113 protein-coding genes and 2 tRNA genes (2 of these 115 cut by a window edge) are annotated in these 111,886 nt (G+C 59.4%); 53 read left to right on the forward strand and 62 right to left on the reverse strand.

Annotated elements, in window-relative coordinates; translation table 11 throughout:
- Both ccoG and ACK3EW_RS15940 read right to left on the reverse strand, forming a co-directional pair.
- On the reverse strand, window positions 1–1,040 hold the 5' portion of the coding sequence (gene ccoG / locus ACK3EW_RS15935; protein ID WP_493806956.1) for a cytochrome c oxidase accessory protein CcoG. Its footprint begins 397 nt before the window's first position; the window shows 1,040 of its 1,437 coding nt (coding positions 1–1,040); it begins with the start codon at window positions 1,038–1,040; the stop codon falls past the left edge of the window.
- A 96-nt stretch (window positions 1,041–1,136) separates the two neighbouring features.
- Window positions 1,137–2,015: a LysR family transcriptional regulator gene (locus ACK3EW_RS15940; protein WP_493806957.1), complete on the reverse strand. Its 879-nt coding sequence runs from the start codon at window positions 2,013–2,015 to the stop codon at window positions 1,137–1,139.
- A 98-nt stretch (window positions 2,016–2,113) separates the two neighbouring features.
- On the opposite strand from ACK3EW_RS15940, the gene ACK3EW_RS15945 reads away from it, so the two are divergent.
- Window positions 2,114–2,254, forward strand: a complete 141-nt coding sequence (locus tag ACK3EW_RS15945; RefSeq protein WP_493806958.1) for a hypothetical protein — start codon at window positions 2,114–2,116, stop codon at window positions 2,252–2,254.
- A gap of 193 nt (window positions 2,255–2,447) precedes the next feature.
- On the opposite strand, the gene ccoP is transcribed toward ACK3EW_RS15945, so the two are convergent.
- From ccoP to ccoN, 4 genes are read right to left on the reverse strand one after another with little or no spacing between them, the layout of a single operon-like run.
- Window positions 2,448–3,317 (reverse strand): cytochrome-c oxidase, cbb3-type subunit III, encoded by an 870-nt coding sequence (gene ccoP, locus ACK3EW_RS15950; protein WP_439118367.1) that lies wholly within the window; start codon window positions 3,315–3,317, stop codon window positions 2,448–2,450.
- The gene (locus tag ACK3EW_RS15955) at window positions 3,314–3,499 is read right to left on the reverse strand and encodes a cbb3-type cytochrome c oxidase subunit 3 (RefSeq protein WP_085628336.1); all 186 of its coding nucleotides are present in this window, start codon (window positions 3,497–3,499) and stop codon (window positions 3,314–3,316) included. Before ACK3EW_RS15955 ends, ccoP begins: the two co-directional genes overlap by 4 nt.
- 10 nt (window positions 3,500–3,509) lie before the next feature.
- Complete coding sequence (gene ccoO / locus ACK3EW_RS15960) at window positions 3,510–4,238, reverse strand: cytochrome-c oxidase, cbb3-type subunit II (protein ID WP_493806959.1); 729 nt, start codon at window positions 4,236–4,238, stop codon at window positions 3,510–3,512.
- A gap of 13 nt (window positions 4,239–4,251) precedes the next feature.
- On the reverse strand, window positions 4,252–5,862 hold the full coding sequence (gene ccoN, locus ACK3EW_RS15965; protein ID WP_439118365.1) for a cytochrome-c oxidase, cbb3-type subunit I: 1,611 nt from the start codon (window positions 5,860–5,862) through the stop codon (window positions 4,252–4,254).
- A 201-nt stretch (window positions 5,863–6,063) separates the two neighbouring features.
- Between ccoN and ACK3EW_RS15970 the strand changes: the two genes are divergently transcribed.
- On the forward strand, window positions 6,064–6,903 hold the full coding sequence (locus ACK3EW_RS15970) for a universal stress protein (RefSeq protein WP_493806960.1): 840 nt from the start codon (window positions 6,064–6,066) through the stop codon (window positions 6,901–6,903).
- Between the two features lie 8 nt (window positions 6,904–6,911).
- Here the strand turns inward: ACK3EW_RS15970 and ACK3EW_RS15975 are convergent, their stop codons facing one another.
- Both ACK3EW_RS15975 and ACK3EW_RS15980 read right to left on the reverse strand, forming a co-directional pair.
- Complete coding sequence (locus ACK3EW_RS15975) at window positions 6,912–7,562, reverse strand: GntR family transcriptional regulator (RefSeq protein WP_493806961.1); 651 nt, start codon at window positions 7,560–7,562, stop codon at window positions 6,912–6,914.
- Window positions 7,563–7,592: 30 nt separating this feature from the next.
- A complete protein-coding gene (locus tag ACK3EW_RS15980) occupies window positions 7,593–8,213 on the reverse strand; it encodes a M48 family metallopeptidase (RefSeq protein WP_439118363.1) in 621 nt (206 codons plus the stop codon).
- Window positions 8,214–8,389: 176 nt separating this feature from the next.
- Between ACK3EW_RS15980 and ACK3EW_RS15985 the strand changes: the two genes are divergently transcribed.
- From ACK3EW_RS15985 to ACK3EW_RS15995, 3 genes are all read left to right on the forward strand, one after another.
- Window positions 8,390–8,710, forward strand: coding sequence for a TIGR02300 family protein (locus ACK3EW_RS15985; protein ID WP_085628342.1), 321 nt, complete (start codon window positions 8,390–8,392; stop codon window positions 8,708–8,710).
- A gap of 68 nt (window positions 8,711–8,778) precedes the next feature.
- Window positions 8,779–8,854, forward strand: a tRNA-Ala gene (locus ACK3EW_RS15990).
- Between the two features lie 291 nt (window positions 8,855–9,145).
- On the forward strand, window positions 9,146–10,684 hold the full coding sequence (locus ACK3EW_RS15995) for an asparagine synthase-related protein (RefSeq protein WP_493806962.1): 1,539 nt from the start codon (window positions 9,146–9,148) through the stop codon (window positions 10,682–10,684).
- 25 nt (window positions 10,685–10,709) lie between these two features.
- On the opposite strand, the gene ACK3EW_RS16000 is transcribed toward ACK3EW_RS15995, so the two are convergent.
- On the reverse strand, window positions 10,710–11,639 hold the full coding sequence (locus tag ACK3EW_RS16000; RefSeq protein ID WP_493806963.1) for a hydrogen peroxide-inducible genes activator: 930 nt from the start codon (window positions 11,637–11,639) through the stop codon (window positions 10,710–10,712).
- Window positions 11,640–11,751: 112 nt separating this feature from the next.
- Here ACK3EW_RS16000 and ACK3EW_RS16005 point away from each other — a divergent pair, with 112 nt between their 5' ends.
- Genes ACK3EW_RS16005 through mnhG form a run of 8 tightly spaced genes read left to right on the forward strand, consistent with a single transcriptional unit; the run spans window position 11,752 to window position 18,385 of the window.
- A complete protein-coding gene (locus ACK3EW_RS16005; RefSeq protein WP_493806964.1) occupies window positions 11,752–12,723 on the forward strand; it encodes a universal stress protein in 972 nt (323 codons plus the stop codon).
- Window positions 12,723–14,981 carry a putative monovalent cation/H+ antiporter subunit A gene (locus tag ACK3EW_RS16010; protein ID WP_493806965.1) on the forward strand — a complete coding sequence of 753 codons (2,259 nt, stop codon included), beginning with the start codon at window positions 12,723–12,725 and terminating at the stop codon, window positions 14,979–14,981. The genes ACK3EW_RS16005 and ACK3EW_RS16010 overlap by 1 nt, the downstream gene beginning before the upstream one ends.
- Window positions 14,978–15,397, forward strand: a complete 420-nt coding sequence (locus tag ACK3EW_RS16015; RefSeq protein WP_439118359.1) for a Na+/H+ antiporter subunit B — start codon at window positions 14,978–14,980, stop codon at window positions 15,395–15,397. The genes ACK3EW_RS16010 and ACK3EW_RS16015 overlap by 4 nt, the downstream gene beginning before the upstream one ends.
- Window positions 15,397–15,759, forward strand: coding sequence for a Na+/H+ antiporter subunit C (locus ACK3EW_RS16020; RefSeq protein WP_493806966.1), 363 nt, complete (start codon window positions 15,397–15,399; stop codon window positions 15,757–15,759). Before ACK3EW_RS16015 ends, ACK3EW_RS16020 begins: the two co-directional genes overlap by 1 nt.
- Window positions 15,756–17,252 (forward strand): Na+/H+ antiporter subunit D, encoded by a 1,497-nt coding sequence (locus ACK3EW_RS16025; RefSeq protein WP_493806967.1) that lies wholly within the window; start codon window positions 15,756–15,758, stop codon window positions 17,250–17,252. The genes ACK3EW_RS16020 and ACK3EW_RS16025 overlap by 4 nt, the downstream gene beginning before the upstream one ends.
- Entirely contained in the window at window positions 17,249–17,728 is a 480-nt protein-coding gene (locus ACK3EW_RS16030; protein ID WP_493806968.1) for a Na+/H+ antiporter subunit E, read from the forward strand. Before ACK3EW_RS16025 ends, ACK3EW_RS16030 begins: the two co-directional genes overlap by 4 nt.
- Entirely contained in the window at window positions 17,728–18,027 is a 300-nt protein-coding gene (locus ACK3EW_RS16035) for an MrpF/PhaF family protein (protein WP_493806969.1), read from the forward strand. The genes ACK3EW_RS16030 and ACK3EW_RS16035 overlap by 1 nt, the downstream gene beginning before the upstream one ends.
- The gene (gene mnhG, locus ACK3EW_RS16040) at window positions 18,020–18,385 is read left to right on the forward strand and encodes a monovalent cation/H(+) antiporter subunit G (protein ID WP_493806970.1); all 366 of its coding nucleotides are present in this window, start codon (window positions 18,020–18,022) and stop codon (window positions 18,383–18,385) included. The genes ACK3EW_RS16035 and mnhG overlap by 8 nt, the downstream gene beginning before the upstream one ends.
- Window positions 18,386–18,445: 60 nt before the next feature.
- Here mnhG and ACK3EW_RS16045 read toward each other — a convergent pair whose 3' ends face one another.
- Both ACK3EW_RS16045 and ACK3EW_RS16050 read right to left on the reverse strand, forming a co-directional pair.
- Window positions 18,446–18,733, reverse strand: coding sequence for an HU family DNA-binding protein (locus ACK3EW_RS16045; protein ID WP_085628352.1), 288 nt, complete (start codon window positions 18,731–18,733; stop codon window positions 18,446–18,448).
- Window positions 18,734–18,918: 185 nt separating this feature from the next.
- Window positions 18,919–20,403, reverse strand: coding sequence for an AMP nucleosidase (locus tag ACK3EW_RS16050; protein WP_493806971.1), 1,485 nt, complete (start codon window positions 20,401–20,403; stop codon window positions 18,919–18,921).
- 113 nt (window positions 20,404–20,516) lie between these two features.
- On the opposite strand from ACK3EW_RS16050, the gene ACK3EW_RS16055 reads away from it, so the two are divergent.
- From ACK3EW_RS16055 to ACK3EW_RS16070, 4 genes are all read left to right on the forward strand, one after another.
- Complete coding sequence (locus tag ACK3EW_RS16055; RefSeq protein ID WP_493806972.1) at window positions 20,517–20,936, forward strand: VOC family protein; 420 nt, start codon at window positions 20,517–20,519, stop codon at window positions 20,934–20,936.
- 77 nt (window positions 20,937–21,013) lie between these two features.
- On the forward strand, window positions 21,014–21,769 hold the full coding sequence (locus ACK3EW_RS16060) for a class II aldolase and adducin N-terminal domain-containing protein (RefSeq protein ID WP_493806973.1): 756 nt from the start codon (window positions 21,014–21,016) through the stop codon (window positions 21,767–21,769).
- Between the two features lie 69 nt (window positions 21,770–21,838).
- Window positions 21,839–22,702, forward strand: a complete 864-nt coding sequence (locus ACK3EW_RS16065) for an SDR family oxidoreductase (RefSeq protein WP_493806974.1) — start codon at window positions 21,839–21,841, stop codon at window positions 22,700–22,702.
- Window positions 22,699–23,331, forward strand: a complete 633-nt coding sequence (locus ACK3EW_RS16070) for an exopolysaccharide biosynthesis protein (protein ID WP_493806975.1) — start codon at window positions 22,699–22,701, stop codon at window positions 23,329–23,331. Before ACK3EW_RS16065 ends, ACK3EW_RS16070 begins: the two co-directional genes overlap by 4 nt.
- Here the strand turns inward: ACK3EW_RS16070 and dxs are convergent.
- The 6 genes from dxs to ACK3EW_RS16100 are packed head-to-tail and all read right to left on the reverse strand — an operon-like array spanning window position 23,328 to window position 28,584.
- Window positions 23,328–25,253, reverse strand: a complete 1,926-nt coding sequence (gene dxs / locus ACK3EW_RS16075) for a 1-deoxy-D-xylulose-5-phosphate synthase (protein ID WP_493806976.1) — start codon at window positions 25,251–25,253, stop codon at window positions 23,328–23,330. The genes ACK3EW_RS16070 and dxs overlap by 4 nt on opposite strands.
- A 21-nt stretch (window positions 25,254–25,274) precedes the next feature.
- On the reverse strand, window positions 25,275–26,144 hold the full coding sequence (locus tag ACK3EW_RS16080) for a polyprenyl synthetase family protein (protein ID WP_493806977.1): 870 nt from the start codon (window positions 26,142–26,144) through the stop codon (window positions 25,275–25,277).
- Window positions 26,145–26,153: 9 nt separating this feature from the next.
- The gene (locus ACK3EW_RS16085; protein WP_439118347.1) at window positions 26,154–26,396 is read right to left on the reverse strand and encodes an exodeoxyribonuclease VII small subunit; all 243 of its coding nucleotides are present in this window, start codon (window positions 26,394–26,396) and stop codon (window positions 26,154–26,156) included.
- Window positions 26,393–27,319, reverse strand: coding sequence for a histone deacetylase family protein (locus ACK3EW_RS16090; RefSeq protein WP_493806978.1), 927 nt, complete (start codon window positions 27,317–27,319; stop codon window positions 26,393–26,395). The genes ACK3EW_RS16085 and ACK3EW_RS16090 overlap by 4 nt, the downstream gene beginning before the upstream one ends.
- Window positions 27,320–27,371: 52 nt before the next feature.
- Complete coding sequence (locus ACK3EW_RS16095) at window positions 27,372–28,073, reverse strand: response regulator (RefSeq protein WP_085628362.1); 702 nt, start codon at window positions 28,071–28,073, stop codon at window positions 27,372–27,374.
- Between the two features lies 1 nt (window position 28,074).
- Complete coding sequence (locus ACK3EW_RS16100) at window positions 28,075–28,584, reverse strand: MarR family winged helix-turn-helix transcriptional regulator (RefSeq protein WP_085628363.1); 510 nt, start codon at window positions 28,582–28,584, stop codon at window positions 28,075–28,077.
- Between the two features lie 161 nt (window positions 28,585–28,745).
- On the opposite strand from ACK3EW_RS16100, the gene ACK3EW_RS16105 reads away from it, so the two are divergent.
- A complete protein-coding gene (locus ACK3EW_RS16105; RefSeq protein WP_493806979.1) occupies window positions 28,746–29,615 on the forward strand; it encodes a branched-chain amino acid aminotransferase in 870 nt (289 codons plus the stop codon).
- Between the two features lie 132 nt (window positions 29,616–29,747).
- Here ACK3EW_RS16105 and ACK3EW_RS16110 read toward each other — a convergent pair whose 3' ends face one another.
- The 5 genes from ACK3EW_RS16110 to ACK3EW_RS16130 all read right to left on the reverse strand — a co-directional run bounded on the left by ACK3EW_RS16110 (window position 29,748) and on the right by ACK3EW_RS16130 (window position 35,324).
- Window positions 29,748–30,938 (reverse strand): ABC transporter permease, encoded by a 1,191-nt coding sequence (locus tag ACK3EW_RS16110; protein WP_493806980.1) that lies wholly within the window; start codon window positions 30,936–30,938, stop codon window positions 29,748–29,750.
- Between the two features lie 3 nt (window positions 30,939–30,941).
- The gene (locus ACK3EW_RS16115; RefSeq protein WP_493806981.1) at window positions 30,942–32,639 is read right to left on the reverse strand and encodes an ABC transporter permease; all 1,698 of its coding nucleotides are present in this window, start codon (window positions 32,637–32,639) and stop codon (window positions 30,942–30,944) included.
- 3 nt (window positions 32,640–32,642) lie between these two features.
- Window positions 32,643–32,930, reverse strand: a complete 288-nt coding sequence (locus tag ACK3EW_RS16120; RefSeq protein WP_493806982.1) for a DUF1330 domain-containing protein — start codon at window positions 32,928–32,930, stop codon at window positions 32,643–32,645.
- A 58-nt stretch (window positions 32,931–32,988) separates the two neighbouring features.
- Window positions 32,989–34,107, reverse strand: coding sequence for an extracellular solute-binding protein (locus tag ACK3EW_RS16125; protein ID WP_493806983.1), 1,119 nt, complete (start codon window positions 34,105–34,107; stop codon window positions 32,989–32,991).
- A 110-nt stretch (window positions 34,108–34,217) separates the two neighbouring features.
- Window positions 34,218–35,324: an ABC transporter ATP-binding protein gene (locus ACK3EW_RS16130; protein WP_085628369.1), complete on the reverse strand. Its 1,107-nt coding sequence runs from the start codon at window positions 35,322–35,324 to the stop codon at window positions 34,218–34,220.
- Window positions 35,325–35,857: 533 nt separating this feature from the next.
- On the opposite strand from ACK3EW_RS16130, the gene ACK3EW_RS16135 reads away from it, so the two are divergent.
- The 9 genes from ACK3EW_RS16135 to ACK3EW_RS16175 all read left to right on the forward strand — a co-directional run bounded on the left by ACK3EW_RS16135 (window position 35,858) and on the right by ACK3EW_RS16175 (window position 43,594).
- Entirely contained in the window at window positions 35,858–36,517 is a 660-nt protein-coding gene (locus ACK3EW_RS16135) for an ABC transporter ATP-binding protein (protein ID WP_085628370.1), read from the forward strand.
- A complete protein-coding gene (locus ACK3EW_RS16140; protein WP_493806984.1) occupies window positions 36,495–38,117 on the forward strand; it encodes a KpsE/RkpR family capsule polysaccharide export protein in 1,623 nt (540 codons plus the stop codon). The genes ACK3EW_RS16135 and ACK3EW_RS16140 overlap by 23 nt, the downstream gene beginning before the upstream one ends.
- A gap of 147 nt (window positions 38,118–38,264) precedes the next feature.
- Window positions 38,265–39,185 carry a manganese-dependent inorganic pyrophosphatase gene (locus ACK3EW_RS16145; protein WP_439118339.1) on the forward strand — a complete coding sequence of 307 codons (921 nt, stop codon included), beginning with the start codon at window positions 38,265–38,267 and terminating at the stop codon, window positions 39,183–39,185.
- 11 nt (window positions 39,186–39,196) lie between these two features.
- Window positions 39,197–39,526: a DUF1294 domain-containing protein gene (locus ACK3EW_RS16150; RefSeq protein WP_493806985.1), complete on the forward strand. Its 330-nt coding sequence runs from the start codon at window positions 39,197–39,199 to the stop codon at window positions 39,524–39,526.
- 78 nt (window positions 39,527–39,604) lie between these two features.
- Window positions 39,605–40,477 (forward strand): TIGR01459 family HAD-type hydrolase, encoded by an 873-nt coding sequence (locus tag ACK3EW_RS16155; protein ID WP_493806986.1) that lies wholly within the window; start codon window positions 39,605–39,607, stop codon window positions 40,475–40,477.
- A 104-nt stretch (window positions 40,478–40,581) separates the two neighbouring features.
- The gene (locus ACK3EW_RS16160; RefSeq protein ID WP_085628375.1) at window positions 40,582–41,025 is read left to right on the forward strand and encodes a MaoC family dehydratase; all 444 of its coding nucleotides are present in this window, start codon (window positions 40,582–40,584) and stop codon (window positions 41,023–41,025) included.
- Between the two features lie 117 nt (window positions 41,026–41,142).
- Window positions 41,143–42,075: a bifunctional riboflavin kinase/FAD synthetase gene (locus ACK3EW_RS16165; RefSeq protein WP_439118335.1), complete on the forward strand. Its 933-nt coding sequence runs from the start codon at window positions 41,143–41,145 to the stop codon at window positions 42,073–42,075.
- Window positions 42,072–42,545 (forward strand): YcgN family cysteine cluster protein, encoded by a 474-nt coding sequence (locus tag ACK3EW_RS16170; protein ID WP_439118334.1) that lies wholly within the window; start codon window positions 42,072–42,074, stop codon window positions 42,543–42,545. Before ACK3EW_RS16165 ends, ACK3EW_RS16170 begins: the two co-directional genes overlap by 4 nt.
- On the forward strand, window positions 42,545–43,594 hold the full coding sequence (locus ACK3EW_RS16175; protein WP_493806987.1) for a threonine aldolase family protein: 1,050 nt from the start codon (window positions 42,545–42,547) through the stop codon (window positions 43,592–43,594). The genes ACK3EW_RS16170 and ACK3EW_RS16175 overlap by 1 nt, the downstream gene beginning before the upstream one ends.
- Before the next feature lie 66 nt (window positions 43,595–43,660).
- Here the strand turns inward: ACK3EW_RS16175 and hspQ are convergent, their stop codons facing one another.
- The gene (gene hspQ, locus ACK3EW_RS16180) at window positions 43,661–43,987 is read right to left on the reverse strand and encodes a heat shock protein HspQ (protein WP_085628379.1); all 327 of its coding nucleotides are present in this window, start codon (window positions 43,985–43,987) and stop codon (window positions 43,661–43,663) included.
- A 228-nt stretch (window positions 43,988–44,215) separates the two neighbouring features.
- On the opposite strand from hspQ, the gene ACK3EW_RS16185 reads away from it, so the two are divergent.
- On the forward strand, window positions 44,216–44,806 hold the full coding sequence (locus tag ACK3EW_RS16185) for a transglycosylase SLT domain-containing protein (RefSeq protein ID WP_439118332.1): 591 nt from the start codon (window positions 44,216–44,218) through the stop codon (window positions 44,804–44,806).
- 89 nt (window positions 44,807–44,895) lie between these two features.
- Here ACK3EW_RS16185 and ACK3EW_RS16190 read toward each other — a convergent pair whose 3' ends face one another.
- A complete protein-coding gene (locus ACK3EW_RS16190) occupies window positions 44,896–45,168 on the reverse strand; it encodes an FAD-dependent oxidoreductase (protein WP_493809747.1) in 273 nt (90 codons plus the stop codon).
- Between the two features lie 100 nt (window positions 45,169–45,268).
- On the opposite strand from ACK3EW_RS16190, the gene tnpA reads away from it, so the two are divergent.
- From tnpA to tnpC, 3 genes are all read left to right on the forward strand, one after another.
- Entirely contained in the window at window positions 45,269–45,649 is a 381-nt protein-coding gene (gene tnpA / locus ACK3EW_RS16195; RefSeq protein WP_493806895.1) for an IS66-like element accessory protein TnpA, read from the forward strand.
- Window positions 45,646–45,993, forward strand: a complete 348-nt coding sequence (tnpB, locus tag ACK3EW_RS16200; protein ID WP_037967155.1) for an IS66 family insertion sequence element accessory protein TnpB — start codon at window positions 45,646–45,648, stop codon at window positions 45,991–45,993. The genes tnpA and tnpB overlap by 4 nt, the downstream gene beginning before the upstream one ends.
- A 62-nt stretch (window positions 45,994–46,055) precedes the next feature.
- Entirely contained in the window at window positions 46,056–47,693 is a 1,638-nt protein-coding gene (tnpC, locus tag ACK3EW_RS16205) for an IS66 family transposase (RefSeq protein WP_493806894.1), read from the forward strand.
- Here the strand turns inward: tnpC and ACK3EW_RS16210 are convergent.
- Window positions 47,681–48,703 carry a flavin monoamine oxidase family protein gene (locus tag ACK3EW_RS16210; protein ID WP_493806988.1) on the reverse strand — a complete coding sequence of 341 codons (1,023 nt, stop codon included), beginning with the start codon at window positions 48,701–48,703 and terminating at the stop codon, window positions 47,681–47,683. The two genes, tnpC and ACK3EW_RS16210, sit on opposite strands and share 13 nt — an antisense overlap.
- Before the next feature lie 154 nt (window positions 48,704–48,857).
- Here ACK3EW_RS16210 and ACK3EW_RS16215 point away from each other — a divergent pair, with 154 nt between their 5' ends.
- The gene (locus ACK3EW_RS16215; protein ID WP_493806989.1) at window positions 48,858–49,526 is read left to right on the forward strand and encodes a hypothetical protein; all 669 of its coding nucleotides are present in this window, start codon (window positions 48,858–48,860) and stop codon (window positions 49,524–49,526) included.
- 30 nt (window positions 49,527–49,556) lie between these two features.
- On the opposite strand, the gene ACK3EW_RS16220 is transcribed toward ACK3EW_RS16215, so the two are convergent.
- The 4 genes from ACK3EW_RS16220 to ACK3EW_RS16235 all read right to left on the reverse strand — a co-directional run bounded on the left by ACK3EW_RS16220 (window position 49,557) and on the right by ACK3EW_RS16235 (window position 55,868).
- On the reverse strand, window positions 49,557–50,153 hold the full coding sequence (locus ACK3EW_RS16220) for a LolA family protein (protein ID WP_493806990.1): 597 nt from the start codon (window positions 50,151–50,153) through the stop codon (window positions 49,557–49,559).
- 104 nt (window positions 50,154–50,257) lie between these two features.
- The gene (locus tag ACK3EW_RS16225) at window positions 50,258–53,215 is read right to left on the reverse strand and encodes a DNA translocase FtsK (protein WP_493806991.1); all 2,958 of its coding nucleotides are present in this window, start codon (window positions 53,213–53,215) and stop codon (window positions 50,258–50,260) included.
- An 11-nt stretch (window positions 53,216–53,226) separates the two neighbouring features.
- Window positions 53,227–54,417 carry an aminotransferase class I/II-fold pyridoxal phosphate-dependent enzyme gene (locus ACK3EW_RS16230; protein WP_493806992.1) on the reverse strand — a complete coding sequence of 397 codons (1,191 nt, stop codon included), beginning with the start codon at window positions 54,415–54,417 and terminating at the stop codon, window positions 53,227–53,229.
- A gap of 122 nt (window positions 54,418–54,539) precedes the next feature.
- Window positions 54,540–55,868, reverse strand: a complete 1,329-nt coding sequence (locus ACK3EW_RS16235; RefSeq protein ID WP_493806993.1) for an amidase — start codon at window positions 55,866–55,868, stop codon at window positions 54,540–54,542.
- Between the two features lie 52 nt (window positions 55,869–55,920).
- Between ACK3EW_RS16235 and ACK3EW_RS16240 the strand changes: the two genes are divergently transcribed.
- Window positions 55,921–57,174, forward strand: coding sequence for a UbiH/UbiF/VisC/COQ6 family ubiquinone biosynthesis hydroxylase (locus ACK3EW_RS16240; protein ID WP_493806994.1), 1,254 nt, complete (start codon window positions 55,921–55,923; stop codon window positions 57,172–57,174).
- A 67-nt stretch (window positions 57,175–57,241) separates the two neighbouring features.
- Here ACK3EW_RS16240 and ACK3EW_RS16245 read toward each other — a convergent pair whose 3' ends face one another.
- Window positions 57,242–58,768: a DUF2125 domain-containing protein gene (locus ACK3EW_RS16245; protein ID WP_493806995.1), complete on the reverse strand. Its 1,527-nt coding sequence runs from the start codon at window positions 58,766–58,768 to the stop codon at window positions 57,242–57,244.
- Between the two features lie 125 nt (window positions 58,769–58,893).
- Here ACK3EW_RS16245 and ACK3EW_RS16250 point away from each other — a divergent pair, with 125 nt between their 5' ends.
- The 5 genes from ACK3EW_RS16250 to lpxK all read left to right on the forward strand — a co-directional run bounded on the left by ACK3EW_RS16250 (window position 58,894) and on the right by lpxK (window position 62,783).
- Window positions 58,894–59,646, forward strand: coding sequence for an SDR family oxidoreductase (locus ACK3EW_RS16250; protein WP_493806996.1), 753 nt, complete (start codon window positions 58,894–58,896; stop codon window positions 59,644–59,646).
- Window positions 59,643–60,263 carry an enoyl-CoA hydratase/isomerase family protein gene (locus ACK3EW_RS16255; RefSeq protein ID WP_439118323.1) on the forward strand — a complete coding sequence of 207 codons (621 nt, stop codon included), beginning with the start codon at window positions 59,643–59,645 and terminating at the stop codon, window positions 60,261–60,263. The genes ACK3EW_RS16250 and ACK3EW_RS16255 overlap by 4 nt, the downstream gene beginning before the upstream one ends.
- Before the next feature lie 63 nt (window positions 60,264–60,326).
- Window positions 60,327–60,563, forward strand: coding sequence for a DUF4170 domain-containing protein (locus ACK3EW_RS16260; RefSeq protein ID WP_493806997.1), 237 nt, complete (start codon window positions 60,327–60,329; stop codon window positions 60,561–60,563).
- A gap of 4 nt (window positions 60,564–60,567) precedes the next feature.
- A complete protein-coding gene (locus ACK3EW_RS16265) occupies window positions 60,568–61,794 on the forward strand; it encodes a 3-deoxy-D-manno-octulosonic acid transferase (protein WP_493806998.1) in 1,227 nt (408 codons plus the stop codon).
- Window positions 61,791–62,783, forward strand: a complete 993-nt coding sequence (gene lpxK / locus ACK3EW_RS16270) for a tetraacyldisaccharide 4'-kinase (protein WP_493806999.1) — start codon at window positions 61,791–61,793, stop codon at window positions 62,781–62,783. Before ACK3EW_RS16265 ends, lpxK begins: the two co-directional genes overlap by 4 nt.
- Before the next feature lie 3 nt (window positions 62,784–62,786).
- Here lpxK and ACK3EW_RS16275 read toward each other — a convergent pair whose 3' ends face one another.
- Complete coding sequence (locus ACK3EW_RS16275) at window positions 62,787–63,650, reverse strand: N-formylglutamate amidohydrolase (protein ID WP_493807000.1); 864 nt, start codon at window positions 63,648–63,650, stop codon at window positions 62,787–62,789.
- Window positions 63,651–63,796: 146 nt separating this feature from the next.
- On the opposite strand from ACK3EW_RS16275, the gene ACK3EW_RS16280 reads away from it, so the two are divergent.
- The 4 genes from ACK3EW_RS16280 to ACK3EW_RS16295 all read left to right on the forward strand — a co-directional run bounded on the left by ACK3EW_RS16280 (window position 63,797) and on the right by ACK3EW_RS16295 (window position 67,992).
- Window positions 63,797–63,871 (forward strand) — tRNA-Val (locus ACK3EW_RS16280).
- Between the two features lie 82 nt (window positions 63,872–63,953).
- The gene (gene ykgO, locus ACK3EW_RS16285) at window positions 63,954–64,079 is read left to right on the forward strand and encodes a type B 50S ribosomal protein L36 (RefSeq protein ID WP_008562923.1); all 126 of its coding nucleotides are present in this window, start codon (window positions 63,954–63,956) and stop codon (window positions 64,077–64,079) included.
- A gap of 289 nt (window positions 64,080–64,368) precedes the next feature.
- Entirely contained in the window at window positions 64,369–66,960 is a 2,592-nt protein-coding gene (locus tag ACK3EW_RS16290) for a glycosyltransferase 61 family protein (RefSeq protein WP_493807001.1), read from the forward strand.
- Window positions 66,961–67,059: 99 nt separating this feature from the next.
- Window positions 67,060–67,992 (forward strand): IS5 family transposase, encoded by a 933-nt coding sequence (locus tag ACK3EW_RS16295; protein WP_493807002.1) that lies wholly within the window; start codon window positions 67,060–67,062, stop codon window positions 67,990–67,992.
- Window positions 67,993–68,020: 28 nt separating this feature from the next.
- On the opposite strand, the gene ACK3EW_RS16300 is transcribed toward ACK3EW_RS16295, so the two are convergent.
- The 9 genes from ACK3EW_RS16300 to ACK3EW_RS16340 form a co-directional block, all read right to left on the reverse strand.
- A complete protein-coding gene (locus ACK3EW_RS16300) occupies window positions 68,021–69,406 on the reverse strand; it encodes a peptidoglycan-binding protein (protein ID WP_493807003.1) in 1,386 nt (461 codons plus the stop codon).
- A gap of 99 nt (window positions 69,407–69,505) precedes the next feature.
- The gene (locus ACK3EW_RS16305) at window positions 69,506–70,705 is read right to left on the reverse strand and encodes a phenylacetate--CoA ligase family protein (protein WP_439118316.1); all 1,200 of its coding nucleotides are present in this window, start codon (window positions 70,703–70,705) and stop codon (window positions 69,506–69,508) included.
- Window positions 70,706–70,751: 46 nt separating this feature from the next.
- Window positions 70,752–71,576 (reverse strand): ABC transporter ATP-binding protein, encoded by an 825-nt coding sequence (locus tag ACK3EW_RS16310; RefSeq protein ID WP_439118315.1) that lies wholly within the window; start codon window positions 71,574–71,576, stop codon window positions 70,752–70,754.
- Window positions 71,577–71,645: 69 nt separating this feature from the next.
- Window positions 71,646–72,944, reverse strand: a complete 1,299-nt coding sequence (locus tag ACK3EW_RS16315; RefSeq protein WP_493807004.1) for an ABC transporter substrate-binding protein — start codon at window positions 72,942–72,944, stop codon at window positions 71,646–71,648.
- 61 nt (window positions 72,945–73,005) lie between these two features.
- Window positions 73,006–74,235: a branched-chain amino acid ABC transporter permease gene (locus tag ACK3EW_RS16320; protein ID WP_238939396.1), complete on the reverse strand. Its 1,230-nt coding sequence runs from the start codon at window positions 74,233–74,235 to the stop codon at window positions 73,006–73,008.
- Entirely contained in the window at window positions 74,235–74,474 is a 240-nt protein-coding gene (locus tag ACK3EW_RS16325; RefSeq protein ID WP_439118313.1) for a hypothetical protein, read from the reverse strand. Before ACK3EW_RS16325 ends, ACK3EW_RS16320 begins: the two co-directional genes overlap by 1 nt.
- A 75-nt stretch (window positions 74,475–74,549) precedes the next feature.
- Window positions 74,550–75,503 (reverse strand): branched-chain amino acid ABC transporter permease, encoded by a 954-nt coding sequence (locus ACK3EW_RS16330; protein WP_439118312.1) that lies wholly within the window; start codon window positions 75,501–75,503, stop codon window positions 74,550–74,552.
- A gap of 10 nt (window positions 75,504–75,513) precedes the next feature.
- Window positions 75,514–76,269, reverse strand: a complete 756-nt coding sequence (locus tag ACK3EW_RS16335) for an ABC transporter ATP-binding protein (protein WP_238939422.1) — start codon at window positions 76,267–76,269, stop codon at window positions 75,514–75,516.
- 145 nt (window positions 76,270–76,414) lie between these two features.
- The gene (locus tag ACK3EW_RS16340; RefSeq protein ID WP_493809748.1) at window positions 76,415–78,379 is read right to left on the reverse strand and encodes an AMP-binding protein; all 1,965 of its coding nucleotides are present in this window, start codon (window positions 78,377–78,379) and stop codon (window positions 76,415–76,417) included.
- A 217-nt stretch (window positions 78,380–78,596) separates the two neighbouring features.
- On the opposite strand from ACK3EW_RS16340, the gene ACK3EW_RS16345 reads away from it, so the two are divergent.
- Genes ACK3EW_RS16345 through ACK3EW_RS16355 form a run of 3 tightly spaced genes read left to right on the forward strand, consistent with a single transcriptional unit; the run spans window position 78,597 to window position 81,639 of the window.
- Entirely contained in the window at window positions 78,597–80,483 is a 1,887-nt protein-coding gene (locus ACK3EW_RS16345) for a hybrid sensor histidine kinase/response regulator (RefSeq protein ID WP_493807005.1), read from the forward strand.
- The gene (locus ACK3EW_RS16350) at window positions 80,480–81,181 is read left to right on the forward strand and encodes a response regulator transcription factor (RefSeq protein WP_085628405.1); all 702 of its coding nucleotides are present in this window, start codon (window positions 80,480–80,482) and stop codon (window positions 81,179–81,181) included. Before ACK3EW_RS16345 ends, ACK3EW_RS16350 begins: the two co-directional genes overlap by 4 nt.
- On the forward strand, window positions 81,172–81,639 hold the full coding sequence (locus ACK3EW_RS16355; protein WP_493807006.1) for a GNAT family N-acetyltransferase: 468 nt from the start codon (window positions 81,172–81,174) through the stop codon (window positions 81,637–81,639). Before ACK3EW_RS16350 ends, ACK3EW_RS16355 begins: the two co-directional genes overlap by 10 nt.
- Window positions 81,640–81,641: 2 nt before the next feature.
- On the opposite strand, the gene ACK3EW_RS16360 is transcribed toward ACK3EW_RS16355, so the two are convergent.
- The 7 genes from ACK3EW_RS16360 to leuS all read right to left on the reverse strand — a co-directional run bounded on the left by ACK3EW_RS16360 (window position 81,642) and on the right by leuS (window position 90,911).
- Window positions 81,642–81,803 carry a hypothetical protein gene (locus ACK3EW_RS16360; protein WP_493807007.1) on the reverse strand — a complete coding sequence of 54 codons (162 nt, stop codon included), beginning with the start codon at window positions 81,801–81,803 and terminating at the stop codon, window positions 81,642–81,644.
- Between the two features lie 49 nt (window positions 81,804–81,852).
- Window positions 81,853–83,052 (reverse strand): Zn-dependent hydrolase, encoded by a 1,200-nt coding sequence (locus tag ACK3EW_RS16365; protein ID WP_493807008.1) that lies wholly within the window; start codon window positions 83,050–83,052, stop codon window positions 81,853–81,855.
- Between the two features lie 152 nt (window positions 83,053–83,204).
- Window positions 83,205–85,973, reverse strand: coding sequence for a formate dehydrogenase subunit alpha (gene fdhF / locus ACK3EW_RS16370; protein WP_493807009.1), 2,769 nt, complete (start codon window positions 85,971–85,973; stop codon window positions 83,205–83,207).
- 226 nt (window positions 85,974–86,199) lie between these two features.
- Window positions 86,200–86,784 (reverse strand): glutathione S-transferase family protein, encoded by a 585-nt coding sequence (locus ACK3EW_RS16375; protein WP_493807010.1) that lies wholly within the window; start codon window positions 86,782–86,784, stop codon window positions 86,200–86,202.
- Between the two features lie 38 nt (window positions 86,785–86,822).
- Complete coding sequence (gene holA / locus ACK3EW_RS16380; RefSeq protein ID WP_493807011.1) at window positions 86,823–87,848, reverse strand: DNA polymerase III subunit delta; 1,026 nt, start codon at window positions 87,846–87,848, stop codon at window positions 86,823–86,825.
- Window positions 87,845–88,339 (reverse strand): LPS assembly lipoprotein LptE, encoded by a 495-nt coding sequence (gene lptE / locus ACK3EW_RS16385; RefSeq protein ID WP_493807012.1) that lies wholly within the window; start codon window positions 88,337–88,339, stop codon window positions 87,845–87,847. Before lptE ends, holA begins: the two co-directional genes overlap by 4 nt.
- The gene (gene leuS / locus ACK3EW_RS16390; RefSeq protein ID WP_493807013.1) at window positions 88,326–90,911 is read right to left on the reverse strand and encodes a leucine--tRNA ligase; all 2,586 of its coding nucleotides are present in this window, start codon (window positions 90,909–90,911) and stop codon (window positions 88,326–88,328) included. Before leuS ends, lptE begins: the two co-directional genes overlap by 14 nt.
- A 148-nt stretch (window positions 90,912–91,059) precedes the next feature.
- Here leuS and ACK3EW_RS16395 point away from each other — a divergent pair, with 148 nt between their 5' ends.
- Complete coding sequence (locus ACK3EW_RS16395; protein WP_493807014.1) at window positions 91,060–92,322, forward strand: glycosyltransferase family 4 protein; 1,263 nt, start codon at window positions 91,060–91,062, stop codon at window positions 92,320–92,322.
- 47 nt (window positions 92,323–92,369) lie between these two features.
- Here the strand turns inward: ACK3EW_RS16395 and ACK3EW_RS16400 are convergent, their stop codons facing one another.
- The gene (locus tag ACK3EW_RS16400; RefSeq protein ID WP_085628414.1) at window positions 92,370–92,879 is read right to left on the reverse strand and encodes a DUF3576 domain-containing protein; all 510 of its coding nucleotides are present in this window, start codon (window positions 92,877–92,879) and stop codon (window positions 92,370–92,372) included.
- A gap of 275 nt (window positions 92,880–93,154) precedes the next feature.
- Between ACK3EW_RS16400 and ACK3EW_RS16405 the strand changes: the two genes are divergently transcribed.
- The 3 genes from ACK3EW_RS16405 to ACK3EW_RS16415 all read left to right on the forward strand — a co-directional run bounded on the left by ACK3EW_RS16405 (window position 93,155) and on the right by ACK3EW_RS16415 (window position 96,294).
- Window positions 93,155–94,072, forward strand: coding sequence for a porin (locus ACK3EW_RS16405; RefSeq protein ID WP_493807015.1), 918 nt, complete (start codon window positions 93,155–93,157; stop codon window positions 94,070–94,072).
- A 99-nt stretch (window positions 94,073–94,171) separates the two neighbouring features.
- Window positions 94,172–95,641 carry a tetratricopeptide repeat-containing sulfotransferase family protein gene (locus tag ACK3EW_RS16410; RefSeq protein ID WP_493807016.1) on the forward strand — a complete coding sequence of 490 codons (1,470 nt, stop codon included), beginning with the start codon at window positions 94,172–94,174 and terminating at the stop codon, window positions 95,639–95,641.
- Window positions 95,632–96,294, forward strand: a complete 663-nt coding sequence (locus ACK3EW_RS16415; protein ID WP_493807017.1) for a YggS family pyridoxal phosphate-dependent enzyme — start codon at window positions 95,632–95,634, stop codon at window positions 96,292–96,294. Before ACK3EW_RS16410 ends, ACK3EW_RS16415 begins: the two co-directional genes overlap by 10 nt.
- 107 nt (window positions 96,295–96,401) lie before the next feature.
- On the opposite strand, the gene ACK3EW_RS16420 is transcribed toward ACK3EW_RS16415, so the two are convergent.
- The 5 genes from ACK3EW_RS16420 to ACK3EW_RS16440 form a co-directional block, all read right to left on the reverse strand.
- Window positions 96,402–96,965, reverse strand: a complete 564-nt coding sequence (locus ACK3EW_RS16420) for a F0F1 ATP synthase subunit B (protein WP_493807018.1) — start codon at window positions 96,963–96,965, stop codon at window positions 96,402–96,404.
- A 5-nt stretch (window positions 96,966–96,970) separates the two neighbouring features.
- Window positions 96,971–97,516, reverse strand: a complete 546-nt coding sequence (locus ACK3EW_RS16425; RefSeq protein WP_493807019.1) for a F0F1 ATP synthase subunit B' — start codon at window positions 97,514–97,516, stop codon at window positions 96,971–96,973.
- 85 nt (window positions 97,517–97,601) lie between these two features.
- Window positions 97,602–97,826 (reverse strand): F0F1 ATP synthase subunit C, encoded by a 225-nt coding sequence (locus ACK3EW_RS16430; protein ID WP_072775827.1) that lies wholly within the window; start codon window positions 97,824–97,826, stop codon window positions 97,602–97,604.
- Window positions 97,827–97,892: 66 nt separating this feature from the next.
- Window positions 97,893–98,642, reverse strand: a complete 750-nt coding sequence (locus ACK3EW_RS16435) for a F0F1 ATP synthase subunit A (RefSeq protein ID WP_085628423.1) — start codon at window positions 98,640–98,642, stop codon at window positions 97,893–97,895.
- Window positions 98,626–98,973, reverse strand: a complete 348-nt coding sequence (locus ACK3EW_RS16440; protein ID WP_493807020.1) for an AtpZ/AtpI family protein — start codon at window positions 98,971–98,973, stop codon at window positions 98,626–98,628. The genes ACK3EW_RS16435 and ACK3EW_RS16440 overlap by 17 nt, the downstream gene beginning before the upstream one ends.
- 230 nt (window positions 98,974–99,203) lie before the next feature.
- On the opposite strand from ACK3EW_RS16440, the gene ACK3EW_RS16445 reads away from it, so the two are divergent.
- Window positions 99,204–99,539 carry an ArsR/SmtB family transcription factor gene (locus ACK3EW_RS16445; RefSeq protein WP_439118977.1) on the forward strand — a complete coding sequence of 112 codons (336 nt, stop codon included), beginning with the start codon at window positions 99,204–99,206 and terminating at the stop codon, window positions 99,537–99,539.
- 314 nt (window positions 99,540–99,853) lie between these two features.
- A complete protein-coding gene (locus ACK3EW_RS16450) occupies window positions 99,854–100,558 on the forward strand; it encodes a hypothetical protein (RefSeq protein WP_493807021.1) in 705 nt (234 codons plus the stop codon).
- 2 nt (window positions 100,559–100,560) lie between these two features.
- On the opposite strand, the gene ACK3EW_RS16455 is transcribed toward ACK3EW_RS16450, so the two are convergent.
- The 6 genes from ACK3EW_RS16455 to ACK3EW_RS16480 all read right to left on the reverse strand — a co-directional run bounded on the left by ACK3EW_RS16455 (window position 100,561) and on the right by ACK3EW_RS16480 (window position 107,136).
- Entirely contained in the window at window positions 100,561–102,573 is a 2,013-nt protein-coding gene (locus ACK3EW_RS16455; protein ID WP_493807022.1) for a M3 family metallopeptidase, read from the reverse strand.
- Window positions 102,574–102,652: 79 nt separating this feature from the next.
- Window positions 102,653–103,723, reverse strand: coding sequence for a HesA/MoeB/ThiF family protein (locus ACK3EW_RS16460; RefSeq protein ID WP_493807023.1), 1,071 nt, complete (start codon window positions 103,721–103,723; stop codon window positions 102,653–102,655).
- Window positions 103,720–104,178: a dUTP diphosphatase gene (gene dut, locus ACK3EW_RS16465; protein ID WP_493807024.1), complete on the reverse strand. Its 459-nt coding sequence runs from the start codon at window positions 104,176–104,178 to the stop codon at window positions 103,720–103,722. Before dut ends, ACK3EW_RS16460 begins: the two co-directional genes overlap by 4 nt.
- Before the next feature lie 50 nt (window positions 104,179–104,228).
- Window positions 104,229–105,422, reverse strand: coding sequence for a bifunctional phosphopantothenoylcysteine decarboxylase/phosphopantothenate--cysteine ligase CoaBC (gene coaBC, locus ACK3EW_RS16470; protein WP_439118972.1), 1,194 nt, complete (start codon window positions 105,420–105,422; stop codon window positions 104,229–104,231).
- Window positions 105,423–105,481: 59 nt separating this feature from the next.
- Complete coding sequence (locus tag ACK3EW_RS16475; protein ID WP_493807025.1) at window positions 105,482–106,261, reverse strand: ChaN family lipoprotein; 780 nt, start codon at window positions 106,259–106,261, stop codon at window positions 105,482–105,484.
- Window positions 106,258–107,136 (reverse strand): RNA polymerase factor sigma-32, encoded by an 879-nt coding sequence (locus tag ACK3EW_RS16480; protein WP_085628430.1) that lies wholly within the window; start codon window positions 107,134–107,136, stop codon window positions 106,258–106,260. Before ACK3EW_RS16480 ends, ACK3EW_RS16475 begins: the two co-directional genes overlap by 4 nt.
- A 207-nt stretch (window positions 107,137–107,343) precedes the next feature.
- Here ACK3EW_RS16480 and ACK3EW_RS16485 point away from each other — a divergent pair, with 207 nt between their 5' ends.
- Both ACK3EW_RS16485 and ACK3EW_RS16490 read left to right on the forward strand, forming a co-directional pair.
- A complete protein-coding gene (locus ACK3EW_RS16485; RefSeq protein ID WP_493807026.1) occupies window positions 107,344–108,219 on the forward strand; it encodes a glutathione S-transferase in 876 nt (291 codons plus the stop codon).
- An 89-nt stretch (window positions 108,220–108,308) separates the two neighbouring features.
- Entirely contained in the window at window positions 108,309–109,820 is a 1,512-nt protein-coding gene (locus ACK3EW_RS16490; RefSeq protein ID WP_493807027.1) for a YifB family Mg chelatase-like AAA ATPase, read from the forward strand.
- A 29-nt stretch (window positions 109,821–109,849) separates the two neighbouring features.
- On the opposite strand, the gene gshB is transcribed toward ACK3EW_RS16490, so the two are convergent.
- The 3 genes from gshB to rsmI form a co-directional block, all read right to left on the reverse strand.
- The gene (gene gshB / locus ACK3EW_RS16495; RefSeq protein ID WP_493807028.1) at window positions 109,850–110,782 is read right to left on the reverse strand and encodes a glutathione synthase; all 933 of its coding nucleotides are present in this window, start codon (window positions 110,780–110,782) and stop codon (window positions 109,850–109,852) included.
- A gap of 66 nt (window positions 110,783–110,848) precedes the next feature.
- Entirely contained in the window at window positions 110,849–111,274 is a 426-nt protein-coding gene (locus ACK3EW_RS16500; RefSeq protein ID WP_493807029.1) for a YraN family protein, read from the reverse strand.
- A 38-nt stretch (window positions 111,275–111,312) separates the two neighbouring features.
- Window positions 111,313–111,886, reverse strand: partial view of a 16S rRNA (cytidine(1402)-2'-O)-methyltransferase gene (rsmI, locus tag ACK3EW_RS16505; RefSeq protein WP_493807030.1) — the 3' portion only. The gene runs 284 nt beyond the window's last position; only the last 574 of its 858 coding nucleotides appear in the window; the start codon falls outside the window, past its right edge; its stop codon occupies window positions 111,313–111,315.

Genomic DNA, 111,886 nt, shown 5'->3' on the forward strand with positions numbered 1-111,886 from the left:
CAGAGTGTGGTGTACATCATCGTACGGATACGGAAAATGTGGAACCACGCTGTACGCGGCTTTTCCCCGGCACGTTCACGCGGTTCGTCCGACAGGGCCAGATAGTCGATCAGGCCACGCGGTTTCCCAACCTTTTCCATGATATCATCGCACGCGTCGATGCACAGACCGCAGGTGATACACTCCATCTGCTGCCCGTCGCGGATGTCGATGCCCATCGGGCAGACGTTCACACAGGCCATACAATCGATGCAGTCACCCAATTGCTCGGCCCCTTCACCCTTGCGATGCTTGCCGCGCGGTTCGCCGCGCCATTCGCGGTAGCCGATGGTTAGCGTGTCTTCGTCCATCATGGCCGCCTGAATACGAGGCCACGGGCACGCATAGATGCAGATCTGTTCACGGGCGAAGCCACCAAAGAAGAACGTGGTCGCGGTCAGGATCAGCATGGTGGTGTAGGCCACCGGATGCGCCTGACCTGTCACCAGATCGCGCAGCAGCGTTGGCGCGTCAGCAAAGTAGAACACCCACGCCCCGCCGGTGGCGAGGCCGATAAAGAACCACGACACCCATTTGGTCAGGCGCAGGCGGGCTTTGCGGAAATCCATTTTCTCCTGCCGGTGCAAGCGCAGACGCGCGTTGCGGTCGCCTTCGATCCAGCGCTCGACAAGGATGAAAAGGTCCGTCCATACGGTTTGCGGGCAGGCATAGCCACACCAGACCCGGCCCAGCGCCGAGGTGAACAGGAACAAGCCAAGCCCTGCCATAATGAGCAGGCCTGCGACGAAGTAAAATTCGTGCGGCCAAATCTCGATCCAGAAGAAAAAGAAGCGCCGGTTGGCAAGGTCGATCAAGACCGCCTGATCCGGCAATTGCGGGCCACGGTCCCACCTGATCCACGGAGTGACATAATAAATGCCCAGCGTGACGATCATGATGATCCATTTGAAGCTGCGGAAACTGCCATTCACGCGCTTGGGGAAAATCGGTTCCCGTGGGGCGTAAAGGTTCGGCGGCGTTTGGTTTTCTGCTTGAGACACGAGCGAATTGGCTCCCAAAGACGGATTGGCTTGATCGTCTTTTCTCAGGGGCAGCGGCGCCAGACTTTGACTTGCATCAAATACTGTATCTTTAATTCAGGTTTTTACCGCTTCCCTTCGGATCCAGCGCAAAAACGCCTTCAGCGGGGCACGCTGCACGCCAGGCCGCGTGACAAGATTGTACCCGGCATCCAGTCGATCTTCGAAAACGGCGATGAGGCGCTCTGCGGCAAGATCTTCGGCGACGGCGATTCGCGTGGACACCGCGACCCCCTGCCCGTTTCGCGCCCCATCGAGCATGAGGTTTCCCGGGACATGGGTCCGCGACAGCACTTTCGCATGTGCAAGCCCGTGCTGGGTCAGCCATGCCGAAGATTCCGTCGTGCCCAATTCCTCAAGCCACGGGTAGTCGATCAAGTCACGCGGTTCGGATGGCGCAGTCCCTTTGAACAGTGACGGCGCTCCGATGACCACAAGCGATGAGTCGATCAAACGTTCGCACTCAAGCCCGGCCCAACCACCCGAGCCATAGCGGATCGCAACGTCGATGCCGCCGGGGGATGGGTCTGTCAGAACCGGGCTTGGCGTGACGATCATGTCGATGCCCGGGTGTTCCATCTGGAAACTGCCAAGGCGCGGCATCAACCACGCACTGGCAAAGGTCGGCGTGCACCCCACGTTGAGCGGTCTTTGAGCATCCGCATTTGTCAACGCTTCGACGCCAGCGGCAATTCTGGTGAACCCGTCTTCCAATGCGCGAGCAAGGTCGCGCCCGTCGTCAGTCAGCTCCAAAGCGCGGCTGGATCGGTCGAACAGGGGGGTTCCAAGATGAGTCTCAAGACTGCGCAGTTGCTGGGAAATGGCGGCATGACTGACATTGAGCGCAGTCCCAGCATCCGTCACTGATCCGGTTTGGACAAAAGCGCAAAACGCCCGCAGGGCGGAAAGCGATGGTAGCCGGGACCAATCAACCATGTAATCTCACCTTACACGTTGGATTTATCCCTGAGTCGCATCTGCTGCATCAAAACGCAAGTATGAGCGCAGGAACACAGAGATCACAGGAGACCGACATGTTCACCACATTTGCAAAAACGTTCTTCCGGGCAAGCGGCGTATCCCCGAGCCGTTACCAGCCATCGATGCCCAAATCATGGTATCGCGAAGATCTGCGCGCACAGGACGGACCGAAGCGGTGGGAGGATTGGCGGTGATCGATCCGGTTGTGTATCAGCCGCCGCGTATCTGGCACGGGCAGGCAAACAAAAACCGCGCCGGGCGGTGGCCGTGGCGCGGTGGCAGACGATAATCAGCCTGTCAAAATAAAAGCGCCAGTGCCTCGAAACGCGCGAACAGAAAGAGGAACCGGCGCTTTCCCATCTGGCCCGAAAGCCAGATGGTATGGGGTTATTCGACCGGGGCTTCGCCGCCGCCGAGACCATGCACATAGCTGGCCACAGCGCGGATTTCGGCCTCTGTCAGACGTTCTGTCCAAGGCGGCATCACGCCAAAGCGCGAATAGGTCACTGTCTCGGTCAGGGTCGCGTAATCGCCACCATAGAGCCAGATCGCATCCGTCAGGTTCGGTGCACCCTGCCAACGGTCACCTGTTCCGTCGTCCATATGGCAGGCGGCGCAGTTGTCGAGGAACACGGTCTCACCGGCAGCCACCATAGAGGCGTCTTGCGGCTCACCTGAGAGCGACATCACATAGTTGACCACTTGGCTGATCTCGTCTTCCGCCAGCATTTCGCCGAAAGCAGGCATCTGTGACCAACGGGCGTCAGGGTCTTCTTCGTTGCGGATCCCATGCGCGATGGTTGCGTGGATCGCCTCGATATCCCCACCCCAGAGCCAGTCGTCGTCCAGCAGGTTCGGATAGCCCTTGGCACCAGCCGCACCAGATCCGTGGCACTGGGCGCACCATGTGCGGAACACCGCAGCACCCGCGTTCTGGGCGTACTGGTTCAGGTCTGCATCCTGTGCGATCTCAGTCAATTCGACAGAGGCGAGCTGCGCGTTGATCCCGGCATTGGCCTCTTCGAACCGTGCGATGTCTTCGGCCACCTCGGCGCGGGTCGAGAACCCAAGAAGCCCAGGCGTTGCAGATTTGATACCGGGCCATGCCGGGTACGCGATCGAATACAGCACGCCCCACACGATACAGGCGTAGAAGGTCCACAGCCACCAGCGCGGCAGAGGTTTGTTATATTCCTTGATCCCGTCCCACTCGTGACCGGTGGTTTCATAATCAAGATCGTCGTCTTTCTTACTCATGGCCTCGCCTCCTTGGATGCGGCGGGTTTGTCTTCATTGCGAAACGGGATGTTGGCTGTGTCGCGATGTGTCTTGTTGCTGCCGGGGCGCACGGCCCAAAAGATGACCCCGACAAAGAACAGGAACAGGACGAGCAACATCCAGCTGTCAGCGAAGGCTCGAAGGAAAGAATAGGTTTCCATAGTTTCCTCCTTAGCGGCTTGCGTCTGGGGTGAAGGTCGAGAAGTCGACCATTGTGCCCAGCACTTGCAGATAGGCGATCAAAGCATCTGCTTCTGACACGCCCGGTTGACCGTCAAAGTTGCGCACATTCACGCTTTCGCCATACCGCTCAAGCAGACCGTCGAAGTCGCTGTCCGGATCAGCTTGCGCACGGAAGTCTGCACGCGCTGCTTCGATCATCTCCGAAGTGTATGGCACACCGACAAACGCGTTGGTCGCCATGACGTCGCCGATATGTTCGCCTTCCAGAAGCGTCGTTTCGAGGAAGCCATATTTCGGCATCACCGATTCCGGCACAACAGACTGTGGATCGCGCAGGTGATCGACATGCCAATCGTCCGAGTAGCGGCCACCGACGCGGGCAAGGTCCGGTCCGGTCCGCTTGGACCCCCACTGGAACGGGTGGTCGTACATCGACTCTGCCGCCAGTGAGTAGTGGCCGTAGCGTTCAACCTCGTCGCGCATCGGGCGGATCATCTGGCTGTGGCAGACATAGCAACCTTCGCGCAGGTAAACGTTCCGTCCCGCCAATTCGAGAGGCGTATAGGGACGCATCCCATCCACTTCTTCGATGGTATTTTCGAGATAGAAGAGCGGCACAATCTGCACCAATCCCCCGATGGTCACGACAAGGAAGCTGAGGACCAGCAACAGTGTCGCGTTGGTTTCGATAACCTTGTGCTTGTCAAGAATACCCATTGTCCAAGCCTCCTTATTCGGCCGCGACAGCTGCTGAGCTGGCCACGGCATCTTTCGCCGGGCTGCGCTTAACAGTCATCCACAGGTTGTAGCACATGATCAGCGCACCAGCGAGGTACATGACCCCACCCAGAGCACGCACCACGTACATCGGGAATTTGGCACTTACGGTGTCGGCAAAGCTGTTTACAAGGAACCCGTTTGCATCGACTTCGCGCCACATCAGGCCTTCCATGATCCCCGTGACCCACATCGAGGCCGCGTAGAGAATGATACCGATGGTGGCGAGCCAGAAGTGCCAGCTGACCATGCTCAGGCTGTAAAGCCGCTGACGGTTCCAGAGCTTGGGCACGAGGAAGTACAGAGCACCAAAAGTAATCATGCCGTTCCAGCCAAGCGCGCCGGAGTGCACGTGACCAATGGTCCAGTCGGTGTAGTGCGACAGCGAGTTCACTGCGCGGATCGACATCATCGGTCCTTCGAAGGTCGACATGCCGTAGAAGCCAAGCGAGATCACCATCATCCGGATCACCGGGTCGGTGCGCAGCTTGTCCCATGCGCCCGACAGCGTCATAAGACCGTTGATCATGCCGCCCCAGCTGGGCATCCACAGAACGATTGAGAACACCATGCCGAGGGTCGACGCCCAATCCGGCAGAGCGGTGTAGTGCAAGTGGTGCGGACCAGCCCAGATATACAGGAAGATCAGCGCCCAAAAGTGGATGATCGACAGTTTGTAGCTGAAGACCGGGCGTTCCGCCTGCTTGGGAACGAAGTAGTACATCATGCCGAGGAAGCCCGCGGTCAGGAAGAAGCCCACGGCGTTGTGGCCATACCACCACTGCACCATGGCATCCTGAACGCCTGCGAAGACCTGAACCGACTTGGAGCCGAAGATCGAGACCGGAATGCTGAGGTTGTTGAACACATGCAGCATCGCGACCGTGACGATGAAAGACAGGAAGAACCAGTTGGCCACATAGATATGCGGCTCTTTACGCTTGATGATCGTGCCGAGGAAAACCGCCAGATACGCCAGCCAGACAATGGTCAGCCAAAGATCGATATACCATTCCGGTTCGGCGTATTCCTTGGACTGAGTTGCGCCCAGCAGATACCCCGTCGCCGCCAGAACGATAAACAGGTTATAGCCCCAGAACACGAACCAAGCCGTGTTCCCGCCCCAAAGACGCGCGGCGCTGGTCCGTTGCACCACGTAGAACGATGTCGCGATCAAGGCGTTGCCGCCAAACGCGAAAATCACCGCAGATGTGTGTAGCGGGCGCAGACGTCCAAAGTTCGCATAGCCTTGCGCCCAATCAAAGTTCAGCGCCGGAAACGCGAGCTGAAACGCGATAAAGGTTCCCGCAAGGAACCCGACCACACCCCAGAACGCCGTTGCGACTACGCCGTAGCGGATCACACCGTCCATGTAGCTTGTTTCAAGAACGGCCGCCGGCACCGGTTCATCGGTGTTCCGCAACGTCCATAGGAAGAGCCCGGCAGATACCGCCATGATAAGAATGGCGTGAACCTGATAGGCTAAATCGCGCGCATAGCTTGCAGCAATCATCGCAAAGAGCGTGATCAAACCAAGCGCGATCAGCTTGATATAGTTCAACATTTTTTGTCCCTTCGTCGTACCTGCACGATTCGGCTGCCGCGCAGGCGGTTTTCAGACTGGGCCCTTAATGCGAAACTTGAACAAACCTATCCTTGATCTGCATCAATAGAATTGCGGGACTTGTTTGATGGGTGTCAAAGCGCTTCATGCGACTTCAGTCGAATGTGAGGCCAGTGGGAAATACATCCAAGGGAGTCACACATGTCTTTCAAATCGATTCTGGCCGTCGCCACCGATCAGGCCCATCTGACTGAGACTGTTACCCAGGCCGCGTCCATCGCCAGCACGCTGGACGCCCATGTTGATGTTTTGTGTATAGGCGTAGATCGCACGCAAACCGGTTATTATTACGCCGGAATGAACGCGGCCGTTCTGCAGGAAACCCTGCATCAGGCCCGTGAAGCGGCCTCGGGAATGGCGGCTTCAGCGAAAAAGCAGCTCGATTCGAGCGGCATGCGCTGGGGTGTCATTGAAGCGGTATGCCAACTTGCGGATGTGGCCCGCTTTGTCGCCTCGCATTCGCGATTTGCTGACCTGACGATTGTTCCGCGTCCGTATGGCGATGATCGCGGTATCGAGCTTGAGCCGGTCGTCGAGGGCGCTTTGTTCGAAGGGCAGTCCCCGGTCATCGTCTTGCCTGATGGCTGGTCAGAGCTGAAACTGCCCGAGAAAATTGCGATCGGCTGGAACGAAAGCGCCGAAGCGCTGCGAGCCGTGCGCAGCGCCTTGCCCATGCTCAGCGCCGCACAGTCGGCACATATCGTTGTCATCGACCCACCCAAACATGGGCCGACCCGGTCCGATCCCGGCGGGCAATTGTCACAGTTCCTTGCGCGGCATGGGGTGAAGGTCGAAATCGACGTGCTGTCCAAGACGATGCCGCGCGTGTCCGACGTGATGCGTCGGCATGTGACCGACATCAACGCCGACATGGTGGTGATGGGAGCCTATGGTCACTCGCGTTTCCGCGAGGCGATCTTGGGCGGCGCAACACGCAACATGCTCGAAACCTGCGAAGTGCCGGTGTTCATGGCACATTGAACGTCGGGTTATCCTGTCAGGAGGCGCAGACCTTGGGTCACGTCTGACCGAACAGCCAAGCGAAGGCCGGGTTCATCCCCGGCCTTCAACGCTGCCACGATCAACCTGTGATATTGTGGCGCTTCCGTCCGCCGCAACCGCCCATAAAGCGCGCGCATCGTCGGACCAAGCTGCAACCAGACCTGTTCAGCCATGGCCAGCATCGCCGGTGCCTGAGCACGCAGATACAAGGTACGATGGAAGTCGAGATTGGTGCGGATATAGCCCGACGCGTCCCGATTCGAGATTGCGTCGGAAATCGTCCCGTTGATCGTCTGCAGCCGATCGATCAGGGCCAGATGGGCACGCGGTAGGGCGCGGCTCGCCAGTTCCACTTCGATCAGGGCGCGCAATGCAGCAAGTTCCTCGATCCGGTCGTTCGACAGTTCGGGCGTTGAAACCCGCCCCGATGCCGACATCGACAGCGCGCCTTCGGCGACCAACCGCTGAAACGCTTCACGGGCGGGCGTCATCGACACGTCAAACTCCCGTGCGACTCCGCGTAACGTAAGTTGTTCTCCCGGAGACATTTGCCCGAACATGATCCGGTTCCGCAAACCGCGATACACGCGATCATGCGCTGATAAAGTGGGTTCCGTGGGGCGGGTTAGAACGCTCATACTGAACTGTGATCACAGCATGGGAACGGGTCAAGCATCAAACCGGAAGCGATGCAGCTTCGGGCCTTCATGCCGCAGCCAGTCCCGCGCCTCGCGATGTGGTCCATAAAGCTGATCAACCACACGCCAAAAATCAGCCGAGTGGTTCATCTCCTGCAAATGCGCGACCTCATGGGCGGCCACATATTCGAGAACAGGCTTGGGTGCGAGGATCAACCGCCACGAATACATCAACGCGCCAGCCGATGAGCATGACCCCCAACGCGACCGCGTATCACGCAGCGTCAGCCGCGTGTAGCGACGGCCCAAACGACAAGCATAGTGATCGGATGCCCGTGTCAATTCCGCGCGCGCCTGCTCCTTGAGCCATGCCAGCAAATGGATGCGTCCTGTCTCGACCGGTGCGGGCAAAGAGATGCGACCATCAGACACCGAAAGCCGCCGGCCAGTGCCCTGAACAACCTCGAACGGCTGACCACAAACATCCAACCGCTGCCCCGGCCCGACACGTTCTGGAGTGGCCTGTTTCGACAGATGTCCGATGACCCAGTCCCGCTTTTCAGCAGCAAAGGCCAGTGCGTCCCGCTCCGACACGCCACGTGGCACAGTCAGGGTCACACCGCCGTCGACTCTTGAAATTCGAAGCGTCATGCGCCGGGCACGCGTGTTCTTCCGCAACTTCAACGGAATTTCGGGGTTGCCAGGAAAGGTTGTGACGCCCATATGCCGCTCGATGAACTCTGCGCCCTAAAGCCTTTGACACCGGTTCGGTGTTATGGCAGTTGGCGCAGATTGTCGATATGACCACGCAATAAAGGGGATGACCCATGCCCAAAGAAGAATGGGGCGTCAAACGTGTTTGCCCAACCACTGGCAAGCGCTTTTATGACCTGAATGCCAATCCGATCATTAGCCCATATACCGGCGAAGTTGTTGAGATTGACACCGGAAAGACCCGCATGATCGCGGCTGATGCTGAAGACCGTCAAAGCAAGGCCAAGATGGAAACGGACGAAGAAGTCGATGTCCTGGAAGACGATGATGTCGATGTTGATCTCGATGACGATGATGATGTTCTCGAGGATGACGACGACGATAACGTGTCTTTGGACGATATCGCTGACGTCGCAAGTGACGACGACGATTAATTTCTGCTGAAGGGGCGGAATCGCGCTTGATCCCGCCCCCGGCTTTGCGTAATTGAACGCGCACAAATGGGGCCTTAGCTCAGCTGGGAGAGCGCTTGCATGGCATGCAAGAGGTCAGGGGTTCGATCCCCCTAGGCTCCACCATTTCCCTAGCTTGTCTTGCGTTTCCACCGTTGAGCGCAGCCCGCAACAGCGGAATGGTGGCCACAGTGTTATTCCGCGTGAAGGCAGGACCCTCTGCCGCAGCGAACACGACACTCCGCATCCCGCATGATCGCTCAGATCAAAGACTGGGTACGCGGATGCACGGCGCCATCAACCGTGGATACAATCCCACAGCTATCCAGATTTGCATCGCGCGTTGAAGAACAGCATTTCGCCAAGCGAATCACTGTGTCACTGTAAAGAAAAAACAAATCGCAGTGGCAGGCAGATATGTTTCAAGCACAGCAGCATTGGAATTTCAGGTACGGCCCATTTGAACATCGGTTTCGCTATCAATATGTGATTTCCCGATCCGATGAAGCACTTGATGGGTTCGAAGCGCGCAAACTCGATGCGCTGAATATCTACAGCGGCAAAGACCTCCCCGTTCGTGAGGTGCGCGATGCCGCAGGCGCCTTGGTCGGCTTCGTTCTGGGGATTGCTGTGGGCATGCAGGCCGAGCAGTCGGCAGCAGCGGTATGTCTTCCTTTCAAGAAAACGTCAAAAATCTTCTGGGACCATTTCGAAAAATATCTTGATGATGCAGCCGGGCGTTACGCCTTTGTCATGCGAGCACGCGGACAATCGCGGCTATACACCGATCCCGTCGGGATGATCGGGGCGGTTTTCAACGCTGAGGATGGCTATGTTGCGTCGTCGGTCTTGCTGGCCATCAAGCGCCCTCTGCGCCCACATCCCAAATATGATTTCGATGTGATCCGTGATCTTGGCGGCAAACTGTCCCTGTTCCACACGGCAGACGCCGATGTGCATAGGCTTAATCCTAACCACTACCTTGACCTCGACACACTCAAGACAAACCGGTTCTGGCCAAGAGATATCCGCTTCACCCCAGAGCCGGCTGACCCAACAGACACATATCGCGAAATCATTGAAACCGCGCGGGCCAATATCGGCGCCATCGCGCAGGACTATCCTTGCTCCCTTCCAGTTTCCGGCGGCATGGACAGCAGGCTTCTGCTTGCCTTTGCCGGCGAACATCTGAGCAAGATCAAACAGTTCTATACCCACATCAACAATTATGCGACCCGCCGAGACGCCGCCATCGCGGCAGAGCTGTGCCGGGTCTGCAAAATTGACCACGAAGTCCATGACAAAAGGAATTTCGGGATTGCGCGGCGCGAGGTTCGGTTGAACAAACACGCGTATGAGCTGACATATGGCGCGCCAGCCTCTCCACCTCGGGAATACCAGAATGGCGTCATCCAAGGCGTTCCTGACGGCAATGTTATTCTTCGCGGTCACCAGACAGACCTTCTGCGCGCCGTCTACGTGTTCCGGCCCGAAGCCGAATGGCGCGATGCGGATTGGCAGATCGAACGCTTGTTCATCGTCCCACGCGGTGACTTTAACAAAGACGTGGCAGACCGTTTCCGAGAGGATTTCGAGGCATGGCAATCGGACCTACCGGAGCCAGCCATGGAAAAGGCAGCAGATTTCATGTTCCTTGAGGTCTATTACAATTCATCCATCGGGGCATCTTTCCCTGCGCTTTGGCGCAATTTCTCCATGTCACCCTATAACAGCAGACGTCTGATCACCCTGTCGCTGATGTTCTCAGAAGCCCGGCGCAGGGCATCTGCGCCAGTGTTCGAATTGATCGAGATGATGAACAGCGATCTTTCCAAGGTGCCTTTCGATTTCGAAGCCCCTGCATCGCTGGAAAACGGGGCGCATTGGAGCAAAGGGGCGGCCTCGACAGCAAAACGCCGGGATCGCACTGTCGAAAGTTTGCTGAAGTACACTTAATCCAAACGGCCAAAGCCGCGGCGTGTCAGGACTGGCGCGGCACGTCGCCCAGTACGGTTATCTCGGGCGCGCGTTCGGTCAGCGACCTGCAGACCAGCGCGGATAACAACCGAAACTCTTCCTCGCGCGAGGTGCCTTTGCGCCAGACCATTCCAATGGTGCGCGAGGGGGCAGTTCCCCGAAACGGGCGCGCAACAACGATGTCCTGATGGGCCACCTCGGATTTGACGTAAAGCGCCGGCATCAACGACAGACCCATACCGGTCGCCACCATCTGACGAAGGGTATCTAGGCTCGTGCCTTCGTAGTCATGGGACAATTCCACTCCGTAATCATCCGAAATCCGGCGCACAAGCTCATACAGTCTGTGTCCCGGCTCCAGCGATAGGATTGTCTCTCCGCGCAGCATCACCGGGTCGATTTCCGGTTCTTTTGCCAGACGGTGATCAGCGGGCATCACGACCTGAATCGGTTCGCGGAACAGGGACAGAGAGTCCAGATCCACCCGATTGACCGGCAGGGGAAAGAACAAGAGATCCAACACCCCGTCCTCCAGACTTCGCAAAAGCACATCCGGAAGACCCTCGCGCACATAAAGACCCAGCTTCGGGTATGTCCGGTGCAGCTCCGGGATCACGAGTGGAAGAAAATACGACCCGACGGTCTGCACGACACCGATCCGAATGACCGAACTCAACACACTTTGCCGCGACTTTGCGATGGTGTGAATCTCGGCCACTTCCCGAAGGATACGACGCCCTCTTTCGGCGATATCCTTGCCAGTCGGGGTCATCACGACCTTTGAACGGCTGCGTTCGACAAGGCTGGCGCCAAGCCGCAGCTCAAGTTCCTTGATTTGCGCGCTGAGGGTTGGCTGCGTGACGTTGCACGTTTCTGCGGCGCGGCGAAAATGCAGGTGATCCGCGACTGCGACCAGATATCGAAGTTGCTGCAAACTGGGCATCATCGCACTCGCTGATAGAAGACTTCTATCAATACTGCGATTATTTTCGATTTGGTCAATAAAGAATGCACCCTATCTACCTTTTTGGGCAAGGGAGCATGGTGTGCAGCGTTTCAAGAACATTCTTTTTGTATGCGACGAACAGAGCGCCTTTGAACTGGCGTTGGAGCGTGTTGTCTGGCTTGCCAGTGCCAATGAGGCCCGCGTCACGATGGTGACGACAATCGACAGTGGCGGCGCGCAGGACATGTCGCGTCTCTTTTCTATGATCCCCGGCCTTGGCAGCCACGATATCGGCGAAACAGTTATTGCCGTCCACCGCGCCAAGCTCGAAGATCGGGCGCAAAAGCTGCGCGACAAAGGCATCGCGGTCGACACGAAGCTGCTTATCGGCACACCCTTTATCGAAATTATCCGTCAGGTCTTGCGACAAGGGCATGATATCGTAATCAAGGGTGCACACCGTGCTGCCGGACGCAGAGTCTTTCCGGGTGCCGACATGCACCTTTTGCGCAAATGTCCTTGCCCGATCTGGGTCTTGAACTCGGCGGCCGAACCCATGTCGCGGCGCATTCTTGTTGCGGTCGATCCTGACCCGTTCGACCCGGATCGGGACAGCCTTAATCGAACGCTGATGGATCTCGCGACGTCACTTGCCCGTAACGACAATGCCAAGCTGGATGTAATGAACGTCTGGCACCTGCAGGAAGAAGCAACATTGCGGCATGGGCTGGCGAACATTCCCGAAGGCGAAATCGACCGCTTGGTCACGCAAACCCAAGACGAGAGCAAGGGTCGGCTGCAAGAACTTGTGGCAGCCTATGCCGAATTCGATGACATCATGCGTGTTCTACACATTAAGGGGGTTGCAGCGGATGCAATCCCGGAACATGTCACAGCTGAAGGTATCGACACCATCGTCATGGGCACCCTGACCCGTACCGGGGTGGCCGGGCTGTTCATCGGCAATACCGCCGAAACCATTCTCAACCATGTGAGTTGCTCGGTCCTGACCGCAAAAGCCCCCGGCTTTGCCACACCGATCGGCGCAAGACCCTCAGGAGGTATCCACTGATGGCGAGCGGATTTCCCACCGACACACGCGGCAACGGTCTGACCGGGATTGTCCCGGTCCTGTTTGCCGGTGCGATTTTTGCTTATTTCGTGTCGCTCATGCCGACGATCGCCGCAAACGAGGTGATCCGGGTCTCGATCCCTTGGATTCCCTCCCTCGGGATTGAGCTGGCGTTCCTTGTGGATGGTCTGAGCCTGACCTTCTCATTGTTGATTTCCGGCATTGGCACGCTGGTGCTGCTCTATTCCAACACATACCTTGCCGGGCATCCGCAATACGCCCGGTTTGCCCTGTTCTTGACCGCATTCATGCTGTCCATGCTGGGGCTTGTCCTGGCCAACGACCTGATCCTGCTTTTCGTCTTCTGGGAATTGACGACACTCACCTCCTACATGCTGATCGGGTTTTCGCATGAAGCCGAGAAAAGCCGCCGTAACGCGTTGCAAGCGCTGTTCGTCACCGGCGCGGGTGGTCTGGCCTTTCTCGCCGGGTTGATCCTTTTGGCCGCAGCGTCCGGCACAACCAGCATTTCCGGCATCATTGCGCAGGGCAGCGCGCTCAAAGAGCACGCCATGTACCTGCCGATCCTGATCCTGCTGCTGGCAGGCACGTTCACCAAATCGGCGCAGGTGCCGTTCCACTTCTGGCTTCCCAACGCGATGGCCGCCCCGACACCGGTCAGTGCATTCCTGCACTCGGCCACGATGGTCAAGGCGGGCGTCTATGTCATGGCGCGGATGCACCCGGCGATGTCGGGCACCGATGTCTGGCTTTGGACGCTGACGATCTTTGGCGCTGTGACTGCCGTATTTGCCAGTCTGCTGGCGCTGCGCCAGACAGATCTCAAGCAGGCTCTGGCCTACACCACGCTCATGGCGCTTGGCACGCTGACGCTGTTTCTTGGGCAGGAGTCCGGCTATGCGATGACCGCATTCGCGACCTTCCTGATCGTGCATTCGCTTTACAAAGCGTCGCTCTTTCTTGTTGTCGGCTGTATTGATCTGTCCACTGGCACCCGCGAGACCGATCACCTTGGCGGTCTGGGTCGGCTCATGCCGATCACCGCTGTTGCAGCAGCCCTTGCCGCGCTGTCGATGGCAGGCTTCCCACCATTCCTTGGCTTTATCGGCAAAGAACTGAAATACGCGGGTGCGATCGCGGTTGCCTCTGAACCTCTGTTCGTGGCTGGCGCGGCGCTGCTATCGAACGCACTCATGCTTGCTGTCGCGGGGGTCGTGGCCTTCCGACCGTTCTGGCAGGGTGGCGTCCCGTCCGGTCAAGCCCCACGCGAAGCACCCTGGCAGATGTGGGCTGGTCCGATCATTCTTGCCAGCCTTGGCGCGGTTTTCGGGATTTACCCGGACCTGTTGCAAGTCGCTTTGATCAACCCAACCGTGATTTCGCTGACGGGCGAAGTCGGCGAAGCGAAAGAGCTCAAGCTCTGGGCGGGCATCAATGTTCCCTTGTTCCTCAGCATCGCAACCTTTGTATTGGGCTTGCTGTTCTATAAGTTCCATGTCCAACTGCGCGCAAAGCTCGAACAGGGTTTCCAGGCAATCCCGAACTTAGATCACGGCTGGGATCGGTTCCTTGACGGGCTCAAGGGGTTTGCAAAGTGGCAAACCTTGCTGGTGCAAAACGGCAAACTCACCAGCTATCTTTTCGCAACCTTCCTGACCATTGCAGCAGGTATCCTGCTGACTCTGGTCTACACTGGCATGCCATTGATCGCCGTCGATCTGTCGGATGTGGAGTGGAAGCACACCTCTATCGCGCTTTTGACCATTGCAGGCGCACTTCTGGCGCTTGTCACCAACTCGCGGATCGCCGGGATCGCAGCCTTAGGTGTGGTTGGCATCGGCATCGCGCTGATCTTTATCGTGTTCAGCGCGCCCGACGTGGCCATCACGCAGTTGCTTGTCGAAACGCTGGTCGTGGTGCTGGTGGCGGTGGTGATGCTGCGCCTGCCGTCGCTGCCTAAGGCCGAGTTCCGACTGAGCCACGCGGCACTGTCGATTGCCGTGGGCGCATCCGTTTCGTTGATCCTGATCGCCGTCGTCTCTAGCCCACTTGATCTGCGTCTGACCGATTACTTCGAAGCGACAAGCTGGCCCGAAGCCTACGGGCGCAACATCGTCAACGTCATCCTCGTGGACTTCCGCGCACTCGACACATTCGGAGAGATCGCGGTGGTCGTGATCGCCGCCCTGTCAGCCTACGCGCTGCTGCGCACAACACGCAAAGGAGACCAAAAATGAATTCCGTCATCCTACGCGTCGGCACGCGCTACCTTGCCGGTCTGCTGCTCGTGTTTTCATTCTACATGATGCTGCGCGGACATAACGAACCGGGTGGCGGCTTTATCGGCGGACTGACCGGAGCGACCGGGTTTGTTCTTTACGCCATCGCCTGCGGCACTCAGGACGCCCGCGCTGCGTTGCGCATACTGCCGCAAACCATCGCCATGTGGGGTTTGGGCATCGCACTATTGGCAGGCCTGTTCGCGGCACTCTTCGGTGATGCGCTTTTCACCGGTCAATGGCTTTTCATCGGAGCAACCGAAACCGACAAGGGCCTGCCCCTGTCGACCGTTCTGGTCTTCGACATCGGCGTCTATCTCGTGGTGTTCGGGTCAATCCTCACCCTTGTCTTCGCCATGGAGGAGGAAATCTGATGGAATTCCTGTTTGCCATAACCGTCGGCGTCATGGTGTCGGCAGCGGTTTATCTTATGCTATCGAACAACCTTCTGCGCTTCATCTTTGGCCTTGTCCTGATTTCAAACGCAGCCAACCTGACGATCTTTGTCTCGGGTCGCCTGACCGATGGCGCACCTCCGCTGATCCCCGAAGGTGCTGATGCTCCACTGGTCGATGTGGCCAACGCGCTGCCGCAAGCACTGGTCCTGACCGCCATCGTCATCGGCTTTGGCCTTTTCGCCTTCGCCATCGTCCTCGTCTTCCGGGCGTGGACCACACTGAACTCCCTGACGCCAGACAACATGCGCCTGGCCGAACCTGAAGAGGCACAAAAGTGAGCTGGCTTCTCGCACTTCCGATCGTTGTTCCGTTTCTGACGGCGGTCCTCGCGTTCCTGACGCGAAAAAGCCCGCTGGGGCGCTGGATTTCCGTGGCCGGATCAGCGGTGCTGCTGTTCGCGTCGATCATGCTCATGAACACGGTCCTACGCGATGGCGTAATTGCCGGGCAAATGGGCGGCTGGGCCGCACCGTTTGGCATCACGCTGGTGGCGGATCTTTTGTCTGCCGTCATGGTCCTGATCACCGCAATCGTTGCCGTTGCCGTATCCATCTACGCCATTGCGGATGTGGACGAAGGCATGGAGCGTTTGGGCTACCACGCGCTTTTCAACATGCTGATCGCCGGTGTGGTCGGCGCGTTCATCACCGGCGACCTTTTCAACCTTTACGTCTGGTTCGAGGTGATGCTGATTGCGTCTTTCGGCCTACTGGTGCTGGGCGGACGGCCCGAGCAGATCGACGGCGGCGTGAAATACGTGGCGCTGAACCTCGTGTCCACGATCATGTTCCTGACTGGTATTGGCTTGCTATATGGCATGACCGGCACGCTTAACATGGCCGATTTGGCAACTGCTGTGGACGATGCGGACCAACGCCTGCTGACCATCGTCGCAGTCCTCTTCATGATTGCCTTCGGGGTCAAGGCTGCCGTGTTCCCGCTCTTCTTCTGGCTGCCCGCCTCCTATCACACGCCTGCCTTCTCGGTCTCGGCGGTGTTTGCCGGATTGCTGACCAAGGTCGGCGTCTACGCCCTCCTGCGCATGTTCACGCTGGTGTTCGACCATGACACCGCCTTCACTCATACGATCCTGCTTTGGGTCGCGGGCCTGACCATGGTGGTCGGCGTTCTGGGCGCGGCCGCACAATCCGACATGCGAAAGATCCTGTCGTTCCACATCGTCAGCCAGATCGGCTACATGATCCTTGGCCTTGCCCTGCTGACGCCACTCGCCATCGTCGGCGCGGTGTTCTACCTCGTGCACCATATCGTGGTGAAGGCAAACCTGTTCCTGATCGCAGGCGTCGCGCAACGGATCGCCGGTGGGACAGAGCTTTCGCGGATCGGAGGCCTCTACAAATCGGCACCCCTTCTGGCTGTGCTCTTTGTCGTCCCTGCTTTCTCGCTCGCAGGCTTCCCGCCGCTCTCGGGCTTCTGGGCCAAGTTCCTGTTGGTCAAGGCTGCGCTGGATGTGCAGGGCTGGATCATTGCGGGCATCGCTCTGGCTGTGGGTCTGCTCACGATCTACTCGATGACCAAGATCTGGGCGCAGGCGTTCTGGGAACCGCATCCCGACGGGATCGAGCCGAAACTGTCGTCACTGTCCAGCCGAGACCGTGCTGCTATGCTGATCCCAATTGCCGGGCTCGCTGTGCTGACCGTCATCATCGGCGTGATGCCTGAACCTTTCGTCCAATTCGCCGAGGCCTCTGCGGCGCAACTTCTTGACCCGACAGCCTACATCACCGCGGTGCTGGGAGAACAGCCATGAACACCTTTGGACTGAACATCATCCTCGCCATCGCATGGGTTGCGTTCACCGGCTCGGTGTCCCTCGTTGGCCTCATCACTGGCTTTGTGATCGGCTATGGTGCGTTGTGGCTGATCCAACCGCTGATTGGGACAAGCAGCTATTTCAAACGTGTGGCCGCATGGATCAAGCTTGTGATCATGTTCCACTATGAACTGATCGTCTCCAGCATCGCGGTCGCCATCGACGTGCTCACTCCGCGCCACCGGTCACGTCCCGCAATCATCGAGGTGCCGCTCGACGTGAAAACCGATACGGGCATCCTGCTGGTCACAAACCTGATCTCACTGACGCCCGGCACACTCAGCCTTGATGTGAGCGAGGACCGCAAGACGCTGCTGGTACATGCGATGTTTGCCGACGATCCCGATGCCCTGCGCAAAAGCCTGAAGGACGGGATGGAGCGTTGGGTGATTGATGCCGTGGAGGGCGCGTGATGGATGGATTTCTAGAAATCAGCCTTGAGATCGGCTTTATGTGCATCGTGATCTCGGTCGTTTTGGCCTTTGTCCGTCTGATCAAGGGGCCAAGCCTTCAGGACCGGGTCGTCGCCCTTGACTTCATGACGGTGGCCATCGTCGCCTTCTGCGGCCTCGCTGCCATCCGCTATGGCACCCCGGCGTTTCTGGACGTGGCACTGGTGCTGGCCCTTGTCGGTTTCCTCGCGACAGTCGCCCTTGCCCGCTTTGCCGAACGCAACACTGAACGCTCCAGAGAAAGGTCACGTCATGATTGAAGTTGTCGCCGGCTCCCTGATCATCCTTGGTGGGTTCTTTGCCGTGATTGGCGCGCTTGGCTTGCTACGCCTGCCAGACGTGCTTTTGCGGATGCACGCTTCGACCAAGATCGGCACCTTGGCCTGCGGGTTGATCCTGTTGTCCAGCGCCGTGATCTTTGGCACATCCGACATCATCATCCGGGTGATTGCCATCGTTCTCTTCATCCTTCTCACTGCGCCCATCGGTGCGCACATGATGGGCCGCTCGGTTGTATCGACGGGCGTGCCGCTGTGGAAGAACGAAGGCCTAGAGGAAGGCAAACTCGATACCGCCCTGCACGAAGAACACAGCACTCCGGCTGGGCCAAAAACTTGATCTCTGAAATGCAAAAGGCCGCTCTGACGAGCGGCCTTCAAGGTAAGTCTGGAGGTCGGATCAGCCGTTCACGCTATCCTTGAGAGCCTTCGCAATGGTCATCTTGACCACCTTGTCGGCTTCTTTCTTGAACTGCTCGCCAGTGGCAGGGTTGCGCACCATGCGCTCCGGGCGCTCGCGGCAGTAGATTTTGCCGACACCGGGAAGCGTCACGGCACCGCCACCAGACACTTCTTTGGTGATGATGTTGGTCACTGCGTCCAGTGCTGCTCCGGCGGTTTTCTTGTCGCTGCCCATTTCTTCGGCCAGAGCGGCCACAAGCTGGGTCTTGGTCATTGGTTTCGCCATTTCGTGGTCTCCTTAACTGCCCGATCTTGGGCCTCGTGGTGAAAAACTAACCGTATATTGCGAGGAAACACAACGGTTGGTAGGCGATTACCCGACGTTTTTCGCCTTTTTCAGCCGATTTCCACAGCTTTGTCACACCCTAAGTCGGACGAAACCGCCATTCGATGTCGCGAAGGCAGAATCGCCTACAGGAACGCGGTTTCCTCGAAGCTGCGCAGCTTGCGGCTGTGAATGCGCTCAAGCGGCATCTCTCGCAGGTGTTCCATCGCATGAATCCCGATCATCAGGTGCCGCGCAACCTGTGTTTTGTAGAAATCAGACGCCATGCCGGGCAGCTTTAATTCGCCATGCAAAGGCTTGTCGCTAACACACAGAAGCGTGCCATAGGGCACCCGAAAGCGAAAACCGTTGGCGGCAATCGTGGCACTTTCCATGTCGAGCGCAATGGCCCGGCTTTGGCTCAGACGCTGCACCGGACCACGTTGGTCGCGCAGTTCCCAGTTGCGGTTGTCCACGCTGGCCACAGTGCCAGTCCGCATGATGCGCTTGAGGTCATATCCCTCAAGCTGCGTTTCGGCAGCCACAGCGCGTTCCAGCGCGATCTGGATCTCGGCCAAGGCCGGGATTGGCACCCAGACCGGCAGATCGTCATCCAGCACACGATCCTCGCGCAGATAAGCATGGGCCAGCACGAAGTCGCCAAGGCTTTGCGAATTGCGCAGGCCCGCGCAATGTCCGACCATCAACCATGCATGAGGGCGCAGAACGGCGATATGATCTGTCGCCGTCTTGGCGTTCGACGGCCCCACCCCGATATTTACCAAAGTGATCCCCGACCCACCTTTGCGCTTGAGGTGATAGGTCGGCATCTGGGGCATTTTGTCGACCGCAGGAAGCGGCGCGTCCACCTCGAAAATCTCGGCATTGCCGGTGCTGACAAAGCTCGTGTAGCCGCTGTCCGGATCGGCAAGCTGTGCCCGCGCATAGGCTTCGAATTCGGCCACGTAGAACTGGTAGTTGGTAAACAGAACATGGTTCTGGAAATGATGCGGGTCGGTCGCCGTGTAATGCGACAGCCGCGCCAGAGAATAATCCACACGCTGCGCAGTAAACGGCGCCAAAGGCTCTGTTCCATCCGGCGCAGGCTTGGCCACACCGTTGACGATGTCATCGTTTGTCGTCGCCAGATCAGGCACGTCAAACACGTCGCGCAGAATAAAGTCCGCCGCCCCTTCTTGGGGCACTGTGATCGTTGCATCGTTCGCCACAGCAAAATGCACCGGCATAGGGGTGTCCGAAACACCCACCTCGACCGGAACACCGTGATTGCCCATCAACAGCGACAGCTGCTGTTCAAGATAGTGACGGAACAGGTCAGGCCGCGTGATGGTGGCCGCATGCGTTCCGGGATGCGCCACGTGACCGAAACTCAACCGGCTGTCGACCTTGGCAAAGCTGGTCGTTGTGATCCGCACCTCTGGGTAAAACGCGCGGTAGCGCACGCCGGGATGACCCTGCTTCATCGCAGTTTGAAAGCTGTCGCACAGGAACTGCGTGGACTGCGCATAGAGCGTGCACAGCCGGTCTACCGCCGCCTTCGCATCGTCGAAACGCTCGGGCTCCGGGGTCTCTGGTGAGATAACATCGAGATTGATGGAACGGTCCTGCATCCCGGGCCTTTCTTGGTCTTGCGCCTGCCTCGCGCGCAGGTTGACAGCTTGCGTGGGTGGGATCAAGCTGGAGAAATGGTCAGCACTGCTGACTTTTTCTATGAGGCATGCACATGGACTATGAAACTGTGTCCGCGCCCGAGTTCGGCGCATCCTTGCGCGGGATTGGATTGAACCTGCTGGTGCGCGATGTGCTGGCGCAAACCGAAGGTCTTTGCACGCTGTTCGGAATGCGCGCCTTTCAGGCCTCACGCGATTTCGCCATCCTGCAATATGGGCAACAAGTGTTCCAACTCCACACCGACGCAACCTACGCCAAGCATCCACTGCTAAACCTTTTGCCAGAAAATCCGCCGCGTGGCGCCGGGGTTCAGATTCATCTCTTCGACACAGACCCAGACGACGCAGCCCAACGCGCCGACACAGTCGGCTTCACCGTCCTGCAACCGCCAACCGACAAACCTCACGGGCTTCGCGAATGCTTCCTGCTGTGTCCGGACGGCTATGCTTGGGTCCCGTCGCGACCACTTTGACACCCCTACACCAATATCACACTGCTTGACTTTACGTTGGGAAAGGCTTGCTTTGATCCCAAACACAGGAGGCTTCCATGTCCGTTACGCAACTCGCTCCAAATATGGAGCATTGGCAGGAACGCGTTGATCTTGCAGCCGCTTTCCGCTGGATCGCACGGCTCAACATGCACGAGGCCGTTGCCAATCACCTAAGCCTGTCGATCAATGACGACGGCACACGGTTCCTGATGAACCCCAACCAAATGCACTTTTCCCGTATCAAAGCGAGCGACCTGCTGATCGTGGATGCGAACGACCCTGAAACGCTGAAGGGCCCCAATGCACCTGACCCGACCGCTTGGGGTTTGCACGGCGGATTGCACCGTCACTGTCCCCATGCACGCTGTGCAATGCACGTCCACTCGATCCACGCCACGGTGCTGGCCTGCCTGCAAGACCCGCGCCTGCCCCCACTCGACCAGAACTGCGCCACGTTCTTCAATCGCTACGTGATCGACACGCAGTATGGCGGTCTTGCCTTCGAGGAAGAGGGCGAACGCTGTGCGCAGCTTTGCACCGATCCAAAGCAGAAGGTGATGATCATGGGCAACCACGGCGTGATGGTCATCGGCGACACGGTAGCAGACACGTTCAACCGCCTGTATTACTTCGAACGCGCCGCCGAGACCTACATCCGCGCGTTGCAAACCGGTCAGCCGCTCAATGTGCTGTCCGACGAGATCGCCGAGAAAACAGCTCAGGAACTCGAAAGCTATCCCGAACAGGATGCCCGCCACTTGTCTGAGTTAAAGAAAATTCTGGACTCTGAGGGATCCGATTACGCCTCTTGAGCGTTAACAATTGCGTGGGCAAGTGACTGGCCCGCTTGGTTTTGGAATTTTTAGTACCACGTTCACAATATGGATCAAACTTTACTCTCTCTTGGACACGGCTACAGCGCGGCCTTTCTGGCTCAGCGTCTGTTGCCCAAAGGCTGGAAAATCGCCGGAACAACGCGCGATCCGGACAAATTCCGTGATTTTCATGCCCAAGGCATCACCCCGCTTCTGTGGGACCGTGAAGCTGTTCTGCCGTGGCTTGAGAATGCCAGTCACGTGCTGATCTCCGCCGGTCCGACCGAAGACGGCGATCCAACGCTGGGTCTGCTGAAAGCGGATGTTTCAGCCCAAGCCAAACGGCTTGATTGGGTCGGCTACTTGTCGACAACCGGTGTCTACGGGGATGCGCAAGGCGATTGGGTTGATGAAAGCGCACCGCTGACCCCCGCCACCGAACGCGGCCGCCGCCGGGTCCGGGCAGAGGCAGCTTGGTCCGCGATCCCAGATTTACCACTCCACATCTTCCGGCTGGCGGGGATCTACGGCCCCGGCCGTGGCCCGTTCTCCAAGGTCCGCGACGGCACCGCGCGCCGGATCATCAAACCCGGTCAGGTGTTCAGCCGCATCCATGTCGAAGACATTGCGCAAGTGCTCGAAGCATCCATGCAACACCCCAAACCGGGCACCGTGTATAACCTGTGCGATGACGATCCCGCCCCACCACAAGACGTGATCTTGCACGCCGCGACCCTTTTGGGGGTCGATGCACCGCCAGAATTGCCCTTCGACGACGCAGAGCTGTCGCCCATGGCGCGCAGCTTCTATGCCGAAAGCAAACGAGTCAGGAACGACCGGATCAAATCGGATCTTGGTGTCGCGTTGAAATACCCCGATTACCGGTCAGGCTTGGCCGCCATCCTTGCGCAAGAGCAGGCCAAACAGTGACACCCGATCCGGTCGCTCCACGATCGCTCACCGGCCTTCTGGACACGCTCGACCCCGAAAACCCCGCAACCGGCGCTGAACACCGCCATCATGACGCCCATGAAGGGCTAACAATTCAGGACATGCTCGACCGGGTCGGTGCACGCTCTTTTGGCGCGGCACTCTTGGTTCCGTCTTTGATCCTCGTGTCGCCTTTGTCGATCATACCCTTGATGCCCACCATCGGCGGGCTGGTGATTCTCACCATCTCCATTCAGGCATTTTTCGGACGCGACCACTTGTGGCTGCCTGGGTTTCTCGCCACCAGACGGCTCAGCGGAGCGCAACTGAAACGCGCTGTGGACTACCTACGCAAACCCGCCGCTTGGCTTGACCGCAACAGCCGACACAGGCTGCGCTTTTTGTCCGCGTCACCAATGGACCGGATCGCGCTCTTGGCGGTCATGGTCGTTGCAGCGACGTGGCCTTTTCTGGAAATCCTGCCCATGTTCACATCGATCAGCGCAGGCGGCGTTGCCCTGATCGCCTTTGCGCTGATGGTGCGCGACGGATTTGTTCTGATTGCAGGTTATACCGTTCTGGGGCTGTCGCTGGCGGTGGTCGCCGCTTTGATCAGCGGGATCTTCTAAGCCCGTTTGCCAATCGCGGCGACGCCTAAAACATCCAGCACCTTTTTCTCGATGTCCTCGGCATTCAAACCCGCCACGTCATACATGGCTTGCGGGCTGGCTTGATCAATGAAGATGTCCGGAAGAACCATCGAGCGGAACTTCAGCCCCGTGTCGAACACCTCGGCCTCGGCCAGCAGTTGCGCAACATGGCTGCCAAAACCACCGATGGCACCTTCCTCGATGGTGATCAGCGCCTCGTGGTCTGCGGCCAGCTGGAGGATCAAATCCTCATCCAGCGGCTTGGCAAAGCGCGCGTCTGCCACGGTCGGACTGATGCCCTTGGCCTCAAGCGCCTCACAGGCGGTCAGAACTTCACCCAAACGCGTGCCGAAAGACAGGATTGCAACCTTGCTGCCTTCACGGATCATTCGCCCTTTACCAATTGGTAAAACTTCACCGCGCTCCGGCATTTCAACGCCCTGCCCCTCGCCCCGAGGATAGCGGAACGCGATGGGCCCTTCATCATGCGCCACTGCCGTCGCAACCATATGCTTCAGCTCCGCCTCATCCGCCGCTGCCATGACGACAAAGCCTGGCAGGTTCGCAAGATAAGCAACGTCATAGCTGCCCGCATGGGTTGCCCCGTCGGCCCCCACCAGCCCAGCCCGATCAATGGCAAAGCGCACCGGCAGCCGCTGGATTGCAACGTCATGCACAACCTGATCATACCCACGCTGCAAGAACGTCGAATACATCGCACAGAATGGCTTAAGCCCCCCTGCCGCCAATCCGGCGCAAAAGGTCACACCATGCTGCTCTGCAATGCCCACATCAAACGTCCGCGATGGATAGCGTTCCGCAAACAGATCTAGCCCGGTGCCATCCGGCATCGCCGCCGTCACAGCACAAATCATCGGATCATCCGCCGCTTCCTGCAAGAGCGCGTCGGCGAACACCTTGGTATAACTTGGCGCATTGGACGGCGCTTTCTTCTGCTCGCCCGTCACAAGATCGAACTTTGCCCGCGCGTGCCCACGATCAGCGGAATCCTCCGCAGGGCCATAACCCTTACCCTTCTTGGTCACGACATGGATCAGGATCGGACCATGCGCACGGTCCTTGACCGTCCGCAGCACTGGCAAAAGCTGCTCAAGGTCATGCCCATCAATCGGCCCGACATACGAGAACCCAAGCGCCTCGAAGAGCGTGCCGCCCACGGCCATACCCTTGAGCAAATCCTTCGCCCGCTTCGCCCCTTCGCGGAACGGCTCGGGCAAGAAACTCACCGCGCCTTTGGCGGCCTCTTTCAAATCCTGAAACGGCGCACCCGCATAAAGCTGCGACAGGTAGGACGACAGCGCTCCGACAGGCGGGGCAATACTCATCTCGTTGTCGTTCAGAATGACGATCAGCCGCTTTTTCAGATGGCCCGCGTTGTTCATCGCCTCATAGGCCATGCCCGCGCTCATCGCACCATCACCGATCACTGCAATCGCATCGCCATGCCCAGTGTCGCAATTACCCCCCAGATCACGCGCAACGGCAAAGCCCAAAGCGGCAGAGATCGAGGTCGAACTGTGCGCCGCGCCAAACGGGTCGTATGGAGATTCTGACCGTTTGGTAAAACCGGACAGCCCGTTTTCCTGCCGCAAAGTTCCCATACGGTCGCGCCGCCCAGTGAGGATCTTGTGCGGATAACACTGGTGCGACACGTCCCAGATGATCTTGTCGCGCGGCGCATCGAAAATCGCATGCAGCGCAACGGTCAATTCAACCACACCCAGCCCGGCACCCAGATGACCGCCGGTCTTGGACACGGCCGTAATCGTCGCACGGCGTAATTCATCCGCCACCTGCTCAAGCTGGGCATCGGAAAACCGTTTCAGGTCAGCCGGGGAAGAGACCGTATCAAGAAGCGGGGTCTCTGTGGAAAAGGACATATACCGCGCCTCCGGGTCGCATCAGGTGTCGCGCGAGATAACGAACTGCGCCGCCTCATTCAAGGTTTGCGCCCGCGCGCCATAGGGCGACAAGGCATCACATGCGGCCTCGACCAGATCAGACGCGCGCCTCTTTGCACCGTCCAGCCCCAAGAGCGACACAAACGTGGCCTTACCCCGATCTGCATCCTTGCCAACCGCCTTGCCAACTGTAGTCTCATCGCCTTCAACGTCCAGAATATCGTCCGCAATCTGAAACGCGAGGCCGAGGGCAGTGGCGTAGTCGGTCAAAGGCTTGAGGTCGGCCTGCGCCAGCCGCGCCCCTGCCTGTGCCGACCACACGATCAGCGCTCCGGTCTTGCCCGCTTGCAATTCGGTGATCTGGTCCAGCGTCAATGGCGTCTCAGCGGTTTCCGCCAGAATGTCCAACGCTTGGCCTAACACCATGCCTTTGTGGCCTGACGCCTGCGCAAGGCTCAACGCCAGATCGGCCCGCACCGCACCATCGCCATGGCACGCTGGATCAAGCACCAGTTCGAACCCCAGCGTCTGGAGCGCATCCCCCACAAGAACCGCCGTTCCGTCATCCCATTTGCGATGCACCGTGGGCAGACCGCGCCGCAGGTCGTCATCGTCCATGCAGGGCAGATCATCATGCACAAGGCTGTAGGCATGGATCGCCTCAATGGCTGCCGCAGGCCAGATCGCCTGTGCCTCAGGCACGCCGTTCAGCCGCGCGCCTTCCATCACCAGAAACCCTCGCAACCGTTTGCCGCCCGACACCGCGTACCGCATACCATGGATCACCGGCAGGTCAGGTTCCTTCGCCAGAACTTCGTCCAGATGCGCGCCGATCCGGGCAGCATCGCGGCGCAGCGCGTCAGAAAACATCGCCCCGGCTTACTCGGGATCAAAGGGCGCGGTGCCCGTGGGCTTGCCATCGGCATCCAGCGTGATCGCCGCGACCTTTTCCTGCGCCTCATTCAACTTGGCTTCACACCGCTTTTTCAGTGCCGCCCCGCGTTCGTAAAGCGAAATGGATTCCTCAAGCGCCACATCACCGCGCTCCAACTGGCCCACCACCTTTTCAAGCTCGGCCATAGCGGCTTCAAAGCTCATCTCGTCTACAGGTGTGTCACTCATGACGCGGCCTCCATCAGTTCTTCCACATGCGCAAGCGCACTTTCCGCGAGCGCAGACAAATCATAGCCACCTTCCAGAGTCGAGACGATCCGCCCGTCGCACAGGTCTTCCGCCAGTGTGCAAAGCTGTTTGGTCAGCCAGCGGAAATCTTCGGTCGACCACTGCAACTCCGCGAGCGGATCATCCTGGTGCGCATCGAAGCCGGCAGAGATGATGATCAGTTCGGGCTGGAAGGCCCGCAGACGCGGGAACACTTGCGCCTCATAAGCCGCGCGCATCTCGGCGCCGCCAGATCGCGGCGGCAAGGGCACGTTCAGCACGTTGTCATGCGCGCCCCGTTCCGACGGATCACCAGTGCCCGGCCAGAGCGGCATCTGCTGGCTGGTGATGGTCAGCGCCCGCGCTTCGTTCCACAACAAATCCTGTGTGCCATTGCCGTGGTGCACATCGAAGTCCACAACAGCGACACGGCTCAGGCCATGTGCCTCAAGCGCGTGCTTGGCCCCGATGGCGGCGTTGCCGAACAGACAGAACCCCATCGGCGTCGCAGTTTCTGCGTGGTGTCCTGGCGGACGGATGGCACAGAACGCGTTGCCCACCTCTTCGTCCAGCACCAAATCGACCGCCCGGATTACAGCCCCGGCAGCCCGAAGTGCTGCATTCACGCTCCCCGGAGACATCCATGTGTCAGCGTCAAGCTGGTGCAAACCCTCTGCGGGCTGCGCTGCAATAATCGACTCAATATGCGATTGCGGATGCACATACGCCAAATGTGCCGGGTCGACCAAAGGCGCACTTTCGCGGCGCAAATCCAACCCTTGCAACGCGTGAAGCACATGCTCCAGTCGTGCCACCCGTTCGGGGTGCCCGTCCGGTGTCACGTGGTCCAGACACTCCGCATGTGTGATCAGTGCCGTCGCCATACGCGCGCCTTCCTTGCTTCTTCTTTTTCCAAATATGCAAAAATCAAACCCGTCAGTCGGGCGCAAGCATATACCCAGCACCGCGCACCGTTTGCAGGTAGCGCGGCTGTTTCGGATTGTCCTCGAGCTTTCGGCGCAAGCGGGTGATCTGTACGTCCACCGCCCGTTCCTGGCTCTGCCCCCGGTCGCGGCCCAGCTCCTCGACCAATTGTGTGCGGCTCAATGCGGCGCCCGGTTTGGCGGCAAAGATTTTCATCAGCTGAATTTCGGTCGAGGTCAGGCGAACAAGATCTTCGCCACGCCACATTTCGGCCCGTTCCGTATCATAGCGGATCGGCCCGAGGTTGAGGTATTTCGGCGCGCTGTTCGCAGCAGTCTGTTCCGGCATCCGACGCAAAATCGCGTTGATCCGAAGCAACAGCTCCTTCGGCTCGAACGGCTTTGCAAGGTAATCGTCTGCCCCGGCCTCAAGCCCGGCAATGCGGTCCTCGGTCTCGGCGCGCGCGGTCAATAGAAGGATCGGCGTGGTCGAACGCTCCCGAATGCCCCGCGTCAGGCTGATCCCATCTTCGCCCGGCATCATCACATCCAGAACAATCAGGTCGAAATCCAGCCCTGACAGAATGCGTCGGGCATGAGCGGCATCACGGGCTGCGCTGACAAGAAAGCCGTTGCGGATCAGGAATTTCTGCAACAACCCACGGATACGTTCGTCGTCATCGACAATCAGCAGGTGTGCATCGGGCTCAGCCATTTCAGCGTCCTTCCCGCATCGCGATATAGGCGCGCTTCATGTCTTCATCCATCATAGCTTCGAGAACAGTCTTGAAGCCGGCAACCGCCTCTGGTCCGGCCTTGCGATAGGCATCCCGCATGCGGGCGCGCTGTGCGTCAGACAATTGCTGTTCCAGCGCTTCTCCAGCTTCGGTCAGGGTCAAATGCCGCTCTCTCTTGTCGCTGCGTCCTACATGGCTTGTCACAAGACCATCTTCGATCAAAGTGCGCAACACACGGTTCAGAGATTGCTTGGTGACGCCAAGAATAGCGAGCAGATTGTTCACCGTGGTGCCGGGGGCGCAATGGATAAAATGAATGGCCCGGTGATGGGCCCGGCCATAGGACATACCCTCGAGAATGCGGTCCGGGTCAGCTGTGAACCCACGATAAGCAAAGAACATCGCTTCGATCCCCTGCCGCAGCTGTTCGTCCGTGAGATAGAGCAGCGCCTGCCCGCTTGATCCACTTTGGGTGGGTCCGTCCGCCATGGTCCGTCGTCCAATCCGTCTTTTTGTTACCCTCGAAAATACGTCAGTCTTATTGACATTCCAAGGCTCAAATGGTAGCGAATCTGAGTTTTGGCGCAATATTATGTCCGATGCGGACCTAATCTGCGCAATTTATGAAAATCCGGGCGAGGAGAATTGAAATGGCCGGAACCTATGACGACCGCGACGGCAAGATCTGGATGGATGGCCAGCTCATCGATTGGCGCGACGCAAATGTCCACATCCTGACCCATGCGATGCACTATGCCAGCTCGGTCTTCGAAGGCGAACGTGCGTATAACGGCAAGATTTTCAAATCGCGCGAGCATTCAGAGCGGCTCAAGCGGTCAGCGGAAATGATTGACTTCGAAATCCCCTATACGGTGGACGAAATCGAAGCAGCCAAGAAAGTGGTTCTCGAAGCCAACGGTCAGTCCGATGCGTATGTGCGCGCGGTCGCATGGCGCGGCGTGGGCGAAGACATGGGTGTCGCGTCGGCGCGCAACCCGGTCCGCATGGCCATCGCAAGCTGGGAATGGGGCGCCTATTACGGCGATGCCAAGATGAAGGGCGCCAAGCTCGACATCTCCAAATGGAAGCGCCCATCGCCAGAAACCATCCCGAGCCACGCCAAGGCGGCGGGTCTCTATATGATCTGCACCATGTCCAAACACGCGGCTGAGGCCAAAGGCTGCTCGGACGCGATGATGTTCGACTATCGCGGCTATGTGGCCGAAGCGACAGGCGCGAACATCTTCTTCGTCAAGGATGGCGAAGTGCACACGCCGACACCCGACTGCTTCCTCAACGGCCTGACCCGTCAGACGGTGATCGGTATGCTCAAAGAGCGCCAGGTGAAGGTCCATGAGCGCCACATCATGCCGGAAGAACTTGAAGGTTTCGAGCAGTGCTGGCTCACCGGCACGGCTGCTGAGGTCACTCCGGTTGGAAAAATCGGCGACTACAACTTCGAAGTGGGATCGCTGACCCGCGAGATCGCGGAAGGTTACGAAAAGCTCGTTCGCAGCTGATCTCGACCTTAGTCAAAGAAAAGGCCCTGCATGGTGGTGCAGGGCCTTTTTTTTTGAGCGAAAAGACTTTTGCAAAAGCCTTCGCCTGCATTTTCAAAAATGCGGAAAAGCCGCTTCCAAGCGGCTTTCCCCTTATCCCGGTGACATGCCCCGGAGCCGCTCGGACCGGCGGCGCAGGATCTCAACCGAGGTCAGCAGGCAGATCGAGATACCAACAAGGATCGTTGCGGCGGCAAGGATCGTCGGCGAAATCTGCTCGCGCAGACCGCTGAACATCTGCCACGGCAGAGTCTGCAACTCGGCCGAGCCGATGAACAGCACCACAACCACCTCGTCGAACGAGGTGATGAAGGCGAACAGACCCCCCGAGATCACCCCCGGCAGGATCAGCGGCATCTGCACCTTGAAGAAGGTGGTCACAGGGTTTGCGCCCATATTGGCAGCAGCCCGTGTCAGAGACCGGTCAAAGCCCACCAGCGTGGCCGTCACGGTGATGATAACAAACGGAATACCCAGCACCGCGTGCGCCAGAACGATACCCCAATAGGTGCCGACCAGACCAATTTTGGAGTAGAAGAAATACATCCCCGTAGCCGAGATGATCAGCGGCACGATCATCGGAGAAATCAGGATCGCCATGATCGCCCGCTTGCCCGGCACGTGGCTCTGGCTCAGGCCGATGGCCGCCAGTGTGCCCAAAGACACCGAGATCAACGTCGCAACCGGAGCCACCATCAACGAGTTCTTGACCGCGTTTGTCCATTCCGGGTTGGTCAGGAAGTCACGGTAATGTTTGAGGCTATAGCCCGCCGGATCGAAAGCCAGCATTTCCGGCGTGAACGTAAAGAAGTCCTCGGCGTTGAATGACAGCGGCATCACGACGATGATCGGCGTGATCAGGAAGACAAAGATCGCACCGCACAGCACGCGAAACGAATAATGCCACAGGACCTGTCCGCCAGTGAGGTAGGGCACCAAATGTGCGCGGTATCGCCCCATACCGATCCAGTAGATGAACCAGCCGAAGAACCAGCCAAAAAGGCCGCCCATGATCAGGCCCGGAATGCCGTTGAAGAGAAACCCCGCGACAGCCGCCACGGCGATCATGCCCCAGCGCACCGGCTTTTCCAGCGCTTCACCCAGCACCTGCATGGCGACAAAGGCCAGTGCTGCCATTAAAGCGGCACCAACAAGGATACCCAACAGGCCCGACCCTTGCGCGGTGCCAAGGAACAACCCGGCAAACCCGCCTGCAGCGGCCAGAACACCGGCAGTGAACCCGATGGGCTTTTTCTCGATCGGTGTGAGAATGGCTTCCGACATGGCTCAGCCCCCCAATTTCACGTTGTCGATGCCGACGATCCGGTCGTAGGCCCAGTATAGAAGCAGAACCACCACCAGCAGGATCGTCCCCAATGCGGCCGCAAGACCCCAGTTGAGCGAGCTTGAGATGTGATACGCAATCCGGTTCGAAATGAAGATACCCGATGTCCCGCCCACGATTTCCGGCGTGATGTAGTAGCCGATGGACAAGATGAACACGAGGATCGATCCCGCACCGATGCCCGGGATGGATTGCGGGAAATAAACGCGCCAGAAGGTCGTCCAGTTGGTCGCACCCAGCGATTTTGCCGCCCGCACGTAGGTTTGCGGAATAGTCGACATCACCGAATACATCGGCAAGATCATGAACGGCAGCAAGATGTGCGTCATCGCCACGATGGTGCCGAACTGGTTGTTGATCATCGTCAATCGTGCATCGTCCGCCACAAGCCCCAGCCAGACCAGAGTGTCGTTGATCACACCTTGCTGTTGCAGCATCACCTTCCACGCAGAGGTGCGCACCAGAAGCGAGGTCCAGAACGGCAGCAGAACGAGGATCATCAGCAGGTTTGCCGTGCGCGATGGCAGGTTCGACAGCAAGTAAGCGATTGGATAGCCCAGCAGGATACAGCTGATCGTGATCACCATACTCATGAACATTGTGCGTTGGAACAGCAGGCCGTAGATGCGTTCATCCTCGTCGCGCAGCGCCGGACCTTCAGGCGTTTTCTGCATGTCGACGGAGTTCAGGAAATACCCTGATGTATAGGACGGGCTGTACGTCTTGATGGTCTGCCAGATTTCAGGATCGACCCAGTCTTCATCGATCTCTTCCAACCCGTCGCGAAACGCGATGGTCTCGAAATCCGGGCTTGCGACCAGTGCCGCAGCAGCTTGGAGCATGTCAGATCGCGGGCCAGTGTAGCCGCTGACATCACCTTCCGAAAGATCCTGATACAGCGCGGTGTGCACCACTGTCCAAGGCTCTTCCTCCAGAGGGCTGTCGCCCTCTTCGGTTTGCATGAAACGTGCGAAAATCTGATAGGAGGCGGCGGTGCGCGGCAGAACATCGGCAATGTCAGAGCGCAGTTCGAACGCGGGCATTGTGCCCGATCCATCCCAGCCCTCTTGCGCCGCGATCCAAGCGGGGTCGCCCATCAACTCCGCCCACGGGCGGGCTTCGTCCCAATCACCGTTCAAATCTTCGAATTGGTCTTGGTAAACCTCACCGATATCGTCGACCCCACGTCCTGATTTACGGAACAGCGATGAAGCGCCAGTCTGTTCGTAGTTCAGACGCGACCCTAGCCGGGTGTGCAGCTTGCGTTCGGCGGCGTAAAACACATCGTAATAGGCCGCCTCGAACACCTCGTCGCGCGGCACGCCGCCAGCAGCGGCATCGTAATCGGCCAGAGCCGCCACAGTTCGGGGCATTGTATCGCGCACGATCTGGTTTTCCACAGACCGGAAGAGCATGTCGCCGATCGGCGCGATAAAGCTGACCAGAACGAAAATCAAAAGCGGTGCGATCAGGGCAAGGGCCCGCAATTTCTGCGCACGCAAAGCTCGGTTAAGGGATTGTTTCAGCGGTCGGCCGTCCGCAGCAAGAACCGGGCCGTCATTGGCCTTGTCCGCTGCGCGCAGCGCATTGTCGGGCGTCGGGCCCGTGATCTTGTCGGGTTCGGTTGCTGCGTCCGTCATGGCTCAGGTGCCCTCGACTAGGATGATTGTGCTTGTAGCGGTGAGACGGCGAATCTCTGCGACCTCTTGATAGGCTGGGTCGTGATACGCGCGCGTTGCTGTCTCGAAATCGTCGAATTCAATGACGACGTGGCGATTCTGTGTCTCGCCTTCCATCGTTTCGGATTGTCCGCCCCGGACAATGAATTTTGCGCCGTAGCTTTCAAGGATCGGCGTGTCACGCTCGATATACTCCTTGTAGGCTTCGGGATTGTTCACCGTGATATGGCCGATGATATAGCCTTTGGGCATCAGACTGTCCTTTTGGTGCGGGATGGGCCAACAGGCCCATCCCAAAGCCGTCAAAGGCTTATTGTGCCAGCCACGCCTGGAACTTCGCGTCGATATCGTCGCGATAGTCAGCCCAGAACTCGTAGTTGTAGAGGAACGTGTTGGTCGCGTTGTTCGGATCGGTCGGCATATGCGGTGCCATTTCGATACCAAGCTCTGCGTGTGTGGACACCAGCGGTGCGGAAGACGCACGTGCGGGACCGTACGAGATGTACTTGGCCTGATCAGCCAAACGCTGGGTGTCGGTCGCGAAGCGAACGAAATCCATCACGCGGGCCAGACGGTCTTCCGGAAGATCCGCCGGGATGATCCAACCGTCAAGGTCGAACACCTGCGCGTCCCACATCATGCCGATGGGCTGGCCCTGCTCGACGATGGCAGAGAACAGACGACCGTTATAGGTCGAACCCATGAAGACCTCGCCATCTGCCAGAAGCTGTGGCGTGTCTGCGCCAGCGTTCCACCAGATCACTTCGTCTTTGATGGTGTCGAGCTTGGCCAGAGCCTGGTCCTGACCTTCGTCAGTTTCCAGAACGTCATAGACGTCTGCTTTGGCAACGCCGTCACAAAGAAGCGCCCATTCCATGTTGTTGATCGGGCGCTTTTCCAGCGCGCGCTTGCCCGGATAGGTTTCCAGATCGAAAACCGAGCAGATGTCGGACGGCGGCTCTACACCGGCCGGGACCATGTCTGTGCGGTAGCCGAAGGTCGTGGAGTACACGATCTGCGGGATGTAGCAGTCGGACACGATGAGATCGCCGAAGTCATCCGATGCCGGTGTGCCATCGGGGGCCGCTGCCAGCATTTCGTCATGGTCGATTTCCATCGCCAGACCTTCGTCGCAAAGGCGAATCGCATCAGCCGCAACAACGTCGACCAGATCCCAGGTGACGTTGCCAGCTTCGTTCATAGCGCGCAGCTTTGCCACGGCTTCAGCCGAGCTTTCGTCCCAGGAGGCGCTGACATCCGGGTTCATCTCGATATACGGCGCAACATAAGCGTTCTGCTGCGACGCCTGGTAAGCACCGCCCCAGCTGACAAGTGTCATGTTGTCGGCCATACCATGGCCTGCTGCATAGGCACCTGCAGCGGCAACGGTAAGTGCGCTGGTCGCCAAAAGTGTTTTAGACAGTTTCATTCATATTCTCCCGTTCGACCCGGTTATGACAGATGGCGCTGGCGGTCGGGCCGAACCAGCAACGCCTGTAATGACACGGGGGGACACAGATCACCCCCGCGACAATCTTGCTAGTTAGACGCGTCGAGGGCCCGGCAATCGTCGGGCAGCCACCCGATGTCGATCTGCGTTCCCGGCTCCAGTCGCACCTGATCCGGCGCGTTCCGCGTTTTAATGACGAATTCGTCATTGCCCGCCACCTTGAGCCGAGTGCGGAAGATGTCGCCCATGTAAACGAACTCGAGCACTTCCGCCTTGAGCGTATGTGCACCTTCCTGCAAGCGGTCTTTGTTGATCTCGACCCGCTCCGGCCGGATCGACACGCGGGTGCGTTCGCCAACCTTGCTGACATTGACCGGCTTCGCGTCGATCAGCCCGCCATCGTCAAGCTGCACGACGCACCGCTCACCCTTGATCTCGCGGATGGTGCCTTCGAGCGTGTTATTCTCGCCGATGAACTGCGCGACAAAGCTATTTTGCGGCTTCTCGTAAAGCTCGTCGGGCGGGGCCAACTGCTGAATGCGTCCATCGTCAAAGACGGCAACGCGGTCCGACATGGTCAACGCTTCGGTCTGGTCGTGGGTCACGTAGACCACAGTGATGCCCAGACGGTGCGCAAGGTGCGTGATCTCGAACTGCATTTTTTCGCGCAGCTGCTTGTCCAGCGCGCCCAGCGGTTCGTCCATCAGAACCAGCTCTGGTTCGAACACCAGCGCCCGCGCCAACGCGATCCGCTGCTGCTGACCACCCGACAATTGCGCTGGACGGCGGCCCCCAAAGGCCCCCATCTCAACCATGTCGAGCGCCCGCTTGACCTTGGCTTCGCGGTCGGACTTGCCGATCTTGCGCACCTCAAGCGGAAAACTGAGGTTCTCCGCGATGGTCATATGCGGAAACAATGCATAATTCTGGAACACCATGCCGATCCCGCGCTTGTGCGGCGGGATGTTGTTGATCGGCTTGCCATCCAGCTTGATTTCGCCGTGGGTCGCTGTTTCGAACCCGGCAAGCATCATAAGGCAGGTGGTCTTCCCCGATCCCGAGGGCCCGAGCATCGTCAGAAACTCTCCCTTCGGCATGGTAAGGTTAAGGTCTTTTACGACTAGCTGTACGCCGTCGTAGCTCTTTTGCACTCGTTCAAATTCGACGAACGCGTCACTGTTTGACGTGTCGGGCAAAAACGAACTCCCTGTTTGGTCCACGGATTGCTTCCGCTTGTCTGGATGAAATAAATCGCGTTGCGGCCCGCATTGCAACACGGTCGTCCAAGTTTCGCGTCCAAACGGACGTCTGCGGGACAATTGAACAGTATTGAGGCAGCAAGTCAGGGAAAACGCCTGCAAAACGAAAGAAGTCAGTCCATTCTCTCATCATAAAATGCGTCACTTTGACTCCATATCGCCCAAATCGCATGCATCTGACTGCTACCAAGCCAGAGTTGCGAAAAGCGCGATAGGCGATTCGCGACGCTTTGTGCGCTGAATATGTCTCCGGATCAGAATCCCGCGGCATTGTACGGACACGCATTCATCCGCTTATAGAATACGGTCTCGTTGCCCCCAGCACCCGCGAGGCGCAGTGCGTCCGATCCGGCTCCATGAACAATACCCGCTTTTTGCTAAGGATTAGCCACAATCCAGCCAAACTCGGCCTCTAAACCCTATGGAAACCAACCCATGCACATCCTGCATGGGGTTGAAGTGGGGGCTCGATGCTTGAATTCGACAATGTGAGCAAATCGTTCTGGACGGGATCGCATCGCAAGGTGATCCTGGACCGGGCGTCGTTTCGTGTCGAACTGGGGCAATCGCTGGGGATTCTGGCGCCCAACGGCACCGGCAAGACGACGCTGGTCAACATGATGGCCGGGCTGGAAAAGCCCGATGAGGGCGAGATCCGCAAGACCTGCCGGGTGTCCTTTCCGCTGGGCTTCATGGGCGGAGTGGTCACGCGGCACAGTGCGATGGAGAACTCGCGCTTCATCGCGCGGCTTTACGGGCTCGATCCCGATTACGTGGAGGCCTATTGCCGCTGGCTCTGTGATCTGGGCGAATATTTCGACCAGCCTTTGGGCACTTATTCCTCGGGCATGCGGGCGCGGTTCACCTTTGCCCTGCTGCTGGCGCTCGATTTTGACATCTACCTCGTGGACGAGGGGATGCCGACCTACACCGATGTGGAGTTCAACCGGAAGGCAGGTGATATCCTCGCCGAGCGGCTGCGCACCACCACCATGATCATGGTGTCTCACCAACCCGAAACGCTGGCGCGATTTGTCAGCAAGGCCGCCGTTCTCAAGGATGGCCAATTGCACATGTTCGACAGCCTGGAAGAAGCGAAACAGCTCTATGACTATGAAACCCACAGCTAAGCGCTTTCGCATCCGCCGCAGCGAGCACGGGATGGGCAATGCCCAGATGGCAGCCGCCGGACATCACGCAGCCGCCTCTGCCGCACCTGCGTCCGATGCGCCAAGCCCGCGCATTCAACGGCCCGCCGATGGTGGCGTCGAGCAGGCCTTGCTTGCGATCCGGAACGAAGGTCTGACCGCGCGCCAAGTGCGCATGGCCCGGCGGATCGCCCAGAAGCACGGGCTTGATCCAAGCACCGATTACGAAGCCGTCTATCTGCTGCGCCTCAAAGGCATCGACCCGTTTCAGCGCGAAAATGCATTGGACCTCATGCTTCCTGCAGACGCGGCGTCCCAGCCCAAACGCAAGGCCCCAGTCGCCGATCAGCCTTTGGGCCAGCAGCCACAGCTACCGCAAGCCGTGCGCGCAGATGCCCGCAATCTCCCCGCCACCGACACGCGCAGCCCGGCGGAACGTCGGGCGCAAGAGATCACCGTGATCCAGAAAGACATGGCGCGCCGCAGGCGGCGTCGGATGCGGATGCTCTTTGCGCGCCTTGCCGCTTTCGTCCTGCTGCCGACCATCGTTGCTGGCTGGTATTTCTTCACCCTCGCCACCCCGATGTACGCCTCGAAATCCGAATTCCTCATCCTCAAGGCCGAGACCAGCAGTGGTGGCATTGGTGGGCTCTTCTCGGGCACGCAATTTGCCACCAATCAGGACGCCATCGCGGTGCAAAGCTATCTCACCTCCAAGGACGCCATGCTGCGCCTCGACGGGGATGAAGGGTTCGGGTCGCATTTCTCGCAGCCCGAGATCGACCCGCTGCACCGGCTGGAGCCGGATGCCACCGCCGAAGACATGTACAAGCTCTACAAGAAATACGTCCAGATCGGCTATGATCCGACCGAGGGTGTGATCCGCATGGAAGTGGCCGCCGCCGATCCGCAGGTGGCCGCCGATTTCTCGACCGCGCTCATTGGCAATGCCGAGGAACGGGTCGACAACCTGACGGCCCGCAAGCGCGAGAACGCGGTCAAGGATGCCGAGCTGGGTCTGACCGAGGCCGAACAGGCCCGCCGCACGGCGCAGGAGAGGCTGGTGCGCCTGCAACAAGACAGCGCCGTGCTCGACCCCCGCGCCCGCATCGGGGCACTGCAGGGCCGGATCGAAACCGTCGAGACGGAAATTCAGGAAAAGAACCTGCAGCTGCAGGCGCTGATGGACAATGCCCGCCCCAACCGCAGCCGCGTCGAAGGGGTGGAGGCCGACATCCGCCGTCTTGAAACCCTCAAGGCCGAGATCAATGCCGAGATGACAGCGCAAAGCGCAGGCGCCGGATCGCTGGCGGAAACCGCGGTGCAGATCCAACTGGCCGTGGCAGACCTCACCACCCGCGACATGATGCTGTCCGCAGCCCTCGAACGGCTGGACCAGGCCCGCCGCGACGCCGACAGCCAGGCGCGGTATCTAACCACTTCGGTCTACCCCCTGCCCTCGCAGGACCCAAGCTACCCCCGCGCCTTCGAGAACACGTTGCTGACCTTCCTCGTCTTCTCCGGCATCTACCTGCTCATCTCCCTCACCGCCTCCATCCTCAGGGAACAGGTCGCCAACTGAAGCACAGGCGGAGCGTCAGCGCTCCGCCAAAACGCCACGGCGGGTTTTCCACGCAACCCGAAGCGGACACAAACTGCCCCAGGTGACAACCCGGAACGCCCGCCCTATAAGGCGCGCGACCCGATTTTGGCAGAGCAGAGGCCCCACATGACAACCTTCGTTTTCGGACACAAATCCCCCGACACCGACAGCACCGGTAGCCCGATCATCTGGGCGTGGTATCTCAACCAGATCAAGGGCGAAGACGCTAAGCCCGTTCTGCTGGGTGAACCCAACACCGAAGCCGCGTTCGTGCTCGAGCACTGGAAGCTCGACAAACCCGAGATCATCTCGGATGTCGACGCCGACCAACCCGTCGTCATTGTCGACACCAACAACCCTGCCGAACTGCCCGCCGCCATTAACAGCGCCGACATCCGTGCGATCATCGACCACCACAAGCTGGTCGGCGGTCTGGAAACCAAAGGCCCGATCGACATCCGCATCGAACCCGTTGCCTGCACCGCCACCATCATGTGGAAGATGATCGGTGACGATCTCGCCCAAGCCCCACGTGGTATCAAAGGCGCGATGCTCTCCTGCATCCTCAGCGACACGCTGGAATTCCGCTCGCCGACGACCACACAGGAAGACAAGGCCATCGCCCACGCACTGGCCGAAGACCTCGGTGTGTCGATCCCCGACTTCGCTGCCGAGATGTTTGCTGCGAAATCCGATGTCTCCGCCTTCTCCGACGCCGAACTCCTGCGCATGGACAGCAAGGAATACCCGGTCGAAGGCACCAAGTTCCGCGTGTCGGTTCTGGAAACCACGTCACCCAAGATCGTGCTCGACCGCAAAGACAGCCTGATGACCACCATGACCGACGTCGCAAAGGAAGACGGCGTCGATCAGGTGATCCTCTTTGTCGTCGACATCCTGAACGAGGAATCAACCCTGCTGGTCCCGAATGATCTTGTGAAATCCCTCGCGGAGAAGAGCTTTGGCGCAACAGTCACCGGCGACACCGTGGTCCTGCCCGGCGTCGTGAGCCGCAAAAAGCAGATCATCCCAAACCTTAAGCTCTGATCTGACAAAGGATGACGCTGACACCCGCAATGTCAGGTCTCATCCTCGGATGCGGGGTCGTGGCTTTCGCCAACGGCCTCGCTTTTTTGGTGTTCCGCATCGACAAGGACCGCGCCATTCAAGGCGAATGGCGTGTGTCCGAAACAACCCTCCTCACCCTCGCTTTTTTCGGAGGCTGGTTCGGTGCAAAAGCGGCACAACGCCGGTTCCGGCACAAAACGCGGAAAGAGCCGTTCCGCACATTCCTGAACCTGATCCCGGTTCTGTGGCTGCTCTTGGCTGTGGTCGTCGCGTACGAGGCTGACATGTTGAACCTGCCTGTGTTCTCCACCTCCCAATGACGAAGTTTGCCGGCCTCGGCTGGCAATCATCCCCGGTTCGGGCGATACGTGGCACAAACCGCGTCAATCAGGTGCCCCATGACCCAGATCATCACTTCCCTCGCCGACATCGCCAATCGCTACGACGTGCTGCTCGTCGATCTCTGGGGCTGCGTGCACAACGGTGTCACTGCGCATGAAGAAGCCGTCGCAGCCTTGCGCGGGTTCAAACAGGGCGGCGGCTCGGTGGTGTTGCTCACCAACGCCCCAAGATCGCGCCACGAGGTTGCCAAGCAGCTCAAGCGCCTGCACGTGCCCGAGGACTGCTATGACAGCATCGCCACCAGCGGCGACAGCGCCCGCGCGGCAATGTTCCGTGGGGCTGTGGGCGAAAAGGTCTGGTTCATGGGGCAACCCTTTGACGATACCTTCTTTGACCCGATGGAGCTGATCGACAACCCGGTGAGCATCCAGCGTGTGGAATTGGAAGACGCCGACGGCATTGTCTGCTGTGGTCCGTTCGATCCCTACGCTAATCCGTCGGTGAACCGGCCGCAGTTTCTCTATGCCAAGCAGAAAGGCCTCAAGCTGCTCTGCGCCAATCCCGATATCGTTGTGGATCGCGGTGAAAAACGCGAATGGTGCGCCGGTGCGCTGGCCGCGCTTTATACCGAGATGGGGGGCGAAAGCCTGTATTTCGGCAAACCGCATCCTCCGATCTACGATCTGGCCCGCCGCCGCATCAGCGCTCTGGGTCTGGATGTCGAACCGACCCGCATTCTGGCCATCGGCGACGGTGTGCACACCGACATCGACGGAGCGATGGGTGAGGACATCGATTCCCTCTTTATCTCGGGCGGGCTAGCCGCAGCGGAAACAAAAACGTCGCACCAACCCGATCCAGAGGCGCTAAGCGATTATCTTCAAAAGGAAAATGCCTCGCCAACATATACTATTGGACAACTCCGCTAACGCAGATTTTGCTTGCTTTTCTGCGGTTGCAAAGTAATAAAGTTGCCAAATAAGGCATCTGACTTAGCTATTTATTACTTTGTCGCCTGCGATTGGAGTGCGAAATGTTGGACAACCTGCCACGCGGAACGATCTGCATCGAAGACATCGAAATGGGGATGTCCCGTCACCTGCGCAAACAGGTGACCGATCAGGACATCGAAATGTTCGCGCAGATCTCCACCGACCGGAACCCGGTGCATTTGGATGACGATTACGCGCAGGATACGATCTTCGAAGGCCGCATCGCACATGGGATGCTGACCGCGGGTCTGATCTCTGCAGTGATCGGGGAACAATTGCCCGGTCATGGCACCGTCTATATGGGACAAACGCTCAAATTCCTCGCCCCCGTGCGCCCCGGCGACATGGTCTATGCCGAAGTCAAGGTGGTCGATATCGACATCGCCAAGCGGCGCGTGACGCTGGATTGCCATTGCTCGGTCGATGGCAAGAAGGTGCTGATCGGCGAGGCCAAGGTGCTCGCACCCTCGCGCAAATTCGACTGACCCTGCCACGGGCGAGGATGCGTCGACGCATCCTCGATTTTCCGTTGACGGAAAATCGCCCCCGCCAGACCTGAGCGGGGATTGCAACCCTCCCACGCCCCCGCTAGTCCTCTGCGCATGAAGATCGTGCGGGATTACCAATTCGTAGCAAGCGCCGACAAGGGCGCAACAGTCGCCATCGGCAATTTCGACGGCGTGCATTCCGGCCATCAGGCCGTGATCAAACTGGCACGCGACGCGATGCCCGACGCGCCCTTGGGTGTTGTCACGTTCGAACCTCATCCTCGCGAATATTTTGCGCCAGACGCAGCCCCATTTCGGCTGATGAACACCAAGGCGCGCGCGACCCGGCTGCGCAAGCTTGGGGTCGATGTGCTGTACGAGCTGAACTTCAACACCCAATTGGCCGAACTGACCCCTGAAGGTTTCGCAACGAACGTGATCTCCAAAGGGCTTGGCCTGCGGCATGTCGTGGTCGGTGCGGATTTCTGTTTTGGAAAGGGGCGCGCGGGCACTGTGGACGACCTCCAGCGCTTTGGGTCCGAGATGGGGTTTGGCGTGACTGTGGCCGAACTTGTCACGGCCGAGTCCGGCGCCGTATCCTCGACCGCGATCCGCACTGCGCTCTCCGACGGCAACCCGCGTCTTGCGGCCGATATGCTAGGCCACTGGCACCGCATCGAAAGCGAAGTGATCGGAGGCGAACAGCGCGGGCGCGAACTGGGTTATCCCACCGCCAACATGTCGATCGACGGGCTCCACCCGCCAAAATTCGGCGTCTACGCGGTGCTGGTCGATGTGCTCGATGGCCCTCATGCCGGATCGTATCACGGTGCAGCCTCCATCGGGGTGCGCCCGATGTTCGGCGAAAACCGCGCCAATCTGGAAACTTTTATCTTCGATTTCAGCGGTGATCTTTACGGCGCAACCGTGTCGATTGCACTTGTGGACTTCCTGCGCCCCGAGTTGAAGTTCGACAGCCTTGAGGCGCTGATCACGCAGATGGATGCCGACTGCGCCCAGGCGCGTGCCATCCTGACCGCGCTATGAGCAAGGACCCGATTGATCGCACAGGTCTGGCCCCCCGATTCTGGGAACGCAAAGCCCTGACCGACCTCAACCCGCAGGAATGGGAAGCGCTGTGCGACGGATGCGGCAAGTGCTGCCTCAACAAGCTTGAAGATGAAGACACCGGCCATGTCGAACTGACCCGCGTGGCCTGTCGCCTGTTCGACGACACCACCTGTCGCTGTGCGCAATACGAGATCCGGCATCAGTTCGTGCCGGAATGCATCGTTCTGAAACCGTCGAATATCGACGACCACGCCTATTGGATGCCCAAGACCTGCGCCTACCGGCTGCTGTGGGAGGGCAAGCCGCTTTACGACTGGCACCCTCTGATCTCCGGCACGCCAGACACCGTTCACGACGCAGGCGTTTCGATGCGAAACCGCACCGTGGCCGAATTTGAAGTTGATGAAGACGATTGGGAAGACCACATCATCGAGGAGCCGACCTGATGTTTTTTGCCTCCGACAACAGCGGACCCGTGCCGCAGGCCGTTCTCGACGTTCTGGCCGAAGCCAATCAGGGCCATGCGATGGGCTATGGCGCTGATCCCATGATGGACGAGGTGCGCCAGCGCATCCGCGATCTGTTCGAAGCGCCCGACGCCGCGGTCTATCTGGCCGCAACCGGCACTGCGGCCAACGCCCTTGCGTTGGCGACCCTGATCGAGCCGTTCGACACGGTGTTCTGCACACCCATGGCCCATATTGAAGAGGACGAATGCAACGCGCCCGAATTCTATACGGGTGGCGCGAAACTGACACTGGTGCATGGGTCGGACCGGATGACACCCGAAGCGCTGACCCGCGCCATCGAAAGCCAAGGCAACCGTGGTGTGCACGGCCCGCGTCGCGGTGCAGTGTCGATCACGCAGGTGACCGAGGTCGGCAACGTCTACACATTGGCCGAGTTGAAGGCGCTGTGCGACGTTGCCAAATCCTATGACCTGCCTATTCATCTTGATGGTGCGCGCTTTGCCAATGCGGCGGTGGCGCTGGGATGCACCCCTGCCGAGATGACGTGGAAGCTGGGTGTCGATGTAGCAGTGTTCGGCGGCACGAAAAATGGGCTGATGGGGGTCGAGGCGGTGGTGTTCTTTGATCCGTCAAAATCATGGGAATTCGAGCTGCGCCGCAAACGGGGTGGGCATCTGTTTTCCAAACACCGTTATCTGTCGGCGCAGATGGCAGCCTATCTGCGGGATGACCTGTGGAAAGACCTTGCTCAAAAGGCCAACGCCAAGACAGCACAGCTTCTTGACGGTCTGCGCAAACGCAATGACGTTGAAATCGTGAATGACGTCACCGCCAACATGATCTTTTTCCGCGCGCCGCGCGCCCTGCACCAGACGCTTCAGGCAAGCGGTGCACGATATCATGTCTCTGGTGGTGATCTGGCCAACGGGCCATCCGAAGGGCTGCTGACGGGGCGTCTGGTCTGCGATTGGTCACTGCCCGACACCGAGATCGCCCGCTTTGTTTCGCTGCTGAACGCTGCATAAGAAAAGGGCTCCCAAGTGGGAGCCCTTACTCATTACGTGTGGCAAACTAAGAGAGAGAGTATTCGATCAGTTATACTGGAAGTGCAGTTCGTAGCTTCCATCTTCGAACGCGCCAAAAAGATCAGGCACATCCGGGTGTTCGACAGGTTCACCCGAGTAATCGGCGATCAGGTTCTGTTCAGACACATAAGCGACGTAGAAGCTTTGTTCATTCTCTGCGAGCAGATGATAGAAAGGTTGCTTCTTTGCGGGTCGGCTGTCCTCGGGAATCGCCTCATACCATTCTTCGGTATTGTTGAATTCCGGGTCCACATCGAACACCACGCCCCGAAAGGGGTGTTTGCGGTGCCGAACGACTTGGCCGATGTTATATTTTGCGCGTTGTCTGATCATGGGTCCTATCCGTTGACACATACCTGCCCGATTTTCGACAAATTGTCCAATTCTAGCGGCGATTTTTGTGGAAACAGTCTGTGATGCATTTCGACACAAGGTTTTTTTGTTTTTTGGCAAGGACTTGCTGGCTACAGCAATTGTGATTTCCCCTGCGCCCCCTTTGCGCTAAACTGCAAATAATCCGAAAGGTGGAGCAACCGCCTTCGAGCAAAAAGCGAGAGGCCCATGAGCAGATTCTTTCGCGCCTTGGTGATTGTCCTGCTGGCGGCCTCGTGTGGAGGCGGCGGTGGCACATCGGCGCCCCGTAACCTCGACGATGCCTGTTCGATCCTGCAACAGCGCCCCGGCTACCTGCGCGCTTTCCGCGCCGCAGAGCGGAAATGGGGGGTGCCGGTGCATGTGCAGATGGCGTCGATGTATCAGGAAAGCAAGTTCAAGTCCGACGCCCGCACACCGTTTCGTTATACCTTGGGCGTGATCCCGATGGGGCGTCAAAGTTCGGCCTTTGGCTATAGCCAGGCTTTGAATGGGACATGGGAGGAATACCAGCAAGATCAGCGTAAGTTCCGTGCGAAACGCAATGACATCAGCGATGCGACGGATTTTATGGGCTGGTACATGGCGGAATCGAACCGTCGCCTTGGCATTTCACTGGCAGATGCGCGCAACCAATATCTGGCCTATCACGAGGGTCGGACAGGATTTTCACGCGGGACGTATAACAGCAAGGCGTGGTTGTTGCGGGTGGCCGATGAGGTTGCGTCACGGTCAGTGACGTATCAAGGTCAGTTGGCGCGCTGCCCGGTGCGGAGATAAGTCCGAAACGGACCAATTGTTTCGCGCGCGAAACAATGAGGCAATACTTCTGACCTTTTAACCCTTTGTTAACATATTGCATTTCCTGCCTACCCACCTGGGTACGCAGCCTCGAGAACCTGCAGGGCCCGAGAGATCAGGGCCTCATCAGGCAGCACTGAAAGATCGCGCGCAGGGCCGGCCCCGTTAAAAGCCAGCAGGATCGGCGCATCGAGTACCGGTGCCAGGTTGAGCCACTGGTTGAACTGGCCCGGTGGCAGCCCTGTGTCAGGCGTCAGAATCCACGTGGCCTCCGTATCCCAGAACACCTGTTCAAACTGCAGGTAAAGCTTGTCCAAAAGGCCAAAGCCAAGACGGTGGATCGTAACCGCGCCATTGGCACCGCCTGCCTGAGGTTGGTGCGGTGATCTAAGACACGTGTTTAACTACGTCGTTAGCGACGTGTCTTATGCGGGGTCCCTGATGCGTGGTGAAATTCTTGGGATGGAGCGGCGGCGCTTCTGGCGTGATGAGGACAAGCTCGAGATCATCATGTCGGTCGGGGTTGGTGGCACAACGGTGACGCAGGTGGCGCAGCGCCATGAAGTGACGCGGCAGCAGATTTACGCTTGGCGGCACGACCTGAAGAAGAAGGGTCTGTGGTCGCCGGAGGCCGGGGCGCTTTTCTACCCTTTGGATATGCCAGTGGCGGCTGGAGTGCCGACAGCGCAGGATACGGCCGCTGAAACGTCGCCACCGGTTGCGGTTGAATTGCGTTTGCGTGGCGGCCGTAGTTTACATTTTGAAAGCACGATTGATCCGACTGCACTGTCGGTGCTGATCCGCGCGGTGGACGCCGCATGATCGGTCCCGGCACTGGTGTGCGTGTGTATCTGGCGTGTGGTGTCACGGATATGCGAAAGGGAATCGCGGGGCTGGCCGCTTTGGCGCAGGATGTGTTGCGTCAGAAACCAGCCAATGGTGCGGTATTTGCGTTTCGTGGGCGACGCGGGGATCGTATCAAGCTTCTGTTCTGGGATGGCCAGGGGTTTTGTCTCTACTACAAAGTCTTGGAGCGTGGCCGCTTCCCCTGGCCGAATGCTGCGGATGGGTCGATGCGGCTAACATCAGCACAGCTCGCGATGCTGTGGGAGGGGATCGACTGGAGACGTCCGGATTGGGGCGCTCCGCCAGCGCGCGTGGGGTAATTCTGCGCACGAATTATCGTTATTTATATGGCGCTTGAGCCTGTTTTTTGGTAGTCAAGCGCATGTCTGAACCTGCTGAAAACCTGCCTGATGATCCCGCTGAATTGCGCGCTATGATCGCTGCTCTACAGGCTGAAAACCTGCGGATCGCGGCAGAGAACGCCAAGATATCGGCCACGCTACGGGTTCACGACCAGCTGGTGCAAGCCCTGCGCCTACGGATCGCCAAGCTTCAGAAACTGGCCTTCAGCAAATCCTCGGAAAAGATTGAGCGCGAGATCGAACAGCTGGAACTGGCGCTTGAAGACCTGCTGGTTGCCGTGGCCGAAGACGATGAAGCGCCAATCGACGAAGGGCCGGATGAGCCATCAGCGGAAGCTGCCGATGCGCCCACTTTGCGCCGCAAGCCACGTGTCTCGGATGCGACCCCGCGCGAACGCCGTGAACTGGACCCCGGTGCCTGCTGCCCCGACTGTGGCGGCGATCTGCGTGTGGTGGGTGAGGATGTCAGCGAACTGCTGGACATGATCGCCGCTCAGATGAAGGTGATCCAGATTGCCCGGATCAAGAAATCCTGCCGCCGGTGTGAGCGGATGGTGCAGGAACCAGCACCCAGCCGTCCGATCCCCGGCAGTATTGCAGGGCCGAACTTGCTGGCCCATGTGCTGGTCTCGAAGTTCGACGACCACCTTCCGTTATATCGCCAGCACGAGATCTTCGCCCGCATGGGAGCAGACATTCCCGAAAGCACGCTTGTTGGCTGGTGCGGGCGAGCCATGAAGACCTTACAGCCGCTCATTGTACGGATCGAGGCGGACATCATGGCCAGCGACCTGCTGCATGCGGACGACACCCCCATCCGGGTGCTTGATCGCAGCATGCGCAACAGAGGGCTTGGCAAGGGTGTCAAGCAGGGCCGGATCTGGGCCTATGTGCGTGATCAGCGACCCTGGGCCGGGGCATCACCACCGGGTGCTGTCTATCGCTTTGCGCCAGACTGGAAGGAAGAGCACGTCCTCAGTCATCTGTCCGCAGCGCAGGGCATTCTTCAGGCCGACGGCTACAAAGGGTATGCCAAGCTTTACGCGCCAGAGCCTGACGGCACAGCCCGTTTGCGGGAGGCCGCCTGTTGGGCGCATCTGCGGCGCGACTTCCATGACTTTTGGACCTCAACCAAATCCGAGATCGCTCGCGAGGCGCTCGACCGGATCGGAAAATTCTACGACATCGAGCGCGATATCAACGGTCAGCCCGCCAACGTCCGCTATGCGGCACGTCAAAAACTTACCAAGCCCAAGGTCGAGGCTTTCTTTGCTTGGTCTGAACAGCAGCTTCTGCGCATCCCCGGCAAAAGCGATCTAGCCAAGGCGTTCCGCTATGGCCTCGCGCGGAAGGAGGCCTTCAGCCTGTTCCTGAACGACGGGCGTGTGGCCATCGACAACAATCCGGCCGAACGCGCCCTGCGCCCGATTGGAATAGGACGTAAAAACTGGCTCTTCGCGGGCGCAGATACCGGCGCGGAAACCCTCGCGCGCGCGATGACGGTCATTGAAACGGCCAAGCTGAACGGTCTTGACCCGCTGGCCTATCTTGCTGACATCCTCGACCGCATCCACGATCACAAGATCAACCGGCTTGATGAATTGCTGCCTTGGAACTGGGCGCCGATCGCATCCGTGAAGAACAGTCAAGCCGCGTAAGCTGCGGTATCAATGGCGTGGTTACGGTGGATCGCAGTCTCCTTGTCTTTGGGCAAAGCGGGCAAAAAGTCGATGCGTTGCGCCTTCAGAACGCCCAGCGGTACGGTGACGATGACAGCGTCGAAGCGGCCCAGCTCGTCGTCGGCCGAGCCAAGCTGCACACCTTTGTCCGTCAGAGCGACACGCCGCACCTCGGTGCCAAGGCGGATGTCCAGATCGGTGTCCAACTGTCCAAGGATCTGCGAATAGCCCCTTGGAAAGAGCCGGTCCGCACCGTCGTAATCGAGGTCGTTCTGGTAGGCGGTCCAGTTGATGTCAGACGTGCCAGCCCCGTAATCCTGCTGGATTGTTACAACATCTTCGAACCAATCCGGCAGGTCGCGGTCGCGCAGCCTGCGACCCCCTGCACCGCGCAGAACGTAGTCATCCTCTGTTGGGACGCTTTGCATCCCCCGCTCGGCCGCAAGCCCGACAAGCGGGTTGCCTTCGTCGCCGTGCAGCCAGCTTGCCCCAAGATCAAGCGGCTGGCCCAAAGTGGTGTCTGTCCAGATGCGCCCACCGATGCGGTTGCGCGCCTCGAAAAGGGTGACGTCTATTCCAGCCGCTGCAAGTCGGCGCATCGCAGTCAGGCCACTGATCCCCGCTCCGATGATGGCAAGCGATTTCGCGCCAGTGATGCGGACAGTCTCGGCCACAGCCAGACCAGTTTCATAGGCCGCATGGACCGTGCTGTTGTAGTCGGGATGGGTGGCTTCTCCGGCAAAAAACAGGCGGTTGTCGATGGGTCGGGCCAGAGCGCGGGTGTCGTCGCGGGAGGCTGCGCGCGCGATGTAAGAATAAGACCCCAGACTGAAGGGATCGCGGCTCCAGTTGGTGCGCAGATAGCCTGTCGGCGCGTGCGCGATACGTGCCGCGATATCATTTGGCGTGAGCAGCGCGGCGGCGGCAAGGGTGAGGATCTGTCGACGGTGCATCTGCGCAGCATTGGTGCTGGGCTGCGTTTGCGTCAACGCAAACGTGCGATACGTCGACGCATCGCGGCGCGTGGTGAGGTCGTGCTGAGAAACCGGCGTGTCGCGCGGCCTTCACCAAGGCGGCCCATTCCTGCCATTTTGCACAGGTACACTTGGTCGGTAGTGCAACGTGCAAAGGACCTTAGCCGGGATGTTCGATGAAGGCACCAAGATCGCTGTTTTTGCCATTGTCATGGCGGCGTGGGTCTTTGGTTTGAGCGCAGACAAACATGCGCCGTTCCCTGATCTTGCGACCGCTGTGGAGCTGTCGCAGCTTCCAGCCTTACCTCTGACAGCGGCGTCCGACGGGTCTCCGGCGCAGACCCGTGTGTCGGGCCAACGGGTCGTCCTGAGTGCCGGGTTCGAGGCAAAACTGTTGGTCAGCTACGTGATCGAAGGGCGTGTGGTGACGCGCCGCACGTTTCGCCATGACCCGACGAGCGCCGTTTCCCCGTTGGACCTTGGCATCGTCTGGGGCGATCTTGCTGCGCCCGGAGGCACAGATGACATCGCGTTCGGTACCGGGCACAGGATGATCTGGTTTTCGAACGCGCCGGACGCCGACTTGCCCAAGGCATGGAAGGATCAGGTTACCAACAACCACCTCATCCCAGCCAACCCGCAGGTGAACGCTGCGCTGATGGCGATCGAGGTTGGGGCGCGGGTCAGGCTGCGGGGCTATCTGGTGACCGTCACTGGCGACGGAATCTCGCCGTGGCGGTCGTCCACACGGCGGGATGACGGGTCTATCGTCGGTGGGTGCGAGATCATTCTGGTGACCGATGTGCAGGTGTTGTCAGAGGATGCCACGGCCGCCTAGGTCGCAGTCCGGACATCCCCGTAGGATGCGTTAGCGGTTCGCTGTGCGTTCCTGTTCGATATTGAACAGGCGGTTGGCCAATTGCTTGCGCTCCCATGCGCCAAGAACAACCGTGGTCTGGCCGCCGCCGTCATCGGTGATGACCCATTGGCGCAGTTCGACCGGATTGTCGGTAAACTTGAGCTGGATGCTGCCGTATTCCGGGTTCTCGGGGTCTTGCGCCGTGACCGTGGTGGCCGTGCCATCATACCCGTGGGCAACAACCATATTGGCGCGGCCGAGATCGACGTTCCGCGCAAGGATCAGCCCCAAAGGTGTGCGGTTGAGCGGATAGGTTTCCGGCTCTCCACCCAGCTTGCGGTCGAACACCACCACCGCGCCATTGTTCGCCATCACCAGCGCCTGTTCCGGCGGGTTGTATTCGAACCGGACTTTGCCGGGGCGGCGCATGTAGAGCGTGCCTGTCGAGATCGTGCCGTCGGCGTTGATCTGGGTAAAGCTCGCCTCTGCGCTGGTGAGCTGGTTGAGGTAGTTGGACAGCGTGTTCAGCGAGAGTTGCTGGGCCGCTGCGGGCATCGCCCACATCCATGTCAGGGCTGCCATGACGGCAAGAAAACGGTATCGCATCGGGTCTGTGGTCCTGTCTGCTCGAAACACTTTCCCTCTATATGGCGAAACGGGCGCTGCTATGCGATAGCAGCGCCCGTTTTTGTGACTGGATCGGCAGGTCTTTACTGTTCGGGCACCAGAATCTCGCGTTTGCCGACGTGATTGGCAGAGCTGACCACACCTTCTTCCTCCATCTGCTCGACCAAACGTGCGGCCTTGTTGTAGCCGATGGCCAGTTTGCGCTGGATGTAGGATGTCGAGCATTTGCGGTCGCGGATGACGATGGCAACGGCCTGATCGTAAAGCGCGTCTTCGCCATCGGTGTTGCCGCCAGTGTTGAGGCCCAGCACCGCATCGATGTTGTCGGCCTTTTCATCATCCGGGCCTTGCACAACGCCACCAACATATTCGGGCGGGCCGAACGCCTTGAGGTGGGTCACGATTTCCTCGACCTCTTCGTCGGACACAAAGGGGCCGTGGCAGCGGATGATCTTGGACCCGCCCGCCATGTAAAGCATGTCGCCCTGCCCCAACAGTTGTTCCGCGCCCATTTCACCAAGGATGGTGCGGCTGTCGATTTTCGACGTAACCTGAAAACTGATACGGGTGGGGAAGTTCGCCTTGATCGTACCGGTGATCACGTCAACCGATGGGCGCTGCGTCGCCATGATGAGGTGAATACCGGACGCACGGGCCATCTGGGCCAGACGTTGAATGCAGGCTTCGATCTCTTTGCCCGCGACCATCATCAGGTCGGCCATCTCGTCGACGATGACGACGATATAGGGCATTTTTACGGGCTGGATTTCCTCGGTCTCGAAGATCGGCTCGCCCGTGTCATCGTCAAAGCCAGTCTGGACTGTGCGTTCGAACATTTCGTTCTTCGAGAGCGCGTCAGCGACGCGGCTGTTGTAGCCGTCGATGTTGCGGACGCCCATCTTGGACATCTTGCGATAGCGGTCTTCCATCTCGCCCACGACCCATTTCAGCGCGACAACCGCTTTTTTCGGGTCGGTCACAACGGGGCTGAGCAGGTGCGGGATGCCGTCATAGACGGAAAGTTCGAGCATCTTGGGGTCGATCATCACAAGACGCAGATCCTGCGGGGTCAGCTTGTAAAGCAGCGACAGGATCATGGTGTTGATGGCGACCGATTTACCCGACCCGGTGGTGCCCGCGATCAGCAGGTGGGGCATCTTGGCGAGGTTGGCGACCACCGGGTCGCCGCCGATGTCCTTGCCCAAGGCAAGCGGCAGCTTTTGTGTGCCGTCGCCGTAGTCGCGGGTCGAGAGGATTTCGCGGAAGGACACCATCTCGCGCTTTTCGTTCGGGAGTTCGATGCCAATCACGCTGCGGCCCGGCACAGTGGAGACACGGGCAGACAGTGCGGACATGGAACGCGCGATGTCGTCGGCGAGGCCGATTACGCGGGACGCTTTGAGGCCCGGCGCGGGTTCGAGTTCGTACATCGTGACCACGGGGCCGGGGCGGACGCTGACGATTTCGCCCTTCACACCGTAATCGTCCAGCACCGCCTCGAGCATACGTGCGTTTTCTTCTAGCGCTTCGTCGCTGAGGTGATGGCGTTCGATATTGGCCGGGTCCATGAGCAGGCCAAGTGGCGGCAGATCGTATTCGACCTGCTTGTCTTCGAATTGCAGTCGCGGCTGGGCTTCTTCCTGCGCGCGTTTGGAGGGCTGGAGCGGCTTGCGCTGCGGTTGCTGGACGACCTTGCGCGCTTCGGGCTGCGGTACAGGTGCAGGCGGCACTGCCGCGTAAGCCTGAGTTTCGTCGCCGTAATCGTCCCAGTCAGTCATATGGTCAAAAATGTTTTCCGACTCATCGTCATAGGGCGAAATCTCAGGCTGCGGCTGATATGCCGCCACTTTGGGCGCGGTCACCGGCGGTTCGGCACGCAGAGGGGCTGCAGCGCGAGCGGTCACCGGAGGTTCCGGGGGCAAGCCAGCGGATGGTTTGAAGATCAGCGGATCGGGGCCACGCCCGCGGCCCTTGGTCAAGGGGGCAGCCACGGCAGAAGTCATGGCAGGGTTCTGACGCACGCGGGATTTGATGGCGTCTGCGATCTTGGCGCGGACGCGGTCATCGCCCGGCAACGTTTCGGGCAATTCGCCGTGCGGGTAGATTTCGACCAATTCCGGTTCGGGATCGGCACGCCGCATGAGAGACGGCATTTTGGACAGGAAACCCGTTTTTTGAGGCGCTACTGGTGCCGGGTAAGGATCGTCAATCAGGCTGTCTTCGGCGTAGATCGCAGGCGGTGCTTTGGGTGCGACACGGGTCACGCGCGGTTCCGCTTTGACGGCCTCCTGTGCGGCGGCCCATTCGGCGGCCTCGGCCTCTTCCTGGGCACGGATGGCACGACGCTCTGCATTTTTCGCCTGCATCTGGCGTGCGGCGACCAAAGCACCGGATGCGCCTTTGCCCATCAGCGACAGCATCGTTGCGTAAACCATGATGACGCCCACCAACAGGAACCGCGCAAGCCGCATCAGTTCAATCTTGGTGAAACCAAGCACAAACGTGCCCATTACGATCACAACGCCACCGAGAAACAGCATCATCAGTTTAAGCGCGAAGGTCGTTCCCAGCGGCAGGATCGTCAGGATCGATCCCATCATCATATCACCGAACAAACCGCCCAGCCCGAAACTGTGGGTCCAGGCCGTACTTTCAGGCACAGCGGCGGCATAGACAGCGGCCAAGGCCACCCAGATCGGTGCGAAGATCAGGCAGGACAGCGCCCGTTCTTCCCCCCGGTGCAGCGCGAGTCGTGCACCCCAGACCAGAAGAACCAGCGCCAGACCCCAGCTAGCCCAGCCGACAATCATGAACAATGGTGCCGCGATAGAAGCGCCCGCTTGGCCAAGCCAGTTCTGGACCGGCGCATCTGTGGCGGACAGCCAGCTTGGGTCTTGTGGCGAGTACGAATAGATCATCGCGGCGGCCATTGCCCCCAATGCCATAAGCACAAAGCCACCAAGCTCTTTGCCACGCTTTTCGAGCGCAGCCTGCATGTTGCTGTCAAAGAGGGGGTCACGCCCCCGCGCCTGATATGCCATCGTTCGCCTCTTTATTGGTCTTCACCGCCGTAAAGGCAGTCCCTGATCTGCGTCAGGCCGCGTTCGGTTTCTTCTCTTGGGGCCACCATGGCGACCCGGATATAGTGCTTGCCGGGATTTCCGGCTTCGGTGTCTTGCGACAGATACGCGCCGGGCAGCACCCGGACACCAGTTTCTTTCCAGAGCTTGAGCGCTGCGGTTTCGCCGTCTTCTACCGGAAGCCAGAGGAAGAACCCCGCCTGTGGGGATCTGTAGCCCGGCACATTGCCAAAGATACGATCAGCAAGCGCGTATTTCTCAGTGTAAAGCGCGCGATTTTCCTCGACATGCGCCTCGTCTGACCAGACGGCCTCGGCCACCGCCTGTAGCGGCAAGGGCAGCGGCGCACCGGAATAATTGCGCAATTGCTGGATGCGTTTGATCAATTCCAGACCACCAGCCACAAACCCGGACCGCAGCCCCGGCAGGTTCGAGCGTTTGGACAGCGAGTGGAAGATCAACACGCGCTCGGGATCGGCACCCATCTCTTGGGCGACCTGAAGCGCTCCTACGGGGGGCGTGTCGCGGTAGATCTCGGAATAGCATTCGTCTGCGAGGATCTGGAAATCGTGCTTTTCCGCCAGCGTGATCAGCCGTTCCCAATAATCGCGATCCGCCACTGTGCCCTGCGGGTTGGCGGGCGAGCAAATATAGGCCAGCGCGGTGCGGTTCAACACGTCTTCGGGCAGACCGTCGAAATCAGGAAGATGGCCGGTCTCGTCGGTCGCGTTCACGAAGACCGGATCGGCTGCGACGGAAATCGCCGAGATCAGGTAGACCTGATAAAACGGGTTTGGCATTAGGACGGCCGGTTTCGCACCGTTCTTGGTCTCGGGGCACAACGCCATCCCGACGTTATACAGCCCCTCGCGCGTTCCGTTGAGCGCCATGATCTGCGTGTCCGCATCCAGCGCGACACCGTAACGGCGCTGCACCCAATCGCGGATTGCGGCGCGCAGTTCGGGCGTGCCTTCGTTCGGGGGATATTTGTTAAAACCGGCCAGGTTCTGAGCAAGAATGTCAGAAATCCACGCCGGAAACGCGTGTTTCGGCTCTCCGATCGTCATGTGTACGACTGGCCCACCCGGCTCGTGCACGTCCAAAAGGGCGCGCAGACGCGGGAACGCATAAGCCGGAAGGTTCGAAAACCGCTCGGGAAACATGCCAATACTGCCTCAGATTGAGGGTCGTTCGCGCCCTCTTTGGAGCCAAATTACATAGCAAGGGCCTGTGCGTCCAGAAAAAGAGCGCACAGATCAGTCGGTTGTGGCTTTCAGGCCAAATTTCAGGCCAGCGCCGCTTCCGCGGCGAGACCCAGCCGCAACAGCCGCCGCTCTTCGCGCGGTGCCGCCATCAAGGATACACCGCAAGACGGGACGCCGGTTGGAAGCGTGAGCACACACAGCCCCATCAGGTTGCCGATACGGGTGTTTCGCAGCGTGAGCAGGTTCTCGGTGGTAAAGAAATCGACGTCGGACAACAGGCGCGGCACGTTGGGCGGCGTGATCGGGCTGGTTGCACAGAGCACAGCGTCGAAGCTGGCGGTTGCCTCAAGATAAGCTGCGCGCAGAGCGTCGAGCTTGTGCCAGGCGGCAACGTATTCAGCACCAGAATAGTCCTTGCCGGACCGGAAGCGGGTGCGCACCGGCTCATACATCAGCTCAGGGTTGGCTTCGATTGCGTCTTTCCATGTTCCGTAAGCTTCACACCCGAACAGCACGCCAGACAGCGCCATCGCCTCGGCCACTTCGGGAATGGCGATCTCGACGATGTCGGCGCCTGCCTCTTTCAGGGTCTGGACCGCCTTTTCAAACGCTGTGCGCGGGGCGTCTCGAATGTCGGCGAATGCGGTTGTGGTCAGGACAGCAAGACGCACGCCCTTGAGCGATGTCATCTCAAGGTCGATTGGTTTGTCCCCCTTCATGGCGGCAAACAGAAGCGCAGCATCCTCGACCGTTTTGCAAAGCGGGCCGACCGTGTCGAACTTTGCCGCAAGAGGAACCGCACCCTTGAGGCTGAGCACGCCAGAGGTGGTCTTGAGGCCTACAAGGTCGTTCCATGCCGACGGGATTCGCACGGACCCGCCGGTATCCGATCCGATGCCCGCAGGTGCGAGCCCGTAGGCCACCGATGCAGCCGCACCGGACGAGGACCCGCCGGGTGCTGCGTCGGGGTCGTGGATGTTGGGTGGTGTCGCCGTCTTGGGGTTTACCCCCAGCCCCGAAAAGGCCAGTTCGGTCTGGTGCGTCTTGCCAAGGCAGACCAACCCCTGATGGGTCGCGTTCTGCAACACTTCGGCGTCTGTGTCAGGTGTCCGGCCCTTGAGGAGCTGCGAGCCCGACTCGGTTGCCACACCAGCGGTGTCGAACAGGTCTTTCCAGCTGATCGGCACGCCATCAAGCGGAGACCGACGCAGTTTGAGCCGCGCGCGCTCTTGTGCGGCTGTCGCCTCGGCCATGGCGCGATCTTGGGTCAGGCGCGCATAAATGCGCTCACGGTATTCGTTTGCGTCGATCGCATCCAGAAAGAACTGGGTCAGTTCGACCGGATCAATCTCGCCCTTGTCGATGCCGCGCCCCAGATCGGCGGCTGTCATGGCCTGCCATTCGCTCATGTGATCATCCCTTGGACTGTGGTTTGCCGCGACGGTAGCGGCAGAGAAGCGCATGGACAATCCCGGCTGCGCTTCCATATTTCAGCCCATGAACACATCCAGCGATATCCTAATCGTCGGCGGCGGGCTGAACGGTCCGACGCTTGCCCTTGCTGCCGCCAAAGCCGGGCTGTCCAGCACCGTGATCGACGCGCGCCCCGAAGGCACGCGACGCAGCGACAATTTTGACGGGCGGTCTTATGCGCTGGCGCTGGCGTCGGTGCGGATGTTGAACGCTTTGGGTCTGTGGGACGGGCTGAAGGCGAACGCGCAACCAATGTCCGAGATCAAGGTCAGTGATGGCCGAGCCGGTGATGCCGAGGTGTTTCTGGGCCTGCATTTCAACAGTGCCGAGATTGAGGAAGGGCCGATGGGCCACATGCTCGAAGATCGGTATCTCCGGCGGGCTTTGCTTGAGGCGATGGCGGCGGAACCGCTGATCACACATCTGTCGGGCGAAACGGTTGTGGATCAGAACGTGACCGCATCAGGCGCGAACGTCACCTTGGCGTCGGGCGACGTGTTGGCCGGCCAGATGATCGTCGGCGCCGATGGCCGTCAGACCGGAACCGGACAGCGTGCTGGGATCAGGCGCACGGCTTGGGACTATAACCAAACCGCGTTGGTCTGTGCGATTGCGCATGAAAAGCCGCATGGGGGTGTGGCGCATCAGTTGTTTATGCCTGCGGGGCCACTGGCGATCCTGCCGTTGACAGGCAACCGCTCGTCGATTGTCTGGAGCGAGCGAAAAGGGCTGGCAGAAGAGATCAACGCGCTGCCGGAAGAAGATTACCTGACCGTACTGCGCCCCCGGTTTGGCGATTTTCTGGGCGAGATTTCCTTGGCTGGCGCGCGGTTCACCTATCCGCTGGGTCTGACCATGGCCAACCGGTTCATTGCGGACCGTCTGGCGCTGGTGGGCGATGCGGCGCATGGGATGCACCCGATTGCTGGGCAAGGGCTGAATGCCGGGCTGCGCGACGTGGCCGCCTTGGCGCATGTGATCGGCCATGCGGTGCGGCGTGGTGAGGATTTTGCCAGCCCGTTGGTTCTGGCACGCTATGAGCAATGGCGGCGGTTCGACACAGCGACGCTATTGACCGCGACGGATGTCTTCAACCGACTGTTCTCGAACGACAATCCCATCCTCCGCGCAGGGCGCGACCTTGGCATGGCGGCACTCAACGCGATCCCCGGTGCGCGGCGCACCTTCATCCGTGAAGCCGCCGGGTTGAACGGCGATCTGCCCGATCTGATGGCGGGTTAACGCACCGCCGCACGAGCCACGTGTATCGAAGCGCAACCGCTGACGCAAACGCGGCCCTTGGCGCAAGTTACTGAATCCGCATCCCGTTCGCCAGAACGTGCCCCTGATCGTTGATCGTCAGCGTGGACTTGAGGCTGTCCTGCCCCTGCCCCGGTACAGCGAACATGCTCATCATCATGCGTGCGCCCATCGCGTCTTCGTTGGTTAGCAGACCCATGGCGATCAGCTTGTCGATAAGGGAATTGGCCCCGTCCAGTGTGACGTTGATCTCGCCATTCGGACGCGGGAAGCCACCAAAGGTTTGCAGGTCGTCATTGTCAAAGGTGAACGACCCAGACCCGCCAAGCTTGGCCCCGGCAGCGTCGATGGTGAGGTCGTTCAAAGTAAGCGCGTTAAGCTCTATCGGTGTTCCGCCAGTGGCTTCGAGCATGGCCATCTGTTCGGGGTCGAAGAGATTGAAGAAAGGGGTGACCTGACCGGTGATATCCATCGCGATGGTGGCCGGATCACGGGGCAAGGCGGCACCCGGATCAAACACGTTCCAAAGCAGGTCTGACATCTCGAACCCACGCAGGGTCAGACCGAACGCCATGTCTTGGGGGTCTTCGGCCTTGGCAATCGGTGCAGTGACGCGGAAGGCGCTTTCTGCCATGCGCACATCTAATGGCAAGGGCATTTCCGGCCCGGACAGGGTAAATGCCTGATCGGTAGCCTGCACATCGTAACGCAAAGCATCAGAGTCCATTGCGAACTCAAGCCGGACTGTTCCGGTGCGAGTGGTGCCGGATGTCGTGCCAGCAGCTTCGGTTGCGGCGAATTGCATTTCGCCAGCGGTGTAGCCCATTGTGCCACGCACCGCGAAGCCCCCCGCTGCGAGCGATTGCGCATCGTTTGGATCAAAGCCTTCGGGCAGGACTGTCGTGCTGGACACAAACAGCCCGCCCATCGACCCTGACACCAAGGCGGCATCATCACTTTCGGGGTCGTTGAAGGCAAAATCATAGCGCGCCGAGGCTGCTTCGACGTTCTGGGTGAACTCTGTCCCGGTGGTCGTCGCGGTGACGGTGGTGCCCTCCACATCATTCAGAATGAAATCGAATCGCGCCTCTTCGCGCGCCGCCGGGGTGCCGTCGATCTCGAGCTCGGCCAATGAGATGGAAAGTTGTGTGGCGCTGTAAGTGTAAGTCATGTTGCCGGGTTCACCCGAGACCACCAGTTCAAGCCCTTGGTTGCCGTAGTCCAGCACCATCATCACGGCTTCTTCACCTTCGGGTGCGGCATCAATCGTGATCGGCATCGAGGCGGGAAAGGTGATGGAGACCGACCCATCACCGTTTTCCACCAAGTCGATGGACTCGAAGCTGATTTCCACCGTTGCGTTGTCTTCCGGCGCATCGAACCGCATGACGACATCCGTCACATCAAGGCCATCGCCCGTCGGGGTTTCAGTGGCCGTGACCGAATAGCCAAAGCCCTGCAGGGCAGCCTCGAGCCCATCCCACACTTGGCGGGCGGTGACTTCGGCAAAGCTGGCCCCGCCGGACAGGGCAAAAGCCAGCACGGAGCAAGATGAAAGACGGGCAATACGGCGCATGGTGATATCCTAAACAATCAAATTCCCAGTCCCAGCTTCGACCTCCTGCCAGATAGGGTCAAGTGGGTGGACCCCGCGTCATGTCCGAAGTAGCACTGCTGTGAACGCATAAGGGAGGCTGCCGCATGATTGATCTAACCGGACGTACCGTTCTCATCACTGGAGCAAGCCGTGGCATCGGGGCCGAGGCTGCGCGGGTTTTCGCCGAAGCCGGGGCAAATGTTGCGCTTGTGGCGCGGTCGGCCGACAGCATTGCCGATCTGGCAGGTGAGATCGGCAATAAAGCAGTCGCCATCCCTTGTGACATCAGCAGCTATTGGGAGGTGGCGCAGGCGGTTGAAAACTGTGTCACGGCGTTTGGCGGTCTGGATATCCTGATCAACAACGCGGGCGTGATCGAACCCATCGCACGGCTGGAGGATGCGGATCCCGAAGGCTGGGGGCAGGTGATCGACATCAACCTCAAAGGCGTCTTCCACGGCATGCGCGCGGCGCTGCCGGTGATGGAGGCCGCTGGCGGCGGCACGGTTCTTACCATCAGTTCGGGCGCGGCCCACAATGCCATCGAGGCTTGGTCGCACTACTGCGCCTCCAAGGCCGGGGCGGCGATGCTGACCATGTGTCTCCACAAGGAAATGGGCGACAAGGGCATCCGCGCGATGGGTCTGTCACCGGGCACTGTTGCCACCCAGATGCAGCGCGAGATCAAAGCAAGCGGGATCAATCCGGTGAGCCAGTTGGATTGGTCCGATCATATCCCGGCGGATTGGCCTGCCAAGGCGTTGTTGTGGATGTGCGGACCCGAGTCGGATGCCTATCTGGGCGAAGAAATCTCGCTTCGGGATGAGGGCATTCGCAAGAAGGTGGGCCTGCTATGATCGAGGTTCAGAATGACGGCACGCTGTGTGTCCTGACGATCAACCGCCCGGACAAGGCTAATTCGCTGACTGGCGAGATGCTGGAGGCGCTGTGTGTCGGCGTCGAAGAGGCACGCAGCGCTCGGGCTGTCATTCTGACCGGTGTCGGCAAGGTGTTTTCCGCCGGCGCCGACCTTGAGGCAGCCAAGGCGGGGCTCGCGCTCAGCCCTTTATGGGAACGGCTGTCTGGTGCCATCGCACGACATCCGGGCCTGACTATTTCGGCTTTGAACGGCACGGTTGCCGGAGGTGCGATGGGCATGGTTCTGGCCTGTGACCTGCGCATCGCGGTGCCGGGCACCAAGGTGTTCTACCCGGTGATGAAGCTGGGCTTTCTGCCGCAACCATCGGACCCTGCCCGCCTGTCTGCGCTGGTCGGGCCGTCGCGTGCAAAGATGATCCTGATGGCAGGACAGAAAATCGCGACCGACAGCGCGCTGACTTGGGGACTCATTGACGAGATCACAGAGCCTGACGCGTTGATCGACCGCGCCAAAGCTCTGACCGAGGATGTCTGCGGCGCAACCGCCGAGCATGCCCGCGCCATCAAGGGCCTGATCGCGCAGAGTTTGCCCTAATCGTCTTGACCCGACCAAGCGGCCCCTTACGTTGGCCGCACCGCAGCAAGGAAGGATCGCCCCATGGCCCAGCATCTTCACATCGTCTTTGGCGGAGAACTGGTGACGCCGTCGGAAAACGTGTTCAAAGACCCCGAGACCATCCATGTTGTCGGGATTTTTGCGGATCGAAAATCCGCCTATGACGCGTGGAAAACCGAAGCGCAGCGCACCGTGGACAACGCGCATATGCGCTATTTCCTTGGGGATTTGCAGCAATTGATGGACGCAAGCACGCAAGCGCCCGAGGCACAGGACTGACCATTTGGCGCGCAGGCCGTTCAGTCTGACAGCCTATCTGGCGCTGGCGCGGGGGTCGGATCGTCTGACCGCCGAAGCTGCGCAATGGCCCGCACGCCCAACCGGCGCTGTCCTATGGCTGCACAGCGACACGCGCACCCGGCTTGAAACCTTGCTGACCCTGGTCAAGCGGCTTCGGCTGCAACGCGAGGATTTTTCCCTGCTTCTGACCTGCGATTCGATTCCAGCCGAGGGGCTTTCGATAGAGGGCCACAATGTCAGCCCCCCACCAGCCGAGACATTGAGCGACGTTCATCGGTTTCTGGATCACTGGCGACCGAATATTCTTGTCTGGGCGGGCAATGGTCTGCGCCCCGCGCTGATCCACGAGGCGGCCGTGTCAGGGGCGCACCTGCTCTTGACCGACGTTGCCGACGCGCCTTGGCGTCAGCCGTCAAAGCGGTTTCTTCCCGATGCGTCTGCGGGTGCGCTGAGCCTGTTTCACACCATCCTGGCACAAGACAAGAAAGCCGCGATCCGAATGCGACGGCTAGGTGTGCCGGATGACCGGATCGAAGTCGCGTCGCCGCTGGAACCAGAGGTCTTTCCCTTGTCGAGCCATGACGGCCTGCACGAGGAGCTTACTGCACTTCTCGCAGGCCGACCGGTTTGGTTGGGCGCACATGTACAACGCGACGAGGCAGATGCCATTCTGCGCGCACATCGGCGGGCGGCCCGCCTAGCGCATCGCCTCTTGTTGGTCGTGGTTCCTGCGGATGCAGAGGATGAACCCTTCTTTGCCGAGCAATGCCAGGAAATCGGCCTGAGGCTTGCGCGATGGGAGAACGGCGATATGCCTGACGAGAACACGCAGGTTCTTCTTGCGGGCGACGACAGCGAGTTGGGCCTATGGTATCGGCTTGCGCCCTTGTGCTTCCTTGGCGGATCGCTGGCGGGGAAAACAGGCGGGCAGTCCCCGATGATGGCCGCAGCGTTGGGCTCAGCGATCCTGTATGGTCCGAATGTCGGACGCCACCTTGAATCCTATTCTCGTTTGGTCGCTGCAGGCGCGGCGCGGATCGTCAAGGACATGGAATCGCTTAGTGCGGCGGTGTCGCACCTGATTGCACCAGACCGTGCGGCAGCGATGGCCCATGCGGGATGGAACGTGGTGTCCGCCGGGGCCGAAACAGCCGATCTAGTCCTCGCTCAGGTGAGCGAATGGCTTGATGCGTTGGAGGGGGCAAGGTGAGGCCACCCGCGTTCTGGGATACGTCCCCTGACCAGCCCGGTTTGTGGCCACGGCTGCTGGCCCCGGTGGGTGCGCTTTACGGCATGGCGACCGCGCGGCGCTTGCGGCGGAGCACGCCGACCCGTGTCGGGATACCGGTGATTTGTGTCGGCAATGTCAATGCGGGCGGAACAGGCAAGACACCAACGGTGATCGCGCTGATGCAGATGCTGTCGGATATGGGCAAGACCGCGCATGTCGTGTCGCGCGGTTATGGCGGATCGCTGGACGGCCCCGTGCAGGTCGATCCGCGCCGCCATACGTCTCAGCACGTAGGGGATGAGCCGCTCTTACTGGCAGCGTTCGGCCCTGCCTGGGTGTCCAAGGACCGGGCACAAGGGGCATTGGCTGCCGAGGCGGCAGGAGCAGAGGTGGTCATTCTGGATGACGGGCTGCAAAACCCAAGCCTTTACAAGGACCTGTCGCTGATCGTGGTGGATGCAGCGCGTGGGTTCGGCAATGGGCGCTGCATTCCGGCGGGGCCCTTGCGCGAACCTGTATCTGCCGCAATGACGCGAGCCGATCTGGTCTTGTCGATCGGGGCTCACGAGGCACAGCAGCGTTTTTCAGAAACATGGCAGTCGCAGATCCCCCTGCCACATCTGACCGGGCATTTGATGCCCTTGCAGACCGGGATGGACTGGGAAGGACTGCGCTGTCTGGCCTTTGCCGGGATAGGCCACCCTGAGAAATTCTTTCTCACCCTGCGCGAACTTGGGGCCGATCTGGTGGAAACCCGAGCGCTTGAAGACCACCAACCTCTGACATCGTCACTGTTGGCACGGCTTGAGAAAGACGCACAGTCGGCCCGCGCACAATTGGTGACGACGGAAAAAGACGCAGTGCGCCTGCCACAAAGCTATCGGATGAAGGTGTTGACGGTTCCGGTGCGGTTGATCATCCCGAACACAGATGCGCTAAAAACCGCGCTTTCGGGTCTGTTTGCCTAAAGCCTATTCGGCCGCAAGAGGCATGTCCTTGGCCTGACCGGTGGCTGCGATTTCAGCAATGACACTGCGAAGGAGTTTGCGGAAATTGTGGAAATTCGCATTGGGCCGGATCGTACGCTCATCCATGTAGATCGACCGGTCGATTTCGATCTGAACCGCGTGTTGCTGGCGCGATGGGCGACCATAGGCCTGTGTGATATAGGCCCCTGCAAAGGGCGTATTGCGCGCCACGATCAGACCGGCATCGGTGAACGCCGCTTCGATCTGATCAACGACCGTCTGGCTGGCAGAGGCTCCGAACCTGTCGCCCAGCACAATCTGCGGACGCCGAGCTGTGGATTTTGCAACACCGTCCAGCGCTTCGTGCGGCATGGAATGGCAGTCGACCAGAATCGCCTCTCCAAAGCGGGCATGTGCCTGCTGCATCAACTTACGCAACTGGTCGTGATATGGGTGCCAGAATTGCGCGATACGGCGTTCCGCCTCGGCCAGCGGCAATTTACCTTGGTAGATCGGGCGGCCATTTGCCACGACGCGGGGCACAACGCCAAGGCCCGAAGCAACGCGCGGATTGTGGGTCTGGCGCCGCACACCTTCGATCAGAGCGGGGTCGAGTTCTTCGGCAGATCGGTTCAGGTCTATGTAGGCACGAGGTGCTCCTGCCTTGATGAACACAGCACCGAATTGCGGGGCGCAGTCGAACAGGCGATCAACAAAAGCGTCCTCAGACGACCGGATCGTTACCTCATCCAAAACGGTGTGACGAAGGAAATTCCAACTGTAGTCGCGGCCGGAATGAGGCGACGCAAACACCACCCTTGAGGTGTGCGCTTCCGGCTGAACGAGGTGGTACGCGACTTTGGGCATATGCTCTCCCTATCTGCCATACATAGACTGATTTTTTCTGTGACCAAAGCCCTTGATCCCCGCTACGACTCCTTTTATAGACCGATCCACCGGCGCGGCTTCACGCGCCCCTTTTATTTGGGGCACGTGAATCGAACCGGGTCAAAGGGCGATTAGCTCAGTGGTAGAGCACTTCGTTGACATCGAAGGGGTCACAAGTTCGAACCTTGTATCGCCCACCATTGAATTCGCCGTCTCGGGCTTCGGCTCGGGGCACCCGCAACCACCAAGGCGCTCGCGCGCCGCGATAAGAGGAGAGACCCGATGAAGGTCAAGAACTCGCTTCGTTCGCTGAAGAACCGCCATCGCGACTGCCGCGTTGTGCGCCGCAAGGGCCGCGTCTATGTGATCAACAAGACGCAGCGCCGGTTCAAAGCCCGTCAGGGCTAAGCGGAAACCGCAGTTATTGCGAAAAAGCCGTCCTTTGGGACGGCTTTTTTGTTTGTGTAACGATCTGACTCCGGCTTCATCAAATCGTCGCCGCCGTCAACGCGGATGTGAAACATCAGGCCTCTTCAAAAGGCTGCGATATCGAAAAGGCCTCGAAATCAAAGCGTTCTGACGATACCACTGGAACGGCAACCCGAAACAACATCGGCATGAGGCAACGCAGTCGTTGAGACTCAAGGTAACTTCAGATCCGAGAGACTTGTTTTTCGCTCCAAGCTTGAGTTCGAAAATGATCGCCCTCACCAAGGGTTCTGCACAGTTTTCCGAAATTCGGGGCGCGCAACTTGAAATCGTGGGGCAATCAGAAAGCGAAGAGGTCAGTTGCGCGATCGCGAAACAGGTCCGGCATTTGACCGATCATGTTCGTTTCAATAAGTCGCTGCTGTCTCAAACGCTCGCGGTACGATTGCAGGATGCAAAAGCTGCCAATGGGCGTCTGTTGATCAAGAACAAGGTCGTTCTTAATCAGGCTTATGGTATCCGCTTTTTGAACCGGTACATGCGCGTCAATGAACACTACCGGGCCAAAAAACATGACGTCACGGACTGGATGATCGGGGATGACGGGCCGTTTCAGCTGCCACTGCAAGGGGACTTATCCAAAGCTGATTTGACCACGCCGTTCCCCATTATTCTGAAGAACGGCTTCAACTTCTATCATTTTGTCGATGATGTGCTCAGGCAGTTTTCTACCATCGACACGCTGGGCCCCGAATACGCCGGTAAGATTGTGATCTCGGCCCCCAACGAGCCGATAAGCAACTTTGTCGAACGGTTCATCGCAGCACTCTTTCCGTACCATTATGCGCGTGTGCGGATTGTGAAAGCCGATGTGAGTTTCGACACGGTTATCACTTCTTACGACACCAACCTTTATGCAATGTCGGGTCATGCTCGCGCTGCCATGCCAGGCATTAACGACGCTTTACCAGGCAAAGGCATTGTCAAAGGCTACAATCCTATTGCGAATCTTGTCCGTACGCATCGGGCGAATATCACCTCGGACGCATACGCAAGTCTGCGACGCACAGCGCTGGAACGCTGCGCAGACGTTGATATCACCACGCCTAGGAAGCTCTTTATTGAACGCGGCGACAGCGCTCGAAACCGTCAGGCTGACGGGCAAAGCGCATTCAAAGACATGCTGTTCCGCCATGGTTTCACACCATTCGTGCTTGAAGACCATTCGCCGCTTGAGCAGATCAAAATTGTGTCTGGCGCAGATACTGTCGTCGGGTTTCACGGCGCGGGTTTCACACATTTGCTTTTTGCCAAGGAAAGCGCCACCTGGATCGAAATCGGAACCCTTCAATCCCTGCGAGAGCGCTGGCCAGACTTTTGGCACCTCGCAGATGTGTCGGGTGTCCGATATCGCAAATACTGTTTTGACTACGCGAAAGACGATCCTTTCGAATATCCGAACTTTGCCAAGGACAGCATTGTTGCACCCCAGACCACTTCAAGGGGGCTAGAACGTCTGAACTCCGACCTTGAACGGTTAACGGATGAAACTTCGGAAGCGCCAGAAAGACTAGCTTACTTTCCATCTACTGCCACAACGCTATCCAACCAAAATACCAGCCCGTCACCAGATCGAAGAAACAGACGCCCAAATGACCCTTGCACGTGCCCATTCACATTTAGACCGCCTCATATGAAAAGCGCGACCAGCGAAGACACCGCGCGCGGCTTTAAGGGCAAGCTGGCCGTAAGCCTGAACGCCGTTCTGCTTCCGGGAAACATCGACTCCGGCCTCAAGCGCCAAGTCTACTGCCCTGAGACACACCGCATTCTCTACCACGATATGGATATCGCGGATCTTGCGCCTGCTGAAGACTTCAATGTCACCAACTTGGATTTGGCCAAAAAAACCGGGACCTACGTCTTTGGTGGCTTTGTTCGCGTTCACTTTGGGCATTTCCTAGTGGAATGTTTGGGTCCGCTCTGGACGTTGGATGCGGTTGAAGAACCAATCGACGGTGTTCTTTTCATGCCGTACCACGCAAACCCGAATGAAACCCTGCGCAACATTCGACTGCTTGATGATCACTCGGGGCGCTGGCTCAAAGCTTTGGGGGTGGATGAAAAGATCGAAATCATCCGGCAGCCGACGCAAGTCGACAAACTTGTTTTGGGTGAAAACGGGCTGGGCCTTTCAGAGCGATTTCGGGGCTCTAGCTGGTTTCAGGACTTTGCCAGGCGCCGCAATGCGCACTATCGCAAGGCAAAGCCCCCAAAGGCCAACACATCCATTTATGTCACGCGCACAAAACTCAGTGGCCGCAAGGGTGGCATACTTGGGGAAACCGCACTGGAAAACACGTTCAGGAACGCCGGATACCAGATTTTTGCTCCGGAAAAGCACTCTCTCGAAGATCAGCTTGCCACCTATGCATCAGCCAAGCGCATTGTGGCTGTTGAAGGCTCTGCGCTTCATCTGCCACCCTTCGTCATAGACAACGATTGTCGCATTGCCGTCCTTTCGCGGCGATCCGGGATCGACAAGATCGCAAGCGAATTTGGGGAGCAGTACTCAGGTTTCGTTGGTGTGGACCTCGATATCATCGACACCGCGAAGGATCATTGGGTGCCTGCCGGGCAACCAAGAACAAATCTAGAAAGCTATGCCGTTGTTGATTTTGACGAAACCTACGATCGGCTCATCACCTTGGGATACCTTCCCGAAAACGTACGGCGATCAATCCCGTCACCTTTAGATGTCACCAACCAGATCAAAGAAATTGCCAAGGCGCGCAAACAGCATCCCACTGTTTTGAATTGGGACAAAGACGCGCCAGAGACAGTGCCGCAGTCTGACTGACTCGCCCCACCAAACCAGTTTTGCGACCAACACGGCATTGTTGCAAAAGTCTGACGACGAAGGATTCACTTCGCGAATCCATGGCGTTAGACGCGGTGCATGAGCAAGCCATCTCCCGCCCGCTATCGCACGACGAACTGGTCCAGCTACAACGCGTCACTCAGGAAGCGGGGGGCTCTGCTCATCTGGGTCGACAAGGACATGACCTGGCGCGCGCCGCGTGACAGTCGACCCGGACGTCCGGCGGTGTTTTCCGATGCGGCCATACAGTTCTGCTTATCGATCAAAGTCCTGTTCAAGTTGCCGTTGCGCCAGACCGCCGGAATGGTGGCCAGCCTGCTGCGACTGGCCGGCCTGGACTGGCCCGTGCCGGACTTTTCCACGCTGTGCCGCAGGCAAAAGACCTTGGCCGTCCAGGTCCCGTATCGCCGTGCGGACGGCCCGCTGAACCTGCTGGTCGACAGCACCGGGATCAAGTTCCTCGGCGATGGCGAATGGCAGGCCCGCAAGCACGGGGTGCAAGGCCGACGCCAATGGCGCAAAGTCCATCTGGCCATGGACACCACCACCTCGGACATCCGGGCAGTCGAGTTCACCCCCAGCCGCGACGGCGACAGCCCCGTGCTGCCCGACCTGCTCGGCCAGATCCCGGCAGGTGAGCAGATAGGCACGGTCACCGCCGACGGCGCCTACGACACACGCCGCTGCCACAAGGCCATCATCGAACGCGACGCCGTTCCGATCATCCCGATCCGAAAGAACGGACGTCTCTGGAAAGAAGACTGCCCGGCTGCACGCGCCCGCAACGACACCCTGCGCGCGACGCGATACTACGGGCGGGCGTTCTGGAAACGCTGGACCGGATACCACGCCCGCAACCGGATCGAGGCGAAGATGCGCTGCCTGAAATCCTTCGGCGAGCGTATCATGGCAAGAGACCCCGACCGACAGACCGCCGAAATCCACATCCGCATCGCCCTCATGAACCGCTTCAACGCCCTCGGCACCGCCGAGATCGTCCGCGTGGCATAACGTCAGCGGGGTAAGGGGACGTCACGCCTCAGGCCGGGGTAATGCAACAACGCCCATTCGGACGTTCCGCCAGATAGGCCCGATAGCCTGCCTCTGTGTCAGTCTCACGTGCGATCTGCCAACGACGTCGGTCTTCGCCCTCGGCTTGGGCGCGACGCTGGTCTTCGATGGCTTCCAGCCGGTCTTGCGCGTCTTCTGCGTATATCCCGTCCGGGAACCGCTTCAGATAGGCGCGGAAGCCAGCCTCGTCGCCCTGCGCGCCGGTTTCGGACCAAAATGTCCGGTCCTGCCGTTCCAACTGTGCCTGACGCTGACGCGCCTCTTCCTCGAGTTCTGCCGCACGCCGTTCAGCCTGAGCATCCAGTCGGGCGATTTGGTCTGCACCCAGATAACCCGACGCAGTAAGACCGTTTGCGGTCTGCCAAGCTGTCACGGCTCCACGGGTGCCACGGCCAAATATTCCATCAATTCCCCGCGTGTTGTACCCCAAGAGTGATAAATCCCGCTGGATTTCGCGCCGTGCATCTCGGGATAGTGCAAGGTCAGCTTCGACCTGCTTTTCGCGGTAAAACGGCTCTGAGCGGATGGTGGCCAAGCGCTGACGGGCTTCGCTCGCAAAACGACCTTCGGGAAACGCGGCAAGGTACGTATCGTAGCCCGCCTCTGTGTCTGCCGCGACCGCCCGGTCCCACGCAGTTGCATCCTCTACGCTGCGGTCGTTTGGAACGTCAGGTGTGATCTGCGGCAGCGTGACATCGGTGCCAACGAACAGTGGCAGCGTGCGGGGCACGAACCCCGTCAGGCTGAGGCCCTCAGCGCGGGCCAAGGGCAAAACGTCCCCTCCGGTGGCCATGGACAGACGGCTGACAAAACGCGCCGCATCGCCTACCGGACCAATCGCGACTGTCACCCCTTGGGGGATGTCGTTTAGCGGCACGGTCGCTGACAGGCCATCAGCAACGTCACCCTCGCCGTCTACCTCGCCCAAGACGATCAGGGCTTGCCCCGGGTATTCCGCAGCCACGGCGTAGACTGTGTCGAGAGGAAACCCATCAGTGAGGACTTCGGCCAAGGTCGGCGCAGCCATGCCATCGGGCAAGAGATAGGTGCCCGCGATGGTAGACACGAACCGCCCGGTCAGCAAAACGCCAATATCGCTGGTGGTGGCGTCCAGACCATTGGCAAAGCCCCGAAACGCATCGCGCATGGCGTCGCCATCGGCACGTGTGGACAGACTCACCTCTGCACCGCGATCCTCGAACGCGGTTTCGATACTCTCAAAGTCTGCGGTTCCCGTAAGGCGTTGAAACATGCCCGGGTCGCTGTTGCCGATGATCAAGAGATCACTGTTGTCGGCCCAGACCGATGTCGTCAGGGCAAGGGTTGCAGAAAGCGAAAACGCGAGTCGTTTCATGGGTGGTCCTCCGTCCGTGTCAGAAGACTAACGCACGAAAGCCAAAAGTTATCCAATAGCGGCACATATTTTCCGGGGCATATCCCCCGTCCTGCCGGATCAGTCGTAGCTGCGCGCGTCCTCGATCACCAATCCGTCGCGGGGAAGAGCCCCGGGAGGCACCAGTTCAACCCGGCCCTTAAGCTTGAGGGTTTCCACGATGCTGGGTTCAAACGCCGTCGAGTCCTGCGCCGCAGTTTCGATGCGTACCGTCATCACATCCATCTCGCCGTCGCGGCTGGCCACAACACGGGCGCGGTCGATCTCGGCATGTTTTGCGACAAGGGCTGCCACTTGTTCCGGGCGCACGAACATGCCCTTGATCTTGGTGGTCTGATCTGCGCGGCCCATCCAACCCTTGATGCGGGCATTGGTGCGGCCGCATGGGCTTTGCCCCGGCATCATCGCGCTCAGATCTCCGGTGGCGAACCGGATCAACGGGTAATCGGGGTTGAGCGTGGTCACCACAACTTCTCCGACCTCGCCCTCTGGCACCGGATCCCCTGTGCCGGGCGTGACGATTTCCACGATGACGCCTTCGTCAAGGATCATGCCCTCTTCGGCTTCGGATTCATACGCGATGTTGCCCAGATCGGCGGTTGCATAACACTGACGGCACGTGATGCCACGGTCAGCGTACCAAGCCCGCAACGACGGGAACAGCGCCCCACCGCCAACAGCAGCACGCGTGATCTTGAGCGACAAACCCATCTCGTCAGCCTTCTCGAGGATGATCTTGAGATAGTCAGGCGTTCCGGCATAGGCCGTGATGCCGATGTCGTGCGCCGCTTGCGCCTGAAGCTCTGTCTGGCCCGTGCCCGCAGGCAAAACTGCAGCCCCCACGGCTCGCGCGCCACTTTCGAAGATCATCCCGGCAGGTGTCAGGTGATAGCCAAAACAGTTCTGAACAATGTCACCCGTGCCAATGCCCAACGCATGCAAGAAGCGCCCCATGCGCCACCAATCGTGGCTCACCCCGCCGGGTTCGTAGATCGGGCCGGGCGACTGGAACACATGCGCCATGTTGCTGATCGCCATCCCCCCGAACGGTGGGTTTTCTTTTTGCCATGCCACCAGCTGCGATTTCCGCAGGACCGGCAGTTTGGTGATGTCGTCCAGCGACGACACTGGGCCATCAGCCACAAGACAGGAGTTTTCCGCGGACATCGCGCGCGTCACCTGTTGCAGAAAGGACGTCTCTTGCGCGGCGCGGCGTTCGTCCGCACTTCGGGTTTCCAAGTCGTCGAAATGGGTGGTCATGGCAGAAAAAGCCTTGTCTGTTCAGTTCATTGCAAGGGGAACGGCGTCACTGCAACCAACGTTTGCGGCGGCGGTAGCTGCGGACATCTCGGAAGGATTTACGTCCGTCATCCGAAACCCCGAGGTAGAATTCCTTGACGTCCGGGTTTTCGCGCAGCTCGGCTGCAGGGCCGTCCATTACAACGCGTCCGTTTTCAAGGATGTACCCCTCATGCGCATAGCGCAGGGCCACGTTGGTGTTCTGTTCGGCGAGAAGGAAAGACACGCCTTCATTCTCGTTCACCGATTTCACAATCTCGAAGATCTGTTCCACAAGCTGCGGCGCAAGGCCCATGGACGGCTCGTCCAGAAGGACGGTCTGTGGTCGAGACATCAGCGCGCGACCAATTGCGGTCATCTGTTGCTCACCGCCCGAGGTGTAGCCAGCCTGCGATTTGCGGCGCTCCTTGAGGCGGGGGAAATAGTCGTAGACCATCTGGAGGTCGGCTTCGATGGCGCCCTTGCCATCCTTGCGGGTATAGGCCCCGGTAAGCAGGTTTTCCTCGACGGTCAGGTGGCCGAAACAATGGCGGCCTTCCATCACCTGAATGACCCCGCGCTTGACCAGCGCCGCCGGGTCCAGATCCTGCACCCTCTCGCCTTTGTAGATGATCGAACCTTTGGTGACTTCGCCCCGCTCGGAATGCAGCAGGTTGGAAATCGCCTTGAGCGTGGTCGTCTTACCCGCGCCATTGCCCCCCAGAAGTGCGGTGATGCCACCCTTCTTTACGGTTAGGCTCACACCCTTCAAAACGAGGATCACGTGATTGTAGATCACCTCGATATTGTTGACCTCGAGCAAGGTCTCGTCTGTGCGTCCGGCGTCCAGCATGGCGGGCCTTTGTGTTTGAAAATGTCCTAAAAGCGCCCCGGCGATATGCACCGCCGGGGCAGGCTGGCCTTAGTTGGTGGCCGAGCACTCTTCGTTCATCGCCCATGGTGCGTTCGAGGTCGCGTATTCCGCCGCCGACGACGCGATCAGGTCAGCATAGCCGTCCACGTTCGGCATCAAGAGGTCAGACGCTTTGACAAACTTTGCGCCGTCCCATTCGAGCATCCAACCGCCCGAGTGACCGGTGTGGTTTGCACATGAGGTCGAGAACGGCGGCACCATGCCTTCCATGCCCAGTTCTGCGATCCGCTCCTCGGTCAGGTTGATGTTTTCAAGACCCCAACGCAGCTGTGTCGGAGAGATCTCGGCCGTGTCGAAATTTTCCTGTGCGTTCTTGATCGCTTCGGCAAGGATCGCCGACATGACAAGACCACGGCCGTAGAACACGCCCTGCATCTCTTCTTCGTTGGTCTGGCTCAGGCCCGCGTCGATGACACGTTCCTTGATGTCCTTCATCAAAGGCGCGTCCATGTTCGGGAAGGACCATGAGATCGACTTGTAGCCTTTGCCTTCTTCACCGACGAGCTTGAGGTCTGCATCGTGACCAGCCCACCAAACGCCGAGAAAGTTCTCCATCGGGAACTTGGTCTTCACGGCTTCGGTTATGGCTCCAGCGTTCATTGCACCCCAGCCCCACATCACAACGTAATCGGGACGTTCACGGCGGATTTGCAGCCACTGTGCGGACTGGTTCTGCATTTCCTTGAGGCCAACCGGGATCGGAAGAAGCTCAAACCCTTTGTTGGCAGCATGCATCTCCAGAACAGGCAGAGGTTCCTTGCCAAACGGATGGTCCAGATGCAGGAAAGCGATCTTTTTGCCGTCCAAAGAACCTTGGTTTTCAAGGTACTGGATGATCATATCCGCACCGTCCCAATAGCCTGCGGGCATGTTGAACGCCCACTGGAACACCTTGCCATCCGCCATCGGCGAGAAGCCATAGCCTGGTGCAAGGATCGGGATTTCGTCCACATTGGTCTTGGGCAGAACCTGAAGCGTAATGCCAGTCGACCAAGGCTGGGTCACGATGGCCGTGCCCTTAGTCTTTTCATAGCATTCCACGCCTTTCTCGGTGGAGTAACCGGTTTCGCATTCTTCGAAGTCAATCTTGGCACCGCCGATACCGCCATCGCGCTCGTTGAGCAGCGTCATGTAGTCGGCCTGACCGTTCATCAGCGGAATACCCGTCGCGGCAAATGGGCCGGTGCGGTATGCGAGGTTCGGCGTGTAAAGCTCCTGCGCGATGGCCGCCGTGCCCAGCACGGTGCCCAGCGCAGCCGCAGTGGCCAGTTTGGTAAAGTGTTTCATGGTTGTCCTCCCATTGGAACTTTCATGTTGCTTTAGGTTCTTGGTCTTGGGCCCACCCACCTCAGTGCGGGAACGGCCAGATAATCAGTTTTTCACGGATCAATCGCCAAAGCTGGTTCAGCCCGTGAGGCTCGATAATCAGGAAGAAGATGATCAGCGCCCCGACAATCATCACGTTGATATGCTCGATCAGAGCAGATTCGATGCGGAAACCCTGTAATTGCGCATAGCCATAGATCAGCGTCACCGCGCCGAACCCGATCGCCGCCGCCATGCCCCAGAGATTGCGCGCGACCCCAAAGAGGAAGGTCGCCGCAGCGATCAGCGCGGCCAGTAGAATGGCCGACCCCGTAGACATCTCGAACACCTGCGTGCCCGCCACTACGTTCAGCACAACCGGCAGGCCGACGATCAGGATCGCGCCCAGATAGTTACCCATGACCGAGCCAAGGCCGCCGATGATGGCGATGAACAGCACCTGGAACGACAGCGGAATATCGAACACGTTGGGCTCAGCTGCGCCCTTCCACATGAAGACATAAAGCGCGCCCGCAACCCCCACGACATAAGACGATACGGCAAAGGCGGTCAGCTTGGACTTCATCAAGTTGATGCCGATGAGTTCTGCTGCGATGTCCATATCACGCGTCGCTTTCCACGTCCTCCCCAGATTGCCCCGCGTGAGGTTGATACACAGCATCGTCAGCAGCGAGACCACAAACAGGACGATGTAGTATTCCGTCACCGATGCCGCCTGTGGGCCTGAAACAAACACGCCGAACATCTCGAGGTTGGGTACCTGGATCGCGCCAGAGGCGTTGTAGTTGTAAAGCCATGACCACTTCTCGAACAGCCAGACCAGAAAGAACTGCGCGGCCAGCGTCGCGATGGCTAGGTAGAACCCCTTGATCCGCAAGCTCGGAATTCCGAACGCCACCCCGATTCCGGCGCTGAACACGCCCGACAGCAGGATTGCGACAATCGGGTTCATCCATGGGAAAAGAGTGACCATCTTGTAACAGGCATAAGCGCCGACACCCATAAATGCACCGGTGCCAAGACTGAGCTGCCCGGCAAACCCGGTGAGGATGTTCAGCCCCATCGCAGCCAGCGCATAGATCAGGATCGGGATCAGCAGCGTCTGGAAGGTGAATTCCGACGCGGTCATCGGGAACACCACCCATGCGAGGATCAATATGATCCCCAAAAGGAATGCGTCTTGCTTGACCGGGAACAGGGCCTGATCGGCGTTATAGCTCGTCTTGAACTGGCCAGCCGTGCGATAGAGCATCAGGCGGTCTCCTCTTCGTTGATCACAGCGCGGTTGCGCGGTTTGGCGTAACCGGTCACCTCTGAATGGCGGATGAGCCAGAAATAGGCCCATAGCCCTGCGGCCCCTCCGACAGCGGCCAGCAGGATCGCTACAACCGTCTGGCTGCCTGCGTCAGACCCGCTCGACAGCGCGAGGTAGCCAAAAGCCCAGAAGCCGGACCATGCGATGACGTTCAGAAGTGCGATCAGCTTTGCCATATGTCTTCTCATTTAGGGTGCGTGATCCTCACGCTCCGTTGCTTGTTGGTGTCGAACAGCGCGCCCCGCGCTGCGCTAGACCCGTTCGATGATCCGTTCTCCGAACAGCCCTTGCGGACGGAACAGAAGTACGATCAGTGCAAGGACAAAGGCGAACCATGTCTCGGTATTGCCACCCAACAAAGGCTGGCCCCAGTAAATCTCGAACAACTTTTCCAGAATGCCGATCATCAACCCGCCGACGATGGCCCCGGTGATCGACTCAAGCCCGCCCAGCATAAGAACCGGCAGCGCCTTGTACGCAATTACCTCAAGCGCAAAGCTGACGCCCGCCCGCGCGCCCCAGGCAATACCTGTGACCAGAGCGATGATCCCGGCGATGAACCAGACCAGCACCCAGATCGTCTGCAGGCTGATACCCACGGAAAGCGCCGCCTGATGGTCGTCACCCAACGCCCGGATCGCACGGCCCATCTGCGTGTAGTTGAGGAAGGCTAAGAGCGCGAGCACCAGCAATGTCGCCACGATCACCACAGTGATATCCAAATGCTGCAGGATCAGCAGACCGCCAAACGGTTCCAGCACCGTGTCACCCGTTGGAATACCCAGCTCTTCGGTGATCATCACCTTGTTTTCGCCGCCAAAAATCGTCTCACCAAAGCCAATCAGGAACAACGTGATCCCGATGGTGGCCATGAAGAGGATGATATCGGGCTGCCCGACCAAAGGCCGCAGCACAACCCGTTCGATCACCACCGCCAGAACGAACATGACGCCCAGGGTCAGACCGACGCTGATCCATGCAGGCACGCCCATGGCGAACAGGCCCACAAGGGTCAAAGCGGCGAATACCACCATGATGCCCTGCGCAAAGTTGAAGATGCGGCTTGAGCGGAAGATCAACACGAACCCCAGTGCAATCAGCGCGTAGAGGATACCGGACACCAGCCCTTCCCAAAGCACCTGCAGCAGGAAGTCCGGTGCCTCGACCATGTCCACGAATGGCGCGATAAAGATGTCGTTCAGCATGTCTGCTCCCTCAATGCGGCACGCCCAGATAGGCGTCGATCACATTCTGATTGTTGCGCACCTCGTCTGGCGTGCCGTCGCCGATCTTTTTGCCGTAATCCATAACGACCACGCGGTCGGAGAGATCCATCACTACCCCCATGTCATGTTCGATCAGGCAGATCGTCGTTCCAAATTCGTCGTTTACATCAAGGATGAAGCGGCTCATGTCCTCTTTCTCCTCGACGTTCATGCCCGCCATCGGTTCGTCCAGCAGGAGCAGCGACGGCTCCGCCGCAAGCGCCCGCGCCAGTTCGACCCGTTTCTTAAGGCCATAAGGCAGCCGCCCCACCGGAGTCTTGCGGATGTTCTGGATCTCGAGGAAGTCAATCACCCGCTCGACCTTTTCGCGGTTCTCCATTTCCTCGTCGCGCGCCTTGCCCCACCAGAGCGCCTGGGAGACGACCCCAGCGTTCATATGGGTCAGACGCCCGGTCATGACATTGTCGAGCACCGTCATGCCTTCGAAGAGGGCAATGTTCTGAAAGGTTCGCGCTACGCCTTGGCGGGCAACTTCGAATGGCTTCATCGGAGGACGCTTGGTGCCTTGGTACCAGACCTCACCTTCGGAGGGCGTGTAAAAGCCCGAAATGACGTTGAGCATCGACGACTTTCCGGCACCGTTAGGCCCGATGATCGCGCGCACTTCGCCTTCGCGGATGTCAAACGAGATGTCCTGAATGGCCACCACGCCACCGAACCGCAGGGTGATGTTGCGCATCTCCATCAGCGTGCCACCAATCTGGCGCCCATCTGTGGTGACATATCCTTCGGTGTCTTTCACGGCCCAACCCTCGTTGTTACGCCAAGAATTTTCGTACGAAAATTCTCGGTCGGCATAATCTTCGTACGAAGATTATGTCTGCATCCCATCATTCTGCAGCCATCCGCTGCGGGGTCGCCGGCACCACCTTCGCGTCGCGGATTTCCAATGTTGCTTTGATCTTGCCTTTGCGCCCGTCTTCATAAGTCACTTCGGTTTCGGTATAGACCGATGTCGAGCCGTCATAGAGCGCGTTGACAAGGTCTTCGAATTTCTCACCGATGATCTTGCGCCGCACCTTTCGCGTCCGCGTCAGCTCTCCGTCATCCGCATCCAGTTCCTTGTGCAGCACAAGAAACCGGTGCACCTGACACCCCGAGAGCATCTCGTCCTGCGCGACACTCGCGTTGACCTCTTCGATATGCGCTTGAATCGTATCGAGCACCTGCTGATGCCCCGCGAGTTCCTGATAAGACGCATAGGCGATATTGTTGCGTTCAGCCCAATTGCCGACTGCCGTCAGGTCGATATTGATGAAGGCGCAGCAGCGATCCCGCCCTGCGCCAAAGACCACAGCTTCCAAGATGTTGGGATAGAACTTGAGCTTGTTCTCCACATATTTCGGCGCGAACATCGCACCATCGGCCATCGCGCCCACGTCCTTGGCGCGGTCGATGATGCGCAGATGTCCGGTGGCCTCTTCGATGAACCCGGCATCGCCTGTGGCCACCCAGCCTTCCGCATCCTTGGTATCGGCCGTCGACTCCGCGTTCTTGTAGTACTCCACAAAGACGCCCGGAGAGCGGTAGAACACCTCGCCATTCTCGGCGATGCGGATCTCCACCCCCGGCGATGGCACACCCACGGTATCCGAGCGGACTTCGCCATCCGGCTGCTGGGTGATAAAAACCGATGCCTCGGTCTGACCATAGAGCTGCTTCAGGTTAATTCCCAAAGAGCGATAGAAATCAAAGATCTCAGGGCCAATGGCTTCGCCTGCAGTATAGCCGACCCGAACATTGGAAAAGCCCAGCGCGTTCTTCAACGGACCGTAGACCATCACCTCGCCGAGCTTGTATTTCAGCCGGTCAAACGCGCTCACCTCATGCCCATCAAGGATGGCCGGGCCAACCTTGCGGGCGTGGGCCATGAAATAGTCGAACGTCTTTTTCTTGAACGCGCCGCTGTCTTCCATGCGGATCATGATCTGCGTGAGCTGTGTCTCAAATACGCGCGGTGGAGCAAAGTAATAGGACGGCGCGATTTCGCGCAGGTCCGTCATCATGGTTTCCGGGCTTTCCGGGCAATTCACACAAAAGCCCGACCAATAGGCCTGCCCGATCGAAAAGATAAAGTCGCCAACCCAGGCCATCGGCAGATAGGCCAGCACCTCATCATCGACCTTAAGGTGATCGAATTCCGAAGATGCTTTGGCCGTTTCGATAATGTTGCGGTTCGACAGAACCACACCCTTGGGCTTGCCTGTCGTGCCGGACGTATAAAGCATCACACAGGTGCTGTCGTAATCCAGCTTCGCCGTGCGCGTCTGCAATTCGTTGATGAACTCGTCATAGGCGGCGCGGCCTTGATCCTGCACATGGCTGAACTGATGCAGGCGGGTATGATCGTATTTCCTCAAGCCGCGCGGGTCGAGATAGATCATGTGCTCGAAATGGTGCAAACGGTCCTGCACTTCGATTACCTTATCCACCTGCTCCTGATCGTTGACGATGGCAAAGCGCGCCCCACAATGGTCGAGCACGTACTCCATCTCTTCGGCGACAGCGTCCTGATAGAGCGGCACAGGGATCGCGCCGACCGATTGCGCGGCGACCATCGACCAATAGAGATAGGGACGGTTGCGCCCGATGATGGCGATGAAATCGCCTTCGTTCACGCCAAGGTTCAGCAGGCCCAGCGCAAGCGCTTCAACTTCCTTGGCGGTCTCAGCCCAGGTTCTGCTTTGCCAAATACCATATTCCTTCTCGCGATAGGCCGCAGAGCTGCCGAATTGCGAAGCATTGCGCGCCAACAGCGCCGGAACCGAGCGCAGCCCCTCTGCGCCCATGGTCATATGTGCCAAAACTTTTCCTCCCATTGCCCGGGTATTCCCCGAACGGATCGCTTTGCGCGACTCTGTCTCAAGATTGGACAGAAGGCAGGTTGGGGGTCAACTTTTTCCTGAAGTTTTCTCAATCCTTACGAATTGTAACAGGACGCCAGTCGGCCTTTGCGTCGCGCCCATCCAGTGCTAGCCAGAAACACACGACCCCATTTCTGGACCGTGCTCCATGCAGACCGACGCTCTCATTCAGGCTGGCTTGAACCTGATCGGACAGGCACTGTCGATTTACGACAGTGACTTGCGGCTGGCCGCGTGCAACGCGCGCTTTGCCGAGATGTTCAACCTGCCACAGGCGCTGACCCGTCCAGGCGCCGATTTCGAGACCACCATCCGTCACCTTGTCGAATGCGGCGAGTACGGAGAGATTGACGATGTCGAAAGCTTTATCTGCGCACGTGTCGAACAGGCCAGCGCCTTCCAACCCCACTACATGGAGCGCACTCGCGCCAATGGCCGCACGATCAGCGTCGAAGGTGCACCACTTCCGCAGGGCGGTTGGGTTACCGTCTATACCGACATCACCGAGGTCAAATCGCAGGAACAGCTCTTGCGCACCCGGTCCGAACTGCTGTCCGAAGAGGTACTTGCGCGCTCCGAAGAACTCGCAGCTACAAACCGCAAACTCGCCGCCACGGTGTCTGCGCTGGAAGAAGCCCAACGCGAGTTGACCGAGATGGAGGCCCGCACACGCCTGACCACGGAAATGATGCCCGCCCATATCGCACACGTGGACAGCGCCGGGCGCTACACGTTTTCCAACCGGCGCCTGTCGAACGTGATGCCGGGGCGTCCGTCCAAGATTGTTGGGCTGCATATTTCCGAAGCGTTGGGCGACGATGCCTATGCCCGCGTCCTGCCGCATCTTCAAATGGCACTGGCAGGCGATCCGTCGACTTTCGAATTCACCGACATCCACAGCTCCCGCCGCATCCGTGTCGCCTTTACCCCAGATGAATCCGAAAACGGCGTTTACATCCTGTCAATGGACGTGACCGAAGAAACGCAGGCCCGTGCAGCACTTCAGCAAACCCGCCGCCGTGAGATGGCAGCACAACTGACGTCTGGCCTCGCGCATGACTTCTCGAACCTGCTGACGATCATTCTGGGCATGCAGTCGAAACTCGCCCGGATGGACCTGCCCACGGACGCCGACCCACTGATCACCGCCACGTTGCAAGCCGCCCGTCGCGGCGGTGACCTGCTCAACCGGATCGCCGATATCACCGCCCACCGCGCATGGCGGCCCGAACCGCTCGACGTGGAAAATTTCCTATCGGATCTTCACACACTTGCAGCGCCATCATTGCCCGGCAACATCGCGCTGCAAGTCAGCACCTCGATCACTCAACGAGCCCTACTTGACCCCGGTCAACTTCAGGACAGCCTGCTCAACCTCATCCTGAACGCCCGCGATGCCTGCGGCGATCAAGGCACGATTCGTCTGACCGCGACCGAAATGCGAGACACATGGATCGACTTCACGATCGAAGACACCGGCTCAGGCTTTTCCGAAGACGCGCTGAAACACGCGCTTGACCCCTTCTTCACCACCAAAGGGGATGGTGGGTCGGGCCTCGGGCTGTCGATGGTCTACGACATGGCCAAACTGGCAGGCGGCCAGCTACAGGTCGGCAACACCAACACCGGCGCGCGTGTGACCCTGCGCCTGCCCTTGCGCCACGCCGCCCGCCATCTGTCGAACGAGCTGGTTCTGCTGGTCGAAGACAGCCCAGATCTGCGCACGACCATCCGCGACATGCTTACCAGCCTTGGCCACAGCGTGATCGAGGCGACCTCGGTCGACGAAGCTTTGGCACTGGCGCAAGGCGTGCCCGACATCGCCTTTGTCCTTTCGGACATCTCGCTGGAAGGGCCGGCCCTTGGCACCGAACTGGTGGCGGCGCTGACGGAGAAACCCGTCTACCTGATGACCTCGCTTCCCACCTCCGATACACGACACCAAGCTGCGGCATCGAAAACCGCCGTTCTGCCCAAACCCTTCACCAAATCCGATCTGGCCGCGTTTCTGGGCCACAAGGCCGATCTCTCATGACCAAACCCCTGATCACCATTCTCGACGACGAGCCCGCGATCCGCACCATGCTGTCCGAAGCGCTCGAGGACGCGGGCTATGACACCCAGTGCTTTGCCCGCGCCGCCGAATTCGAAACCGCGCTGCGCAGGACCACACCCGATGTGTGCCTCGTCGATCTGGGCCTGCCCGACCGCGACGGGTTGAGCCTTGTGCACCGGCTTGCGCTGGAACAGGGGGCAACGGTGATCATCATCTCGGGCCGCGCGCAGGTGCAGGATAAGATCACCGGGCTGGAGCTTGGAGCGGATGACTACATCATCAAGCCGTTCGACCCCGCAGAAGTGGTGGCCCGTGTCCGCGCTCGTCTGCGCACCCGCGCCACACCAACGCCCACTGGCCAAACCGCCCGCTTCAACGGCTGGACCGCGCATTTCGACCGCTATTCGCTGGAAGACGAGACCGGCACCGAGACCCCGTTTTCGCATGCCGAGGGCGAAGTGCTGCGGCTGTTTCTCGAAAGCCCGAACCGTCTGATCACCCGCGATTACATGCAGGACACACTGGGCGGTGCCGCTGGCGACAGCTTTGATCGTGCGATGGATGTGCGTATCTCGCGACTGCGGACTAAGCTGCGCGAAGACCCCAAGAACCCGCGCCTTATCAAGACGATCTATGGCGCGGGCTATATCTTTCTGAGCGAAGTGACATGGACCTGACGCCCTATCGGCTCGGTCCCAGCGATCCGGCACTGCAAGCCGTCCTGACCCTGATTCAATCCTCCTTTGCCTTCATGGAAGGACGCATTGACCCACCCTCCTCCATGCAAAATCTGACACTGGGCAGCCTGTCCAAACAGGCCGAAACTGGCGAGATCTGGGGGATCGGCCATCCGGTTCAGGCCTGTGTCTTTCTCACCCGGAAACCACGCTGCGTGTATCTGGGAAAGCTTGCAGTCGCGCCAAATGCCCGACGTCAAGGGCTGGCCCGCCGCCTGATCGACCTCGCAGCAACCCGCGCCGCAGAGCTGCGCTGCTCTTTTGTCGAACTGCAAACACGGATCGAACTTGTTGAGAAGCACGCGACCTTCGAGGCGCTCGGGTTTCGGGAAATAGGGCGAACCGCCCATCCCGGCTACGATCATCCCACCTCGATCACCTACAGATTGACTCTCTAGAGTCAGACCCCAAGCGCACCGCGCAACATCGGCAACAGCGCCGCCGCGACAATCCCGACCAGCGCCGCCACCGTGAACCGTTGCCACAGGGACGGCAACCGAGGCGACATAGCCCCCAACCCGCCACACACAAGCGCGTAGAACGCCATCGCCGTTACATCCATACCGTGTGCTCCTTGTCGACCTCACGGCAGATTAGCACAGATCCCGCGCTCAACCCAAAGCTTCAACTGCGCTTGCAAGCACCCGCAGCCCAGTCACCAGATCGGCCTCAGCCGTATCCTCGCCGAACGCATGGCTGATCCCACCAATCGAAGGTACAAACAACATCGCCACTGGCATCAACTTCGACACGTTGGTCGCATCATGCAATGCACCCGACGGCATCCTGCGCCAACGCCCCGGCACATCCGTTTCGGCGGCCTGTTCCAACGCCCCGCGCAAACGGGCATCCATTTCCACCGGCTCAAGCCCAAGCATCGGTCCAAACCTCAGATCAAACCCACCGGAAACCGCCACCTCTTCAGCCGCTTCACGAATGATGGCCTCCATCCGCCCCAAGCGGTCTGCATCACCATCGCGCCACTGCATCGAAAACGTGACTTTCCCCGGAACGATCGACGATGCGTTGGGATGCAGCGTCACATGTCCGATGGTCCAGACAGTGCTTGGCGTGACAACATTAGCGAACCTATCGCCGATCAGCGCATTAAAGCGCGACAAGGCCTGAAACGCATCGCGCCGTCCCTGCATCGGCGTGGTGCCCGCATGGTTCTGCTCGCCCTTCAACGTGATCTTCATGTCGCGAATGCCGACAATGGCGTCGACCACACCAATCGCCTCGCCTTCGCGGTCCAGCACAGGCCCCTGCTCGATATGCATCTCAAGGAATCCAGTGAACCGCGCGGGATCGACAAACTCGTCCGACCGCCCCGGCATCACCGCCCGCGCCTCGGCAAAAGACACACCGTCCCGGTCGGTCAACCCATCGGCTTTCTCTAAGGACAGGTTCCCGGACCAGACCGCCGATCCAGTGGTCACCCCGAACCGGCCTTCCTCATCCTGAAACGACACGACAGACAAAGGCGGCCCTTCGGCTTCGACCGAGGCGCGCGCCACTTCCAGCGCTGCGATCACACCCAGCGCACCGTCAAGCCAACCGCCTTCGGGCTGGCTGTCCGTGTGAGAACCCAAGAGCAAAGACCGCCCCTCAGCCAAGCCAAAGACCGACCCAACCGGATCGACATGTACCGACAAGCCCGCCTCGCGCATCCGCCCCGCCAACCATTCCTGCGCCGCAATATCCGGATCAGAGTACGCCGGTCGCACAACGCCTTTGCGGACACCAGCGGCGCCAAAGCTCCGCAATGTGTGCAGGTCAGCCAAGAAACGGTCCGCGTTCACAGGCAACATGACCCTGTCCCTTCTTCTTTTTCCAAATATGCAAATGAGACCGTGGCACATGCGACAGTGCTGTCAAATGCGTCGCCTCACCAAACGCAGATCGGCCACGGGGTGCAAGTCCGTGGCCGAGAAAACCTGCGCGCGCCAGCGCTCAATAAAACCTATTCAGCCGCCACCGCGCCTGCATCCGCCGCTTCAACCCGCACCGCCGAGAACTTGAATTCGGGGATCTTGCCGTAGGGGTCCAGCGCCGAATTGGTCAGGATGTTCGCGGCAGCCTCAACATAGGCAAAGGGCAGAAACACCATGTCGGGTGCCACAGCCCGGTCCGCCCGTGCCATGACGACAACCGATCCCCGCTTGGTCGTCAGGCGCACATGCCCGCCCGGCTCGACCCCCATCTTGCGCAGTGTGCTGGGATGCAACGAACAGTTCGCCTCGGGCTCGACCGCATCCAAAACAGCCGACCGTCGTGTCATCGACCCGGTGTGCCAATGCTCCAACTGCCGCCCTGTCGTCAGAATCATTGGATATTCCGCATCTGGTACATCGTCGGGCGCAATGACAGACGCAGGCGTGAACCGCGCGCGTCCCTGCGGGCGGGGGAAACCATCGCCGAACACAATCGGCTGACCCGGGTCTTCCGGCGACAGAGACGGGTAGGTCACCGCGTTTTCGCGCGACAGCCGGTCCCAAGTGATATTCTCCAGCGACCGCATGTTCAGCTTCATTTCGGCAAACACATCCGCCGGGCTGTCATATTTCCAGTCCATGCCGCAACGCCGCGCGAGTTCCGTTGTGATGGCCCAATCCTCGCGCGCCTCGCCCGGGGGTGTCACGGCAGGACGGCCCATCTGCACCTGACGGTTGGTGTTGGTCACGGTGCCCGACTTCTCGGCAAAGGCCGAAGCCGGCAGGATCACGTCGGCATAGTTGGCGGTCTCGGTCAGGAAGATGTCCTGCACCACCAGCATGTCCAGCTTGGCCAGCGCATCGCGGGCATGTTCCACGTCCGGGTCCGACATGGCCGGATTTTCGCCCAGAATATACATGGCCTTGATGTGGCCCTCATGCACTGCATCCATGATTTCGGTTACGGTCAGACCTTTCTGGTTCGAGAAATCCTCTGATCCCCAAACTTCGGTAAAGGCAGACCGCACTCCGTCATCCATCACCGACTGGTAATCTGGCAGGAACATCGGAATAAGCCCCGCATCAGACGCGCCCTGCACGTTGTTCTGCCCCCGCAGTGGGTGCAGACCTGCACCAGGACGCCCGACATGCCCGGTCATCAGTGCAAGCGAAATCAGACAGCGCGAATTGTCTGTGCCGTGGATGTGCTGGCTAACGCCCATGCCCCAGAAAATCATCCCCGCCTTGGCGGTTGCGAAATCGCGGGCAACCGCGCGAAGGGTCTCGGCGTCGATGCCGCAGATGTCAGCCATCTTCTCGGGCGAGAAATCCGCCAGATGAGCCTTCTCGGCCTCCCAGTTCTCAGTATAGGCCTCGATATACTGACGATCGTAGAGTTCCTCTTCGACGATCACATGCATGATCGCGTTGAGCATCGAGACATCCGCGCCGGGGCGGAACTGCAGCATATGAGTCGCATGCCGCTTGAGCGCCTGACCACGCGGGTCCATCACGATCAACTTGCCACCACGCTTGGTGAACTGCTTGAAATAGGTCGCCGCCACAGGGTGGTTCTCGATCGGGTTTGCGCCGATCACGATGGCCACATCGGCATTCTCGATCTCGTTGAACGTCGCGGTCACAGCGCCTGATCCAACGTTCTCAAGCAAGGCGGCAACCGACGACGCATGACACAGCCGCGTGCAGTGATCGACGTTGTTATGGCCAAAGCCCTGTCGGATGAATTTCTGGAACAGGTACGCCTCTTCGTTCGTACATTTGGCCGATCCGAATCCAGCCACTTCACGCCCCCGGCCCTTTAGCCCCTTGGCGGCAAAGTCCAGCGCCTCGTCCCATGTCGCTTCGCGGAACACTTCCTGCCAGTTGTTCGGATCGACATTCAGCCCCTTGGCGGGCGCATCGTCACGCCGGATCAGCGGCTTGGTCAGGCGGTGCTTGTGGTGAATGTAGTCGAACCCGAACCGCCCCTTCACACAAAGACGCCCCTCATTCGCAGGCCCGTTGATCCCCTCGACATAGACAACCTTGTTGTCCTTGACCTTGAGCGAGACCTGACAACCCACACCACAGAACGGGCAAACGCTTTCGACCTCATGGTCATAATCCTTGCTGTCGCCCACCTGCGCGTCATCCAGCACGGTCGCCGGCATCAATGCCCCAGTCGGACAGGCCTGCACACATTCGCCACAGGCCACGCAAGAGGACGCCCCCATTGGATCGTCGAAATCGAAAACCGGGTAGGCATCATGGCCACGCCCCGCCATGCCAATCACGTCATTCACCTGAACCTCGCGGCAGGCGCGGACGCAGAGCCCGCATTGGATGCAGGCATCAAGGTTCACGCGCATCGCGACATGGCTGTCATCCAGCAGCGGAATGCGCTCGACCTCAAGCGTCGGTAAGCGGCTTTCCGTCACGCCAATGGCTTCGGCCATGTCCCAGAGATGCGAAGATTTATCATGCGCCGCGTCGCGTTCGGGCTGATCCGCCAGCAGCATCTCGACCACCATCTTGCGCGCCGATTTGGCCCGCGCGGAATCGGTAGTGACCACCATGCCTTCCACGGGTTCGCGAATACAGGAGGCAACAAGTGTGCGCTCGCCCGCAACCTCAACCATACAAGCACGGCAGTTGCCATCTGGGCGATATCCCGGTGCGGGCTTGTGGCACAGATGCGGGATCACCAGACCCCGGCCATTGGCAACCTCCCAGATGGTCTCACCCGGCTGGGCCTCGACCTCGTTGCCGTCCAGAGTAAAGCGGATCGTGTCAGTCATCGCGGTCTCCCTTGTCGGAGACACTCTAACCGCAATTCAGGCCTGTCGTGGATCAACAATCCCGACACCTTGACGCGGATTTGCGGCTGACCGGTTTCCGATGCGAACAATTCTCTCCCAAGGAGCGCGGGAAGCCCTTTCGAAAGGGCTTGCCCAAGCGCGTTCGAACGCGCTTCAAAACTCGGTTTCGAAACCGCGTTGCCAAGGGCTTTCGAAAGCCCTTGCCTCAGAGCGTCGCCGCCCTCTCGAACGCAGGACGGGTTCGCAACCGCCGCAGGTAATCGACCAGAGCCTCCGGTGCATCCGGGAACTTCGCGTTGCGCGCCCAACCCAGACAATGCGCCAAAACGAAATCCGGCACCGTGGGTTCATCCCCGGCCAGATAATCGCTGGTCAATTCTCCCGCGATGCGCTCAAGATTCTGCCCGAACTCCACCTTCAGGCTCTCTTTCACGTCAGGCACGCGCTGGTCCTCGGGCAGGATGAAACTGTGCCGTGCCGCTGTCCAGAGCACCGCATCCACCTCGTCCAGAAGCCGAAACGTCCACGCGTCCTGTTTGGCCCGCGCCACCGTGCCCGCCGGGTGGGTGAACGCGCCGTGCTTGTCCGCAAGATAGGTCAGGATCGCCGTCGAATCGGCTATCACGTCGTCGCCATCGACCAGCACCGGCACCTTGCCCAAAGGGCTGACCGCGCGCACTTCTTCCGACCGGGGCGCTGCGGGCACATGCTCATAAGGCACGCCCAGTTCTTCCAACAACCACAAGGGCCGGAACGCCCGCGTCGCGCGATTGCCCACAAGTTTGTACATATCCGTCCTCCCAAGACCGGGCACCTGCCCGGCCAATCCTACCTGCGCCCCAGCATCGCCAACCGGATGAACGCCCGTTCCACAATCGCAAGTGCAGGCCCGTGTTGCCCTGCCGACCGCAACGACAGGTCGGTCTCAAGCAGCATCTGCAACGCCTGTTCTAGACGGTACATGCCCCAGCCTGAGGCCTGCCGCGACATGCGGTCCCGGCGGGGCCCAAAGACCGGCGGTCGCAACCGCCCCATGCCCTGCCCGACCCCGCCCGGATCGGACGCGGCTGTGTGCAAAGCGCGGAAATGCCGGGTCGCCATGATCAGCAGCGTCACCGCCGCCGTGCCCTGCGCCTCCAGCCGCGACATCACCGGGCCGATCTCTCCGGTGCGCCCCTCGGCCACGATGTTGAGGACATCATCCAAGTCAGCTTCGGTTGATCCTGGCGCACAGAGCGTCACTTCCTCCGGAGTTAGCGGTGCTGCATCCCCCAACTTGTAAAGCGCGATTTTCTCGAGCGTCTGGCGGAAATCGCCCGGATCAAGCTCCTTCGACAACGCCGTCAACATCTCCATCGCAGCCCCGTCAGGACGGGCCAGACCAGCGCGGGTCAGTTCAGCTTCAATCTCGGCACGTGACGGCGGGTCATTATACAACGCAGCCGCATACGCATTCGAATGCCCCTCGAACAGCTTGCGCAAAGCCGATTTGGCCTGCAACTGCCCGGCGGTCACGACGATCTGCGCATCGCCCGGCTGCCAATCCTCAACCGCCGCCGTGATCGGCTTGATCACCGTGTCATTCGCGTCCTCGACAAACGCCACCCGAGGGCCCGGAAAAAACCCGACCGCCTTGATCGCATCGCCCAGAAGCGCCGGCTCCTTGCGCAACTCGGCGGCCTGAATGCGAGTCAAACGCATCTCGCCTTCGCCCTCTGGGCCGATCAGCGCTGCAATCAGTTCCTGCCGCTTCAAAGCCACCCGCATCGCGTCTTCGCCATAGATCAGGATGCCCAGTTTTGCGGGATCAGGGCGGGCGAAATAGCCCGACGCTTCGCGCGGGGGCAGCTTCATGCAGGCAGACCGCCAGCCGAGATCACCAGTCGGTCAACGATCTGATCCGCGAGAATCACCATCAATCGCGCCGCCGCATCTCGTTCGGCGGCCAAGGTCGCGACGGTCGAACCTGTGGCGGAGAAGCCAGAGAAGTCGGTCACGCGCCCTTGCCGGACCACCGCGTCGGTCTCTTTGTCCTTCAGCGCAAAATCCGCGCGGCCCGTCAGTTGGAACCGATTTGTCGTCCCTTCGACCGAAGTCGCCAACCCTTGCCTTTGAATCGTTGGCGTGACGGTCAGCACGTAGCGCCCACCGTCATTGCGCCCGAACCTGTCCTCAAGCCGCTGCGCAATCAGGAACCCGTCGCGCCGTTCCGGGGCCGCAACGCGCAGGTTGTCCTGCAACACCGACGCGCCACCTTCCGGCCCGTAGGCGGGCGTGAACCCGCAGGCCGCACCCGCGACTAGCGCGGACAGCGCGAAAAGCGTCTGGCGTCTATGCAACCACATTCACGATCCGACCCGGCACAACGATCACCTTCTTGGGGCTTGCGCCATCCAGCGCACGTTTCACACCATCGGTCGCCAGCGCCAGCTTTTCAACCTCGGCCTTGTCCATGTCCTTGGGCACGGTAATCTCGTCCCGGCGCTTGCCGTTCACCTGAATGGGCAGGGTCACGCTATCTTCGACCAGCATCGCCTCATCGGCGACCGGCCAAGGCGCATTCGCAACTAGGCCTTCACCGCCCAGCAGCGCCCAGACCTCTTCCGACAAATGCGGGGTCATGGGGGACATGAGCTGGGCCAAAGTTTTGGCCGCCTGCCGCTTGGCGTCGGATCCCGCCTTGGATTTCGACAGAGCGTTAGTGAACGCATAGAGCCGCGCAATCGACGCGTTGAAGCCAAAGCTTTCGACACCCACTGTCACATCATGGATCGCCTTGTGCATCTCACGCAGGAGCGCATCATCCTCGGCATTGGCCGCCTCGTTCGCCTCGGCCACCTCGGCCGCGATGCGGTAGACCCGGCCCAAGTGGCGTGCTGCTGCTTCGGCACCGGAGGCTGTCCATTCCACGTCCCGTTCGGGAGGCGAGTCGGACAGTACGAACCACCGCGCGGTGTCAGCGCCGTATTGCTGGATGATCGCAACAGGATCGACCACGTTGTTCTTGGACTTCGACATCTTGGCCGAGGGGATGATCTGCACCTCGGTCCCGTCTTTCAGGAATCCCTTGCCATCGCGCAGCTCTACATCTTCAGGATAGTGATAGACCGGACGGCCATCCGCACCCTTCGTCTGATAGATCGCATGCGTGACCATACCCTGCGTGAAAAGCGCGTTGAACGGCTCCTTGCAGCGTTCCCGCAGATGCCCGGTGATGTGCATCGCGCGTGCAAAGAAACGCGAATAGAGCAGGTGCAGGATCGCATGCTCGATGCCGCCGATATACTGGTCGACATTCATCCAGTAATCCGCGTCCGCCATATCCGTCGGCGTGTCCGCGCGCGGCGCGGTGAAGCGGGCAAAGTACCAAGACGAATCGACAAAGGTGTCCATCGTGTCGGTCTCGCGCTTGGCGGGCTGACCACAGGACGGGCACGGGCAATTGCGCCACGACGGGTGACGATCCAGCGGGTTGCCGGGGATCGAGAAGTCGATGGCCTTGCCGTCCTCATCATAAGGCAGCGCAATCGGCAGGTTCTCTTTCTTTTCGGGAACCACGCCGCAGGCATCGCAATGCACCACCGGAATTGGACAGCCCCAATACCGCTGACGGCTGAGGCCCCAGTCACGCAGGCGGAACTTGGTCACGCCATGGCCGACGCCGTTCTTTTCGCAAAAGTCGATGGCGGCGTCGATGGCCTCATTCCCAGTCTGCGCTTTTTCACCAGCAAACCCACGGACATAGCGCACGGTTTCTGGTTTAGGAGGCACATAGGCCGGGCCACCGTCTTCGGGCAGGATGAACGCGTCTTCGCCCATCGCAGGCACGAAGGCGCTCTGCACCGGCAGCTCATATTTCCGTGCAAAATCAAGGTCGCGCTGGTCATGCGCCGGGCATCCAAAGATAGCACCGGTGCCGTAATCCATCAGGATGAAGTTCGCCACATAAACTGGCAATTCCCACGCGGTATCAAAGGGATGACGCACACGCAGCCCAGTATCAAAGCCTTTCTTCTCGGCCTTCTCCAATGCCTCTTCGGTGGTTCCACCTTTGCGGCATTCCGCATTGAACGCGGCCAGTTCGGCGTTGTCCTTTTCCAGATGCTTGGCCAGCGGATGGTCCGGCGAAATACCGACAAACGACGCCCCCATCAGCGTGTCCGGGCGGGTGGTATACACCTCGATCCGGTCGAACCCATCCGGCGCGTCAATGGTCGAGAACGCAAACTGCAACCCGCGCGATTTGCCGATCCAGTTGGCCTGCATCAGCTTTACCTTGGCGGGCCAATCGTCCAGCGTGTCCAGCGCGTCGAGCAATTCCTCAGACATATCGGAGATCTTGAAGAACCACTGCGTCAGCTCGCGCCGTTCCACCTCGGCACCGGATCGCCAACCCTTGCCGTCGATCACCTGCTCATTGGCAAGCACGGTCATGTCGACCGGATCCCAGTTCACCACCGCGTTCTTGCGGTAGACAAGTCCCGCCTCCAGCATGTCGAGGAACAGCGCTTGCTGCTGGCCGTAATATTCAGGATCGCAGGTCGCGAACATGCGCGACCAGTCAAGCCCGAACCCCAGCGGTTTCATCTGGCTGACCATCGTGTCGATGTTGGAATAGGTCCAGTCCTTGGGGTGCCCGCCCGACGCCATCGCGGCGTTTTCGGCTGGCATTCCAAAAGCATCGAACCCCATGGGATGCAGCACGTTATGCCCGGTAGAGAGCTTGTAACGCGCGATCACGTCACCCATCGTGTAGTTACGCACATGTCCGATATGGATACGGCCCGACGGGTAAGGAAACATCTCAAGCACATAATATTTCGGCTTATCGTCCGACCGCACAGCGCGGAACGTTTCACTCTCTTCCCAGACGGCCTGCCACTTGGGTTCGATGACAGAGGGGTCGTAACGCGACATGGAATAGGTCCTTCGGGTGTGCATCTTCTGTTGGCAGGGTGATAGGCTGATGCCACAGGATCGTCCAGTCCCGCCCCCATCTGCGCCATTGTGATGCCGGATTTTTGCAGTCATACCCTGTAAAACCAAAGGCAAGACGACCTAGCAGATGAAAATACTCCTGATCCACCAGAACTTTCCCGCGCAGTTCAAGCATCTTGGCCCTGCACTGGCAGAACGCGGCGATCAGATTGTCGTCCTGACTCCCAAGGTCAAGGAAGCCACAAAATGGAAGGGCATCACCGTCCTGCCTTATGCGGTCAAGGGATCAACGACTCAGGGCATCCATCCTTGGTTGGCTGATTTCGAAACCAAGATCCTGCGTGGGACAAGCTGCTACGATGCAGCGCTTGCACTGAAAAAGCGGGGCTTTGACCCCGATGTGATCCTGGCTCATCACGGTTGGGGCGAAAGCCTGTTTCTCAAGGATGTCTGGCCCGACGCCCGGCTAGGCCTTTATTGCGAGCTGTACCACCGCTCTGGCAAGGCCGAAACCGGCTTCGATCCGGAATTTCCCAGCGCTTCGCCCGAACGCGACCCACTGCGCTTGCGACTCAAGAACATCAACAACCGCCTGCACGAAGAGGTCATGGATGCAGGTATCAGCCCGACACAGTTCCAGGCGGGCACCTTCCCCGACAGCTATCAGTCCCGCATCACAATCTGCCATGACGGCGTCGACACAGATGCGATCGTCGCGAATCCCAACGCGTCGCTTGCGCTGCCCAATGGCAAGACCGTCACCAAGCGGGACGAGGTGATCACCTTTATCAACCGCAATCTCGAACCGTACCGCGGCTATCACCGCTTCATGCGCGCGCTGCCCGAATTGCTACGCCGCCGTCCGAACGCGGACATCGTGCTGCTAGGCGGCGACGAGACCAGCTATGGTGCCCGCCCGCCCAAGGGCAAAACCTGGAAGCAAATCTTCATCGACGAAGTGCGCGGTCAGATCCCGGATGCCGATTGGGCCCGCGTGCATTTCATGGGACGAGTGCCGTATGACACATTCCTGTCGATGATCCAGGTCAGCACGGTACATGTCTATCTGACATATCCTTTTGTCCTCTCATGGTCCCTGATCGAAGCGATGAGCGCGAAATGTGCCATCATCGCGTCGGACACTGCACCGGTCCGAGAAGCGATCATTGGCGGTCAAACAGGTGTGTTGGTTGATTTCTTCGATCAGGAAAAACTGATTCAAGAAACCTGTACCCTGCTCGATGCCCCGGAACGGCGCGAATTTCTTGGTGCCAATGCCCGGCGATTCGCGCGCGAACGGTATGACCTCAAACGGACCTGCCTACCTAGACAGTTGAAGTGGGTGGACGATCTTGCTGCGGCCTATCCAGTGCGCAAACCACGGGACTGAACCCACTAGTCAGTTTGCTTTCGCAGAGTGTGTAGGCCCGTTTCTGTTCAGAACCGGCTGTCCTGCTGACGCAACTGGCGGGCCCGCGTGAGGATCGCGTCCTCAACAGCCCTTACCGTTGCTGCACTTGCCGGACCGTTGCGCGTCATCAAGGCGACGTTCAAAGACCGTGCGTCCAGCGCCGGATCATTCACAAGGATGGTCGCCCTGTAGGAACGCCCGCCGCCGGGAGGTGTCCCGTAGCCCGTTGTGATCACGCCGGTAAACGGATCAACCGACTCGACTGGCAGAAAATCGAGGGTCTCGATCGCTGCATTCCAGATGTATTTATTGACCGCACCAACCTGCCCGGCATCATCGCGGTTGCGGAAGAAATCGAACAGCGACGACTGCGCTCTGTTTGGACGACGCTCTTCAAGCACCTCATCCAGGATGTCATTGGCAGGACGTGTCTCGACCGGTTCACGGTCGGACGATCCTCCAAAGAAACCACAACCCGAAACAAACACTGCTATAAGAGCAACGCCAAAACCGGTCCTGAAACGTGTAAGGTCCATCTGAGACTGCCCTCGTTCGCCTGTTTGCCTTGTGCTTTGCATACAAGCCGATCCCAACCACGACAAGCCGAACTTGAGAGCACGGCCCGAATGCCGTGTTCTTTCAACAGGAAACTCCACTCACAAAGCTTGTGGCAAATGAGCATCACAGGTGGCGAAGTTGGCAGGCTTTGGGCCGCTTGTCTTGCAAACACGCCCATCCAAAGAGCATAGAGTTTCCAGCTAATCCGGACCATCCGGTTTGGTACGTGCCTTACGAACACATGAGGGAAAAAATGAAAACTCTTCTTCTTGCTTCCACCGCGCTGGTTGCAACCGCTGGCTTCGCCGCGGCTGATGTCAAAATCACCGGTTACGCTGAAATCGGTATTATCGGCGGCGACGTATACGCAACCGACCAGTGGCACACCGACATCGACGTCACTTTCGCCATGACCGGCGAATCCGACGGTGGTCTGGCCTTCGGTGCAACCGTTGACCTCGACGAAAACGGTGCATTCAACAACACCACCCAGGGTGGCGAAACATACTTCCTGTCTTACGGCGCTCTGCGTCTTGACATGGGCGACACCGATGGTGCGTATGACGCCGCTCTCAAAGAATTGAACCTGGCGGGAGCATCCATCGCGGATGACGAAACCGAACATGCTGGCTTCAACGGCAACTCCGGCCTCGACGGTACTTTCGACGGTCAGATCGCTCGCGTTTCCTACTCCGCAGCAGGCTTCACAGCCGGTCTGTCGGCAGAAATTGACGACACAGGCGTTGCTGACCCGGTTTGGGGTCTTGGCCTGCGTTACGCAACCGATTTCGGTGGCACAGCAATCGGTGTCGGCCTTGGTTACCAGACTCAGGAAGACGTTGCTGACCTCGTTGGCGTAAGCGTTGATGCAGCGTTTGCTGGTGGCTTCTCTGCAGCGATCAACTACGCTCAGGCAGACATCGAAGGTCAGTCTGACGATGGTACTTTCATGGGTATCGGCCTTGGCTACTCCATGAACGCACTGTCCATCGGTGTGAACTACGGTGAATACGAAGACTGGACACTGGGCTGTGGCACATGTGACGGTTACGGTATCGCTGCAACCTACGACCTGGGTGGCGGTCTTGCTGCACACCTCGGCTACGGCGCAAGCGATTTCGGTGCGACCGACTCCGACCGTTATTCGCTCGGTCTGTCGATGAGCTTCTAATAGCTCATAACCAGATTTGGTTAAGGAAAGAGCGGGCTTTGCCCGCTCTTTTCTTTTTTGCAGGGTCCAAGTAGCTAAGAGCAAAAGGCAAAGGCTCCGATGCAGACCAATCCGCTCCAAACAATCAAATCGACCTATGACAAGGCGCTGACACTGGCCCGTCAGGGTGATGTGGTTCAGGCGGCAAGCCTTCTCGATGGGTTGGCCCTCACGGCGCCTAGCCTGCCCGAAATTCACTTCCAGCGCGCCCGCCTTGCGGCTCGATTAGGTGATCAGGACAAACGCCTATCCAGCATTGATCGCGCTGTCTCACTTCGCGCGACGGAGCCCGCAATTCTAACTGAGGCCATCGCTGCGCATTCGGCGGCAGGACATCACGAGACAGTTCTCGACCTCTACGACCAGCTGATCGCACTGGACCCCAAGGCAATCAAACCACAAGCGGAAAAGGCGCTTTATCTTCAAACCGCCGGCCGGTTTGAAGAATCGGAAAAGCTCCTCCGTAAACTGCAAAAAAAGCATCCGCATGACGCAGAGCTGTACCGCATGCTCGCCACAACCATTCGAATTGCACCCAACGACCCAATGATTGGCGCAATGCGGCGGTTGGCCAGTCACCCACGTCTGTCGGCACTGGGGCGCATGCATATCAATTTCGCATTGGCGAAAGCGATGGAAGACACAAAGAATACGGCCAAGGTGTTTCCTCACCTCCATCTTGCCAACAAAACCCAGGCCGAGCTTTTCCCGGACGATCCTGCGTCCCGCGCCACCGAGCGCGAAGGCGTACTGGCTGCGCAGCGCAATCTGAATATCGTGCCCGCCGCCAAAGGCACCGACCCCGCGCTGATCTTTGTCACTGGCCTACCACGGTCTGGCACAACGCTTGTCGAGCAAATCATTGGCAGCCACAGCAAGGTGCACACCGGCGGTGAAATGGCCACCGCCTTGCGAACCGCCTACAGCGTCTTCGGCCAAGGGGCCGAAATGCGCCGCTTGACGGAAGAACCGGCCGACAGCTTTCACACCTTCACCCAACGCCTTGACAGTGCGCTGCACTCCTTCGCGGATCCCGCAAAACCGTACCTCACCGATAAGTCGATCATGGTCTTCCTGATCTATGGACTTCTCCACGCAGCACTCCCCAATGCCCGTTTCATCGTAGTCCACCGTGACCCGCGCGATATCGCGCTTTCAATCTACAAGAACCACTTCAACGCGGGCACCCATCGCTATGCCAATGATCTTGCCTCGATCGCCGAAGTGATCAAATCCTTCCGCCAGATCATCTCGCACTGGCGCGACACCCTGCCCGACCGGTTTGCCGAAGTGCGCTACGAAGATCTCGTGGCAGATCCCGAAACACAGTCAAAGCGCCTGATCGCATCTGCGGGCCTCGACTGGGAGGACCAGTGCCTTAACTTCCACCAAAAAGGCGGCACCGTCAAAACGCTCAGTCTGCATCAGGTCCGCCAACCAATTTACCAAAGCTCTGCCGCCGCATGGCGCCGCTATGAGACCGAGCTGCAACCCTTTATCGACGCTTGGGGAGACACACCATGGGATTGACCGACATCACTGCGCGCATCGCCAAAGCCGCCAAAGACGCCGACCGCGATCCTGCCGATATCACCCTGATTGCTGTGTCCAAGGTGCAACCGAACGAACGGGTCGAATCCGTTCTCAGGGAAGGCCATCGCAGCTTTGGTGAAAACCGCGTGCAGGAGGCGGCTGGAAAATGGCCGGATTTCCGCGAAACCTATGATGGGATCGACCTGCATTTGATCGGCCCACTTCAAAGCAATAAGGCCCGACAGGCGTTCGAACTCTTCGATGCGATCCATACGCTCGACCGTCCGAAACTGGCCACAACCTTCGCGCGTCTGGCACAGGAGTTGGGTCAATGCCCGCCGCTGTTCATTCAGGTAAACACCGGAGAAGAGCCGCAGAAAGCCGGGATCGCCCCTGCAGACACCGACGCTTTCATCAAAGAATGCCGTGATCTCGACCTGCCGGTGCTGGGCCTGATGTGTATACCGCCAGTCGACGAAACACCGTCGCTACATTTCGCCCTTCTGCGCAAACTGGCCGACCGTAACGGACTGAGCCAATTGTCCATGGGCATGAGCGACGATTTCGAACAGGCCATCGCGTTTGGAGCGACCCATATCCGTGTGGGGTCTGCCTTGTTTGGAGAACGGGTTCCCCCCGCAGGCGCGTAAGGTTTTCCTCCAGCGGAAAATCAAGATGCGTCAACGCGTCCACGAACCCCAAAAACAAAAAAGCCCCGGATAACCGGGGCTCTTTGCATTCGTGCATCTGAAACAGATCAGTGCAGTTTCTGTCCAACTTCGGCAATCGCATTGTCGATGCTCTTGGCTGCGTCTTTGGCCGTCATCTGCTTGGCAACCACATCGCGGGCAGCCTTGATCGCCACAGCAATTGCGCGGTCCCGCACTTCTTTGACGGCGCTGGCCTGAGCCGACGCGATCTGGTCCTCGGCAGCCACCAAACGGCGGGCAATTGACTTTTCCAAATCTGCGCGCGCTTGCTCACCGGCCAAAACGGCCTCGTCCTTCGCATGTGCAATAATCCGGTCAGCCTGCTCCTGAACTTCGCGCTGACGACGCTCGTAAGATGCCAGCAAAGCCTGCGCTTCTTCACGCAAAGCCTTCGCTTCGTCGAGTTCGCTGCGGATGCCCTCGGCGCGCTTGTCCAACATACCCATCAGCAACGATGGGACCTTGAAGTACAGCAGAACGCCGATGAAAACGAGGAAACCAATGGTCACCACGAAATCGGTGTTCGCCAGCGAGAGGAACGGCTTGTCTCCGGCAGCAAGCGCAGGGCTTGCGACCAGTGTAGCGGCGGCAATAGTCATGATACGGTTCATGTCGCTCACCCCTTCATCTGTGCGTCTACGGCAGCAGCAACCGTGCTGTCGTCGGCCTGACCACCCAAAGCGGCCACAATGGCCCCTGCGGTGTCTTTGGCCACGGCTTCGACGCTTTCTACGGCCGTTGCCCGGATGTCCGAAATCGCTTTCTCGGATTCCGCGGCTTTGGCTGCAATTTCAGCGTCCGCCTTGGCAATCGCCTTGTCCAGCTCAGCCTGCATTTCGGCCTTGTTCTGAGCGATGATCTTTTGCGCTTCGGTACGCGCATCAGCCAAAGCTTTATTGTAGGCGTCTTCGGCCTCAACGGCTTTCTGCTTGAGATCTTCAGCAGCCGCGAGGTCGTTTGTGATCGTGCCTTGTCGTTCCGCAAGAACCGTCGCAATCCGCGGCAATGCGATGCGGGACAGGACAAAGTAAATCGCGACCAGCGCGATCAAAAGCCAGAAAATCTGGTTCGGCATCCAGTCGGCGCAAAGCTGCGGCATACCGATGGCGCTGCCATCCGGTCCTACACATGCGCTGGCTGTACCAGTGGTTTCGGTTGCCATGTCGTCCTCCGTCGGAACTTGTCGTTACATCGGGCGGGCCGCGTGATTACGGCACCGCCCGCGCGTAAGGATAAAAGTCCGAAGCTTAGACGGCGAACATCAGCAGCAGCGACACGAGGAACGCGAAGATCCCCAGAGCTTCTGCGAACGCGATACCGATGAAGAGCGTTGCTGTCTGCGATGCAGCAGCGGACGGGTTACGCAGGGCACCTGCGAGGTAGTTGCCGGCCACGTTGCCCACCCCGATTGCGGCTGCGCCGGAACCGATTGCTGCCAGGCCTGCGCCGATGTGTGCGAGATCGCCTTCCATGTGAATTCTCCTTACGATTGGAAGTTAGCGTTGGTGCGTAGGGTGCGTGATGTCACGCACCTTTTGTTAGTGTGACGGGTGCAGCGCGTCCTTGAGGTACACGCAGGTCAGGATCGTGAAAACGTAGGCCTGAATGAAAGACACCAGAACTTCGAGTGCGTAGATGCCGATGATCCCGAAAATCGCAAGCGGCGCGACCGCGGTGATGGCCGCGAAACCCGCGAACACCTTTAGAACCGCGTGGCCTGCCATGATGTTACCGGCAAGACGGATCGAATGGCTAACCGGGCGCACGAAGTACGAGATAATCTCGATAATCGCGAGAACAGGACGCAGCGCCAGAGGTGCAGACGACACCCAGAAGAGACCAAGGAAACCCGCGCCATTCTTGACGAAGCCAAGGATGGTCACAGCAAAGAAGACGCCGAAGCCCAGAATTGCCGTCACTGCGATATGCGAGGTCGGCGAAAAAGACATTGGGATCAGCGCAAGGAAGTTCGAGAACACGATGAACATGAACAGCGTGAAGATGTACGGGAAGTACTTGACCGCATCCTTACCGGTCACGTCCTCGACCATCTTGTAAATGAAGCCGTATGCAAGCTCGGCCACCGATTGCGTGCGCGTTGGGATTGTCGCGCGCTTGGATGTGCCCAGCACCATCAGCGCAACAACGCAGGCCACTGCCAGCAACAGCCACAACGCTACGTTGGTAAAGGTGAACATGCCCACCGCGCCGTCACCAAACAGCGGTTTGACGATGAACTGGTCCATCGGGTGGAATACAAGTCCGCCGCCCTCAGCTTCCGTCGCCATGTCGATCCCTCTCGTTCTCTCCGGCCTGATTGGCCAGTTGCTTGGTCTGGAATTCCTTGGCGGTGCGCATCATCACGTTCACCCCGGCCGCAAATCCCAGCAATGTAAACAGCACCATCAAGAAGGGCTGCGTTCCGAAAACCGCATCAAGCCCGTATCCGATGCCAAATCCGATCCCAAGACCGGATACCATCTCGATCACCATGCGCCATCCTTGCTGCGCCTGGCTGTAATGTTCCTCCTGATGTGGCTTGTCTTCTTTAGCCCCTTTGGCCGCCGCAATCCGCGCTTCCAGCTCTTTCAGCTTCTGCTTTGGATCACTCTCAGACACGCGCTCCACCTCGGTAGGAACTTTATCCTGTGCTACGGTGCAGCATGGCCTGAGTCAAGGCGCTGGTTGGCACACCCCGAACGTGATCAACACATTGTTTTTAATATGCTTTCTAAACACGCACTATGAGCCATGCAAACGGTCACAGGAGCAAACACCCCCGTTTCGCCCCAATCCGCATATTCAACTTTCCGGTTGAGTTTTCCCGGAACAGTCGTCTACTGCGCTCCATGGCTCCAACTCTCGACACTGTCTTCGCCGCTCTGGCCGATCCGACCCGCCGTCAAATTCTGACGATGCTGCTCGAGGATGACATGGCCGTAACTGATGTGGCCGACCCGTTCGAGATGTCACTCGCTGCGATTTCCAAACACCTTATGGTACTGGCCGAGGCCGGTCTCATCAGCCAAGAAAAGCGCGGCCGCGTGAAATGGTGCAAACTGGAACCGGACGCGCTCAAGGATGCCAGTGTCTGGATGCAGGCCTTTGGTCAGTTCGAGGCCATCAACCTTGATGCATTTGAAGCGTTTCTAGTAAAAGAAAACCTCAGTGCCCCACAAGAGTAACGCCAGGCTTTCGGGACTGGGACGACTGAAATAGACTGGTCTTCAAACCGAACATCGCATCACAGGCGGCGCATGTCGAAACCTTGGTCCACAACAAAATATCTTGGCTGGGCGCTTGCTGTCTGTCTGAGCCTCGGCCCGACGCCAAGCGCCCGGGCCTGTGCGTTTCACGGCTACACACCCAACCCCACTCTGGTCGACCTTCTGCTGGCCACAGAACAAGCTGTGGTCGCCCGCCAACGTCGCGTGGAACGTACCAGATTGTCGACGCCCCGCTCGGACCCGATCTGGGTGAAATCCCCTTCCCAGTCAGCATGCATTACCGCACTCAATTGGAAGGCGACAAATCAGCAACGGCCCTCCTCGTCCGCGACGGCGCTTATGGCCCGTGGATGGAGGTAACCCTGCTTGATACAGGGTTCCGCAATATCATCAGAACGGTGGTGCAGAATCAATCCGCTTGGCAATTGGGCCAAGACGCCGGGCGCATCAAATTGTTCGCAGCGCTTGTCAACGACTCCAACCCGTCCATTCAGCGGCTCGCCCTGCAGGAACTCGACCGCCTGCCCTACGCAACACTTAAGAACGTGCCCGTGCCCCCGATCCGCGGCCTGCTTGAAAACATCGAAGCCGGAGAGCTGGACCAACGCCCGATCCGCATCCTTCTTGCAGGCCTGTCGAAGGATCGCAGCTTTGGGCCTGTGCTGGCCCAAGCGCTTCACCAAGCCGTCTTGCAAGACAAAGCCTATCTCGGCGCATATGTCACCGCGCTGGTCGAACTGCAGGGCAAACCAGCAGTAGAAGCCATTGTTGCCCATTACCTTGCATCCGGCGCAACATCGGAGGGCATTCAGGAGAAACTGCTCGACGCTCTTGCCCTGCAATACAAAACCGCACGCGGCACCACGCGCCGCTCAATCGCCCGCGAAATGGCCGACCTCGTTCGTGAAAAGCCGGAAATGGCCGACCTCTTGATCGCCCAATTCGGCCCACAAGCCAGCGGTCGGTTGTTGCGATAAGCCTAGGCCGCCAGACCACGCCCCTTCAGCAACGCTTCAACCCCCGGCATCCGCCCCCGGAACTTGGTGTAAAGCACATCCGCCTCCTCGGACCCACCGGCTGACAGGATGAACTCCTCAAGCTTTCCCGCCATCGCTGGGTCAAACGCCCCGCCCGCCTCCTCGAACGCCTCGAATGCATCCGCATCCATCACCTCGGACCACATGTAGCTGTAATACCCCGAAGAATACCCGTCGCCGGTAAATACATGCGCAAAATGCGGCGTCGCATGGCGCATCACAATCGCCTCCGGCATTCCCAATCCGGCCAACACCTTGGCCTGCTCGGCCATCGGATCAGCGGGTGGCGTGCCCTCGTGGAACGCCAGATCCACCAGCGCCGAGGCCACATATTCCACCGTCTGGAACCCCATGTCATAGGTCGCTGCCGCCAGCACCTTGTGCAGCATCTCTTGCGGCATCGCCTCTCCGGTCTCGGCGTGTACCGCAAATTCCTGCAACACCTCCGGCACTTCCAGCCAATGCTCATAAAGCTGGCTTGGCAATTCCACAAAGTCCCGCGCCACCGACGTGCCCGAGATCATGTCATAGGTCACATCCGACAACATCTGGTGCAGCGCATGGCCAAACTCGTGAAACAACGTCCGCGCATCGTCATAGGACAAGAGCGCCGGATCGCCCTTGGCGAAGTTGCAGATATTCACCACGATGGGCGCTTGCACATCCGGGAACTTGCGCTGCGACCGCATCGCCGAGCACCACGCACCCGACCGTTTCGACGCCCGCGCAAAATAATCCCCGATGAATACCGCTATATGCCGCCCGTCCCGCGTCACTTCCCACGCCCGCGCATCGGGGTGATAAAGCGCAACATCCAAAGGTCGAAACTCCAAGCCGAACAACCGGGTTGCACAAGCAAACGCCGCCTCGATCATCTTCTCCAACTGGAAGTACGGCTTCAACTCCGCCTCGTTCAGCGCAAACTCCTCGCGCCGTCGTGCCTCTGAGTAATAGCGCCAATCCCACGCTTGCAACGGTCCGTTCACACCATCAGCCACCATCCTGTCTTCCAGCAGCGCGGCATCCGACAAGGCCCGCGCCTTCGCAGGTTCCCATACATCCATTAACAAACTGCGAACGGCCTCGGGCGTCTTCGCCATCTCGGTCTCAAGCTTATAGGACGCGAAATCATCATAGCCCAAAAGTAATGCACGCTCCTGACGCAACTGCAAAATCTCTGCTGCCACACCGCGATTGTCCGTCTTGCCCCCATTTTCGCCACGCGCCACCCAGGCGCGCCACGCCTCCTCGCGCAACGAACGGTTCGGACAGAACTGCAAAAACGGCACAATCACCGACCGAGACAGGGTCAATACAGGACCATCCGCGCCCCGCTCCTTGCCCGCAGCGCGCACCGCGTTCACCACGAACCCCGGCAACCCCTCAAGCTCGTCCTCCGACAAGGCCCGCTGCCAGTCGCGCTCATCCGCCAAAAGGTTCTGACCAAACTGCGTGCCCAAAGTGGCGAGCCGGCCTTTGATCTCTTTCATCCGCGCCGCCTCATCCCCGGTCAGCGCAGCACCCGCCCGCACAAATCCGCGATGGGTCAGCATCAGCACCCGCGATTGCTCTGGCGTCAGATCCAGCGCATCCCGCGCCAGCCACACCTGTTCGATCCGCGCAAACAGCGCCTGATTGCCGTAAATCGCCGCTGAATGCGCCGCAAGCTTGGGCGAAAACTCCCGCATGATCTCTTCACGCATGTCGGTGCTGTCGGCCCCGGCAAGGTTGTAGAACACGCCCAAAACCCGGTCCAAGGCAGAACCCGTCTGCATCAAGCCTTCAACGCTGTTCTCGAATGTCGGCGGCTCTGCGTTGGTCGCCACTGCCTCGACCTCTGCCAACCCTTCCGCCATCGCGGCCTCGATTGCAGGGGCGAAATGCGCGTCCTCAATCAGATCAAAGGGTGGCAGGCCGAACTCGGTGTCCCAGGTTTCAAGCAACGGATTTGTCATCGAACGCTCCTATGGTTTGACCAAAACCTAGGGCGCGGCGCACCGAACAACAATGGCCCAACAAAACCGAAGGCCGCGTTCAGCGTGCTGCAGCTGCCTTTGCACCTTGGCTGCAAACCGGGCAATCCCCGCGCGGCTTGATCCCGATTTTCCGCGTCTCGCCCCAAAGCGCGTCGTAGATCAGCATCTCGCCCTTAAGCGCCTGTCCTGCCCCGGTGATCAGCTTGATCGCCTCAACCGCCATCATCGACCCGATCACCCCCGGCAACGGTCCGATAACACCAGCCTCAGCACAGGACGGCGCCAAACCATCTGCCGGGGCTTCGGGGAAAATACACTGGTAACAGGGCGTACCCGACGCCGGATCAAAGACCGAAATCTGCCCTTCCCATTGCGACAGGGCGCCTGAAATCAAAGGCTTGCCCATGGCAGCAGCAACGCGGTTTGCCAGATAGCGCGTCTCGAAATTGTCCGTCCCATCCAGCACCAGATCATAGTCCGACACCAGCTTTTCCGCCATATCCTCGGTCAGCCGTCGGTGATACGGGCGCACCTCGACATAGGGGTTCTGCGCCACCATTGCCGCTTGGGCGGAAAACACCTTGGGCATGCCGATATCCGCATCGCGGTGAATCACCTGCCGTTGCAAATTGGCGTTCTCGACCACATCGTCGTCGATCACTCCGATGGTGCTCACGCCCGCCGCAGAAAGATATTGCAACGCAGGCGCGCCCAAACCACCCGCGCCGATCACCAACACCTTGGCATCCCGCAGCGCCTTTTGCCCCGGCCCGCCGATCTCGCGCAGCACGATATGCCGCGCATAGCGCTCCAGTTCCGAAGCCGAGAAACTGGCAGACCGCTGCACCGGCGAGGCTTCGCCTTGTTCCTTGACCAGCGCGCGGTCTTTCAACGTTTTGACGACCTTCCCATAGAGCACGGCAATCGCCGCAAAAACGCCCAGCAAGATCCAAAGCGCCGCACTCTCTCCGGTCGCCATGCGCAGCGGATGACCCATTGGCAACGCGATCTGAATGAACAGAACGCCCACATAGAGCAGCCCGATCATGTAAAGCCGTGCTGTCTTTGGCATCTTCATCAGCGCGCCAAGCCCCCAAAGCGCGGCAGCCATTGAGAAAACGACAATCATCCCGAAACCCCGGTCGATCCAAAGCCACCTGCGCCCCGCGTTGTGTCATCCAACGCCTGCACCTCGACAAAATCAGCACGCATAACAGGCGCCACCACCATCTGCGCAATCCGGTCGCCGTGCGAAATCTCAAAGCGCTGATCTCCAGCGTTCATCAAGATCACTCCCAAAGACCCGCGATAATCGCTGTCAATCGTCCCCGGCGCATTGGGAAGCGTGATCCCGTGCTTCAAGGCAAGCCCCGAACGCGGCCGGATTTGCACCTCAAACCCTTCTGGAATCGCCATGCGCAGACCTGTCGGCACCAGCGCCCGCGCACCCGGTTCCAAAACCACCGCTCCACGATCCGGGAAATTCGCCCGCAGATCCGCTCCTGCCGCTCCAGCACTGGCATAGACCGGCAGCCCCAATGACCTGTCCGCTCCCTCGTCCCATGTCAGACTGATCGTGACCACGCTTTGCCCTTCTTCTTTTTCCAAATATGCAAAATGGCCCAACGGCGCCATCAGACCAGCGCGTCGGCAATCCGTGCTGCCAATTGACGCGCCACCGCATCCTTACCCATGCGCGGCCAAGTCTCGGCCCCGGCGTCTGAGATCAACGTCACCGCATTCTCGGTACCGCCCATGATCCCCGTCGCGGGTGACACATCATTGGCGACGATCCAGTCACAGCCCTTGCGCACCCGCTTGGCAGTGGCGTTTTCAATCACATCGTTGGTCTCAGCAGCAAAGCCCACCACCAAACTCGGACGATCCTCGGTCAGTTTCGACACCTCAGCCAGAATGTCGGGGTTCTCCTCGAATTCCAGCACCGGCAGCGCACCTGCCACCTTCTTGATCTTGCTGTCCGAAGCCCCAACCACACGCCAGTCTGCCACAGCAGCCGCAAACACCGCTGCATCCGCAGGCAAAGCCGCCAGCACCGCAGCCCGCATTTCGCGGGCTGTTTCCACGGGGACCACCTCGACGCCGTCAGGCGGCGACACATCCGCGGGGCCGGTGACAAACACCACCTCGGCCCCCAACGTCCGCAGCGCCACCGCAATTGCAGCACCCTGCGCGCCCGAAGACCGGTTCGCGATATAGCGCACGGGGTCAATCGGCTCATGCGTCGGCCCGGATGTCACAACAATCCGTTTTCCCCGCAATGGCCCGTCCGCCAGCGCGCGCAAAAGCGCGTCGACAATTTCCAGCGGCTCCGCCATCCGGCCCGGACCAAACTCGCCACAGGCCATGTCACCGTCATTCGGTCCGACCACGGACACGCCATCGCCGCGCAGCACTGCCAGATTGCGCTGGGTCGACGGATGCTCCCACATCCGAACATTCATAGCAGGCGCGATCATCACCGGCGTGTCCGTCGCAAGAAGCAGCGTCGTCGCCAAATCCCCCGCCATCCCCTGCGCCATCTTGGCCATCAAGTCCGCCGTCGCCGGGGCCACCAGCACCATATCCGCCACGCGGGACAGCTGGATATGGCCCATCTCGGCCTCGTCAGTCAGATCGAACAGATCGGTATAGACCTTTTCCCCCGCCAACGCCGACACCGACAAAGGCGTGACAAATTCTACTGCCGCGCGCGTCATGACTGGCGTCACCATCGCACCGCGTTCGCGCAGACGGCGGATCAGATCGAGGCACTTATACGCCGCGATCCCGCCGCCAATGATCAGAAGGATACGTTTGCCGCTCAACATAAGGCACAGTCCTGACAAGGTTATGTGCCTTTGTTACGGGGCTGCCGGGCAAAACTCAATCAGCGGAACGCGGCGCAGGGGTCTCCACGATCCGCAGGTGGTGCGCTCTCGACCAGATCAAATAACCCTGACGGCGCACCATCATCTTCACCCTGACCCAGGGACATCACACGCAACGCAGGCGCCGCCGCCATCAGGTAGACCGGCGCACCCCAATCCATCCGCGCATGACCGTTCCCGGTGATCACCACCACCGGCCCGCCCTGCGCCTGAAACGCCTGTACCGCAGAATAGGCCAGTTCCGCATCCCGCAAGCGCTGAATGTCCACCATCACCGGCAGCATCTCTTCCGGCATCGCATCGCAATGCGCCGCCAGCTGCAACGCCTCGCGTTCTGACTGCTGGTCCGCCGGCAAAGGCGTGGTCAGCCCATAGAGCTCTGCATCACCGCGAAATCCAGTGTGCACACCTTCGGCCATCGCCGCCCGCGCCACGTCCCTTGGCACAGCAGCGCCAAAATAAGCAGCCTCAGGAGCCGCCACAAAGATCGGATAGTACATCGAAAAAGCCGGCCAGCCGCTGGCATTCCAGCCCAAGGCGGCCTCCAGCGCCGCTTCGTCTGCCACCAGATCCGCTGTGACCACATCTACCTGCGCCTGCGTCAACATCTCGAACACCAACGCAGTCGGTTGCAATTCAACCACAAGCTCTGCTTGCCGCAGATGATGGGCCGGGTTGTCATGCAACTCTCCAAGGAACACCACATCGGCCCCATCAAAAACGCCCCCAGCGACCAGAGCCGTGGGGGCGAAAATCAGGAAACCAAGTGCATACCTCATGAGAGGAAGTGTTGCACCTCAGGGCTCTGCGCTTCAAGCGATTTGCGAATTTTCGCAAACGCCGCCGCTTCCAACTGGCGCACCCGCTCCTTGGACAGGCCGAGCTCGTTGCCAAGGCTCTCCAGCGTGCGTGCATCTTCCCGAAGCTTGCGTTCGCGCACGATAAACCGTTCCCGCTCATTGAGCTGGTTCATCGCCATCATCAGCCACTGACGCAGCTGCGCAAGGTCCAAGTCTTCCTCGACCCGCTCATCCGCCTGCGCGCTCTCGTCTTCAAGCGCATCAATCCACTCACGCCCCTCATCCTCGGTCGATTGCGTCGCGTTCAGCGAATAATCAGACCCGGACAACCGGCCTTCCATCATCTCAACGTCATGCAAGGGCACACCGATTTCTTCCGAAATCATCCGGCGCATCTCGTGCCCTTCGAGAACCTTACCCTCGGCAGCCGCTTCCCGCTCCAACCGCGCCTGAACCCGCCGCATGTTGAAGAACAGCGATTTCTGCGAAGATGTGGACCCGGTCCGCACGATGGACCAGTTGCGCATCACGTAATCCTGAATGGACGCCTTGATCCACCAAACGGCGTAGGTCGAGAACCGCACGCCACGGTCAGGATCAAACTTGTCGGCAGCCTTCATCAGGCCCAGACCCGCTTCCTGAATAAGGTCGTTCATCGGCGCACCGTACCGCTTGAACTTCGACGCCATTGAAATGGCGAGACGCATATACGCGGTGATCAGACGATGAAGCGCGACCTCGTCGCGCTGATCGCGCCACGCATAGGCCAGTTTGAGTTCCGTCTCCGCGTCCAGCAGTTCTGCTTTCATTGCGCGACGAGACAGGGTTTGGTCGTTAAACGAGTCCAGTGCCATTGGTGCCCCCTGATTTTGTCTCTTATACTGATTACGACGGTCCCCTGCCCGTGGATCAAAGATTCATGAAAAAAAGTTTCAACATTGGGCCAACGCCCATGCGTTCTATTCGTTCCGGTGATGGCCTCGCGCACAATTCGAAATTGGGAAAGCCCAACTTGCCGCGATAGACTTGCGCGAAAGATGGGCAATCGGAGACACCCCAGCATGGTTTACGAGCTTTTCATCGGCGATTACGCTTATTCCAGTTGGTCGCTGCGCGGCTGGTTGTTGTTCCGCCAACTCGGCATCGCGCCCAAAGTCCATCTGGTCGACTTCAACAAGACAGGTGTGGCCGAACAACTCGACAGCATTGCGCCTGCCCGCACCGTGCCTGCGATGCGCGCGCCCGACGGCACCATCGTCTGGGATTCGCTGGCGATGGCAGAAGAGCTTCACAGCCGACATCCCGATGCCGGGCTTTGGCCCAATGACCCCGGAGCACGTGGCTTGGGCCGTTCGCTTGCCGCAGAAATGCATTCGGGGTTCACGGCGCTGCGCGGCGAATGCCCGATGAACCTGCGCACGGCCTACCGTGATGTGACACTCTCAGACGCCACGCACATCGACATCGCGCGAATCGAAACCATTTGGTCCCTTGCCCGAAACCGCTATGCCGATCAGGGGCCATGGTTGCTGGGACAGTATTCCATCGCGGATATCGCGTTCGCCCCGGTGGCCGCCCGGTTCGCCGGGTATGATGTGGCGCTCTCAGACACTGCACAGCGCTATGTCGACACACATCTGGCCGATCCATGGTTCCGGCAATGGCGCACGATGGGCCTGACCAACGGGGACACCCTGCCGTGGTACGCAAAACCGTTCGAGACCAAAGCATGGCCCGGCCCGGCACCACTAACCGCAACACCGGTTGATGCGGGGCCGGCAGTCAACGCGCATTGCCCTTTCACAGGTGGCACGCCGTCATATTTTCTCGAAATGGACGGGCACATCTACGGTTTTGAAAATAGGATTTGCCGCGATGAAACCGCGCTTGATCCCGAAGCTTGGCCAGCCTTAATGGCGCTCACCACATCCAGCTAAGTGGCTGCGCCCAGAAGATTTCGCAATCCACATTAACCATTTCGCAACCAAGATGGTCTCACCCTCGCAGCAGACGAGGACCGGATCTCATGGTTGCGCATGCCTATACTGTCGCCTTCGAAGGCGTGGACGCCCGCATGGTCGAGGTGCAATGCGCCATCACCCCCGGAATGCCGGCCTTCGCCGTCGTGGGCCTTCCGGACAAGGCCGTGTCCGAATCCCGCGATCGGGTGCGCGGCGCGCTCTCAACCCTGCACATTGCGCTGCCGTCGAAACGTATCACGGTGAACCTATCACCTGCCGACCTGCCTAAGGAAGGTTCGCATTTCGATCTGCCCATCGCGCTGGCCCTGTTGGTCGAACTGGAGATCCTGCCCAAAGACGCCGTCGCCGACACTGTCGCCCTTGGGGAACTGTCACTCGATGGCGCGCTCATCCCGGTAATCGGTGCGCTGCCCGCCGCGATGGCTGCGGCCGAGGAAAACCGCGCCCTGATCTGCCCCGCAGCCTCCGGCGCAGAGGCGGCTTGGGTTGGCGGCTGTCAGGTGATCGGGGCCAAAGGTCTGATGGACGTGATCCAGCACATGACCGGCCGCACGCCACTCAGCCCCTGTGATCCCGGCGAAGTCAGCCAGGCCCCTGACAGCCGCGACATGCGCGATGTCAAAGGGCAAGAACGCGCCAAACGGGCGCTCGAAATCGCGGCAGCCGGGCGGCATCATGTTTTGATGGTCGGCACGCCGGGCTCTGGCAAATCCATGCTGGCAGCACGCCTGCCGGGCATCCTGCCGCCGCTCACCCCTGCCAAGGCGCTGGAAACCTCCATGGTGCATTCGCTCTCCGGCCTGATCGAAGCCGGCGGTATCTCGCGTCACCGCCCCTTCCGCGAACCACACCACACCGCCTCCATGGCAGCCATCGTCGGCGGCGGCCGCACCGCCAAACCGGGTGAAATCAGCCTTGCCCACAATGGTGTGCTCTTCATGGATGAATTCCCGGAATTCCCGCGCGCAGTGCTCGAAACCCTGCGCCAACCGATCGAGACCGGCGAGGTGATGGTCGCCCGTGCCAACGCCCACATCAAATACCCTTGCCGGTTCATGCTGGTCGCCGCTGCCAACCCCTGCAAATGCGGCTATCTCAGCGACCCGGCCCGCGCCTGTTCCCGTGCGCCGAACTGTGGCGAGGACTATATGGGCCGTATCTCTGGGCCGTTGATGGACCGCTTCGACCTGCGTGTCGACGTGCCGCCCGTGGCATTCCGCGACCTCGATCTGCCCAGTTCCGGTGCCAGCAGCACCGATCTTGCCGCTCGCGTCGCCGCCGCCCGTGCGGTTCAGGCGGCCCGCTTTCAGGACCACCCCGATATGCACCAGAACGCTGATCTTGAGGGCGATCTGCTCGACCAGACCACCGCTCTCGACTCACCCGCACGCACGCTTCTGACCAGCGCTGCCGACCGCTTCGGCCTTTCTGCCCGCGGCTATCACCGGGTCCTCCGCGTCGCGCGCAGCATCGCCGATCTCGACGCCACTAACAGCATCACCCGTGACCACATCGCCGAAGCCCTCAGCTACCGCCTGCCCCAAAACGCCACATGAGGCAGGCAGCAAGGCCCGGCAAAAACCCCTTAAAGCTTGGCTTCTATTGCCTGCCAGATCTTCTCTGCGACGTTGATCCCGTCAAAGCGCTCAAGTTCCTGAATCCCCGTGGGCGATGTCACGTTGATCTCGGTCAAGTAATTCCCAATCACGTCGATTCCGACAAACACCTGACCTTTTTCCTTCAACAACGGCCCAATCCGCGCGCAAATCTCCAGATCGCGCTCCGTCAGCCCGATCTTCTCGGGTCGCCCGCCGACGTGCATGTTCGACCGCGTCTCCCCCTCTGCTGGCACTCGGTTGATCGCCCCAACCGCCTCACCATCGACAAGGATCACCCGTTTGTCGCCCGCTGACACGTCCGGCAAGAACTTCTGCATGATCAGCGGCTCTCTCGAAAACCCGGTGAACAGCTCGTGCAGCGAGGACAGGTTGCGATCATTCGCATCCAATCGAAACACCCCCGCGCCGCCATTGCCATAAAGCGGCTTCAGGATCACATCCTGATGGCGCGCCTTGAACGACTTGATCGTCTCCAAATCCCGCGCGATCATCGTCGGCGGCGTCAGGTCCGGGAAATCCAGCACCAGCAGCTTTTCCGGATAGTTCCGCACCCAAAACGGATCGTTCACCACCAGCGTCTTGCCCTTGAGACGGTCCAGCAAATGGGTCGACGTGATATAGTTCATATCAAATGGCGGATCCTGTCGAAGCCAGACAACATCGACCTCTTCCAGATCAACCTGCACTTCCGGCGAAAGCGCAACATGGTCGCCCTGCACCCGTTGCACCGTAAACCAATGACCTACGGCAAAGATGCGCCCCTCGTCATAGGCCAGCTTGTCCGGGCTGTAGAAAAACAGCTCATGACCTCGCGCCTGCGCCTCTTCGGCCAGCCTGAAAGAACTGTCGGCATTTATGTTGACCGACTGGATCGGATCCATCTGAAACGCGATTTTCATGTGGTGCCCTTTGCAAACTCTGCCTGTGTAATGGCGCAAGCCATGAGGGCGTGCAAGATCGCCGCGTCAGAGGCCCATGCTGGCATTCGGAATGATGTCGATCCTGCCCTGCGCATCCACCAGCGCCACATCCAGTCGCGCATCGGTAAGGGCTCCCGCCGGACATTGGCCCAGATAATCTTCCGCGCTGCGCAAAATACGGCCAAGCTGCCGCGCCGTCACTCGTTGCACGGCAGCTGCATGGGTGCGGCTTTTCTTGACCTCCACGAAAACAACATTGTCGCCTTCCGACAGGATCAGGTCGATCTCACCACAGCGCCCGCGCCAACGGATCTCTCGCAGCACGGCACCCCTGTCCTGATAGTGACGCGCAACAGCCTGTTCAGCGCTCACCCCAGCATGGTAATTTGTCCGCCGCGCATCGCCAACTGGCGCTGCGGCATGGTTGGGAACATTGGCCCCAACGGCATCGGTCTGAAAGTCAAATGGCATAAAGTATCCCTTCAATCACCGACCCTACCTCCAAGACATCAATTTTTGGCTAACGCCATCGCCCTTTGATACGCCTCGCGGCGCGGAATCCCAAAAACCTTAGACACTTCGCTGGCCGCATCCTTGACCGACAACCGTATCAACGCATCCTGCAAAGCCTCGTCCAGCGTCGCCTGATCTGTGACTGCACCAATACCGCGATCGATCAGAACGACGATTTCACCCTTCGGGGTTTCTTCGGAATACTTGGTGGATAAATCCGCCAACGACCCCGCACAACGCTCTTCGAATTTCTTGGTTAACTCCCGGCACACCACCGCGTCCCGGTCTGGTCCCAACACCTCGGCCGCATCGCGCAGCATCGCGCCCAATCGCTTTGGGGATTCGTAAAAGATCAACGTCGCCGGCACACCGACGAATTCCGCCAGCGCCGTTTTCCGCTTGCTCGCAGTGTTGGGCAGGAACCCGGCGAACAGGAAACGGTCCGACGGCAGACCAGACAGGGTCAGGGCAGCAACCGCCGCCGTTGCCCCCGGTGCCGTGGTGCAGGGCACTCCGGCCTGCAACGCCGCCCGCATCAAGTCGAATCCCGGGTCCGAGATCAACGGAGTG

Source organism: Marivita sp. NO-S04 (assembly GCF_059070475.1).

Excerpts from the sequence above, each read along its gene's own strand:
- ACK3EW_RS16460 (WP_493807023.1), bottom strand. The coding sequence starts at position 103,723 with ATGATTGTCGTTTTCTCAATGGCTGCCGCGCTTTGGGGGCTTGGCGCG.
- ACK3EW_RS16360 (WP_493807007.1), bottom strand. The coding sequence starts at position 81,803 with ATGGATGTAACGGCGATGGCGTTCTACGCGCTTGTGTGTGGCGGGTTG.
- ACK3EW_RS16355 (WP_493807006.1), top strand. The coding sequence starts at position 81,172 with ATGGACCTGACGCCCTATCGGCTCGGTCCCAGCGATCCGGCACTGCAA.
- ACK3EW_RS15940 (WP_493806957.1), bottom strand. The coding sequence starts at position 2,015 with ATGGTTGATTGGTCCCGGCTACCATCGCTTTCCGCCCTGCGGGCGTTT.
- ACK3EW_RS16050 (WP_493806971.1), bottom strand. The coding sequence starts at position 20,403 with ATGCAGGACCGTTCCATCAATCTCGATGTTATCTCACCAGAGACCCCG.
- ACK3EW_RS16445 (WP_439118977.1), top strand. The coding sequence starts at position 99,204 with ATGGCTCCAACTCTCGACACTGTCTTCGCCGCTCTGGCCGATCCGACC.
- ACK3EW_RS16415 (WP_493807017.1), top strand. The coding sequence starts at position 95,632 with ATGGGATTGACCGACATCACTGCGCGCATCGCCAAAGCCGCCAAAGAC.
- ACK3EW_RS16175 (WP_493806987.1), top strand. The coding sequence starts at position 42,545 with ATGTTTTTTGCCTCCGACAACAGCGGACCCGTGCCGCAGGCCGTTCTC.
- ACK3EW_RS15995 (WP_493806962.1), top strand. The coding sequence starts at position 9,146 with ATGTTTCAAGCACAGCAGCATTGGAATTTCAGGTACGGCCCATTTGAA.
- ACK3EW_RS16300 (WP_493807003.1), bottom strand. The coding sequence starts at position 69,406 with ATGAAACGACTCGCGTTTTCGCTTTCTGCAACCCTTGCCCTGACGACA.
- ACK3EW_RS16100 (WP_085628363.1), bottom strand. The coding sequence starts at position 28,584 with ATGGCGGACGGACCCACCCAAAGTGGATCAAGCGGGCAGGCGCTGCTC.
- ACK3EW_RS16340 (WP_493809748.1), bottom strand. The coding sequence starts at position 78,379 with ATGACCATGGGCGCAGAGGGGCTGCGCTCGGTTCCGGCGCTGTTGGCG.
- dxs (WP_493806976.1), bottom strand. The coding sequence starts at position 25,253 with ATGTCCTTTTCCACAGAGACCCCGCTTCTTGATACGGTCTCTTCCCCG.
- ACK3EW_RS16375 (WP_493807010.1), bottom strand. The coding sequence starts at position 86,784 with ATGTACAAACTTGTGGGCAATCGCGCGACGCGGGCGTTCCGGCCCTTG.
- ACK3EW_RS16475 (WP_493807025.1), bottom strand. The coding sequence starts at position 106,261 with ATGAGGTATGCACTTGGTTTCCTGATTTTCGCCCCCACGGCTCTGGTC.
- ACK3EW_RS16260 (WP_493806997.1), top strand. The coding sequence starts at position 60,327 with ATGGCCCAGCATCTTCACATCGTCTTTGGCGGAGAACTGGTGACGCCG.
- tnpC (WP_493806894.1), top strand. The coding sequence starts at position 46,056 with ATGTCTGAACCTGCTGAAAACCTGCCTGATGATCCCGCTGAATTGCGC.
- coaBC (WP_439118972.1), bottom strand. The coding sequence starts at position 105,422 with ATGTTGAGCGGCAAACGTATCCTTCTGATCATTGGCGGCGGGATCGCG.
- ACK3EW_RS16215 (WP_493806989.1), top strand. The coding sequence starts at position 48,858 with ATGTTCGATGAAGGCACCAAGATCGCTGTTTTTGCCATTGTCATGGCG.
- ACK3EW_RS16045 (WP_085628352.1), bottom strand. The coding sequence starts at position 18,733 with ATGGCGAAACCAATGACCAAGACCCAGCTTGTGGCCGCTCTGGCCGAA.
- ACK3EW_RS16345 (WP_493807005.1), top strand. The coding sequence starts at position 78,597 with ATGCAGACCGACGCTCTCATTCAGGCTGGCTTGAACCTGATCGGACAG.
- ACK3EW_RS16170 (WP_439118334.1), top strand. The coding sequence starts at position 42,072 with ATGAGCAAGGACCCGATTGATCGCACAGGTCTGGCCCCCCGATTCTGG.
- ACK3EW_RS16455 (WP_493807022.1), bottom strand. The coding sequence starts at position 102,573 with ATGACAAATCCGTTGCTTGAAACCTGGGACACCGAGTTCGGCCTGCCA.
- ACK3EW_RS16290 (WP_493807001.1), top strand. The coding sequence starts at position 64,369 with ATGATCGCCCTCACCAAGGGTTCTGCACAGTTTTCCGAAATTCGGGGC.
- fdhF (WP_493807009.1), bottom strand. The coding sequence starts at position 85,973 with ATGACTGACACGATCCGCTTTACTCTGGACGGCAACGAGGTCGAGGCC.
- ACK3EW_RS16065 (WP_493806974.1), top strand. The coding sequence starts at position 21,839 with ATGGATCAAACTTTACTCTCTCTTGGACACGGCTACAGCGCGGCCTTT.
- ACK3EW_RS16225 (WP_493806991.1), bottom strand. The coding sequence starts at position 53,215 with ATGGCATATCAGGCGCGGGGGCGTGACCCCCTCTTTGACAGCAACATG.
- mnhG (WP_493806970.1), top strand. The coding sequence starts at position 18,020 with ATGATTGAAGTTGTCGCCGGCTCCCTGATCATCCTTGGTGGGTTCTTT.
- ACK3EW_RS16085 (WP_439118347.1), bottom strand. The coding sequence starts at position 26,396 with ATGAGTGACACACCTGTAGACGAGATGAGCTTTGAAGCCGCTATGGCC.
- tnpB (WP_037967155.1), top strand. The coding sequence starts at position 45,646 with ATGATCGGTCCCGGCACTGGTGTGCGTGTGTATCTGGCGTGTGGTGTC.
- ACK3EW_RS15970 (WP_493806960.1), top strand. The coding sequence starts at position 6,064 with ATGTCTTTCAAATCGATTCTGGCCGTCGCCACCGATCAGGCCCATCTG.
- ACK3EW_RS16400 (WP_085628414.1), bottom strand. The coding sequence starts at position 92,879 with ATGGACCTTACACGTTTCAGGACCGGTTTTGGCGTTGCTCTTATAGCA.
- ACK3EW_RS16490 (WP_493807027.1), top strand. The coding sequence starts at position 108,309 with ATGGTTGCGCATGCCTATACTGTCGCCTTCGAAGGCGTGGACGCCCGC.
- ACK3EW_RS16245 (WP_493806995.1), bottom strand. The coding sequence starts at position 58,768 with ATGCGCCGTATTGCCCGTCTTTCATCTTGCTCCGTGCTGGCTTTTGCC.
- ACK3EW_RS16350 (WP_085628405.1), top strand. The coding sequence starts at position 80,480 with ATGACCAAACCCCTGATCACCATTCTCGACGACGAGCCCGCGATCCGC.
- ACK3EW_RS16425 (WP_493807019.1), bottom strand. The coding sequence starts at position 97,516 with ATGGCAACCGAAACCACTGGTACAGCCAGCGCATGTGTAGGACCGGAT.
- hspQ (WP_085628379.1), bottom strand. The coding sequence starts at position 43,987 with ATGATCAGACAACGCGCAAAATATAACATCGGCCAAGTCGTTCGGCAC.
- ACK3EW_RS16435 (WP_085628423.1), bottom strand. The coding sequence starts at position 98,642 with ATGGCGACGGAAGCTGAGGGCGGCGGACTTGTATTCCACCCGATGGAC.
- ACK3EW_RS15975 (WP_493806961.1), bottom strand. The coding sequence starts at position 7,562 with ATGAGCGTTCTAACCCGCCCCACGGAACCCACTTTATCAGCGCATGAT.
- ACK3EW_RS16135 (WP_085628370.1), top strand. The coding sequence starts at position 35,858 with ATGCTTGAATTCGACAATGTGAGCAAATCGTTCTGGACGGGATCGCAT.
- ACK3EW_RS16220 (WP_493806990.1), bottom strand. The coding sequence starts at position 50,153 with ATGCGATACCGTTTTCTTGCCGTCATGGCAGCCCTGACATGGATGTGG.
- holA (WP_493807011.1), bottom strand. The coding sequence starts at position 87,848 with ATGAAGCTGCCCCCGCGCGAAGCGTCGGGCTATTTCGCCCGCCCTGAT.
- ACK3EW_RS16015 (WP_439118359.1), top strand. The coding sequence starts at position 14,978 with ATGAATTCCGTCATCCTACGCGTCGGCACGCGCTACCTTGCCGGTCTG.
- ACK3EW_RS16090 (WP_493806978.1), bottom strand. The coding sequence starts at position 27,319 with ATGGCGACGGCACTGATCACACATGCGGAGTGTCTGGACCACGTGACA.
- ACK3EW_RS16500 (WP_493807029.1), bottom strand. The coding sequence starts at position 111,274 with ATGCCATTTGACTTTCAGACCGATGCCGTTGGGGCCAATGTTCCCAAC.
- ccoP (WP_439118367.1), bottom strand. The coding sequence starts at position 3,317 with ATGAGTAAGAAAGACGACGATCTTGATTATGAAACCACCGGTCACGAG.
- ACK3EW_RS16115 (WP_493806981.1), bottom strand. The coding sequence starts at position 32,639 with ATGACGGACGCAGCAACCGAACCCGACAAGATCACGGGCCCGACGCCC.
- ACK3EW_RS16305 (WP_439118316.1), bottom strand. The coding sequence starts at position 70,705 with ATGACCACCCATTTCGACGACTTGGAAACCCGAAGTGCGGACGAACGC.
- ACK3EW_RS16055 (WP_493806972.1), top strand. The coding sequence starts at position 20,517 with ATGGACTATGAAACTGTGTCCGCGCCCGAGTTCGGCGCATCCTTGCGC.
- ACK3EW_RS16010 (WP_493806965.1), top strand. The coding sequence starts at position 12,723 with ATGGCGAGCGGATTTCCCACCGACACACGCGGCAACGGTCTGACCGGG.
- tnpA (WP_493806895.1), top strand. The coding sequence starts at position 45,269 with ATGCGTGGTGAAATTCTTGGGATGGAGCGGCGGCGCTTCTGGCGTGAT.
- ACK3EW_RS16035 (WP_493806969.1), top strand. The coding sequence starts at position 17,728 with ATGGATGGATTTCTAGAAATCAGCCTTGAGATCGGCTTTATGTGCATC.
- ACK3EW_RS16230 (WP_493806992.1), bottom strand. The coding sequence starts at position 54,417 with ATGTTTCCCGAGCGGTTTTCGAACCTTCCGGCTTATGCGTTCCCGCGT.
- ccoO (WP_493806959.1), bottom strand. The coding sequence starts at position 4,238 with ATGGGTATTCTTGACAAGCACAAGGTTATCGAAACCAACGCGACACTG.
- ACK3EW_RS16325 (WP_439118313.1), bottom strand. The coding sequence starts at position 74,474 with ATGGCAAAGCTGATCGCACTTCTGAACGTCATCGCATGGTCCGGCTTC.
- ACK3EW_RS16095 (WP_085628362.1), bottom strand. The coding sequence starts at position 28,073 with ATGGCTGAGCCCGATGCACACCTGCTGATTGTCGATGACGACGAACGT.
- ACK3EW_RS16060 (WP_493806973.1), top strand. The coding sequence starts at position 21,014 with ATGTCCGTTACGCAACTCGCTCCAAATATGGAGCATTGGCAGGAACGC.
- leuS (WP_493807013.1), bottom strand. The coding sequence starts at position 90,911 with ATGTCGCGTTACGACCCCTCTGTCATCGAACCCAAGTGGCAGGCCGTC.
- ACK3EW_RS16395 (WP_493807014.1), top strand. The coding sequence starts at position 91,060 with ATGAAAATACTCCTGATCCACCAGAACTTTCCCGCGCAGTTCAAGCAT.
- ACK3EW_RS16485 (WP_493807026.1), top strand. The coding sequence starts at position 107,344 with ATGGTTTACGAGCTTTTCATCGGCGATTACGCTTATTCCAGTTGGTCG.
- ACK3EW_RS16450 (WP_493807021.1), top strand. The coding sequence starts at position 99,854 with ATGCATTACCGCACTCAATTGGAAGGCGACAAATCAGCAACGGCCCTC.
- ACK3EW_RS16155 (WP_493806986.1), top strand. The coding sequence starts at position 39,605 with ATGACCCAGATCATCACTTCCCTCGCCGACATCGCCAATCGCTACGAC.
- ACK3EW_RS16315 (WP_493807004.1), bottom strand. The coding sequence starts at position 72,944 with ATGAAACACTTTACCAAACTGGCCACTGCGGCTGCGCTGGGCACCGTG.
- ACK3EW_RS16335 (WP_238939422.1), bottom strand. The coding sequence starts at position 76,269 with ATGGAGATGCGCAACATCACCCTGCGGTTCGGTGGCGTGGTGGCCATT.
- ACK3EW_RS16185 (WP_439118332.1), top strand. The coding sequence starts at position 44,216 with ATGAGCAGATTCTTTCGCGCCTTGGTGATTGTCCTGCTGGCGGCCTCG.
- ACK3EW_RS16235 (WP_493806993.1), bottom strand. The coding sequence starts at position 55,868 with ATGAGCGAATGGCAGGCCATGACAGCCGCCGATCTGGGGCGCGGCATC.
- ccoN (WP_439118365.1), bottom strand. The coding sequence starts at position 5,862 with ATGTTGAACTATATCAAGCTGATCGCGCTTGGTTTGATCACGCTCTTT.
- ACK3EW_RS16240 (WP_493806994.1), top strand. The coding sequence starts at position 55,921 with ATGGACAATCCCGGCTGCGCTTCCATATTTCAGCCCATGAACACATCC.
- ACK3EW_RS16150 (WP_493806985.1), top strand. The coding sequence starts at position 39,197 with ATGACGCTGACACCCGCAATGTCAGGTCTCATCCTCGGATGCGGGGTC.
- ACK3EW_RS16275 (WP_493807000.1), bottom strand. The coding sequence starts at position 63,650 with ATGCCCAAAGTCGCGTACCACCTCGTTCAGCCGGAAGCGCACACCTCA.
- ACK3EW_RS16365 (WP_493807008.1), bottom strand. The coding sequence starts at position 83,052 with ATGTTGCCTGTGAACGCGGACCGTTTCTTGGCTGACCTGCACACATTG.
- ACK3EW_RS16120 (WP_493806982.1), bottom strand. The coding sequence starts at position 32,930 with ATGCCCAAAGGCTATATCATCGGCCATATCACGGTGAACAATCCCGAA.
- ACK3EW_RS15980 (WP_439118363.1), bottom strand. The coding sequence starts at position 8,213 with ATGACGCTTCGAATTTCAAGAGTCGACGGCGGTGTGACCCTGACTGTG.
- ACK3EW_RS16020 (WP_493806966.1), top strand. The coding sequence starts at position 15,397 with ATGGAATTCCTGTTTGCCATAACCGTCGGCGTCATGGTGTCGGCAGCG.
- ACK3EW_RS16405 (WP_493807015.1), top strand. The coding sequence starts at position 93,155 with ATGAAAACTCTTCTTCTTGCTTCCACCGCGCTGGTTGCAACCGCTGGC.
- ACK3EW_RS16030 (WP_493806968.1), top strand. The coding sequence starts at position 17,249 with ATGAACACCTTTGGACTGAACATCATCCTCGCCATCGCATGGGTTGCG.
- ACK3EW_RS16480 (WP_085628430.1), bottom strand. The coding sequence starts at position 107,136 with ATGGCACTGGACTCGTTTAACGACCAAACCCTGTCTCGTCGCGCAATG.
- lptE (WP_493807012.1), bottom strand. The coding sequence starts at position 88,339 with ATGTGGTTGCATAGACGCCAGACGCTTTTCGCGCTGTCCGCGCTAGTC.
- ACK3EW_RS16320 (WP_238939396.1), bottom strand. The coding sequence starts at position 74,235 with ATGCTCTATCGCACGGCTGGCCAGTTCAAGACGAGCTATAACGCCGAT.
- ACK3EW_RS16330 (WP_439118312.1), bottom strand. The coding sequence starts at position 75,503 with ATGCTGAACGACATCTTTATCGCGCCATTCGTGGACATGGTCGAGGCA.
- ACK3EW_RS16255 (WP_439118323.1), top strand. The coding sequence starts at position 59,643 with ATGATCGAGGTTCAGAATGACGGCACGCTGTGTGTCCTGACGATCAAC.
- ACK3EW_RS16080 (WP_493806977.1), bottom strand. The coding sequence starts at position 26,144 with ATGTTTTCTGACGCGCTGCGCCGCGATGCTGCCCGGATCGGCGCGCAT.
- ACK3EW_RS15955 (WP_085628336.1), bottom strand. The coding sequence starts at position 3,499 with ATGGAAACCTATTCTTTCCTTCGAGCCTTCGCTGACAGCTGGATGTTG.
- ACK3EW_RS15985 (WP_085628342.1), top strand. The coding sequence starts at position 8,390 with ATGCCCAAAGAAGAATGGGGCGTCAAACGTGTTTGCCCAACCACTGGC.
- ACK3EW_RS16160 (WP_085628375.1), top strand. The coding sequence starts at position 40,582 with ATGTTGGACAACCTGCCACGCGGAACGATCTGCATCGAAGACATCGAA.
- ACK3EW_RS16310 (WP_439118315.1), bottom strand. The coding sequence starts at position 71,576 with ATGCTGGACGCCGGACGCACAGACGAGACCTTGCTCGAGGTCAACAAT.
- ACK3EW_RS16145 (WP_439118339.1), top strand. The coding sequence starts at position 38,265 with ATGACAACCTTCGTTTTCGGACACAAATCCCCCGACACCGACAGCACC.
- ACK3EW_RS16125 (WP_493806983.1), bottom strand. The coding sequence starts at position 34,107 with ATGAAACTGTCTAAAACACTTTTGGCGACCAGCGCACTTACCGTTGCC.
- ykgO (WP_008562923.1), top strand. The coding sequence starts at position 63,954 with ATGAAGGTCAAGAACTCGCTTCGTTCGCTGAAGAACCGCCATCGCGAC.
- ACK3EW_RS16250 (WP_493806996.1), top strand. The coding sequence starts at position 58,894 with ATGATTGATCTAACCGGACGTACCGTTCTCATCACTGGAGCAAGCCGT.
- ACK3EW_RS16430 (WP_072775827.1), bottom strand. The coding sequence starts at position 97,826 with ATGGAAGGCGATCTCGCACACATCGGCGCAGGCCTGGCAGCAATCGGT.
- ACK3EW_RS16420 (WP_493807018.1), bottom strand. The coding sequence starts at position 96,965 with ATGAACCGTATCATGACTATTGCCGCCGCTACACTGGTCGCAAGCCCT.
- ACK3EW_RS16110 (WP_493806980.1), bottom strand. The coding sequence starts at position 30,938 with ATGTCGGAAGCCATTCTCACACCGATCGAGAAAAAGCCCATCGGGTTC.
- ACK3EW_RS16140 (WP_493806984.1), top strand. The coding sequence starts at position 36,495 with ATGACTATGAAACCCACAGCTAAGCGCTTTCGCATCCGCCGCAGCGAG.
- ACK3EW_RS16165 (WP_439118335.1), top strand. The coding sequence starts at position 41,143 with ATGAAGATCGTGCGGGATTACCAATTCGTAGCAAGCGCCGACAAGGGC.
- ACK3EW_RS16410 (WP_493807016.1), top strand. The coding sequence starts at position 94,172 with ATGCAGACCAATCCGCTCCAAACAATCAAATCGACCTATGACAAGGCG.
- gshB (WP_493807028.1), bottom strand. The coding sequence starts at position 110,782 with ATGAAAATCGCGTTTCAGATGGATCCGATCCAGTCGGTCAACATAAAT.
- ACK3EW_RS16105 (WP_493806979.1), top strand. The coding sequence starts at position 28,746 with ATGGCCGGAACCTATGACGACCGCGACGGCAAGATCTGGATGGATGGC.
- ACK3EW_RS15945 (WP_493806958.1), top strand. The coding sequence starts at position 2,114 with ATGTTCACCACATTTGCAAAAACGTTCTTCCGGGCAAGCGGCGTATCC.
- ACK3EW_RS16295 (WP_493807002.1), top strand. The coding sequence starts at position 67,060 with ATGAGCAAGCCATCTCCCGCCCGCTATCGCACGACGAACTGGTCCAGC.